Annotated in this window: 94 protein-coding genes, 1 tRNA gene and 1 pseudogene (2 of these 96 only partly in view); 53 read left to right on the top strand and 43 right to left on the bottom strand. The window is 63.3% G+C overall.

Annotation, left to right across the window (positions count from 1 at the left end; translation table 11 throughout):
• Both AB7M33_RS27860 and AB7M33_RS27855 read right to left on the bottom strand, forming a co-directional pair.
• Positions 1-1,337, bottom strand: partial view of an ABC transporter permease gene (locus AB7M33_RS27860; RefSeq protein WP_099429930.1) — the 5' portion only. 1,171 nt of this gene lie to the left of the window's left edge; 1,337 of the gene's 2,508 nt are visible here — the first part of the coding sequence; the start codon lies at positions 1,335-1,337; the stop codon falls past the left edge of the window.
• A 4-nt stretch (positions 1,338-1,341) separates the two neighbouring features.
• Positions 1,342-2,025 (bottom strand): ABC transporter ATP-binding protein, encoded by a 684-nt coding sequence (locus AB7M33_RS27855; protein WP_027593935.1) that lies wholly within the window; start codon positions 2,023-2,025, stop codon positions 1,342-1,344.
• A 10-nt stretch (positions 2,026-2,035) separates the two neighbouring features.
• On the opposite strand from AB7M33_RS27855, the gene AB7M33_RS27850 reads away from it, so the two are divergent.
• From AB7M33_RS27850 to AB7M33_RS27840, 3 genes are all read left to right on the top strand, one after another.
• Positions 2,036-2,641 carry an arylesterase gene (locus tag AB7M33_RS27850; RefSeq protein WP_454244162.1) on the top strand — a complete coding sequence of 202 codons (606 nt, stop codon included), beginning with the start codon at positions 2,036-2,038 and terminating at the stop codon, positions 2,639-2,641.
• A 58-nt stretch (positions 2,642-2,699) separates the two neighbouring features.
• A complete protein-coding gene (locus AB7M33_RS27845) occupies positions 2,700-2,981 on the top strand; it encodes a hypothetical protein (protein WP_099453482.1) in 282 nt (93 codons plus the stop codon).
• Between the two features lie 119 nt (positions 2,982-3,100).
• On the top strand, positions 3,101-4,078 hold the full coding sequence (locus AB7M33_RS27840) for a L,D-transpeptidase family protein (protein WP_085273233.1): 978 nt from the start codon (positions 3,101-3,103) through the stop codon (positions 4,076-4,078).
• Between the two features lie 123 nt (positions 4,079-4,201).
• On the opposite strand, the gene oprI is transcribed toward AB7M33_RS27840, so the two are convergent.
• On the bottom strand, positions 4,202-4,453 hold the full coding sequence (gene oprI, locus AB7M33_RS27835; protein WP_003259780.1) for an outer membrane lipoprotei OprI: 252 nt from the start codon (positions 4,451-4,453) through the stop codon (positions 4,202-4,204).
• A 506-nt stretch (positions 4,454-4,959) separates the two neighbouring features.
• On the opposite strand from oprI, the gene AB7M33_RS27830 reads away from it, so the two are divergent.
• Entirely contained in the window at positions 4,960-5,241 is a 282-nt protein-coding gene (locus AB7M33_RS27830; RefSeq protein WP_025338432.1) for a GNAT family N-acetyltransferase, read from the top strand.
• Positions 5,242-5,281: 40 nt separating this feature from the next.
• On the opposite strand, the gene AB7M33_RS27825 is transcribed toward AB7M33_RS27830, so the two are convergent.
• Positions 5,282-6,358 carry a 3-deoxy-7-phosphoheptulonate synthase gene (locus tag AB7M33_RS27825; protein ID WP_099429929.1) on the bottom strand — a complete coding sequence of 359 codons (1,077 nt, stop codon included), beginning with the start codon at positions 6,356-6,358 and terminating at the stop codon, positions 5,282-5,284.
• Between the two features lie 233 nt (positions 6,359-6,591).
• On the opposite strand from AB7M33_RS27825, the gene AB7M33_RS27820 reads away from it, so the two are divergent.
• The 3 genes from AB7M33_RS27820 to cysB all read left to right on the top strand — a co-directional run bounded on the left by AB7M33_RS27820 (position 6,592) and on the right by cysB (position 9,246).
• Positions 6,592-7,539 (top strand): putative 2-dehydropantoate 2-reductase, encoded by a 948-nt coding sequence (locus tag AB7M33_RS27820; protein ID WP_454244161.1) that lies wholly within the window; start codon positions 6,592-6,594, stop codon positions 7,537-7,539.
• Between the two features lie 105 nt (positions 7,540-7,644).
• Positions 7,645-8,142 carry a universal stress protein gene (locus AB7M33_RS27815; RefSeq protein ID WP_265968915.1) on the top strand — a complete coding sequence of 166 codons (498 nt, stop codon included), beginning with the start codon at positions 7,645-7,647 and terminating at the stop codon, positions 8,140-8,142.
• A 129-nt stretch (positions 8,143-8,271) separates the two neighbouring features.
• Entirely contained in the window at positions 8,272-9,246 is a 975-nt protein-coding gene (gene cysB, locus AB7M33_RS27810) for an HTH-type transcriptional regulator CysB (RefSeq protein WP_027593928.1), read from the top strand.
• Between the two features lie 209 nt (positions 9,247-9,455).
• Here the strand turns inward: cysB and AB7M33_RS27805 are convergent, their stop codons facing one another.
• The 5 genes from AB7M33_RS27805 to rloA all read right to left on the bottom strand — a co-directional run bounded on the left by AB7M33_RS27805 (position 9,456) and on the right by rloA (position 14,889).
• Positions 9,456-10,190 (bottom strand): phosphoadenylyl-sulfate reductase, encoded by a 735-nt coding sequence (locus AB7M33_RS27805; RefSeq protein ID WP_238210614.1) that lies wholly within the window; start codon positions 10,188-10,190, stop codon positions 9,456-9,458.
• 104 nt (positions 10,191-10,294) lie between these two features.
• On the bottom strand, positions 10,295-11,638 hold the full coding sequence (pabB, locus tag AB7M33_RS27800) for an aminodeoxychorismate synthase component I (RefSeq protein ID WP_454244160.1): 1,344 nt from the start codon (positions 11,636-11,638) through the stop codon (positions 10,295-10,297).
• Between the two features lie 193 nt (positions 11,639-11,831).
• A complete protein-coding gene (locus tag AB7M33_RS27795; protein ID WP_027593925.1) occupies positions 11,832-12,812 on the bottom strand; it encodes an alpha-L-glutamate ligase-like protein in 981 nt (326 codons plus the stop codon).
• Entirely contained in the window at positions 12,812-14,347 is a 1,536-nt protein-coding gene (gene rloB, locus AB7M33_RS27790) for an osmotic stress tolerance membrane protein RloB (protein WP_027593924.1), read from the bottom strand. Before rloB ends, AB7M33_RS27795 begins: the two co-directional genes overlap by 1 nt.
• Positions 14,348-14,352: 5 nt before the next feature.
• Positions 14,353-14,889: a retropepsin-like aspartic peptidase RloA gene (gene rloA / locus AB7M33_RS27785; protein ID WP_027593923.1), complete on the bottom strand. Its 537-nt coding sequence runs from the start codon at positions 14,887-14,889 to the stop codon at positions 14,353-14,355.
• Positions 14,890-15,182: 293 nt separating this feature from the next.
• Between rloA and AB7M33_RS27780 the strand changes: the two genes are divergently transcribed.
• The 6 genes from AB7M33_RS27780 (at position 15,183) to prpD (ending at position 23,817) form a co-directional block, all read left to right on the top strand.
• Positions 15,183-15,899 carry a GntR family transcriptional regulator gene (locus AB7M33_RS27780; RefSeq protein ID WP_027593922.1) on the top strand — a complete coding sequence of 239 codons (717 nt, stop codon included), beginning with the start codon at positions 15,183-15,185 and terminating at the stop codon, positions 15,897-15,899.
• On the top strand, positions 15,896-16,786 hold the full coding sequence (gene prpB, locus AB7M33_RS27775; RefSeq protein WP_027593921.1) for a methylisocitrate lyase: 891 nt from the start codon (positions 15,896-15,898) through the stop codon (positions 16,784-16,786). Before AB7M33_RS27780 ends, prpB begins: the two co-directional genes overlap by 4 nt.
• Before the next feature lie 174 nt (positions 16,787-16,960).
• Complete coding sequence (gene prpC, locus AB7M33_RS27770; RefSeq protein WP_265968913.1) at positions 16,961-18,088, top strand: bifunctional 2-methylcitrate synthase/citrate synthase; 1,128 nt, start codon at positions 16,961-16,963, stop codon at positions 18,086-18,088.
• A 161-nt stretch (positions 18,089-18,249) separates the two neighbouring features.
• Positions 18,250-20,838 carry a Fe/S-dependent 2-methylisocitrate dehydratase AcnD gene (acnD, locus tag AB7M33_RS27765; RefSeq protein WP_454244264.1) on the top strand — a complete coding sequence of 863 codons (2,589 nt, stop codon included), beginning with the start codon at positions 18,250-18,252 and terminating at the stop codon, positions 20,836-20,838.
• A gap of 163 nt (positions 20,839-21,001) precedes the next feature.
• Positions 21,002-22,192 (top strand): 2-methylaconitate cis-trans isomerase PrpF, encoded by a 1,191-nt coding sequence (gene prpF, locus AB7M33_RS27760; protein ID WP_252827308.1) that lies wholly within the window; start codon positions 21,002-21,004, stop codon positions 22,190-22,192.
• A gap of 140 nt (positions 22,193-22,332) precedes the next feature.
• Positions 22,333-23,817, top strand: coding sequence for a 2-methylcitrate dehydratase (gene prpD / locus AB7M33_RS27755; RefSeq protein WP_454244159.1), 1,485 nt, complete (start codon positions 22,333-22,335; stop codon positions 23,815-23,817).
• 207 nt (positions 23,818-24,024) lie between these two features.
• On the opposite strand, the gene acnB is transcribed toward prpD, so the two are convergent.
• A complete protein-coding gene (gene acnB, locus AB7M33_RS27750; RefSeq protein WP_099429920.1) occupies positions 24,025-26,634 on the bottom strand; it encodes a bifunctional aconitate hydratase 2/2-methylisocitrate dehydratase in 2,610 nt (869 codons plus the stop codon).
• Between the two features lie 404 nt (positions 26,635-27,038).
• On the opposite strand from acnB, the gene AB7M33_RS27745 reads away from it, so the two are divergent.
• Complete coding sequence (locus AB7M33_RS27745) at positions 27,039-27,518, top strand: DUF1289 domain-containing protein (RefSeq protein WP_177323889.1); 480 nt, start codon at positions 27,039-27,041, stop codon at positions 27,516-27,518.
• A 120-nt stretch (positions 27,519-27,638) separates the two neighbouring features.
• On the opposite strand, the gene queD is transcribed toward AB7M33_RS27745, so the two are convergent.
• Entirely contained in the window at positions 27,639-27,995 is a 357-nt protein-coding gene (queD, locus tag AB7M33_RS27740) for a 6-carboxytetrahydropterin synthase QueD (protein ID WP_454244158.1), read from the bottom strand.
• A 134-nt stretch (positions 27,996-28,129) separates the two neighbouring features.
• Here queD and AB7M33_RS27735 point away from each other — a divergent pair, with 134 nt between their 5' ends.
• The 5 genes from AB7M33_RS27735 (at position 28,130) to AB7M33_RS27715 (ending at position 32,135) form a co-directional block, all read left to right on the top strand.
• Positions 28,130-28,438: a PepSY domain-containing protein gene (locus AB7M33_RS27735; protein ID WP_454244157.1), complete on the top strand. Its 309-nt coding sequence runs from the start codon at positions 28,130-28,132 to the stop codon at positions 28,436-28,438.
• Positions 28,438-28,752, top strand: coding sequence for a PepSY domain-containing protein (locus AB7M33_RS27730; RefSeq protein ID WP_027593912.1), 315 nt, complete (start codon positions 28,438-28,440; stop codon positions 28,750-28,752). The genes AB7M33_RS27735 and AB7M33_RS27730 overlap by 1 nt, the downstream gene beginning before the upstream one ends.
• Complete coding sequence (locus AB7M33_RS27725) at positions 28,753-29,421, top strand: response regulator transcription factor (protein WP_027593911.1); 669 nt, start codon at positions 28,753-28,755, stop codon at positions 29,419-29,421. It abuts the gene before it with no gap.
• Entirely contained in the window at positions 29,418-30,737 is a 1,320-nt protein-coding gene (locus tag AB7M33_RS27720) for an ATP-binding protein (protein ID WP_454244156.1), read from the top strand. The genes AB7M33_RS27725 and AB7M33_RS27720 overlap by 4 nt, the downstream gene beginning before the upstream one ends.
• A 240-nt stretch (positions 30,738-30,977) precedes the next feature.
• A complete protein-coding gene (locus AB7M33_RS27715; RefSeq protein ID WP_454244155.1) occupies positions 30,978-32,135 on the top strand; it encodes an HPP family protein in 1,158 nt (385 codons plus the stop codon).
• On the opposite strand, the gene AB7M33_RS27710 is transcribed toward AB7M33_RS27715, so the two are convergent.
• Positions 32,109-32,975, bottom strand: coding sequence for a LysR family transcriptional regulator (locus AB7M33_RS27710; RefSeq protein WP_085273236.1), 867 nt, complete (start codon positions 32,973-32,975; stop codon positions 32,109-32,111). The genes AB7M33_RS27715 and AB7M33_RS27710 overlap by 27 nt on opposite strands.
• 181 nt (positions 32,976-33,156) lie before the next feature.
• Here AB7M33_RS27710 and AB7M33_RS27705 point away from each other — a divergent pair, with 181 nt between their 5' ends.
• On the top strand, positions 33,157-35,046 hold the full coding sequence (locus AB7M33_RS27705; protein WP_454244154.1) for a propionyl-CoA synthetase: 1,890 nt from the start codon (positions 33,157-33,159) through the stop codon (positions 35,044-35,046).
• A 114-nt stretch (positions 35,047-35,160) separates the two neighbouring features.
• Here the strand turns inward: AB7M33_RS27705 and zapE are convergent, their stop codons facing one another.
• A complete protein-coding gene (gene zapE, locus AB7M33_RS27700) occupies positions 35,161-36,246 on the bottom strand; it encodes a cell division protein ZapE (RefSeq protein ID WP_454244153.1) in 1,086 nt (361 codons plus the stop codon).
• 117 nt (positions 36,247-36,363) lie between these two features.
• Complete coding sequence (locus tag AB7M33_RS27695; RefSeq protein WP_027593905.1) at positions 36,364-36,606, bottom strand: hypothetical protein; 243 nt, start codon at positions 36,604-36,606, stop codon at positions 36,364-36,366.
• A gap of 269 nt (positions 36,607-36,875) precedes the next feature.
• On the opposite strand from AB7M33_RS27695, the gene AB7M33_RS27690 reads away from it, so the two are divergent.
• Positions 36,876-36,950: transfer RNA gene (locus AB7M33_RS27690), tRNA-Gln, on the top strand.
• A 244-nt stretch (positions 36,951-37,194) separates the two neighbouring features.
• Here the strand turns inward: AB7M33_RS27690 and AB7M33_RS27685 are convergent.
• The 3 genes from AB7M33_RS27685 to AB7M33_RS27675 are packed head-to-tail and all read right to left on the bottom strand — an operon-like array spanning position 37,195 to position 42,322.
• Positions 37,195-39,582 carry a response regulator gene (locus AB7M33_RS27685; RefSeq protein ID WP_454244152.1) on the bottom strand — a complete coding sequence of 796 codons (2,388 nt, stop codon included), beginning with the start codon at positions 39,580-39,582 and terminating at the stop codon, positions 37,195-37,197.
• A gap of 13 nt (positions 39,583-39,595) precedes the next feature.
• Positions 39,596-40,057 (bottom strand): response regulator, encoded by a 462-nt coding sequence (locus AB7M33_RS27680; protein WP_027593903.1) that lies wholly within the window; start codon positions 40,055-40,057, stop codon positions 39,596-39,598.
• Positions 40,058-40,072: 15 nt separating this feature from the next.
• Positions 40,073-42,322, bottom strand: coding sequence for an ATP-binding protein (locus AB7M33_RS27675; RefSeq protein WP_454244263.1), 2,250 nt, complete (start codon positions 42,320-42,322; stop codon positions 40,073-40,075).
• 307 nt (positions 42,323-42,629) lie between these two features.
• On the opposite strand from AB7M33_RS27675, the gene AB7M33_RS27670 reads away from it, so the two are divergent.
• From AB7M33_RS27670 to AB7M33_RS27640, 7 genes are all read left to right on the top strand, one after another.
• Complete coding sequence (locus tag AB7M33_RS27670; protein WP_027593901.1) at positions 42,630-43,157, top strand: Csu type fimbrial protein; 528 nt, start codon at positions 42,630-42,632, stop codon at positions 43,155-43,157.
• Between the two features lie 30 nt (positions 43,158-43,187).
• Positions 43,188-43,724, top strand: a complete 537-nt coding sequence (locus tag AB7M33_RS27665) for a Csu type fimbrial protein (protein ID WP_099429911.1) — start codon at positions 43,188-43,190, stop codon at positions 43,722-43,724.
• 18 nt (positions 43,725-43,742) lie between these two features.
• Positions 43,743-44,276: a Csu type fimbrial protein gene (locus tag AB7M33_RS27660; protein ID WP_027593899.1), complete on the top strand. Its 534-nt coding sequence runs from the start codon at positions 43,743-43,745 to the stop codon at positions 44,274-44,276.
• 3 nt (positions 44,277-44,279) lie between these two features.
• Positions 44,280-44,783 carry a Csu type fimbrial protein gene (locus AB7M33_RS27655; protein WP_454244151.1) on the top strand — a complete coding sequence of 168 codons (504 nt, stop codon included), beginning with the start codon at positions 44,280-44,282 and terminating at the stop codon, positions 44,781-44,783.
• 39 nt (positions 44,784-44,822) lie between these two features.
• Positions 44,823-45,599: a fimbrial biogenesis chaperone gene (locus AB7M33_RS27650; protein WP_454244150.1), complete on the top strand. Its 777-nt coding sequence runs from the start codon at positions 44,823-44,825 to the stop codon at positions 45,597-45,599.
• A gap of 162 nt (positions 45,600-45,761) precedes the next feature.
• Positions 45,762-48,005 carry a fimbria/pilus outer membrane usher protein gene (locus tag AB7M33_RS27645; protein ID WP_454244262.1) on the top strand — a complete coding sequence of 748 codons (2,244 nt, stop codon included), beginning with the start codon at positions 45,762-45,764 and terminating at the stop codon, positions 48,003-48,005.
• A complete protein-coding gene (locus AB7M33_RS27640) occupies positions 48,002-48,970 on the top strand; it encodes a Csu type fimbrial protein (protein ID WP_454244149.1) in 969 nt (322 codons plus the stop codon). Before AB7M33_RS27645 ends, AB7M33_RS27640 begins: the two co-directional genes overlap by 4 nt.
• A gap of 53 nt (positions 48,971-49,023) precedes the next feature.
• On the opposite strand, the gene AB7M33_RS27635 is transcribed toward AB7M33_RS27640, so the two are convergent.
• Positions 49,024-50,172, bottom strand: coding sequence for a M14 family metallopeptidase (locus tag AB7M33_RS27635; RefSeq protein ID WP_265969567.1), 1,149 nt, complete (start codon positions 50,170-50,172; stop codon positions 49,024-49,026).
• Between the two features lie 209 nt (positions 50,173-50,381).
• Here AB7M33_RS27635 and AB7M33_RS27630 point away from each other — a divergent pair, with 209 nt between their 5' ends.
• Entirely contained in the window at positions 50,382-51,347 is a 966-nt protein-coding gene (locus AB7M33_RS27630) for an ABC transporter substrate-binding protein (RefSeq protein WP_454244148.1), read from the top strand.
• A gap of 133 nt (positions 51,348-51,480) precedes the next feature.
• Here the strand turns inward: AB7M33_RS27630 and AB7M33_RS27625 are convergent, their stop codons facing one another.
• Positions 51,481-51,723 (bottom strand): hypothetical protein, encoded by a 243-nt coding sequence (locus AB7M33_RS27625; protein ID WP_454244147.1) that lies wholly within the window; start codon positions 51,721-51,723, stop codon positions 51,481-51,483.
• Positions 51,716-52,498 carry an MlaA family lipoprotein gene (locus tag AB7M33_RS27620; protein WP_186678877.1) on the bottom strand — a complete coding sequence of 261 codons (783 nt, stop codon included), beginning with the start codon at positions 52,496-52,498 and terminating at the stop codon, positions 51,716-51,718. The genes AB7M33_RS27625 and AB7M33_RS27620 overlap by 8 nt, the downstream gene beginning before the upstream one ends.
• A 168-nt stretch (positions 52,499-52,666) precedes the next feature.
• On the opposite strand from AB7M33_RS27620, the gene AB7M33_RS27615 reads away from it, so the two are divergent.
• Positions 52,667-53,380, top strand: a complete 714-nt coding sequence (locus tag AB7M33_RS27615) for a response regulator (RefSeq protein ID WP_454244146.1) — start codon at positions 52,667-52,669, stop codon at positions 53,378-53,380.
• Entirely contained in the window at positions 53,377-54,732 is a 1,356-nt protein-coding gene (locus tag AB7M33_RS27610; protein WP_454244145.1) for an ATP-binding protein, read from the top strand. Before AB7M33_RS27615 ends, AB7M33_RS27610 begins: the two co-directional genes overlap by 4 nt.
• 14 nt (positions 54,733-54,746) lie before the next feature.
• On the opposite strand, the gene AB7M33_RS27605 is transcribed toward AB7M33_RS27610, so the two are convergent.
• The 5 genes from AB7M33_RS27605 to dkgB all read right to left on the bottom strand — a co-directional run bounded on the left by AB7M33_RS27605 (position 54,747) and on the right by dkgB (position 58,666).
• A complete protein-coding gene (locus tag AB7M33_RS27605; protein ID WP_454244144.1) occupies positions 54,747-55,211 on the bottom strand; it encodes a nuclear transport factor 2 family protein in 465 nt (154 codons plus the stop codon).
• 164 nt (positions 55,212-55,375) lie between these two features.
• Entirely contained in the window at positions 55,376-56,107 is a 732-nt protein-coding gene (locus AB7M33_RS27600) for a zeta toxin family protein (RefSeq protein ID WP_454244143.1), read from the bottom strand.
• On the bottom strand, positions 56,094-56,372 hold the full coding sequence (locus AB7M33_RS27595; protein ID WP_454244142.1) for a hypothetical protein: 279 nt from the start codon (positions 56,370-56,372) through the stop codon (positions 56,094-56,096). Before AB7M33_RS27595 ends, AB7M33_RS27600 begins: the two co-directional genes overlap by 14 nt.
• Before the next feature lie 150 nt (positions 56,373-56,522).
• Complete coding sequence (locus AB7M33_RS27590; RefSeq protein ID WP_454244141.1) at positions 56,523-57,713, bottom strand: MFS transporter; 1,191 nt, start codon at positions 57,711-57,713, stop codon at positions 56,523-56,525.
• Between the two features lie 149 nt (positions 57,714-57,862).
• Entirely contained in the window at positions 57,863-58,666 is an 804-nt protein-coding gene (dkgB, locus tag AB7M33_RS27585; RefSeq protein WP_454244140.1) for a 2,5-didehydrogluconate reductase DkgB, read from the bottom strand.
• A gap of 288 nt (positions 58,667-58,954) precedes the next feature.
• Between dkgB and AB7M33_RS27580 the strand changes: the two genes are divergently transcribed.
• The 3 genes from AB7M33_RS27580 to AB7M33_RS27570 all read left to right on the top strand — a co-directional run bounded on the left by AB7M33_RS27580 (position 58,955) and on the right by AB7M33_RS27570 (position 73,785).
• Positions 58,955-64,387, top strand: coding sequence for a dermonecrotic toxin domain-containing protein (locus AB7M33_RS27580; RefSeq protein WP_454244139.1), 5,433 nt, complete (start codon positions 58,955-58,957; stop codon positions 64,385-64,387).
• 63 nt (positions 64,388-64,450) lie between these two features.
• The gene (locus tag AB7M33_RS27575; RefSeq protein ID WP_454244138.1) at positions 64,451-68,479 is read left to right on the top strand and encodes a dermonecrotic toxin domain-containing protein; all 4,029 of its coding nucleotides are present in this window, start codon (positions 64,451-64,453) and stop codon (positions 68,477-68,479) included.
• Between the two features lie 89 nt (positions 68,480-68,568).
• Positions 68,569-73,785 (top strand): NEL-type E3 ubiquitin ligase domain-containing protein, encoded by a 5,217-nt coding sequence (locus AB7M33_RS27570; protein WP_454244137.1) that lies wholly within the window; start codon positions 68,569-68,571, stop codon positions 73,783-73,785.
• 72 nt (positions 73,786-73,857) lie between these two features.
• On the opposite strand, the gene AB7M33_RS27565 is transcribed toward AB7M33_RS27570, so the two are convergent.
• The gene (locus AB7M33_RS27565) at positions 73,858-74,352 is read right to left on the bottom strand and encodes a DUF934 domain-containing protein (protein WP_099453512.1); all 495 of its coding nucleotides are present in this window, start codon (positions 74,350-74,352) and stop codon (positions 73,858-73,860) included.
• Complete coding sequence (locus AB7M33_RS27560; protein WP_099429897.1) at positions 74,336-75,988, bottom strand: nitrite/sulfite reductase; 1,653 nt, start codon at positions 75,986-75,988, stop codon at positions 74,336-74,338. Before AB7M33_RS27560 ends, AB7M33_RS27565 begins: the two co-directional genes overlap by 17 nt.
• A gap of 215 nt (positions 75,989-76,203) precedes the next feature.
• On the opposite strand from AB7M33_RS27560, the gene AB7M33_RS27555 reads away from it, so the two are divergent.
• Positions 76,204-77,280: an ABC transporter substrate-binding protein gene (locus tag AB7M33_RS27555; RefSeq protein ID WP_186678854.1), complete on the top strand. Its 1,077-nt coding sequence runs from the start codon at positions 76,204-76,206 to the stop codon at positions 77,278-77,280.
• Positions 77,281-77,621: 341 nt separating this feature from the next.
• On the opposite strand, the gene AB7M33_RS27550 is transcribed toward AB7M33_RS27555, so the two are convergent.
• Together AB7M33_RS27550 and metH are read right to left on the bottom strand one after the other, a co-directional pair.
• Positions 77,622-77,840, bottom strand: coding sequence for a DUF2970 domain-containing protein (locus AB7M33_RS27550; RefSeq protein ID WP_099429894.1), 219 nt, complete (start codon positions 77,838-77,840; stop codon positions 77,622-77,624).
• A 164-nt stretch (positions 77,841-78,004) separates the two neighbouring features.
• On the bottom strand, positions 78,005-81,712 hold the full coding sequence (metH, locus tag AB7M33_RS27545; RefSeq protein WP_454244136.1) for a methionine synthase: 3,708 nt from the start codon (positions 81,710-81,712) through the stop codon (positions 78,005-78,007).
• A 136-nt stretch (positions 81,713-81,848) separates the two neighbouring features.
• Here metH and AB7M33_RS27540 point away from each other — a divergent pair, with 136 nt between their 5' ends.
• From AB7M33_RS27540 to AB7M33_RS27520, 5 genes are all read left to right on the top strand, one after another.
• Positions 81,849-84,188, top strand: coding sequence for a fatty acid cis/trans isomerase (locus AB7M33_RS27540; RefSeq protein ID WP_371097526.1), 2,340 nt, complete (start codon positions 81,849-81,851; stop codon positions 84,186-84,188).
• Positions 84,189-84,641: 453 nt separating this feature from the next.
• A complete protein-coding gene (locus AB7M33_RS27535; RefSeq protein WP_454244135.1) occupies positions 84,642-85,676 on the top strand; it encodes an acyltransferase family protein in 1,035 nt (344 codons plus the stop codon).
• 58 nt (positions 85,677-85,734) lie between these two features.
• Positions 85,735-86,319 carry a Fe-S biogenesis protein NfuA gene (gene nfuA, locus AB7M33_RS27530; protein ID WP_012271640.1) on the top strand — a complete coding sequence of 195 codons (585 nt, stop codon included), beginning with the start codon at positions 85,735-85,737 and terminating at the stop codon, positions 86,317-86,319.
• Positions 86,320-86,533: 214 nt separating this feature from the next.
• Positions 86,534-87,142, top strand: a complete 609-nt coding sequence (locus tag AB7M33_RS27525; RefSeq protein WP_027593876.1) for an SCO family protein — start codon at positions 86,534-86,536, stop codon at positions 87,140-87,142.
• Positions 87,142-87,630: a copper chaperone PCu(A)C gene (locus tag AB7M33_RS27520; RefSeq protein WP_099429891.1), complete on the top strand. Its 489-nt coding sequence runs from the start codon at positions 87,142-87,144 to the stop codon at positions 87,628-87,630. The genes AB7M33_RS27525 and AB7M33_RS27520 overlap by 1 nt, the downstream gene beginning before the upstream one ends.
• A 35-nt stretch (positions 87,631-87,665) precedes the next feature.
• On the opposite strand, the gene AB7M33_RS27515 is transcribed toward AB7M33_RS27520, so the two are convergent.
• The 8 genes from AB7M33_RS27515 to AB7M33_RS27480 form a co-directional block, all read right to left on the bottom strand.
• Positions 87,666-87,893, bottom strand: coding sequence for a hypothetical protein (locus AB7M33_RS27515; protein ID WP_027593874.1), 228 nt, complete (start codon positions 87,891-87,893; stop codon positions 87,666-87,668).
• Positions 87,894-87,969: 76 nt separating this feature from the next.
• Complete coding sequence (locus AB7M33_RS27510; protein WP_085273250.1) at positions 87,970-88,803, bottom strand: AraC family transcriptional regulator; 834 nt, start codon at positions 88,801-88,803, stop codon at positions 87,970-87,972.
• Positions 88,800-89,114, bottom strand: a complete 315-nt coding sequence (locus AB7M33_RS27505; RefSeq protein ID WP_099429890.1) for an AzlD domain-containing protein — start codon at positions 89,112-89,114, stop codon at positions 88,800-88,802. The genes AB7M33_RS27510 and AB7M33_RS27505 overlap by 4 nt, the downstream gene beginning before the upstream one ends.
• Positions 89,111-89,812, bottom strand: coding sequence for an AzlC family ABC transporter permease (locus AB7M33_RS27500; RefSeq protein ID WP_027593871.1), 702 nt, complete (start codon positions 89,810-89,812; stop codon positions 89,111-89,113). The genes AB7M33_RS27505 and AB7M33_RS27500 overlap by 4 nt, the downstream gene beginning before the upstream one ends.
• Before the next feature lie 90 nt (positions 89,813-89,902).
• Positions 89,903-90,598, bottom strand: coding sequence for an SEL1-like repeat protein (locus AB7M33_RS27495; protein ID WP_027593870.1), 696 nt, complete (start codon positions 90,596-90,598; stop codon positions 89,903-89,905).
• 156 nt (positions 90,599-90,754) lie between these two features.
• On the bottom strand, positions 90,755-91,849 hold the full coding sequence (locus tag AB7M33_RS27490) for a hypothetical protein (RefSeq protein WP_454244134.1): 1,095 nt from the start codon (positions 91,847-91,849) through the stop codon (positions 90,755-90,757).
• A 25-nt stretch (positions 91,850-91,874) separates the two neighbouring features.
• Positions 91,875-92,501 carry a LysE family translocator gene (locus tag AB7M33_RS27485; protein WP_099429887.1) on the bottom strand — a complete coding sequence of 209 codons (627 nt, stop codon included), beginning with the start codon at positions 92,499-92,501 and terminating at the stop codon, positions 91,875-91,877.
• A 2-nt stretch (positions 92,502-92,503) separates the two neighbouring features.
• Positions 92,504-93,280 carry a YqcI/YcgG family protein gene (locus tag AB7M33_RS27480; RefSeq protein ID WP_027593867.1) on the bottom strand — a complete coding sequence of 259 codons (777 nt, stop codon included), beginning with the start codon at positions 93,278-93,280 and terminating at the stop codon, positions 92,504-92,506.
• A gap of 160 nt (positions 93,281-93,440) precedes the next feature.
• Between AB7M33_RS27480 and AB7M33_RS27475 the strand changes: the two genes are divergently transcribed.
• Positions 93,441-94,361, top strand: a complete 921-nt coding sequence (locus AB7M33_RS27475; protein WP_252827342.1) for a LysR substrate-binding domain-containing protein — start codon at positions 93,441-93,443, stop codon at positions 94,359-94,361.
• On the opposite strand, the gene AB7M33_RS27470 is transcribed toward AB7M33_RS27475, so the two are convergent.
• Positions 94,346-95,251, bottom strand: coding sequence for a LysR family transcriptional regulator (locus tag AB7M33_RS27470; RefSeq protein ID WP_454244133.1), 906 nt, complete (start codon positions 95,249-95,251; stop codon positions 94,346-94,348). The two genes, AB7M33_RS27475 and AB7M33_RS27470, sit on opposite strands and share 16 nt — an antisense overlap.
• Before the next feature lie 118 nt (positions 95,252-95,369).
• Here AB7M33_RS27470 and AB7M33_RS27465 point away from each other — a divergent pair, with 118 nt between their 5' ends.
• From AB7M33_RS27465 to AB7M33_RS27435, 7 genes and pseudogenes are all read left to right on the top strand, one after another.
• Positions 95,370-96,560 (top strand): MFS transporter, encoded by a 1,191-nt coding sequence (locus AB7M33_RS27465; protein WP_274887116.1) that lies wholly within the window; start codon positions 95,370-95,372, stop codon positions 96,558-96,560.
• A 224-nt stretch (positions 96,561-96,784) separates the two neighbouring features.
• Entirely contained in the window at positions 96,785-99,145 is a 2,361-nt protein-coding gene (locus AB7M33_RS27460) for a DNA polymerase II (protein WP_454244132.1), read from the top strand.
• A 79-nt stretch (positions 99,146-99,224) separates the two neighbouring features.
• Positions 99,225-103,763, top strand: a complete 4,539-nt coding sequence (locus tag AB7M33_RS27455) for an NEL-type E3 ubiquitin ligase domain-containing protein (RefSeq protein WP_454244131.1) — start codon at positions 99,225-99,227, stop codon at positions 103,761-103,763.
• A 228-nt stretch (positions 103,764-103,991) separates the two neighbouring features.
• Positions 103,992-104,552 (top strand): DUF4174 domain-containing protein, encoded by a 561-nt coding sequence (locus AB7M33_RS27450; protein WP_265969470.1) that lies wholly within the window; start codon positions 103,992-103,994, stop codon positions 104,550-104,552.
• A gap of 164 nt (positions 104,553-104,716) precedes the next feature.
• Positions 104,717-105,007 (top strand): annotated as a pseudogene (locus tag AB7M33_RS27445) (HvfA family oxazolone/thioamide-modified RiPP metallophore); the annotation flags it as partial.
• A 93-nt stretch (positions 105,008-105,100) separates the two neighbouring features.
• A complete protein-coding gene (locus AB7M33_RS27440; RefSeq protein ID WP_454244130.1) occupies positions 105,101-105,937 on the top strand; it encodes an HvfB family MNIO-type RiPP peptide maturase in 837 nt (278 codons plus the stop codon).
• Complete coding sequence (locus tag AB7M33_RS27435) at positions 105,918-106,613, top strand: HvfC family RiPP maturation protein (protein ID WP_265969468.1); 696 nt, start codon at positions 105,918-105,920, stop codon at positions 106,611-106,613. The genes AB7M33_RS27440 and AB7M33_RS27435 overlap by 20 nt, the downstream gene beginning before the upstream one ends.
• 53 nt (positions 106,614-106,666) lie before the next feature.
• On the opposite strand, the gene AB7M33_RS27430 is transcribed toward AB7M33_RS27435, so the two are convergent.
• The 3 genes from AB7M33_RS27430 to AB7M33_RS27420 all read right to left on the bottom strand — a co-directional run bounded on the left by AB7M33_RS27430 (position 106,667) and on the right by AB7M33_RS27420 (position 109,332).
• Positions 106,667-107,176: an HvfX family Cu-binding RiPP maturation protein gene (locus AB7M33_RS27430; RefSeq protein ID WP_265969467.1), complete on the bottom strand. Its 510-nt coding sequence runs from the start codon at positions 107,174-107,176 to the stop codon at positions 106,667-106,669.
• 132 nt (positions 107,177-107,308) lie between these two features.
• Positions 107,309-108,595 (bottom strand): sensor histidine kinase, encoded by a 1,287-nt coding sequence (locus AB7M33_RS27425; RefSeq protein ID WP_454244129.1) that lies wholly within the window; start codon positions 108,593-108,595, stop codon positions 107,309-107,311.
• Positions 108,592-109,332 carry a response regulator gene (locus AB7M33_RS27420; protein ID WP_027593856.1) on the bottom strand — a complete coding sequence of 247 codons (741 nt, stop codon included), beginning with the start codon at positions 109,330-109,332 and terminating at the stop codon, positions 108,592-108,594. The genes AB7M33_RS27425 and AB7M33_RS27420 overlap by 4 nt, the downstream gene beginning before the upstream one ends.
• A 219-nt stretch (positions 109,333-109,551) precedes the next feature.
• On the opposite strand from AB7M33_RS27420, the gene AB7M33_RS27415 reads away from it, so the two are divergent.
• Positions 109,552-109,827 (top strand): DUF2790 domain-containing protein, encoded by a 276-nt coding sequence (locus AB7M33_RS27415; RefSeq protein ID WP_454244128.1) that lies wholly within the window; start codon positions 109,552-109,554, stop codon positions 109,825-109,827.
• Between the two features lie 10 nt (positions 109,828-109,837).
• Positions 109,838-110,353, top strand: coding sequence for a thioredoxin family protein (locus tag AB7M33_RS27410; protein ID WP_238210804.1), 516 nt, complete (start codon positions 109,838-109,840; stop codon positions 110,351-110,353).
• A 53-nt stretch (positions 110,354-110,406) separates the two neighbouring features.
• Here the strand turns inward: AB7M33_RS27410 and AB7M33_RS27405 are convergent, their stop codons facing one another.
• Both AB7M33_RS27405 and aroQ read right to left on the bottom strand, forming a co-directional pair.
• The gene (locus AB7M33_RS27405; protein WP_252827351.1) at positions 110,407-111,255 is read right to left on the bottom strand and encodes a shikimate dehydrogenase; all 849 of its coding nucleotides are present in this window, start codon (positions 111,253-111,255) and stop codon (positions 110,407-110,409) included.
• Positions 111,252-111,701 (bottom strand): type II 3-dehydroquinate dehydratase, encoded by a 450-nt coding sequence (gene aroQ, locus AB7M33_RS27400; RefSeq protein WP_027593852.1) that lies wholly within the window; start codon positions 111,699-111,701, stop codon positions 111,252-111,254. Before aroQ ends, AB7M33_RS27405 begins: the two co-directional genes overlap by 4 nt.
• A 223-nt stretch (positions 111,702-111,924) precedes the next feature.
• Between aroQ and AB7M33_RS27395 the strand changes: the two genes are divergently transcribed.
• From AB7M33_RS27395 to AB7M33_RS27385, 3 genes are all read left to right on the top strand, one after another.
• Positions 111,925-113,160 (top strand): TolC family protein, encoded by a 1,236-nt coding sequence (locus AB7M33_RS27395; RefSeq protein WP_454244127.1) that lies wholly within the window; start codon positions 111,925-111,927, stop codon positions 113,158-113,160.
• A gap of 158 nt (positions 113,161-113,318) precedes the next feature.
• Positions 113,319-114,518 carry an efflux RND transporter periplasmic adaptor subunit gene (locus AB7M33_RS27390; protein ID WP_265969464.1) on the top strand — a complete coding sequence of 400 codons (1,200 nt, stop codon included), beginning with the start codon at positions 113,319-113,321 and terminating at the stop codon, positions 114,516-114,518.
• Between the two features lie 16 nt (positions 114,519-114,534).
• Positions 114,535-115,343, top strand: the 5' portion of a protein-coding gene (locus AB7M33_RS27385) for a CusA/CzcA family heavy metal efflux RND transporter (RefSeq protein ID WP_454244126.1). The gene runs 2,338 nt beyond the window's last position; 809 of the gene's 3,147 nt are visible here — the first part of the coding sequence; its start codon is at positions 114,535-114,537; its stop codon lies off the right edge, out of view.

Genomic DNA, 115,343 nt, shown 5'->3' with positions numbered 1-115,343 from the left:
CTGCGCAGGCCCAGTAGCAGCAGGCCGCCGAGCACCACCGCCGCGACCAGGCCACCGCCCAGCAGTGCGAAGGTCAGCAGCAGGTCGAGGCTCAGGCGCCACATGATCAGGCCCAGGGCCAACAAGGCGGCGCCATACACCAGCCAACTGCTGGGTGGCACCGGCAGCAGGTCACGGCGCAGCACGCGCAGAGGGGGTACCTGGCCGAGGGCGGCAATGGGCGGCAGGGCGAAGCCGGCCAGGGCGACCAGCCCGGTGCCGATGCCGGCCAGCGCGGGTACGACACCGCCAGGCGGAACCACGCTCGGCAGCAGGCCGTGCAGCAGCCGGAACAGGCCCAGTTGCGCCAACCAGCCGAGCAGGGCGCCTGCCACGGCAGCCACCAGGCCAAGCATGGCCAGCTGCACACAGTACAGGCCCAGGGCCTGCCGACGGGAAAGGCCCAGGCAGCGAAGCAGCGCACTGGCATCCAGGCGCCGGGCGGCGTAGCGGCTGGCCGACATGGCCACGGCGACGCCGGCCAGCAATACCGCCACCAGGCTTGCCATGTTCAGGTAGCGCTCGGCTTTGCTCAGGGCGCCCCCAATCTGGCGGTTGCCATCGCGGGTGTCGAGCAGGCGCTGGTTGGCCGCGAGGTTTTTTTCCACGGCCTGGCGATACTGGGCCAGCGCTTCGACGTCGCCGCGCCACAGGTCGCGGTAGGACACCCGGCTGCCCGGCTGGATCACCCCGGTCGCGGCCAGGTCCGCCAGGTTCATCATTACCCGCGGGGTCAGGCTATAGAAGTTGTTGGCGCGGTCCGGCTCGTAGGTCAGTACGCGGCTCATGCGCAGGGTTTTCATGCCCACGTCGATGCTGTCACCGATCGCTAGCCCCAGCGCGGCCAGCAGCCTTGGTTCGACCCAGGCCTCCCCGGGCGCCGGGCCACCCCCGGGGGTTTCCTGGGCATAGGGGGCGGCGGCACTGCGGACTTGCCCGCGCAAGGGGTAGGCGCCGTCGGCGGCCTTGACGCTGGACAGCTGGATGCCGCTGTCACCGCCCACCACGCTGGTGAATTCGACCACTTGGGCGTGGCGCAAGCCGAGGGCCTTGCCTGCGCTGATCTGTTCGTCCCGGGCAGGTGCGCTGCCTTGCAGCACCAGGTCGGCACCGAGGAATTCGCTGGCACGTAATTGCATGGCGCCGTTGAGGCGGGCACCGAAGTAACCAATCGCCGTACTGGCCGCAACGGCCACCAGCAGGGCAAAGAACAGCACGCGCACTTCGCTGGCGCGGATGTCACGTAGCAACTGGCGCAACGCCAGGCCGCACAGTCGGGAGAAGGGCATGCTGGTCATGGGCTCAGACCTCCACCGGGGCCACCAGGCGGCCGGCGTCCAGGCGGATAAGGCGCCGGCAGCGTCTGGCCAGGCGTTCGTCATGGGTGACCAGTACCAAAGTGGTGCCGCGCTCCTTGTTCAATTCGAACAGCAGGTCGCTGATGCGCTCGCCGGTGTGGCTGTCGAGGTTGCCGGTGGGCTCGTCGGCGAACAGCACGGCAGGTTGTGCCGCGAAGGCGCGGGCAATCGCCACCCGTTGTTGCTCGCCACCGGACAGCTGGCGCGGGGTGTGGCTCAGGCGCTTGCCCAGGCCAACCCGTTCGAGCAGGGTGCGCGCGTGTTCGCGGGCATCACGGCGGCCGTCCAGCTCCAGAGGCAGCATGACGTTCTCCAAGGCGTTGAGGCTGTCTAGCAACTGGAATGACTGGAATACGAAGCCGACATGCTCGGCGCGCACGCGGGCGCGCTGGTCTTCGTCCAGTGGGCCCAGGTCATGCCCGGCGAGGATGACCTTGCCGGCGCTGGGCTGGTCGAGGCCGGCGAGCAAGCCGAGCAACGTCGACTTGCCTGAGCCCGAAGCACCGACGATGGCCAGGCTGTCGCCTTGGGCGAGATCGAGGGAGAGGGCGTGAAGGATGGTCAGATCGCCTTCCGCGCTGGGGACCACTTTGCTAAGGTTCTGCGCAACGAGAATGCTGGGGCCCATGGAGAATCCAATGCGAATGTGGTGGTTGAGTGCCGGTCTGGCCTTGTGTTGCCTGGCCCAGAGCGCCACGGCGGGAACGGTGCTGGTGGTTGGCGATAGTATCAGCGCCGGTTTTGGCCTGGATAGCCGCCAGGGGTGGGTCTCTTTGTTGCAGACCCGGCTCAAGGACGAAGGTTTCGATGATCAGGTGGTCAATGCTTCGATCAGCGGCGATACCAGTGCAGGAGGCCAGGCGCGGCTGCCGGCGCTGCTTGCAGCGCACAAGCCGGCGGTGGTGGTGCTGGAGCTGGGCGGCAATGACGGGCTGCGCGGGCAGCCGCCGCAGCAATTGCAACAAAATCTTGCTTCGATGATCGAGAGCGCTCGGCAAGCGGGTGCCAAGGTGCTGTTGCTGGGGATGCGCCTGCCGCCCAACTATGGTGCGCGTTACACCACGGCGTTTGCCCAGGTGTATGAACAGTTGGCTGCGGAAAAACAGGTGCCGTTGGTGCCGTTTTTCCTGGAGGGTGTGGGCGGTGTGCCGGCGCTGATGCAAGCTGATGGCATCCATCCTGCGCAAGGTGCCCAGCAGCGCCTGCTGGAAAATGCCTGGCCGGCGATAAAACCCTTGCTGTGACGCTTTAAACGGGGCCGGCTTTCGGCTAAGGTTGCGCCCCCCGTTTCGAGAGCCCCCGATGCCGCGCCCTGCCTGGTCCCTTTATGCCTACCAACTGATCGAGCCTGACGAACAGCTCGACCTGTTTGCCTGCCAGGAAATTCGCGTCCACCTGGCGGCCCGCCAGCTTGAGCTGGGCGTGCCGGTTGACCGTACCTTGTGCGGCGGTTTGCTGCCCGCGCAGCCGCGCTGGTCCGGGGTGCAGCGGTCGATCTACCGCGACGACCGCCTGTGCGCGCTCTGCCGCGCCATTCTCGACGCCCAGCGGCGCGGCATGCGCCCGGTGTGGCCGCAGCTTTGATGCCAAACCTGACACACCTTTCATCATCTGAAACGCTTGCGTGACGCCAATGCCTCCCGCTTGCATCGGTGCGGGTGTACAATCGATCCTCTTGACCCACCTTTCGAAGGATTTACCGGATGTTGCCGCGCTTTCCTGCCGTCACCCGTAGCCTGTCCCTGGCCGCCCTGCTGGTAGCGGGCCCCGCTGCTGCGCTGGAGCTGCCATTGCCACCCCCCGGTGAAGACATTGTCGGCCAGGTGCAGGTGATCAAGGCAAAGTACGAAGACACCTTCGCCGATATCGGCACTGCCAACGACCTTGGCTACCTGGAAATGATCGCCGCCAACCCGGGCGTCGACCCTTGGTTGCCGGGTGCCGGTACCGAAATCATCCTGCCGACCCGCTATGTGCTGCCGCCGGGGCCGCGCGAAGGCGTGGTCATCAACCTGGCCGAGTACCGGCTGTACTACTACCCGAAAGGGCAGAGCGTGGTGTACACCTTCCCGCTGGGCATTGGTCGTGAAGGTTGGGGTTCGCCAATCGCCAATACCAAGATCACCGCCAAAACCCCGAACCCGACCTGGACCCCGCCCGCTTCGATTCGCGCCGAGCACGCCGCCGACGGCGACATCCTGCCGACCGTGGTGCCTGCCGGGCCGGACAATCCGCTGGGCCCGTTCAAGTTCACCCTGGGTGTACCGGGTTACCTGATTCATGGTTCGAACAAGAAGTTTGGTATCGGCATGCGCACCAGTCACGGTTGCTTCCGCATGCTCAACAACAATGTGGTCGAGCTGTCGAAGATGGTGCCGGTAGGTACCCCGGTGCGCATCATCAACGAGCCTTACAAGTTCGGTATCAGTGCTGGCAAGGTCTACCTCGAAGCGCACACTCCGTTGGACGATCAAGGAAATCCGTCGGTGGTGGATAAGCACACTGCGGTTATCAATGCATTGCTCAAGCGTGAAGACCTGGCGAACAACCTGCGCATGAACTGGGACATGGTGCGTGACGTGGTCGCCGCTGAAGATGGCATGCCCGTCGAAATTGCCGTGCCGGTCGATAATCAGGGTACGGCGCCGATGGTTTCGAGCATCCCGCCTGAACTGCAGTAAGCGTTCGCGAGCTGCCCAGGGCCTGCCTTAGTGCAGGCCTTTTCGTTTGTGCACTGCGTGTTGCGGGGCAATAAAAAAGCCGACCCACAAGTGGGTCGGCTTCATAACAATCCGTGAGGACTATTACTTGCGGCTGGCTTTGTCCAGCATACGCAGAGCGCGCTCATTGGCTTCGTCAGCGGTTTGCTGAGCCTTCTGAGCGGCTGCCAGTGCGTCGTCAGCCTTACGGTAGGCTTCGTCTGCACGAGCTTGAGCGCGAGCTGCTGCGTCTTCAGTCGCAGTCAGACGAGCTTCGGTTTCTTTGGATACGCTGCTGCAACCGGTAGCCAGAACTGCGGCCAGAGCCAGAGCAGAGAATTTCAGAACGTTGTTCATCGTGTTCCCCTTCAAGGACTTTCTATTAAAGAGCCATCTCTCGGAAAAGAGAAACTGGCCGGCGTACATAGTACCCATTACTTGTAGTAAGTAAACTGACAGAGCGCAAGAACTGCAAAAAAAATGTTGCTCCAGGTCACGCTGACAAGATTTGCGACGCGTTTGTGAAAAAAACGTACAGGGGCCGCAACCGTCTGTACTACGGGAACTTTTTTGTTGAACTAACGGTGACTTTGTCTGTCGTTCAACGTCTTAAGCCCTACAACATCCGGCGGCTGTTGGCGTAACGGGAAGAGTCCATTAGCGACGTTTTTTGCCGTTTTTTAACCGTTGCCACCTTGAGCAATCCTGCTTGCCGCGCCTACTATCTTGTGAATGCCCGAGGGTAGAACGATTGCAATCGTCCTGTGGTCCAAGGGGCAACAGGTGGCGTAGAGGATTCTGTGCCGGATAAACCACCATCGGTTAAGGTATGGGTCTGCCGAGAAGACCTGCGAGGAGTAGTGATGAGCGAAGCGCTGACCATCCACCATGACCAAGCCGGTCATCAGTTCGAGACCAACGTGGACGGTCATCGTGCCTATCTGACGTACATGGATCTGGGCAAGCAGACGCTGGACATCTATCGCACCTTCGTGCCTAACGCCCTGCGCGGGCGTGGCATTGCCGCAGCGCTGACCGAGCGGGCCCTGGAGTATGCCGAGCAGATGGGGTACACGGTGATTCCGTCGTGCTCTTATGTAGAACGCTACATGGAACGCCAGCAGCGTCATTCGAGCAAAGTCTGAACCTGTAAAAAAAAGGGCCGCTTAGCGGCCCTTTTTTTTGTCAGCCGCGCTGGCGCTGCGGCAGTACATCCTTGAGCTTGGCGTGCATGCTGCGCAAGGTCTTCTCAGTCGCAGACCAGTCAATACAGGCGTCGGTCACCGAAACACCATATTGCAGTTCGTTCAGGTCTTTCGGAATCGACTGGCAGCCCCAGTTCAGGTGGCTCTCGACCATCAGGCCGATGATCGACTGGTTACCTTCGAGGATTTGGTTGGCGACGTTCTCCATCACCAGTGGCTGCAGGGCCGGGTCCTTGTTGGAGTTGGCGTGGCTGCAGTCGACCATGATGTTGGCCTTGATCTTGGCCTTGGCCAGGTCCTGTTCGCACAAGGCGACGCTGACCGAATCATAATTCGGCTTGCCATTGCCGCCGCGCAGCACCACGTGACCGTAAGGGTTGCCCTTGGTGGTGACGATGGAGACGCCGCCTTCCTGGTTGATGCCAAGGAAGCGGTGCGGTTTGGACACCGACTGCAGGGCGTTGATCGCAACGGTCAGGCCGCCATCGGTGCCGTTCTTGAAGCCGACCGCTGAAGACAGGCCCGAGGCCATTTCGCGGTGGGTCTGGGATTCGGTGGTGCGGGCGCCGATGGCCGACCAGCTGATCAGGTCCTGCAGGTACTGCGGGGAGATCGGGTCGAGCGCTTCGGTAGCGGTCGGCAGGCCCATTTCAGCCAGGTCCAGCAGCAGTTGGCGGCCGATGTGCAGGCCGTCCTGGATCTTGAACGAGTCATCCAGGTACGGATCGTTGATCAGGCCTTTCCAGCCTACGGTGGTGCGCGGCTTCTCGAAGTACACGCGCATGACCAGATAGAGGGTGTCGGACACTTCCGCAGCCAATACCTTCAGGCGTTCGGCGTACTCGTGGGCAGCCTTGATGTCGTGGATGGAGCAGGGGCCGACCACGACGAACAGGCGATGGTCCTTGCCGTCGAGAATATCGCGCACCACTTGGCGGCCGGCAGTCACGGTCTGCAGGGCCGTGGCGCTGAGGGGGATTTCCTTCTTGAGCTGATCGGGCGTGATCAGGGTCTCGTTGGAGGCAACGTTTAAGTCGTCGATCGGTAAATCAGCCATCGTGTTACTCGTCAGGTCACGGGTGCCGGCCGCCAGCAATCCCCGTGCGGCCCAGCAGCAAGAATGTTCGCAGCGGGGAGCCGAACCTTAGCGCGTTACAGGTGGCGCGACAATGGGCTTTGGCCCGTCAGGGCAGGGATTTTCCCGTGCTGGCGGCGCCGTTGCGCGATTGGGGTGCCCAGCGGGCCGCAACCGGTGTAAAAAAGCGCTCTGACATTTACCTGGAGATCGGCATGCATCCGCGCAAACCACGTATCGGGATCATCGGCAGTGGTGCCATCGGCGGCTTTTATGGGTTGATGCTGGCGCGGGCCGGTTTCGACGTGCACTTCCTGCTGCGCAGCGAATACGAGGTGGTGCGCGACCAGGGGCTGATGCTTGAAAGTGCCGTGCATGGCGCGTTGCAGATGCAGGTTCAGGCGTATGCCAATGTTGCCGACATGCCGCAATGCGACTGGCTGCTGGTGGGCGCCAAGGCCACCAGCAACGACCAGCTGGCGCCGCTGATCGTGCAGGCCGCTGCACCTGACGCACGCGTGGTGCTACTGCAGAATGGCCTGGGTGTGGAGGAGCAACTGCGCCCGGCATTGCGCGACGACATGCACCTGCTCGGCGGCCTGTGCTTCATTTGCGTCAATCGCCAGGCCCCGGGTGTGATCCGCCATCAGGCACTGGGTGCGGTCAACCTGGGCTATCACAGTGGGCCGGCAAGCGAGGGTGGTGCTGCGCTGGTCAAGGAGGGGGCAGGGCTGTTCCAGGCGGCGGGTATCGATTCGCAGGCCATGGACAACCTGAGCCAGGCCCGTTGGCAGAAGCTGGTGTGGAACGTGCCGTATAACGGGCTTTCGGTGTTGCTCGGCGCCAGCACCACGCCGCTGATGGCCGCCCCGCATAGCCGGGCGTTGATCCAGGCGTTGATGGACGAGGTGGTGCAAGGCGCTGCAGCGTGTGGCCATGTGCTGCCCGAGGGGTATGCCGAGCATCTGTTCCAGGTCACCGAACGGATGCCCGACTACTGGCCAAGCATGTACCACGACCATGCCCAGCAGCGCCCGCTGGAGCTTCAGGCCATTTATGGCGAGCCGCTGGCGCGCGCACGGGCGGCGGGCTGCAGCTTGCCGCGCATGGAGATGCTGTACCAGGCGCTGTCGTTCATCAGCCGCGATACACGCCCCATCTGACGCCTCCTGCGGCCCGCGCCAGCAGCACGCCGGACGGCAAAGCGTGCGTGCGGCGCGCTGCTAAGCTGAAGCTTGCTCTGCCGCAGCGGCAGTCGAGGAGGTCGAATGATCCGCTCCATGCTGTACGCCACCGACCTCGGTGTCTACGCCCCTTTTGTCATGCAGCACGCCCTGGCATTGGCGCGCACGTTCAATGCCGAGTTGTATGTGATTCACGCCGTGGAGCCCATGGGCCAGTTCGCCGAGTCGCTGCTGCAAAGCTATCTCGATGAGCAGACGCTTGACCAGTTGCACAGCCAGGGCGTCAACACGGTCATGGCCAATATCGAACAGCGCGTGCTGGAAAATTTTCGCGATGAACTGGGCGAGGAGGCGGACCTTGCGGTCATCAAGGCGGTGCGTGTGCGCCAGGGTGACCCTGCCCAGGTCATACTCGACCAGGCGCAGCGCTTGAGCGTCGATTTGCTGATTTTCGGAAGCCACAGTGCCGGCGCGGGCGCTGATGTGCCGCTGGGGCGAACGGCGGTGCGGTTGCTGCAGTTGTCGCCTGTGCCGGTGTATATGGTGCCGCTTGCACAGCACCTGGGACGTAGGAAAACGTGAAGCTGGCCGTGGGCTATTACTGGGGCGCGTGTAACAAAATAGTTCTAGATTTATTTCCAGAACCACTAATATAGTTATATATCGTCGCTGCCTGCTGCCGCTGACTCACCGCTGAACCGAGGGAAACCTATGAAGCTTCAACAACTGCGCTACATCTGGGAAGTGGCGCACCACGACCTCAACGTCTCCGCGACGGCGCAGAGCCTGTATACCTCCCAGCCAGGTATCAGCAAGCAGATCCGTTTGCTCGAAGATGAGCTGGGCGTTGAAGTCTTTGCCCGCAGCGGCAAGCACCTGACCCGCGTCACGCCGGCAGGTGAGCGCATCATCAATACCGCTGGCGAAATCCTGCGCAAGGTCGAGAGCATCAAGCAGATCGCCCAGGAATTCTCCAACGAGAAGAAGGGCACCCTGTCCATCGCCACCACGCACACCCAGGCCCGCTACGCGCTGCCGCCGGTGATCAGCAGCTTCATCAAGCAGTACCCGGAAGTGGCCCTGCACATGCACCAGGGCTCGCCGATGCAAATTGCCGAGATGGCCGCTGATGGCACTGTCGACTTCGCCATCGCCACCGAGGCGCTGGAGTTGTTCGGCGACCTGATCATGATGCCGTGCTACAAGTGGAACCGCTGCGTGGTGGTTCCGCAGGGGCACCCGCTGACCAAGCTGCCGAAGCTGACCCTGGAAGCCGTTGCCGAATACCCGATCGTCACTTACGTGTTCGGTTTTACCGGCCGTTCCAAGCTGGACGAAGCCTTCAACCATCGCGGCTTGACGCCGAAAGTGGTGTTCACCGCCGCCGACGCCGACGTGATCAAGACTTACGTGCGCCTGGGTCTGGGTGTGGGCATCGTGGCCAAGATGGCCGTTGACACCAAGCTCGACAGCGACCTGGTGGCCCTGGATGCCAGCGAACTGTTCGAGGCCAGCATCACCAAGATCGGCTTCCGCCGTGGCACCTTCCTGCGCGGCTTCATGTGCGACTTCATCGAGAAGTTCGCCCCGCACCTGACCCGCGAAGTGATGGCCAAAGCCATTCAGTGCCATAACAAGCAAGAGCTTGAAGAGCTGTTCGAAGGCGTCGAGCTGCCGGTTCACTAAGCCGTTCGAGCATGAAAAAACCGGCCCTTGGGCTAATGGTCAGTTAAGCTTCATCCGCCTTAATTGGGGCTGCTGCGCAGCCCATCGCAGGCAAGCCAGCTCCTACAGGTGAGCGAGATTCTCAATAAATACGCTACACCTGTAGGAGCTGGCTTGCCTGCGATGGGCCGCGCAGCGGCCCCATTGGCCGGTTTTTCTTTACCTGTCGATCAGCCCTTGCTGATCAGGTTGCCGGCGTGCAGGCCGCATTCCTTCTGGGTCGACTCTTCCCACCACCAGCGGCCTTCGCGCTCGTGCTGGTTCGGCAGCACCGGGCGTGTGCACGGTTCGCAGCCAATGCTGATGAAGCCGCGCTCGTGCAGGCTGTTGTAGGGCAGCTCGAGCATGCGGATGTAGCCCCACACTTCTTCGCTGCTCATCTGTGCCAGCGGGTTGAACTTGTACAGGGTGCGCTCGGGCGTAGAGAAGGCGCTGTCGATTTCCAGTGCCGCCACCTGGCTACGCGTGCCTGGGCTCTGGTCGCGACGCTGGCCGGTGGCCCAGGCGCTTACCGTGGCCAGTTTGCGGCGCAGGGGTTCGATCTTGCGGATGCCGCAGCACTCGCCGTGGCCGTCCTTGTAGAAGCTGAACAGGCCCTTTTCCTTGACGAACGGGTCGAGCTTGCTGCGATCCGGGCTGAGGATCTCGATCGGCAGGTTGTACTGCTCGCGGACCTGGTCGATGAAGCGGTAGGTCTCCGGGTGCAGGCGGCCGGTGTCGAGGCTGAAGACCTTGACCTGTTTGTTCAGCTTCCAGGCCATGTCGACCAGCACCACATCCTCGGCGCCGCTGAAGGAGATCCACAAGTCGTCGCCGAAATGCTCGAAGGCGAGTTTCAGGATGTCTTGCGGGGACTTGTTGGCATAGGTCGCGGCGAGAGCGGCGACGTCGAAGGGTTGGCTCATCAGGCGGTTTCCATCTTGGCTGTGGCGCTGTGCGCTCGTAATGAGGTGATGGTAACAAAAAATGCTGGGTTAGACGCCTGGCATAAAGGCCTTGTGGCGCCGAATCAGAGCTGTTGCAAGGTCTCCATCAGCACCCGAACCTTGGCAATCGATTCTTCATATTCCGACGCCCAGTCGGAGTCCGCCACCACTGCGCCGCCGCCCCAGCAGCTGACCTGGCCATCCTTCACCAGCAAGCTGCGAATGGCGATGGAGCTGTCCATCTCGCCGCGCACATCCACGTACAGCAACGAGCCGCAATACAGTGCACGGCGGCTGGGCTCCAGTTCGTCGATGATCTGCATGGCGCGGATCTTCGGCGCCCCGGTGATTGAGCCGCCGGGGAAGCTGTCGCCGATCAGGTCGAGTGGGTCCTTGTCGGTGGCCAATTGCCCGGTGATGCTGCTGACCAAGTGGTGAACGTTGGGGTAGCTTTCCAGGCTGAACAACTCGGGCACCTTGACCGAGCCGATCTGGCAGGTACGGCCCAGGTCGTTGCGCAGCAGGTCGACGATCATCAAGTTTTCCGAGCGGTCCTTGGGGCTGTGCAGCAGCTCTTCGGCGTTGCGGGCATCCTGGTCGGGGTTGCTTGAGCGTGGCCGGGTACCCTTGATCGGGCGAGTCTCGACCAGCCCTTGGCTGACGCGAATGAACCGCTCCGGCGAGAAGCTCAGCAGTGCGCTGCCATCGGCCAGTTGCTGGTAGCCGGAGAATGGCGTCGGGCACGCTTTGCGCAGCGCCTGATAGGCGCGCCACGGGTCGCCCTGGCACGGTGCGCGGAAGCGTTGTGTCAGGTTGATCTGGTAGCAATCGCCGGCCTGAATGTAGCGTTGCACCTGGTCGAACGCTGCTTGGTAGTGCTCGGGCTTCAAGTCGCCGGTCATGTTGGCCAGCAGGTGGAAATCGCCAGTTGCAGCACAATCGGGGGCTTCGAACAGGGCAATCAGGCGCTCGCGCTCAGCGCTTGCCAGGCTTGGGTGGAACACCAGCTGGCTGGTTGCCAGCGTATGGTCGGTCACCAATGCCCAGCGGTAAAGGCCAAGTTGTGCATCGGGCAGGCCGAGGTCATCGAGGGCCAGGCTGGGCAGGTTTTCCAGGCGCCGGCCGAAGTCGTAGCTGAGGTAGCCGATCAGGCCGCCGGCAAACGGCAGTTCCACCCCAACCGGCAAGTCGGCGTGGCCCAGTTGCGCCAGCCCTGCGCGCAGCCGTTGGAGGAAGGCGCGGCCGTCCTCGTCTGCGTGGGCTTGCAGGTGTTGCACGGGCCAGGCGCTGAGCAGGTCGAAGCGGCCGCGTTCGGCACCGGGGCGGGCACTGTCGAGCAGAATCGCGCCGGGCGCCTGGCGCAGGCGGGCGAAATAGGCGGCAGGGTCAGGCTGGTAGGGCAGGGGGTGGAGCGTACAGGTCGGCATCAGTGTGGACGGCGATGTAAAAGCGAGGAGGGCGATTGTAGACCTGTGTAGGAAATGCGCCTAGCGTTAGCGCGACATTCAACATTGTGTTTTGCCCATTCGCAGCACAAGGCTGCTCCTACAGGGTAGGGCTGCGCGGTACCTGTAGGAGCAGCCTTGCGCTGCGAATGGCTGCAAAGCAGCCCCGGCAATTTCAGCGCGGATGCACGTGCCCGAACAGCCCTTGCGAGACACGAACGCGCTGTTCGGCATCCTCGGTCACACCGTCCTTGGCCAGCGCCTCGATGTGCGCCTCGATGGCGTGGGTACGCTGGGTCAGCCCGCAGTCGTTGGCAATCTGGATGTTCAGGCCTGGGCGGGCGTTGAGTTCCAGAATCAGCGGGCCCTTTTCCTGGTCCAGCACCATGTCCACACCGATGTAGCCCAGGCCGCACAGCTCGTAGCAGCCGGCCGCAAGCTTCATGAAGCCGTCCCAGTTCGGCAGTTGCACGCCGTCCACGGCGTTGGTGGTGTCCGGGTGCTTGCTGATGATGTTGTTCAGCCAGGTGCCACGCAGGGTCACCCCCGTGGCCAGGTCGACACCCACGCCGATGGCGCCCTGGTGCAGGTTGGCCTTGCCGCCGGACTGCCGGGTCGGCAGGCGCAGCATGGCCATGACCGGGTAGCCCATCAGCACGATGATGCGGATGTCCGGCACGCCTTCGTAGCTGATGCTCTTGAAGATCTGGTCCGGCGTGACCCGGTACTCGATCAGCGCCCGGTCGCGGTGACCACCCAGCGAGTACAGGCCGGTAAGGATGCTCGAGATCTGGTGCTCGATTTCCTCGTGGCTGATGATCTTGCCCGACACCGTGCGGTAGCGGTCCTCGAAGCGGTCGGCGATCACCAGGATGCCGTCACCGCCGGCGCCCTGCGCCGGTTTGATGACGAAGTCACTGCGCCCGCCGATGATTTCATCGAGCTTCTCGATCTCTTTCTCGGTCTCGATGACGCCGTACATTTCCGGCACATGAATGCCGGCCGCGAGCGCGCGCTCTTTGGTGATGATCTTGTCGTCGACGATCGGGTACAGGTGGCGCTTGTTGTACTTCAGGACATAGTCCGCGTTGCGCCGGTTGATACCCATGATGCCCCGGGCCTCCAGGGCTTTCCAGGTCTTGATCAGTCCGAACATCAGGCATCAGCCTTCTTCAGGAACGCCTTGAAGCGAACGAGCTCGGTCAGGCGGTAGCCGCGGTAGCGACCCATCGCCAGCATGAAGCCCACCAGAATCAGCAGCACCGCCGGGAAGGTGAAGACGAAGTACACCAGCTCCGGCACCATCATCAGCAGGTGCGCGACGGACGCTGCGAACAGGGTGCCGATGGCCACTTTCATGGCATGGCCACCGCCGCGCTCTTCCCAGGTGATCGACAGGCGTTCGATGGTCATGGTCAGGATCACCATCGGGAACAGCGCCACCGACAACCCGCGCTCCAGGCCCAGCTTGTGGCTGAACAGGCTGATGGCGGCGATCAGCACCACCACGAAGGTCAGCACCACCGACAGGCGTGGCAGCATCTGCAGCTTGAGGTGTTCAAGGTACGAGCGCAGTGACAGGCCCAGCGCCGTGATTACCGTGAACAACACGATACCGAAGCCCAGTTGAGTCTCGCGGAAGGCCAGGGCGATCAGTACCGGGGTGAAGGTACCCAGGGTCTGCAGGCCGATCAGGTTGCGCAGCACCAGGATCACCAACACGCCGATCGGGATCATCACCATGATCATGAAGGTCTGCTGGGTCTGCAGCGGCAGGCCGTACAGCGAGTACTCGAGGAAGTCGGCGTCGGTGTTCTCGTCGGTCAGCTTGGCCAGGCGGATGGCGTTCATCTCGCTGTTGTTCATGCTGAAGGTGACGTTGGCTTTCTTGCCGCCATCGACGGTGATCAGGTTGTCATCACCGGTCCACCACAGCAGGCGGTCGTTGGGCAGGCCCTGCTCGCCGGTGTCCGGGTTGAAGTACAGCCAGTCGTTGCCGTTGAAGCTGCGCAGCCACAGTTCTGGGGTCTGCGGGGTGTCGGCGACCAGGCGGATGGTGTGGACCTTTTCCATCGGCACGTGGGCGATGGACAACAGCAGGTCGATGACCTGGGCCTTCTTCATGGCCGAGGTGTCGCCGGCCAGCAGCAGCTTGACGTTGTCGTCGTTGAGGTTGTTGACCCGCTTGATGGTTTCGCTGACGAAGGTCTCAACGTCGGCCGAATGCTGGCGGATAGGCGCCATCAGGGCTTCGGCGGCGATCTTCTCGGGGCCGTCGACTGCCAGGCTGTCACGGAAGGTCGGGCCCTTGATGGTGGTCTTTTCGTTGCTGTAGCGCTTGGTCAGCACCAGGCGGTAGTAAAGCGTCTGGTTGCCGCTGGCGCGGCGTGCCGACCAGGTCACCTTGCGGTTGCCGTCGGCACGGTTGACGCTCACCCCATAGTTGTTGGAGATGAAGCTCTCGTTGAGGCTGACGTAGTCGCGGTTCAGTGGCGGCACGAACATCTGCACCTTGACCGGGTCCTTGGTGCTGGCCACGAACTCGACCTTGGCGTCGATATTCCACAGGTCGTCGGTTTCGTCTTCGGTCACCGGGATGCCGAGGAAGAAGATCTGATAAGCGGTGACCGCCACGCCCAGCAGCACCAGGACGGTGATCAGGACTTTCAGATGGAGGGTAAGAGAGCGCATCGGGATTACTCTGCTTTAGGAGCGTCGGTGGCACAGGCAGGTTTGCCGGCCGCGTATTTAAGGCTTGGGTCGACCAGCGCGTCGAAGTGCTTGAGCGCCTCGGAGCCGATCAGCAGCGGGAACTGGAACGCGCTGCGGTCGGTGAGGTTGACTTCGATGGTGCGCAGGGCCTGGCCCATGCAGATTTCGAGTTCGATGACCGGGCGCGCGGTGTAGGCCTTGCCCGATTCGGCATCGTAGTCGCCTGCCCGTCGCTTGATCTTGCTGACGCGCGCGAGGGGGCGTTCGATCGGGTGCGAATGGGCGGCATCGATGGCCAGGTAGAAACGCACCCAGCTCTCGCCGTTACGCTTGAAGCGCTTGATGTCGCGGGCGCTGAGCGAGGCCGTCTTGGCACCGGTGTCGAGCTTGGCGGCCACTTCCAGGTCCAGGTCGCCCAGCTTTGCGTATTCGTTGAGACCGTACACGGTCTTGCCCGCCGCTTGGCCGATGGCCGGCAGCAGGGTGAGGCATAGCAGCAATAAAACGGGTGTAAGTCTCATAATCCTGGCGCGGTACTGTGCAGGGTTCGGGGCAAGGCGACTGGCAACGACTGCGCAAGCTTCCTCGTTCATCTGTCAACAACATGAATAGATGACAGACACGCTATCCATACTCCGTCGGAGGCGCGGCATTCTATCACGCCGACGTCTTGACGCCAGCGCGTCGCGATCTGACAGCGGCGGGGCAGGGTTAGTTCGTTATTAGACGATTGTCGACAATGTTCATTTTGTCTTTGACTGATCGCGCTTAATTAGCTAATTTCTGGCCATGTGATTATCAGGGTGTCGACAATATGCTGGACCTATCCACTCCCAGCCCAGCGTTGGCGGACGAAACGGAAACCTTGTCCGAAAACGTCTTTCGGCGCATCCAAGCGGCCATCGTCAAGGGCGACATCGCCCCGGGCAGCAAGATCTCCGAGCCGGAGCTGGCGCGCACCTACGGCATCAGCCGCGGGCCGTTGCGCGAGGCCATCCACCGCCTCGAAGGCCAGCGCCTGCTGGTGCGCGTGCCGCATGTCGGGGCGCGGGTGGTGTCGCTCAACCATGCCGAGCTGATCGAGCTGTACGAAATCCGCGAATCGCTCGAAGGCATGGCCTGCCGCCTGGCCGCCGAGCGCATGAGTCAGGCCGATATCGACGAACTGCGCCGGGTGCTCGATACCCATGAGCGCGATGCGGCGTTCCAGGCGGGTGTCGGCTACTACCAGCAGGAAGGTGACTACGACTTCCACTACCGGATCATCCAGGGCAGCGGCAACCAGACCCTGGTCAAGATGCTGTGTGGCGAGCTGTACCAGCTGGTGCGCATGTACCGCATCCAGTTCTCCGCCACGCCCAATCGGCCACGCCAGGCGTTTGCCGAACACCACCGGATTCTCGATGCCATCGCCGACCGTGACGGTGAGCTGGCCGAGCTCCTGATGCGCCGCCACATCGGCGCGTCCAAACGCAACATCGAGCGTCACTACCTGGACGCCAACGACAATAGCCCACGAGGTGATTCATGACTGTGAAGAGCACGCCCGGCCAACGTTTCCGCGACGCGGTTGCCGCCGAACATCCCTTGCAGGTAGTCGGCGCCATCAACGCCAACCATGCCCTGCTGGCCAAGCGCGCCGGCTTCAAGGCCATCTACCTGTCCGGTGGCGGCGTGGCCGCAGGCTCCCTGGGCCTGCCGGACCTGGGCATCAGCGGCCTGGACGATGTGCTCACCGATGTGCGCCGCATCACCGACGTCTGCGACGTGCCGCTGCTGGTGGATGTCGACACCGGTTTCGGTGCCTCGGCGTTCAACGTGGCGCGTACCGTGCGCTCGATGAGCAAGTTCGGCGCAGCTGCGATCCACATCGAAGACCAGGTTGGCGCCAAGCGTTGTGGCCACCGCCCGAACAAGGAAATCGTCACCCAGCAGGAAATGGTCGACCGTATCAAGGCCGCCGTCGATGCCCGTACCGATGACAGCTTCGTGATCATGGCGCGCACCGATGCCCTGGCCGTCGAAGGCCTGAATGCTGCGCTGGACCGTGCCGCAGCGTGCGTCGAGGCCGGCGCCGACATGATCTTCCCGGAGGCCATTACCGAGCTTTCGATGTACAAGACCTTCGCTGACCGCGTGCAAGCGCCGATTCTGGCCAACATCACGGAATTCGGCGCCACCCCGCTGTACACCACCGAAGAGTTGGCGTCGGTCGACGTGTCGCTGGTGCTGTACCCGCTGTCGGCGTTCCGCGCCATGAACAAGGCGGCCGAGAATGTCTACACGGCGCTGCGTCGTGACGGCACCCAGAAGAACGTGGTCGACACCATGCAGACCCGCATGGAGCTCTACGATGCCATTGGTTACCACGCCTTCGAGCAGAGCCTCGATGCGTTGTTTGCCCAGAAGAAAGGATAAGTGACTGCCTGTGCTGGCCTTTTCGCGGGACAAGCCCGCTCCCACAGGTACAGCGCAAGTTTCAAAAGCTGTGTTGGACCTGTGGGAGCGGGCTTGTCCCGCGAAGAGGCCGGTACAGGCAAACCGAATTAGCCAGCAAGAAATCCATAACAAATTCAAGAAAGGAGAAACACCATGGCCGAAGCAAAAGTACTCAGTGGCGCAGGCCTGCGTGGCCAGGTGGCCGGCCAGACCGCACTGTCGACCGTTGGCCAGGCCGGTGCTGGCCTGACCTACCGTGGCTACGACGTCCGTGACCTGGCGGCGGGTGCTGAATTCGAAGAAGTGGCCTACCTGCTGTTGTACGGCGAGTTGCCAAGCAAAGCACAGCTGGCCGAATACAAGCACAAGCTCAAAGGCCTGCGTGACCTGCCGCAAGCCCTCAAGGAAGTGCTCGAGCGCATTCCACGTGACGCCCACCCGATGGACGTGATGCGCACCGGCTGCTCGGTGCTGGGCACCCTAGAGCCCGAACTCACCTTCGAAGCCCAGCATGACAAGACCGATCGCCTGCTGGCGCTGTTCCCGGCCGTGATGTGCTACTGGTACCGCTTCACCCACCATGGCGTGCGCATCGACTGCACCAGCGATGAAGACACCCTCGGCGGGCATTTCCTGCACCTGCTGCACGGCAAGAAGCCGAGCGAGTTGCATGTCAAGGTGATGAACGTGTCGCTGATCCTCTACGCGGAGCACGAATTCAACGCCTCGACCTTCACCGCACGCGTCTGCGCTTCGACCCTGTCCGACCTATACTCCTGCGTCACCGCCGCCATCGGCTCGCTGCGTGGCCCGCTGCACGGCGGTGCCAACGAAGCGGCGATGGAACTGATCGAACGCTTCCAGAGCCCGCAGGACGCCACGGCCGAGCTGCTCAAGATGCTGGAGCGCAAGGACAAGATCATGGGCTTTGGCCATGCCATCTACAAAGAGTCCGACCCGCGCAACGAGGTGATCAAGGGCTGGTCGAAGCAACTGGCTGACGAGGTCGGTGACAAGGTCCTGTACCCAGTGTCCGAAGCCATCGACAAGACCATGTGGGAGCAGAAACGCCTGTTCCCTAACGCCGACTTCTACCATGCGTCGGCGTACCACTTCATGGGCATTCCGACCAAGCTGTTCACCCCGATCTTCGTCTGCTCGCGCCTGACCGGCTGGGCGGCGCACGTGTTCGAACAGCGTGCCAACAACCGCATCATCCGCCCGAGCGCCGAGTATGTCGGCGTCGAACAGCGCCAGTTCGTGCCGATCGAGCAGCGCTGAATAGATCTAGAGAGGCAACCCGTTCCCTTGTGGGAGCGGGCTTGCCCGCGAAGGCGTCCGACCGGGCAACCGATGTGCACCTGCTGACGCCTTCGCGGGCAAGCCCGCTCCCACAGGGACGGAGCAACCTTCCGAATCCTGTGACCGAGCCTGATTCCATGATGAACACCGCATTCCGCAAGCACCTGCCAGGCACCGACTTGGACTACTTCGATGCCCGCGCGGCAGTCGAGGCTATCAAGCCCGGCGCCTACGACGGGTTGCCCTACACCTCGCGCGTGCTCGCCGAAAACCTGGTGCGCCGCTGCGACCCTGCCACCCTCGACGCCTCGCTCAGCCAGCTGATCGAGCGCAAGCGCGACCTCGACTTCCCGTGGTTCCCGGCGCGCGTGGTGTGCCACGATATCCTCGGCCAAACCGCTCTGGTCGACCTGGCCGGCCTGCGTGACGCCATTGCCGACAAGGGCGGCGACCCGGCCCAGGTCAACCCGGTGGTGCCGGTGCAGTTGATCGTCGACCACTCCCTGGCGGTCGAGTGCGGTGGTTTCGACCCGCAGGCGTTCGAGAAAAACCGTGCCATCGAAGACCGCCGTAACGAAGACCGTTTCCACTTCATCAACTGGACCAAGAAGGCGTTCAAGAACGTCGACGTGATCCAGCCGGGCAACGGCATCATGCACCAGATCAACCTGGAGAAGATGTCACCGGTGATCCACAGCGACCGCGGCGTGGCCTACCCGGACACCTGCGTTGGCACCGACAGCCACACCCCGCATGTCGACGCCCTGGGCGTGATCGCCATTGGTGTCGGCGGGCTGGAAGCCGAGAACGTGATGCTCGGCCGCGCCTCGTGGATGCGCCTGCCGGAAATCGTCGGCGTCGAGCTGACCGGCAAGCTGGCACCGAACATCACCGCCACCGACCTGGTGCTGGCCCTGACCGAGTTCCTGCGTAAACAGAAAGTCGTCGGCGCCTACCTCGAGTTCCACGGCGAGGGTGCCCGTGCCCTGACCCTGGGCGACCGCGCGACCATCTCCAACATGGCCCCTGAATACGGCGCCACTGCAGCGATGTTCGCCATCGACCAGCAGACCATCGACTACCTCAAGCTGACCGGTCGCGAAGAGCAGCAGGTCAAGCTGGTGGAAACCTTCGCCAAGGCCACCGGCCTGTGGGCCGACAGCCTGGCCGGCGCCGTCTACGAGCGTACCCTGAGCTTCGACCTGTCGAGTGTGGTGCGCAACATGGCCGGCCCGTCGAACCCGCATGCCCGCGTTGCCACCAGCGACCTGGCGGCCAAGGGCATCGCCGGGGCCTGGGAAGATGTCCCGGGGCAAATGCCGGACGGCGCGGTCATCATCGCCGCCATCACCAGCTGCACCAACACCAGCAACCCGCGCAACGTGATCGCAGCGGGCCTTTTGGCACGCAATGCCAACAAGCTGGGCCTGGCGCGCAAACCCTGGGTCAAATCCTCGCTGGCGCCAGGCTCCAAGGCTGTGCAGCTGTACCTGGAAGAAGCAGGGCTTGAGAAAGAGCTGGAGAACCTGGGCTTTGGCATCGTCGCTTTCGCCTGCACCACCTGCAACGGCATGTCCGGTGCGCTGGACCCGGTGATCCAGCAAGAGATCGTCGAGCGTGACCTGTATGCCACTGCGGTGTTGTCGGGTAACCGCAACTTCGACGGGCGCATCCACCCTTACGCCAAGCAGGCGTTCCTGGCCTCGCCGCCGCTGGTGGTGGCCTACGCCATCGCCGGAACCATCCGGTTCGACATCGAGAAAGACGTGCTGGGCGTGGTCGACGGCAAGGAAATCCGCCTCAAGGATATCTGGCCGAGCGATGAAGAAATCGACGCCGTGGTGCGTGCCTCGGTCAAGCCGGAGCAGTTCCGCAAGGTCTACATTCCGATGTTCGCCATCGAGGAAGACCGTGGGCCGAAGGTGGCGCCGCTGTACGCCTGGCGCCCGATGAGCACCTATATCCGCCGTCCACCGTACTGGGAAGGTGCCCTGGCCGGTGAGCGCACCCTGCGTGGCATGCGCCCGCTGGCGGTGCTGCCGGACAACATCACCACCGATCACCTGTCACCGTCCAACGCCATCATGATGGACAGCGCGGCGGGTGAGTACTTGGCGAAAATGGGCCTGCCGGAGGAGGACTTCAACTCCTACGCCACCCACCGTGGCGACCACCTGACCGCCCAGCGCGCCACCTTCGCCAACCCCAAGCTGTTCAACGAAATGGTGCGCAAGGATGACGGCAGCGTGAAGCAGGGCTCGTTGGCGCGCATCGAGCCGGAAGGCAAGGTTACCCGCATGTGGGAGGCAATCGAGACCTACATGGAGCGCAAGCAGCCGCTGATCATCGTCGCCGGTGCCGACTATGGCCAGGGCTCGTCCCGTGACTGGGCGGCCAAGGGCGTGCGCCTGGCGGGTGTCGAGGCGATCGTCGCCGAAGGCTTCGAACGCATTCACCGCACCAACCTGGTCGGCATGGGCGTGCTGCCGCTGGAGTTCAAGCCGGGTACGGACCGCAACACCCTGGGTCTGGATGGCAGTGAGACCTATGATGTGCTCGGTGAGCGCAAGCCGCGTGCAACGCTGACGCTGGTGGTTACCCGTCGCAATGGCGAGCGGGTCGAGGTGCCGGTAACGTGCCGCCTGGATACCGCCGAGGAAGTGTCGATCTACGAGGCGGGCGGGGTGCTGCAGCGCTTTGCCCAAGACTTCCTCGAAGCTTCTGCTTGAGTTTTTGGGGCTGCTTTGCAGCCCATTCGCGGGGCAAGCCCGCTCCCACAGGGTAGGTGTGGCGCTGCCGGTTTGCACTGTACCTGTGGGAGCGGGCTAGCCCCGCGAATGGGTCGCGTAGCGGCCCTAGGGTTATTGCATATTCAAACAGGACACTTAAGCAATGGCACACGCACCACAAATCAAGATCCCCGCCACCTACATCCGTGGCGGTACCAGCAAAGGCGTATTCTTCCGCCTGGACGACCTCCCCGAGCCGGCGCAGATCCCAGGCCCAGCCCGCGATGCGCTGCTGTTGCGGGTGATCGGCAGCCCCGACCCCTACGGCAAGCAGATCGATGGCATGGGCGGCGCCACCTCGAGCACCAGTAAAACGGTGATCCTCTCGCGCAGCATCAAGCCCGAACACGACGTCGACTATCTGTTTGGCCAGGTCAGTATCGACAAGGCCTTCGTCGACTGGAGCGGTAACTGCGGCAACCTGTCTGCCGCGGTCGGTTCCTTCGCCATCAGCAGCGGCCTGGTCGACCCGGCGCGGGTGCCGCGCAACGGCATCGCCACCGTGCGCATCTGGCAGGCCAACATCGGCAAGACCATCATCGCCCACGTACCGATCACCGAAGGTGAAGTGCAGGAAACCGGTGATTTCGAACTCGACGGCGTGACCTTTCCGGCGGCCGAGGTTCAGCTGGAATTCCTGGACCCAGCTGCCGACGAAGAGGGCGCAGGTGGGTCGATGTTCCCAACCGGCAACCTGGTAGATGACCTGGAAGTGCCAGGGGTTGGCACGTTCAAGGCAACCCTGATCAATGCGGGTATCCCGACCATCTTCGTCAATGCCAGCGATATCGGCTACACCGGCGCCGAGCTGCAGGACGCGATCAACGGTGACCCGCAAGCGCTGCTGCGTTTCGAGACAATTCGTGCCTATGGCGCCGTGCGCATGGGCCTGATCGAGCATGTCGACCAGGCGGCCGGGCGTCAGCACACGCCGAAAGTGGCCTTCGTCGCGCCACCGAGCACCTACACTGCGTCCAGTGGCAAGGTGGTAGCGGCGGCTGACATCGACCTGCTGGTGCGTGCGTTGTCCATGGGCAAGCTGCACCACGCGATGATGGGCACTGCCGCGGTCGCCATCGGTACCGCTGCCGCCATCCCAGGCACGCTGGTCAACCTCGCCGCCGGCGGGCGCGAGCGCAGTGCCGTACGGTTCGGTCACCCTTCAGGCACCCTGCGGGTTGGCGCCGAAGCGCGTCAGGTGAAGGGCGAATGGACGGTGACCAAGGCAATCATGAGCCGCAGTGCTCGCGTGCTGATGGAAGGCTGGGTGAGGGTGCCTGGCGATAGCTTCTGACGCACCACTGGCGCTCGGCGTTCGATGACTGGGGCCGCTTCGCGGCCCATCGCCGGCAAGCCGGCTCCCACACCGAACCTGTGGGAGCTGGCTTGCCGGTGATGGGCTGCCAGGCAGCCCCACAATCACAGGAGCTGCAAATGAGCGCCAACGTGGACCTTAACCAGCGCCCGGACTACGACCGGGTGCTGCAAACCCTCGCCGACTACGTCCTCACCTACCGGGTCGAATCCCCGGAGGCACTGGACACCGCGCGCAACTGCCTGATGGACACCCTGGGCTGCGGCCTGCTGGCCCTGCGCTTCCCCGAATGCACCAAACACCTCGGCCCGTTGGTGGAAGGCACGGTGGTGCCGAATGGCGCCCGCGTGCCCGGCACCGCCTACCGCCTCGATCCGGTCAAAGCCGCCTGGGACATCGGCTGCATCGTGCGCTGGCTGGACTACAACGACACCTGGCTGGCCGCCGAGTGGGCGCACCCTTCAGACAACCTCGGTGGCATTCTGGCCGTGGCCGATCACCTGTCGCAAAAACACGTAGCAAAGGGTGAAAGCCCACTGCTGATGCGCGAAGTGCTCGAAGCCATGGTCATGGCGCACGAGATCCAGGGCGTGTTGGCGCTGGAGAATTCGTTCAATCGCGTGGGCCTGGACCACGTGATCCTGGTCAAGGTGGCTTCCACGGCCGTGTGCGCCAAGCTGATGGGGGCCAGCCGCGAGCAACTGCTGTCGGCGTTGTCGCATGCCTTTGTCGATGGCCAGGCGCTGCGCACCTACCGCCATGCACCTAACGCAGGCTCGCGCAAGTCCTGGGCTGCCGGCGATGCGTCCAGCAGGGGTGTGCGCCTTGCCGATATCGCGCTGCGTGGCGAGATGGGTGTGCCTGGCGTGCTCACGGCGCCGCAATGGGGCTTCTATGATGTGTCATTCAGTCATACCAACAAGGACCTGGCGCTCAAACCCTCTGCCCAGCAGGAGTTGCGCCTGCCGCAGCCCTTGGCCAGCTATGTGATGGAGAACGTGCTGTTCAAAGTCAGTTTCCCGGCCGAGTTCCACGCCCAGACGGCCTGTGAAGCCGCCGTGCTGCTGCACCCGCAGGTGCGCAATCGCCTGCATGAGGTGGACCGTATTGTCATTACCACGCAGGAGTCGGCAATTCGCATCATCTCCAAGGTCGGCCCACTGGCCAATGCCGCTGACCGTGATCACTGCCTGCAGTACATGGTGGCGGTGCCGCTGATTTTTGGCCATCTGGTGGCCGAGCATTACGAGGATGTCTTTCACGCTGCCCACCCGAGTATCGACCGCTTGCGCGACAAGATGGAGGTGGTCGAGGACCCGCGCTTCACCCGTGAATACCTGGAGGCTGACAAGCGCTCGATCGCCAACGGCTTGCAGGTGTTTTTCAAGGATGGCAGCAGCACCGAGCAGGTGGTGGTGGAGTACCCGGTCGGTCACAGGCGTCGGCGCGGGGAGGGCATACCCTTGCTGGAGGCGAAGTTCAGGGAGAACCTGGCGACGCGGTTTGCGCGGCAACGGTGTGAGGCGATTTTCGAGCTGTGCGAGGATCAGCAAAAGCTGGAGGCGACGGCGGTGCACAGGTTTGTGGATCTGTTCGTGATGTGAGGTTGCCAGCGCTCCTCTTCGCGGGGCAAGCCCGCTCCCACAGGGGCCGAGCAAACCTTGACTGCCCCCAGAAAATTGGATGGGTGTCCAACTTCTTGGGGACAGTCCAAACCCGTGGGCGCGGGCTTGCCCCGCGAAGAGGCCCGAGAGGGCAATAAAAAAACCCCAGCACTTCTGCTGGGGTTTTTTCTTACAGCGTACTGCTACTTACGCTTGAACAACCGGGATCTTGGCGTTGGCCGCAGCCTCGCGGAACTCGGCGATCTGGTCGAAGCTCAGGTAGCGGTAGACGTCGGCAGCCATGCTGTCGATGTCCTGCGCGTACTGCATGTACTCTTCGACAGTCGGCAGTTTGCCGATGATCGAAGCGACAGCAGCCAGCTCGGCCGATGCCAGGTACACGTTGGTGGCGTCGCCCAGACGGTTCGGGAAGTTACGGGTCGAGGTGGAAACCACGGTCGAACCGGTCTGCACACGTGCCTGGTTACCCATGCACAGCGAGCAGCCTGGCATTTCCATGCGCGCACCGGCCTTGCCGTAGATGCCGTAGTAGCCTTCTTCGGTCAGCTGGTGAGCGTCCATCTTGGTTGGCGGAGCCAGCCACAGACGGGTCGGAATGCCGCCCTTGACCTTCTCCAGCAGCTTGCCGGCTGCGCGGAAGTGGCCGATGTTGGTCATGCACGAACCGATGAACACTTCGTCGATCTTCTCGCCCTGTACCGAAGACAGCAGGCGGGCATCGTCCGGGTCGTTCGGCGCGCAGAGCACAGGCTCTTTGACGTCGGCCAGGTCGATTTCGATGATTTCGGCGTATTCGGCATCGGCGTCGGCCGACAGCAGCTCAGGCTTGGCCAGCCAGGCTTCCATGGCCTGGGCGCGACGCTCCAGGGTGCGGGCATCGCCGTAGCCTTCGCCGATCATCCAGCGCAGCAGGGTGATATTGGAAGTCAGGTACTCGGCGATGGCCTTTTCTGGCAGCTTGATGGTGCAACCGGCAGCCGAACGTTCAGCCGAGGCGTCGGACAGTTCGAACGCTTGCTCGACGGTCAGTTCGTCCAGGCCTTCGATTTCCAGGATGCGGCCGGAGAAGGCGTTTTTCTTGCCCTTCTTCTCGACGGTCAGCAGGCCCTTCTGGATGGCGTAGTAAGGGATGGCATGAACCAGGTCACGCAGGGTGATGCCAGGTTGCAGCTTGCCCTTGAAACGCACCAGGATCGACTCTGGCATGTCCAGCGGCATGACGCCGGTGGCGGCAGCGAAGGCCACCAGGCCGGAACCGGCCGGGAACGAGATGCCGATCGGGAAGCGGGTGTGCGAGTCGCCACCGGTGCCGACGGTGTCAGGCATCAGCATGCGGTTCAGCCAGCTGTGGATGATGCCGTCGCCTGGGCGCAGCGACACGCCGCCACGGGTGCGGATGAAGTCTGGCAGGGTGTGGTGGGTGGTGACGTCGATCGGCTTCGGATAGGCCGCAGTGTGGCAGAACGACTGCATGACCAGGTCAGCGGAGAAGCCCAGGCACGCCAGGTCTTTCAGCTCGTCGCGGGTCATCGGGCCAGTGGTGTCCTGGGAACCGACGGTGGTCATCTTCGGCTCGCAGTAGGCACCTGGGCGCACGCCCTGGCCTTCTGGCAGGCCGCACGCACGGCCGACCATCTTCTGCGCCAGGGTGAAGCCCTTGGTCGAAGCGGCAGGCTGCTCCGGTTTCTTGAACAGGTCGACAGGGCCCAGGCCCAGCTCGGCGCGGGCTTTATCGGTCAGGCCACGGCCAACGATCAGCGGGATACGACCACCTGCGCGGACTTCGTCCAGCAGCACTTCGGTTTTCAGCTCGAAGTTGGTGACCAGTTCGTCGCTGCCGTGACGGCGCACTTCACCTTTGAACGGGTAGACGTCGATGACGTCGCCCATGGCCAGGTTGGTGCAGTCGAACTCGATTGGCAGGGCGCCGGCGTCTTCCATGGTGTTGTAGAAGATCGGGGCGATCTTGGTGCCGAAGCAGAAGCCACCGGCGCGCTTGTTCGGCACGTACGGAATGTCGTCACCGAAGAACCACAGCACCGAGTTGGTGGCGGATTTACGCGACGAACCGGTACCGACCACGTCACCCACGTAGGCAACTGGGAAGCCTTTGGCCTTGACCGCTTCGATCTGGGCCAGAGGGCCGACCGAACCTGGCTGCTGTGGCTCGATGCCGTCACGGGCCATTTTCAGCATGGCCAGGGCGTGCAGCGGGATGTCAGGGCGCGACCAGGCGTCCGGGGCAGGGGACAGGTCGTCGGTGTTGGTTTCGCCAGGCACCTTGAACACGGTCAGGGTGTACTTGTCGGCGATGGCCGGACGCGAGGTGAACCACTCGCCGGCAGCCCAGGACTCGAGCACGGCCTTGGCGTGGACGTTGCCCGCCTTGGCTTTTTCGGCCACGTCGTGGAAGGCATCGAACATCAGCAGGGTGTGCTTGAGCTTTTCGGCCGCGACGGCGCCCAGTTCGGCGTCATCCAGCAGCGCGACCAGCGTTTCGATGTTGTAGCCGCCCTGCATGGTGCCCAGCAGCTCGGTGGCGAGCTTGCGGTCGATCAGCGGGGATTTGGTTTCGCCCTTGGCCACGGCGGACAGGAAGGCAGCCTTGACATAGGCAGCTTCGTCGACCCCTGGCGGTACGCGGTTGGTGATCAGGTCTACGAGGAAGGCTTCTTCGCCGGCCGGCGGGTTTTTCAGCAGCTCGACCAGGCCTGCAGTTTGTTCGGCGTTCAGCGGCTGGGGCACGATACCCAGGGCGGCACGCTCTTCGATGTGTTTGCGGTAGGCTTCAAGCACAGTTATTACCCTCATCAGTGGTCCCTAAAGGGAGTCCGGGACGCTCATCCAGCATTCCCTGCACCCATGCGCAATGACGGCTTCTTGGGCCGCCCAGCCAGGGTCGCAGAGAATCCTTACAGAAGCTGCTTTCAAAGTTTTACGCCTGCAGAACGGGGAGCTGATGAGGGCTGGCACGGGCATGCGAGGGTGCATGGCCCGGGCCAACGCCGTTCTACCGGATTAACTGTGCTCGTGACGCTTTGAAAACAGCTTCCAACGGACATTGTTGCCTTGAAAAGGCCGGATGATTCTACGGCAAAAAAAGCCTGAAGGTAAGGCGGCGAAGATGACTTTAACGAGTGACCCTGGTTAGACAAAGGGCTAACATGGGCCCGTGTTCCACCGCCAAGCCGTTGTTTTTCATGTCCAACAAGTCCATCAAGACCCCTTGCGTCGGCCTGTGCTCCACGGTGTACGGAGACACGGTATGCCGTGGCTGCAAGCGTTTTCACCACGAAGTGATCAACTGGAACGGCTACGACGACGCGCAAAAGCGCGCCGTGTGGCTGCGTCTGGAGCAGTTGCTGGTGCAGGTGATGATGGCCAAGCTGGAAGTCTTCGACAAAAGCCTGCTGCGCCTGCAGCTGGAGCAGCGCTCCATCCGCTTTGTGGACCAACAGTCGGAATATTGCTGGGCCTACCAGTTGATCGCCCGTGGGGCCCGGATGATCCGTGATCTGGAGGCTTACGGCATGGTATTGCTGCCGGAGTTTCGAGGCTGGGAACTGCCGCAGTTGCGCGACGCCATCGACCGCGAGTTCTTTCTGCTGTCCGAGGCGCATTACCAGCGCTATATCGCCCCGAGCTTCTTGCGCGATGCCCTGGAGAATGGGCAGGGCTGAAATTTCACTGGCCTCTTCGCGGGGCAAGCCCGCTCCCACAAGTGCCCCACACTATTCAGAATTTGCGGGGCACGTGTGGGAGCGGGCTTGCCCCGCGAAGAGGCCGGAAAACTTCTCGGCTCAGTCGCCGGTATATTCGCACCCGCTGGTGCAGGTCTCGTGAATGCGCACCTTCGACAGCTCTGGCAGCAACGGCTTGACCTGCTCCCAGATCCACTTGGCGATCACTTCGCTGGTGGGGTTTTCAAGGCCTGGAATGTCATTCAGGTAGTTGTGGTCCAGCTGTTCGTAGATCGGCTTGAAGATCGCCTTGATCTCGGAAAAATCACGAATCCATCCGGTGTGCGGGTCAAGCGAGCCGGTCAGGTGCAGGCCGACCTTGAACGAGTGACCGTGCAGGCGACCACACTTGTGCCCGGCAGGAACGTGCGGCAGGCGGTGGGCCGATTCGAATGTGAACTCTTTGAAAATTTCCACGCTGTCAGAACTCTGTATGAATCAAGAATGCGCGCAGTTTATCATGGCGCCAGCTGTTTTCAGGTTGAATTAAGGACCGCTGGGTAATCTTAACCCCGTAGACAACTTGAACATCTCTCAGGAGAGAAGACACGATGAAAACCTTGACTGCCCTGTTCACCGCCGCCGCCCTTGCCCTGGGCGCCAATGCCGTTTTCGCCAAGGACGTTCAGCCTGACGAAGTGGTCAAACTGGTCAGCGCCAAGACCATCAAGTCGCTGGATGAGCTGAAAGCTACCGCCATGGCCAAGCACCCAGGCGCCACGGTCGAAGACTCGGAACTTGAAGACGAATACGGCCGCTACATCTACAAGGTCGAGCTGCGCGACGCACAGAACGTCGAGTGGGACGTAGACCTGGATGCCAAGACCGGTGAAGTACTCAAGGACGCACGAGACAACTGATGATCCACTTACCGCGGCCAGCGCGATACCTCGCGCTCTCGCTGCTGGCTGTCTGCTCCCTGGCGGCTGCCCGTGACCTGGATCAGGACGAGGCCCTGGCGTTGCGCCAGAAGGGCGTCATCCTGCCGCTCGAGCAGCTGCTGGAAACCGCCCTGGGGCGTCACCCCGGGGCGCGTTTGTTGGAGGCCGAGCTGGAAGAAGACGACGATCGCTACGAATACGAAGTCGAGTTGCTGACTGCCGAAGGTGTGGTCCGCGAAATCAAGCTAGACGCCAGTACCGGTGCCCTGCTCAAAGACGAGGAAGACGACTGAATGCGCCTGTTGCTTGTCGAGGATAATGTCCCGCTGGCCGATGAACTGATCGCCGGCCTGCAGCGCCAGGGCTACGCCGTGGACTGGCTGGCCGATGGCCGCGATGCGGTGTACCAGGGCCAGAGCGAACCCTACGACCTGATTATCCTGGACCTCGGCTTGCCAGGCTTGCCGGGGCTCGACGTGCTCGCCCAGTGGCGTGCCGCTGGCCTGGCCACGCCAGTGCTGGTGCTGACCGCGCGCGGCTCCTGGGCCGAGCGCATCGAAGGCCTCAAGGCCGGTGCCGACGACTACCTGAGCAAACCCTTCCACCCCGAAGAGTTGCAGTTGCGCATCCAGGCGTTACTGCGCCGTGCCCGTGGCCTGGCCAACCAGCCCACCTTGGAAGCCGCCGGCCTGCACCTGGATGAAAGCCGGCAGTGCGTGAGCCGTGACGGTGTCGATATCCAGCTGACCGCTGCCGAGTTTCGGCTGCTGCGTTATTTCATGCTGCACCCGCAGCAGATCCTGTCCAAGAGCCATCTGGCCGAGCACCTTTACGATGGCGAGACGGAGCGCGATTCCAATGTCCTTGAAGTGCACGTCAACCACCTGCGCCGCAAGTTGGGCCGCAGTGTGATCGAGACGCGCCGCGGGCAAGGCTATATCTACGCCGGGAGCGTTGCGTGAAGTCGATTCAGGCGCGGTTGAGCCTGGGTTTGGTGGCCGTGCTGGTGGTGGTGGGTGTGGTGCTGGCGCAACTCACCCTGTGGCTGTTCGAGGCGGGCCTGCAGCGCTACCTGGAAAACGGCTTGCGCAAGGAAAGCGAGAACCTGCTGGTGGCCCTGGTGCGGGGGCCTTCAGGTTTACAGTTGGATGAGCGGCGCATTTCTGCGGCCTATCAGCGGCCGTTTTCCGGGTATTACTTTCGCATTGATTTTGACCAAGGCACCTGGCGCTCGCGTTCGCTGTGGGACCTGGACATGCCCAAGCCCGCCGCTCCTGGGCTTTCCGATAGCCACGAGCTGGGCCCAGAGGGGCAGCAATTGCTTGCGCTGCGTGCTGACTATCGCCGCCTAGGCCAGGACATCTCGATCAGCGTGGCGCAGGATTACTCACCGGTGCGTGAAGGCTTCCGGCGCATGCAGCAAATCGGCCTGGGCATGGGGCTGGTGGCGTTGATACTGGTGCTGGTGCTCCAGCGCGTCACGGTTAAGCGCTCATTGCGCCCGCTGGAGCGTGCCCGCCAGCAGATCGCCCAGCTGCAACAAGGGCAGCGCTCGCAACTGGATGCCGAAGTGCCTGTCGAGCTGGCGCCGCTGGTGGGGCAGATCAACCACTTGCTGAGCCACACCGAAGACAGCTTGCGGCGCTCGCGCAATGCACTGGGCAACCTTGGCCATGCGCTGAAGACGCCGTTGGCGGTCTTGCTGAGCCTGGCGTCCAGCGCGCGTTTGGAGGGTCTGCCCGACGTGCGCGAGCAAATGCGCGCGCAGCTTGAGCACATTCAGCAGCGCCTGGCACGCGAACTCAACCGCGCTCGCCTGGCGGGTGACGCCTTGCCCGGTGCCCAGTTCGACTGCGATGCCGAATTGCCGGGGCTGTTGGGCACCTTGGGCATGATCCACGGCGAAGGCCTGTTGCTTGAGCGGGACGTACCGCCGGGTCTGCTGTTGCCGTGGGACCGCGAGGACGTTCTGGAGTTGTTGGGCAACCTGCTGGACAACGCTTGCAAATGGGCAGACTGCGAAGTGCGCCTGGGGATTGCGCCGAGCGATGCGGGTTATCAGCTTTGGGTCGATGATGATGGCCCCGGCATTCCTGAAAGCCAGCGCCTGCAGGTGCTGGAGCGGGGCTCGCGCCTGGATGAGCAGGTCGATGGGCATGGCCTGGGGCTGGGTATCGTGCGCGATATCGTCGAGGCCTGGGGCGGGCAGTTGGCGTTGCAGGATAGCCCTCTCGGCGGATTGCGGGTGAGCATCGACTTGCCGCGTAGGGCTAGATAATGCCGGGGCCGCTTCGCGGGCCTGTGAGCAGATCACCACTGCAAAAAAATTGCAGTACAGGCGCATTTTTTTGAATTGGCCCTTGCCAATCCCACCCGGCACAATCCCCGCACGAAACTTCCCAGTTTCCATCTCTCCACGGACGGAGCCCCTTGCGCTATTGCTCTGGCAATACAGGGCCCAGGCCAGCTTGGCTGGGCTTTCTTTTTAACCAGAAAAACTACGATTTCGATTATTCACATGCCTGCTTCGCGTTCCGAAAGTCGTCTGCAGCGGCTGTTGCCCGCACCCCTGAATATCCCCCCCAAAGAATGGCTGCGCGCTGGTATCGGCGCCTTGCTTGGCCTGTTCCTGGCCGGCTGGCTGACAAGCATGGCCTATGGCCCTGGCATCGCTTTGCACCTTCTGGGCCCTTTGGCCGCCTCGGCAGTGTTGGTATTTGCCGTGCATTCCGGGCCTTTGGCCCAGCCCTGGCCCGTGCTGGGCAGTTACGCCCTGGCGGGCGCCGTCGGCCTGGCCATGCGCCAGGGTTTCGGGCCTGAGCTTTGGGTGGCTGCTGCTGCCCTGGCGCTCTCGGTACTGGTGATGTGCCTGTTGCGCTGCCTGCACCCGCCGGGCGGCGGTGTGGCGGTCAGTGCGGTGCTGGCCGACCCCGGCCTGGCCGGCTTGGGGGATCACCTGCTGGAGCCGGTGCTGCTCAATGCGCTGATTTTGGTGGCAGTGGCGGTGGTCTACAACCGCCTGACTGGCGTGCGTTACCCCAAAGGCACGGCCCCACGCAAAGAGCTGCATCACACCCACGACCCACTGCCCAGCGAGCGTGTTGGGGTCAGCGGCGCCGACCTGGACCAGGCCCTTGAAGAGCTGGGCGAGTTCGTCGATGTCACCCGGGACGAACTGGAGCGCATCATCCTCGCCACCGAACAGCATGCCTTGCAGCGCAGCCTGGGCGGTATCACAGCAGCCTCCGTGATGTCGCGCGATGTGCAGTTCGCGTCACCGGACACCACCCTGGAGCAGGCGTGGAAGCTGCTGGCCAGCCACCACCTGAAAACCCTGCCGGTGCTGCAGCACGGCAAGCTGGTCGGCATCGTCAGCTTAAGTGACCTGGTAGGGCCGGCCATGCAGCGCGGGCGGTTCCGCTGGCGTGGCCTGTTCGGGCGCAAGGCAGTGCGCATGGAGCAGGTGATGAGCCGGCGGGTGCTCAGCGTCAGCAGCCAGCACCCGCTGGAACGCCTGCTGCCTTTGCTGTGCGAGCAAGGGCTGCACTGCCTGCCGGTGCTCGACAATGGCCAGCTGGTCGGGGTAGTCACCCAGACCGACCTGATCGCCGGCCTCAAGCGGCAATTGCTGAGCGCCGCCGGCAGTGCCTCAGATAACCGGGTCCCAGCGCTGTGACCAATCGCTGGCGCCGGCAGCCACCAGCTGGCGGAGTATCGCGAAGGCCTGTTGCAGCGCTTCGCTGTCGCGCTTGCGCGGGTACACCAGAAACGTCGGGTAGGTGAACTCTGGCGCCTGTGGCACGCGCTCGAACACGCCGCTGTCCAGGTAAGCCTGCACCACGCGGGTACGGAAGTAGCCACTACCGCCCTGGTCGAGGATGAACTGCAGGGCCAGCGGCCCGAGGTTGAAACTCAGTGCCGGGCGCGCGCAGTCGGGCAGGGCGGCGTCGTGCTGGCGGCGGAACGCCTCGCCCCAGTCGATATAGATGTACGGGTCAGGCTGATCGACCCGGCGCACGCGGATCAGCTTCTCTTCCATCAATTGCTCGACTTGCAGACCTGGCCCGTAAGTCGGCTGATAGACCAGCGCGGCGTCCAGTAGGCCCATTTCGACCTTGCGCAGCAGCGATTCGCCGTCGCTCACTTCGCTGCGGATGGCATGGCTGGGCAGTTCGCGGTGCAGCGCACTGACCCAATCGAGCATCATCGGGTTGCCCAGGCTCACTTCGCCGCCCACATGCAGCACTTGCTGGCAACCTTCGGGCAGCGGCAGGTCGCGGCGCGCCGCTTCCCAGGTCTGCACCAGCTGGTTGGCATAGCTGACGAAGGCCTCACCATCGCTGGTCAGGCTGGCGCCGTTGCGGCTGCGCACGAACAACTGGCATCCCAGTTGCTGCTCAAGGCGCTGGACCCGCGCCGTGATCGCCGTTTGTGACACGAACAGGCGTTCGGCGGCGGCGACCAGGCTGCCGCAGCGCACGATTTCCAGAAAGGTACGGGCCTGATCGATGTCCATGGGCTGCTCGGTGGCTAAAAGGGGCGGCCTATTCTAGAGGCTTTGCACCGTTATGGGGCGTATTCGTGTTGTCTGCAAATTTGCAGGTCGGTTGTGACTTTAGTCCCATGGCGCGCCCGGCGTGGCGGTCCATACTCAAGTTTCGCCCTTCAATAACAACAAGTACCGGGTTCCCTTCGACATGAGCTATCAGCACAGCTACGCCCACTCCATCGCCGACCCTGCCGCTTTCTGGGCCGAGCAAGCCGCGCACCTGGCCTGGCACCGCACGCCTTCCCTGACCCTGCAGGAAAACCCAGACGGCACCCACCGCTGGTTTGCTGACGGCCGCCTGAACAGCTGCCACCTGGCACTCGACCATCAGATCGAACAAGGCCGTGGCGAGCAGTTGGCGCTGATCTACGACTCGCCGGTGACCGGTACTCAGCAGACGTACACCTACCACCAGCTACGCGACGAGGTGGCACGCCTGGCCGGTTTGCTGCGCCAGTTGGGGGTCGGCAAGGGCGATGGGGTGATCATCTACATGCCCATGGTGCCGCAGGCGGCTATGGCCATGCTGGCGTGCGCGCGGATAGGCGCGGTGCATTCGGTGGTGTTCGGCGGTTTTGCCGCCAACGAGCTGGCCTTGCGCATCGATGATGCCCGCCCCACGTTGCTGCTGACGGCGTCCTGTGGCCTGGAGTTCGACCGGGTAATCGAATACAAGCCGCTGGTCGATCGTGCCCTGCAGTTGGCCCGTCACCAGCCGCGCAACGTGCTGGTCCTGCAACGCCCCCAGGCCACCGCCCAATTGCAGCCGGGCCGCGACCTGGACTGGCAGCAGGCGTTGGCAACGGCCGAGCCGGTGGCCCCTGTCGAGCTGGACGCCGGTGACCCGCTGTACATCATGTACACCTCCGGCACCACCGGAAAGCCCAAGGGCATCGTGCGTGAAAACGGCGGCAACGCGGTTGCGCTGTGCTATGCCATGCGCCACATCTACGGCATGCAGGCGGGCGATGTGTGGTGGGGTATTTCTGACGTGGGTTGGGTGGTGGGCCATTCGCTGATCGTCTACGGGCCGTTGATGAGCGGCTGCACCACGGTGTTCTACGAAGGCAAGCCGATTCGCACCCCGGACGCCTCCGCCTACTGGCGCGTGGTCGAGCAATACAAGGTCAACGCGTTGTTCTGTGCGCCGACCGCCATGCGCGCCATCCGCAAGGAAGACCCGGACGGTGAGCGGATCAAAGGGCACGACCTGAGCTCGCTGCGCCAGTTGTTCCTGGCCGGGGAAAAACTCGATTCAAGCACCCACGAATGGCTGGAGCGGGTCACTGGCAAACCTGTGCACGACCATTGGTGGCAAACCGAGACCGGCTGGCCGGTCACCGCGCCCTGCGTTGGGCTGGAGGGCAGCGCGGCGCGCGCAGGGTCGAGCAACCGCGCAGTGCCGGGTTACCACGTGCGTGTCCTGGACGATGACGGCCATGTGTTGGGACCGAACCACCAGGGGTCGATCGTGATCGCGCTGCCGTTGCCGCCCGGCTGCAGCCAGACCCTGTGGGGCGATCACGAGCGCTACCTGCAAGCGTACCTGCGCACTTACCCGGGCTACTACCACACGGGCGATGGCGGCTACCTGGACGATGATGGCTTCGTCTACATCATGGGGCGCACGGACGACGTGATCAACGTCTCTGGGCATCGCCTGTCCACCGGTGAAATGGAGGACCTGGTGGCGCGTCACCCGGCCGTGGCCGAGTGCGCGGTGATCGGCGTGCATGACGATATCAAGGGTCAGGTGCCGCTGGCGCTGGTGGTGCTGAAAGATGGCGAGGGCATTGCCGAGTCGCAGTTGCTGGTGGACCTGGTCGGCAGTGTGCGCGAAGAAATCGGTGCGCTGGCGTGTTTCAACCGGGTGCGATTGGTCAAGCGGCTGCCCAAGACCCGGTCGGGGAAAATTTTGCGGGCGGTGCTGCGCAAGATTGCCGATGGGCAGGACTATGTGCCGCCGTCGACCTTGGATGATCCGGCGGTGCTAGGGGAGATCGAGGCGGTGTTGGCGGACCTGCCACGGGCGGGTTGATTCGGTGGTATTGATGGCCCATTCGCGGGGCAAGCCCGCTCCCACAGGAAGCCCCCGGCTTTCAGGTTCGGTGACATGCCGGCGGGAGCGGGCTTGCCCCGCGAATGCGCCAGTTCAGCCAACAAAGTACTCAGGCCCCACCTGATGCAACTGCCCCAAGCGGCTGCGGGTGCGCATCAGGTCGGCAATCGCTCCGCCCAGGCTTTCGTCCAGCGGCCGCCGCCCGATCACTGTCACCTGCTTGTCCTGGTCATACAGCACATCCACCAGGTTGACGAACCGCTGCTGTGCTGCCAGCGAACATTCCGAGAGGTCGTCCAGCCCATCGATGACCCACGCATCGTACTGCGCCGCCAGTGCCAGGTAATCGATCACCGCGGTAGGCTGTTCGCACAGGTCGTCGAAGGCGAACATCACCTGCCCGTCATTACTGGCCAGCACGCGCAGGCTGCGTTTATTGATGTCCAATGTGGCCGGCTGCGCGTCCGGTACTTGCACCGCCTGGCGTTGCTCGGCAGTGCCCGGCCACACATAGTGCCCCTGGGTAAAACGCTGATGCTCGCGGTTGGCCGGCAGGCTGCGAAAGTCGGTGTCGCCACCGACTTCCAGCACCCGCATGCGCCCGTTGATCAGGCGGATCACCGGCAGGAAGCGTTCGTGGTACAGCGGATTGGGCAGCAGGCCTTCAGGTGCGTAGTTCGACGTTACCAACAGGAAAACCCCACGCTCGAACAGCGCGGTGAACAGCCGAGTGAGCAGCATGGCATCGCCGATGTCATGCACATGGAACTCGTCGAAGCACAACACCCGGCACTGGCCAATCAGCTCGTCCAAGGTAGCGCCCAGTGCATCGTCCAGCGCGCGGTGGCGGTGCATGCCCTGGTGCAGGCGGGCAAAAAAATCATGGAAGTGCAGGCGTCGTTTGGCCTCTACCGGCACAGCCTGGAAAAAACCGTCGAGCAGCCAGCTTTTGCCGCGGCCGACCGAGCCGTGCAGGTACAGGCTGCACGGTTGCCCGTGTTCCAGCTGCGCCAGTTGTTCGGCCATGCTGTGGATGACCCGGCGTTGGCCGTCACTGAGCTGGTAGCCACGGCTGCACGCCTTGTCTTCGAACCAGGCCAGCAGTTCGCTTTCAGGGGCAGTGTTGGCGCGCAGGCGCTGGCCGAGCTGACGCAACGGGGTAGGGATCCAGGCAGGCAAATCGATAGCTCCTTGGTCGATGGCGGTGCAGGGCGCAGCTTGCGCGACGGTCGCCATTTTGACCAATAGAGAAAGCAGTGGGCAATGATCGCCTGACGAGATAGGTCGAGCGCCCGCTTAGGCTTTGCGCTCCAGCTGGCGCTCGATCATGTACTTCACCGTCAACCGGCGCTCCTTGAGGTGGCGCAGGTCTTCGTCGACGAAGTTGCCGGCCGAGATCGATTCGGCGGCCAGCACCTGGTTGTCGATGTCCATGTACTCGTCCAGCAGGCGGTCGAGGGCTTTGTCTTGCTGGCGACGTTGCTGGACGATTTCCCGCGGGTAGTGCAGGTCTTGGTAAAGGTCGTGTGAGACAGGCATGGATACCTCCTTGGTCAATGAATGCGCCTATCTGATTGGAAAGGCGAAATGCGATTGTGTTGAAGCCATGCAGGCGGAAAGCGACGGATGGTTGCCAGGATGGGGTATTGGCAGAGGGAAGGGACTAACTTGCTGTTTTAAAGCATTTTTTTTACATCAGGGGGTTCACAGGCCGAAAGAATGTTGTTAAAGTGCCGCGCATTCCAAGACAACAACCCAGTTGTCACTCAGTTGGAATTGTCAGAGCAGCGTTTGCTGCATCTCGATACAGGGGCGTCGCCAAGCGGTAAGGCAGCAGGTTTTGATCCTGCCATGCGTTGGTTCGAATCCAGCCGCCCCTGCCATTTTCTGATTCAACTCAATATTTCTTCCCGGTGCTTAGCCAGATAAGCGCTGGGTTTTGTCGTTTCTGTTCTTAAGTACTGCCATGCCCGCCAACTGTAGGAGCAGCCTTGTGCTGCGAAGAGGCCAGTGACCGTCAGGGAATGTCCGCTGCGGCTGCCGGCCTCTTCGCAGCACAAGGCTGCTCCTACAGGTAGCGTAGATACGGCAGGTACAGTTGGCGTGCATACAACAGGTGCTGTAAAGCTACGCCGAGGCCCGCAGCAATTCACTCAGCACCCGCGCCAGTTCATCGGCCTGCACCGGTTTTTGAATCACCAGGCTACCGGGCAGTTCCAACCCTTCCAGTTCCGCATACCCCGTCAGAAACACCACCGGTAAACGTGGGTGTCGCTCGCGCGCTGCCAGGGCCAACTGCGCGCCATTGAATTCGGGCATGGCGAAATCGGTCAGCAGCAGGTCGATGCCGTCGTCGAGCAATGCCAGTGCCTGTTCGCCGCTGTGTGCCTGGCGCACCTGATAGCCGTACTGGCGCAGCACATCGCCGAGCATGTCGCGTACCAGGTGGTCGTCATCCACCAGCAAGACGGTGTGGTTTTGGCCACTGTCACCGATCGGCTGGGAAACCTCTGGCACCACGGGCTCGCTCTGCGCTTCACCCTTGACCGCCGGCAGGTACACCGCCACCTGGGTGCCGCGCCCGGGCACGGTGTCGATGCGCACGCCGCCGCCCGACTGCTTGGCGAAGCCAAACACCTGGGCCAGGCCAAGCCCCGAACCCTTGCCGATGTCCTTGGTGGTGAAAAACGGCTCGAACACTTTGGCCAGCACGTCTTCGCTCATGCCGCAGCCGGTATCGCGGATGCTTAGCATCACGTACTCGCCAGGGTCCGGGTCTTCCGGGCGCTGGGGGCGGGCCTCGATGTGGGTGTTGCGGGTGTAGAGGGTCAGTTGGCCGCCGTCGGGCATGGCGTCGCGGGCATTGATCGCCAGGTTGAGGATGATCATCTCGGTCTGGGTCGGGTCGGTCAGTGCCTGCCACAGGTGCGGGTCCAGGTCCAGGCGCACCGACACGTTACCGCCCAGGGTGCGGCGCAGCAGTTCTTCAAGGCCGGCCAGTGTCCGGTTCAGGTTCAGCGGCACGGGCTCCAGGCGCTGGCGCCGGGAGAAGGCCAGCAACTGCGAGGTCAGCTTGGCACCGCGTTCGCCTGCTTCACGGATGTGTGTGAGGCGGGTGCGCGCTTTGTCCAGGTCGGCCTTGTTGAGGTCCCGTTCAAGGAAGCTGGCACCGGTGAGGATCACCGTCAGCAGGTTGTTGAAGTCGTGTGCCACACCCGCGGTCAACTGGCCGACCGCTTCCAGGCGCTGCATCTGTTGCAGCGCAGCCTCGATACGCTCGCGTTCAGTGATTTGTTCACGCAGGCGGGTGTTGGCCTCGGCCAGCCCCAGGGCGGACTCGCGCTCGCTGGTGATGTCGCGGGCCACCACGTACAGCAGGGTGTCTTCGGGTACCACCACCCAAGATAGCCAGCGCTGCTGGCCGCCGGCATGCAGGATGCGGCCGACAAAGCGCGCGCTGGTGCGGCCGTGGGCGAGGGCGGCCAGCTCCGTGAGGAAAAGCTCCTGATCGGGCTCGGGCAGCAGGTGCAACAGTGACGTCTGGCTCAGGCGCTCGCGCGAAAGGCCCAGGCTGGCTTCCCAGGCCGGGTTGAGGGCGACCGGTGTGAGGTCTTTGTTCAGCACCGCCAACAAGTCTTGCGACAGCTCCCAGGCGCGGTCGCGTTCACGGGTACGGCGCTCGACCCGTTCGCCAAGCATCTCGTTCAGTTGCTTGAGGGCGAGGGTAGCCTGGCGTTGGGTGTGAATGTCCTGCAGCACGCCAGAAAAGCGCACGCACTGGTCATCGACGAACTGGCTCTGGCCGCTGCTGAGCAGCCAGCGGGGTTCCAGGCCGTGGGGTTGCGCGATGCGGAACTCGACCCGGTAGTGGCCGCCGCTCTCGGGGCGCATGGCATGCTGCACGGCGTCGCGGACCATGGCCAGGTCTTCGGGGTAGATGCCGGCGAAGAACACGTCCAGGGTCATTTCGGTGCTGGTTGGCAGCCCGAACAAGGTCTTGCAGCGGTCGTCCCACAGCAACAGGCCTTCCTGTGGGCGCAGGTCCCAGGTGCCCATGCCGGCGGCGTCGATGGCGATGCGGGCGCGCGCCTCGACATCCGCCAGCGCTTCTTCGGCGCGGCGCCGACGCTGGCGTTCCTGCACTTCGGTCAACGCCCGGCGCACGGCCTTTGGCAGCAGCGGCAGGTTTTTTTTCAGTACATAGTCGGTGGCACCCAGGCGGATCATCTCCACCGCGTGCTCTTCACCGTAGATGCCGGAGAGGAAGATGAACGGGGTGTCTGGCGCCAGGCGCTGGGCGATGGCCAGCACGTCGGTACCGGACGAGCCGGGCAGCACACAGTCGCAAAGGATCAGGTCGTAGTGGCTCTCACGCAGGGCGTGTTCGACGCCGACATGATCGAACACCAACTGCGACTGAACGTGCAGCCCGCTGCGCTCCAGGCGCAGCAGGGTCAGCTCGGCGTCCATCGAGCTGTCTTCGACCATCAAGAGTTTCAGCGGCGTTGGCAGCATCTTCGCGGTGGCCTCAGTTGCTGCCGCGGCGGTTTAGGCGCAGCGAGCCGGGTGGCGGTTCGTTGAGCACGGCCCAGAACACCCCGAGGTCGGAGATGGCGGCGACGAATTCCTTGAATTCCACGGGCTTGACCACATAGGCATTGACCCCCAGTTCGTAGGCGCGCAACAGGTCGGGCTCCTCCCGCGACGAGGTCAGCATCACGGTCGGGATGCTGCGCAGGTCAGGGGTGGTGCGAACTTCCTTGAGCACTTCCAGGCCATCGACTTTGGGCAGTTTCAGGTCCAGCAGCAGCACGGCGGGGTTGCCACCGTCGCGTTCGGCATAGGCATTGCGGCGCAACAGGTAGTCGAGCGCATCGGCGCCGTCACGCAGCACGATGACTTCGTTGGCCAACTGGCTGCGCTCCAGCGCCAGCAGCGTCAGCTCCAGGTCCCGGGGGTTGTCTTCTACCAGCAGGATAGGTTTGAGCATGATGGTACAGGGGCCTCATGTAGTCGCGGCGGGGCGCGGGAGGGTGAAATGGAAACTGGCGCCCTGGTCGATCTGGCCTTCGGCCCAGACACGGCCGTCATGGCGCTCAATGATGCGGCGTACGCTTGCCAGGCCTATCCCGGTGCCTTCGAAGTCTTCCATGCGGTGCAGGCGCTGGAACACGCCGAACAGCTTGTTGGCGTAGGCCATGTCGAAGCCTACGCCGTTATCGCGGATGCACACCTCGACCTCGTCTGGGTGCTCCTGGGCGCGGATCTCGATGCGCGCAGGGTCGCGACCGCGGGTGTATTTGATGGCGTTGCCAATCAGGTTTTGCAGCGCCAGGTTGATGAACGCTGGGTCAGCGATCACCTTGGGCAGGGGGGCGATGTCCCAGACAATTTCGCGGCCCTGGTAGTCCGGTGCCAGCTCGGCGCGTATGGCGTCGACCAGGGCATTGAGGTCGACATCCGACAGGCGCAGGGCCGAGCGGCCCATTTGCGAGAAATTCAGCAGGTTGTCTACCAGGCTGCCAGCGAACTGCGCGGCTTCGCCTATGTGCTGCAAGAAACGCCGGCCGCGCTCGCTCAGGCCTTGGCCTTCGATTTCGCCGAGCAACTCGGTGTACCCAGCAATGTGCCGCAAGGGCGCACGCAGGTCGTGGGACACGCTATAGGAAAAGGCTTCGAGTTCTTTGTTCGAGCGGCGCAGTTCGCCGGCCAGTTGTGCCAGCTCTTCGGCCTTGCGCAGGACGATGCCCAGCACGGCAGTGCGCAGCTCCACCACGCCTTCGACGATCAACGGGTCCCAGGCTTGGCAAAAGCCGCGTACCTCTTCCTGCCAGCGTTCAAAGCTGTGCCGCGGGTCGAGCTGGCCTTGCGGCCCGACCTGTTTGCTTGGCTGCCCGGCCCAGTTGACCGTGCGCACCTGCTCGGGGCGGAACCACAGCAGGTAGTGCGAGTGGATTTGAGAGATGGCAACTGCCAGCACACCGCCGACATGGTCTGCCAGTTCAGGCAGCTCGTCGATGTCGCGGCGTACGTTGTCGCTGTGAAAGACCGTGCCCTCACCGCGCTGGGCCAACCAGTGCACCAGCGCCGTGACTTGCGCCTGCGGTGGCGTCTTGCCGATCAGGTCACAACGGTCGGCGGAGATCACTGCGGCGCCGCTGGCTCCGGCGAACTCCAGCAGCACATCGGGCAGGTTGCGCAGGCCCTCACTGACGCTGTCGTGATCGGCCATTGACGAGATCATCCGCACGATGTGCTGGCGCAGGTCGAGCAGGGTACGCGTGCTGGCGTGGGATTCACGCGACTCGATCTGCAGCGACAACACGCTGGCCAGCAGCTCACAGGCGGTACGGGTACGCAGGTCCACCGGGCGTGGCTGGTCATGGTGGCAGGACACCAGCCCCCACAGTTGCCCGTCGACCACGATCGACAGCGACATCGAGGCCAGCGTGCCCATGTTGCGCATGTACTGCAGGTGCACCGGCGACACGCTGCGCAGCGCGGCGAAACTCATGTCCAGCGCCTTGCCGGTGCGGGGGTTGGCGGCGGGTACCAGCTTGGAGGGCTGGTAGTTGGCGTCTTCGATCACGCGGATGCGGTTGACCCGATACAGTTCGCGTGCCTGGCGCGGGATGTCCGAGGCGGGGAAGCACAGGCCCAGATAGCTGGGGTAGCCGGGGTCGGCCACCTCGGCCAGCACCTGGCCATTGCCTTCGCTGTCGAACCGGTACGCCTTGACCCGGCCGAACCCGGTGATGCGCTTGAGCTGTTCCACCGACTGCTGCAGCAGGTCTTCAAGGCTGGCGGCCAGGTGCAGGTTGCCGACGAAGCTGCGCACCAGTGGGTAGTAATCACCTTGCTCAGCCAGGTCGGCCGGCAAGCGCACAGGCTCGAACTCGACGATCAGCACCTGGTCGTGACGGTGGGCCAGCACGCGCAGCTTGTCGCGCCAGGGCGCACCTGGGCGCAGGCACACGTCGCCGATATGGAACGGAAAGGCCTCGTCGTCGGGCAGGCGTGCAAGGTGCGCGCGCATATCGAAGCCGTCACCGACCAGCTCGGCCAAAGGGCAGCCCAACAGCTCCCTGGCGGGCAAGCCTAGCCAGTGCTCGGCGTTTTCGCTGGCCTGGAGGATGTGCAGGTCGGTCTCGTCCAGCACCAGCAGAAACCCGTGGGGCTGGATGCTGCCCGGCACCTGGATCGGCTCCTGGGCACAGCGCTCTACGGCCTCGGCGAGGGGGTTGTCTGCAGTTATCAATGAAAACGCTCCTGTCATGCCCGCCCATGCAGCGGTCACGTGTCTGGTGCAGGACGATGGTTGACATGCACCGTACCAGAATGTCGGCTGATTTGCCGGCTCATGGCCATTGGAGGCACTGTGCGACGAGGGGTTCGGTGGCATCGAAGATTTTTTCGCGGTGGCCGCGAACGCCCGCTATCGCTTTATCGCTAATACAAAAAAATGGCTTGAAGCCATCACTGCTATTCCACCCCGCTGCTACGCTCCAATGGGTACACAGCTTCAATGCAAAGCGTCAGCACACAGCGATAAGGATTATAAAGTGACGGAACGCTTTTTGGCCGCGTTGTTTGGCCTGTTGTTGAGCGGCAGTGCCGTAGCGACGGACTTTCTCGTTGAAGTGCGGGTCCTGGTGCAGCGGGGTTGCATGCTGGTCAACCAGACGCGAGATGCCGGGGCACAAGCGCTGGGCCTGATTGACCTGGGCAGTGCCGCGCGGCTAGATGGCCCAGGCGCGCCCTTGAGCGGTGTACTGCACAGCCAGCGGCCGCCACGCCTGGAATGCAACCCCGACACGCCCTATCAGGTGCGGGTCGATGGCGGCCAGCACGGTGGCGCAGGTGAACTGCGCTTTCTGGCCAACGACGACGGCAAGGCCCGGCCTATTCCTTATCGCTTGTACCGCGACCCCGCCTGGCGCGAGCCGCTGGCGGTCGATGTCGCGCACTCGGCGCGGGTGCCGAGCAGCGGTTCGATCGAACTGCCACTCTATGCCCGCATCGACAAACTGGCCTGGGTACCACAGGCAGGCCTGTATGGCGACCTGCTCAAGATCACGGTCACCTGGTAAGGACGCCACCATGCACAAGGACGCGACGCCATGAACCGCACCTCGATCCTGCTGCTTACCCTCGGCCCGCTGCTGTTGCCCGGTGGTGCGGCCCATGGCACCACCACCGGGTTCATCCAGGCGCGGCTGGTGATCAGTGCGGCCTGCCAGATCAGCAGCGGCACCGACCAGCCTGCAACCCTGGGCAACCCTGGCCTGATGGACTTCGGTGAACGTGGCCCGAATTGGGACCAGCCACTGCGCAGCCGGGTCGACGAAGTGGCCGGCGAGGGCAGCTTGCAGATCAGTTGCACGCCCGAGGTCAGGGCCTTCAACGTGCGGATCAACGGCGGCCTGAATGGCAATGACGGCGTACGGCGCCTGAGCAACGGCCGTGAACTGATCCCATATCAACTGGCGGTGGACCCGGGTGGCAACAGCCGCTACGGCATCGGCCAGGCCCGCGCCTTCACCATCAGCAGCACCCAGCAGATACCGATTCCGATCTACGGCGTGGTAGTGGCGCAACCGCGCGCGCTGCCTGCCGGGCTGTACCGCGACACCCTGAGAGTGACCCTGGACTGGTAACCACGCAAGGAGACTTCGATGCGCACGAACCTCACCCACTGCATCCTCGCCGGCCTCGGTTTGGCCTTGGCTTCCCAGGCCCAGGCCGCCACGGTGACCGGTAACATCACCTCGACGCTGACACTGATCGCGGCCTGCCAGGTCAATGGCAGTTCCGCGAGCTCAGGGTTGAACTTCGGTACCCTCAACTTCGGCACCCAGGATGCCCTGTTCGGTACTGCCAATGCCCAGGTGCTTGGCGGCACGGGTAGCGCCCTGAGCATCCTGTGTTCGGCGGGCAGCATCCCGGCGATCCGCGTGCGGGCCGGTAGCCACGATGGCCAGTCCAGCGGCGGCACGCGTGCACTCGCCGATGGCGCCGGCAACTTCGTGCCCTACGACTTCTACACCGATACAGGGCGCACCCAGGTTCTGGTCATTGACGCCACCATCACCTTACCGACCAGTACCGGCGTGGCCCAGACCGTCAACCTGTATGGCCAGGCGCGCGGCAAGGCGGGCCTGCCAGCGGGGGTGTACACCGACACGGTGGCCGTCGAGCTGACCTTCTGAGCCATGCGCGGTTGGCTGGCAAGTGGCATCACGGGTATCGGTGTGCTGCTGGCCACGCCCCTGGGGGCGGTGCCCACCAGCACGTTCCAGGTGAATGCGCAGATTGTCGCCGGTTGCCTGGTCGTCGGTGGCGTGAGCAACTACGGCACGCTCGACTTCGGCACCCAGTCGGCGCTGGCCAGCGGCACCCTGAGCACCTTACTGGGGGGCGCCAGTGTGACGTTTCAGTGCACACCCGGGGTAACCCTGAACATGAGCCTGGATGGCGGCCAGAACAACGCCAGTGGCACACGCAACCTCAAGCGTACGGGCGGCACGCAGGTGTTGGCCTACCAGTTGTACCGCGACGCGGCGTACAGCCAAGCCTTCGGCATTGGCCAGAGCGTGGCGGTCAGTTACACCGACCCCACGTCAATCAAATTGCCGGTGTACGGCAGAACCCAGTTGACCGGCACGCTGCCGGCAGGGACCTACACCGATGTAGTGCAAGTGACGGTGACCTGGTGAAACGGCCAGCACCCATGACAGCAGTCTAAGGAGAGTGGCATGTGGGCAGGCGCGAAGTGGGCGCGTGGTTTGATCGGGTTATCGCTGCTGGCAAGCCTGCCGGCGGGGGCAGCCACCTCGGTGCTGATCTGGCCGATTGACCCGGTGCTGGAGGCTGACCAGAAGGCCGGCGCACTGTGGCTGGAAAACCGCGGCTCTGCGCCGGCGAACCTGCAGGTGCGGGTGTTCGCTTGGCGCCAGGGTGATTACCAAGAGCAGTTTCAGGCACAGCGCGACATCATTGGCAGCCCGCCCGTGGCCAATATCGCCCCGGGGCAAAAGCAGTTGATCCGCCTGACCCGCACCGGCAGTTCGCCCGCCGGCCAAGAGCAGGCCTATCGCATCATCATCGACGAAATCCCCCCAGCAGTCCCGGCAGACAACGCCAGCCAGGGCGCTACGGCCGCGATCCGCCTGCAGATGCGCTATTCGGTGCCGCTGTTCGTCTACGGCGAAGGGTTGTGGGGCAAGGCCGACCCTGAAGGCAAACGTAATGCCGAAGGAGTGGGCAAGCCGCAACTGAGCTGGCACGCAGTGACCGTGCAGGGCAAACCCTACGTCGAGCTGCGCAACACCGGCCCGGTGCATGCGCGCCTGACCGATGTGGTGGTGCAGCAAGGCAGCCAGAGCAAACCGCTGGCCGAAGGCCTGCTGGGCTATGTATTGCCCGGTGCCAGCATGCGTTGGCCGGCGCCGCTGGCGCCGAGCGCTGGCAGTGTGCTGAAAGGGCGGGTCAATGGCCAGAACGTGGCGGATGCCATCCGCCAAGGTCAATGAGCCTGCGGCTGAATGAAGGGCAGGGGCCAGGGAGGACCCGGCAATGGTCGGAAACCGTGTGTGAAATGGCTGTCGGCGACGCCGCGCCGCTGGTGCCTGGGGCTGGCCCTGTTCGGCCCCTGCCTGGCGCTGGCCGACGACCTGCCGCCACCGCCCACGGAGATGTCCGCCATCGCCGACGCCACGCTGTACCTCGACCTGCTGGTGAACCAGATGCCCAGGGCTGAACTGGTGCCCGTGCAGCAACGGGCCGGGCAACTGTTTCTGGGCAGTGATGTGCTGCGCGCGGCCGGCATCAGCCTGCCGAACGATCCCCAGGGCGAGGTGGCACTGGATGCCGTGCCAGGCCTGCACGCCGACTACGACAGCCAGAACCAGCGCCTGCTACTGCAGGTGCCGCCGGCCTGGCTGCCGGACCAACAGGTGGGCGATCGCAACCTGTACCCGGCCAGCGATGCGCGCAGCAGTTTCGGCGCCTTGTTCAACTACGACCTGTACCTGAATGACACCGATGAGGGTGGCACCTACCTGGCAGCCTGGAACGAACTGCGCCTGTTCGACAGCTGGGGGACGTTCTCCAGTACCGGCCAGTGGCGCCAGTCGTTCAATGGCGCCCAGGCCGACCAGTCGCGCCAGGGCTTCCTGCGTTACGACAGCACCTGGCGCTTCACTGATGAACAACGGCTGCTCAGCTACGAAGCCGGTGATTTCGTCACCGGTGCCTTGCCCTGGACCAGCGCGGTGCGGGTCGGCGGCCTGCAACTGTCGCGCGATTTCGCGGCCCGTCCGGACCTGGTGACCTACCCGCTGCCCGCATTCGCCGGAGAGGCGGCGGTACCGACTTCGCTGGACCTGTTCATCAACGGCTACAAGTCCAGCACCACCGAGCTGCAGCCCGGCCCGTACACCCTGACCAACGTGCCGTTCATCAACGGTGCAGGTGAAGCGGTGGTGGTAACCACCGACGCCCTCGGCCGGCAGGTGTCGACCACGCTGCCGTTCTATGTCACCAGCAGCCTGCTGCAAAAGGGCCTGTCGGACTTCTCGGTAGCTGCCGGTAGCCTGCGTCGCGATTATGCAGTGCGCGATTTCAGTTACGGCCCAGGGGTCGCCTCGGGGAGCTTGCGCTATGGCCTCAGCGACAGCTTTACCCTGGAGAGCCACCTCGAAACCGCCGAGTCATTGGTGCTGGGCGGCTTGGGTGGCAACATGCGCCTGGGCAACTTCGGGGTGCTGAATGCGGCCTTGGCACAGAGCCAGTTCGACGGCGAAAAGGGCCATCAGGTCGCCCTTGGCTACCAGTACAACAGCCAGCGTATCGGCTTCAGCTACCAGCGCCTGCAGCGCCATGGCGACTACGCCGACCTGTCGCGGGTCGACAGCCCGGACATGCAGTTGAGCCAACGTAGCGAGCAGGTCACCGTCAGCCTCAACCTCAATGAATACGGCAGCCTCGGCGCTGGCTATTTCGACGTACGCGCCGCAGACGCTTCGCGCACGCGCCTGATCAACCTGAGCTGGAGCAAGCCGCTGTGGGGCAACAGCAGCATCTACCTGTCGGCCAACCGCGAAATCGGTGACAGCCAGTGGGCTGTGCAGGCGCAATTGGTCATGCCGTTCGACCTTAACGGTACCCTGGCGTTAAGCGCAGAACGCAGCAAGGAAGGCGAGGACCTGCAGCGGGTCAACTACAGCCGGGCGGTGCCGGTGGGCGGCGGCGTCGGGTACAACCTGGGGTATGCCACCGGTGGCAACCGCGATGCCTATCGCCAGGCAGATGTCACCTGGCGCCTGCAGTCGGTGCAGTTGCAGGCCGGTGTATACGGCAGCAGTGGCGAGATGACCCGTTGGGCAGACGCCAGCGGCTCGTTGGTTTGGATGGACGCCGGGGTGTTCGCCGCCAACCGCATCGACGACGCCTTCGTGGTGGTCAGCACCAACGGCTACGCCGATGTGCCGGTGCGCTACGAGAACCAGCAGATCGGCCGCACCGACAGCAGCGGCCATTTGCTGGTGCCGTACAGCAGCGGTTACTACCGGGGCAAGTATGAGATCGACCCGATGGACCTGCCGCCCGACATCCTGGCACCCGAAGTGGAGCAGCGTGTGGCGGTGCGTCGTGGCAGCGGCTACTTGCTGGAGTTCCCGCTCAGGCGCGTGTTGGCGGCGAGTATCGAGTTGGTGGACGCTAGCCAGCAGGTGATCAAGCTCGGCAGCCGAGTGACCCACGAGGAAAGCGGCAGCCAGGCGGTGGTTGGCTGGGATGGGTTGGTCTACCTGGAGAACCTCTCGCCGCATAACCGGCTGCAGGTGGCGCTGGAGGGCGGAGGGCAGTGCCAAGTCGAATTCGACCTGCCTGAAGGCGCAGGCTCGGTCCCCTTGATCGGCCCATTGGTGTGCCGATGAAGGCCTGGCAGCGAGGGTTGTGGGCGTGCGCGCTGCTGCTGCCGGCAGGTGCGGCGTGGGCCAAGTGCTTGTCGGTGCCAACCTCGCCCGCAGCGTTTGGCACCATCAGTTCGACCCTGGTACGTAGCACGGTACAGACCGCCTTCAGCAACAATTCGGGGTTGCAGTGCAACGGCTCGGTGCTCAGCGTGCTCGGCAGTGGCGATACCTTCAAAGCGACGATTATGCCGGCTACCGGTGGTTTGGTCGGCCCCACCGGTGACATCATCCCCTACACGCTGTATGCCGACAGCAGCACCAACTACCCGATCACCCGAGGCGTGGCCTTCGATTTTGCCCGCAACGGCATTCTTGACCTGCTCGGGTTGCTCAACGGTACACCCAAGGCGGTGCCGATCTACATGCGCACGCAGATCAATAGCAACGTAGCGGCAGGGCTTTACCAGGAGACCCTGACCGTCAACTGGGCCTGGAATTACTGCGAAGGGATTGGCATCGGCGGGTTGTGCATTGGCAAAGACAACAGTTCCGGCTCTCAGCAGCTCACAGTCACCCTGACGGTGAGCAACGACTGCCAGATCACCACACCCACCATCAGTTTCGGCAGTGCGCCGGTGGTGTCGGGGTTCGCCACAGTGAACCAAGGCGTGAGCCTGTCATGTACCAAGGGCACCAGCTACACGGTAGGGCTGGATGACGGGCTGAACGCATCGGGTGGGCGGCGCAGGATGAAGTCGGCGGCCAACAACTACCTGGCCTACGATATTTTCAAGAGCGCCAGTGCGGTGCGCTGGGGCTCGCTCACCGGTGCCCGGCGTTCGAGCAGTGATGCCGATATCAACCCGGGGGCGGGTACGGGGGCGGGCAGCCAAGTGTTCAACTACAACGCCAAGGTGTACCCCGACCAGGCCACACCGCCGGCGGCGAGCTATACCGACAGTGTGACGCTGGACGTGCAGTTTTAGCGTGCTACTGAACCTGCCTCTTCGCGGGCAAGCCCGCGAAGGGGCCTTGAAGGTCAGCGCAGATCGTCAGCCATCTTCAGCAATGTCTCCAACACTGCCCCTGCCAGTGCCTTCGACCGGGCCCCTGACCACCCGGTAACGGCATTGGGTGCATCGTCATGGTCCTTGAAGGGCATTTCCAGCGTCAGTGACAGGCAGTCATGAGCCATGCCCACCGCATTGCACGCCAGCGTGGTATTGGCTTGCCCAGGCTCATCACGTGTATAGCCATGCACGGTCTGGAAGTCCGGGGTTACGCTGCACAGCGTGCTCCGGAACTGCTCCTCCAGCTTAGCCAGGCGTGGTGTGTAACCGGGGTTGCCCTCGCACGCCGCAGTGAACACATGGGGGATTTCTTCATCCCCGTGCACATCGATGAACGCATCCACCCCGTACTGCTTCATCTGCGCCTGGGCAAAGAACACCTCAGGGCTGAACTCGACGCTGGCGTCCTGCCAGGCACGGTTGAGGTCCTTGCCCTTGAAGTTGGTGCGCAGATGCCCGAGGAAGGCGCCGTCCGGGTTCATGTTGGGGATCAGGTACAGGTCAGCCTTTGCCAGCAGTTGCTGCACCTGGCCATCGTTGGCTTGCAGGCGGTCGATCACGCCCTCCATGAACCACTCGGCCATGTGCTCGCCCGGGTGTTGCTGGGCAATCAGCCACAGCTTGCGCTTGCCGGTTGCGCCGTCGCCTGCACGCAGCAAGGGGATATCGCGCCCTTGCACGCTGCGGCCGCTGGCCAGCAGTTCGACACCGGGGATCTGCTTGGCGCGCTCGATCAGTTGATTGTGGCGCGCGCGCGGGTAGGGCTCGAAATAGGCGAACCAGATTTGTTCCTGCTCGGCAGTCACTTCGAATGACAATGCCTTGCCATCGAACTGGCTGGGTACGCGGAACCAGGTCTGCTGGTCGTAGGAGGCCACGGCGTTGTACCCGGCCCAGGCATTCTTGTAGGAGGATGCGGAGGCGTTATCCAGGCTGAAGCGATGGACCTGGCCCGGCGTCAACCCGCTGACCTTGAAGTGGAACCACTGGAAGTGGCCGCTGTGGGTGTCCGGCCGGATGTTCAGGTGGACCTTGGCAGGGTTGCTGGCATCCAGTACCTGGATGTTGCCGGAATCGAAATCGCAGTCGATCTGCAGGGGGGACAGCGTCACGGTCATCGCCGGGCTCCTTGACGGGCTTTGTTGTGGGGTTACTGTACACCGGTTGCGCGCTTGAGTGATGCAGGTGGCCTGTTGCTTCAGGTGTCGAGGGTTCGATAGTCACTGGTTTGTGCTTTGTTTTGCATATTAGGTTATCGCTAAAATCAATTTCATTTATTAATTGGCTGCCGTTAGAGTCCAGGTTCCCTACCTGCAAGGAGCCGCGGATGTCCATCCGATCCCACCTTCTGATGATTGCCGCCAGCGCATTGCTGGCGACCCAAGCCTTCGCAACCGAACGCCTGACCCTGCGCATTGGTGACCAGAAAGGCAACATGCGTGCGCAGCTGGAGGCCGCCGGTGCCTTGCGCGACTTGCCCTACGACATTCAATGGGCCGAGTTCCCCGCCGCTGCGCCCTTGGCCGAGGCGCTGAATGCTGGGGCGATCGATGCCGGCATCATCGGCGATGCACCGTTGCTGTTCGTGCTCGCCTCAGGGGCGCCGGTCAAGGCGATCGCCGTCGACAAGTCCGACCCTTACGGCACGGCATTGTTGGTGAACCCCGACGCGCCCTTCAACAGCGCCGCCGACCTCAAGGGCAAGCGCATCGCCACGGGCCGCGGGTCGATTGGCCATCACCTGGCGCTCAAGGCGCTGGACCAGGCTGGCCTGTCGGAAAAGGACGTGGAGTTTCGCTTTCTCGGCCCGGTCGATGCCAAGATTGCCTTGGCCAATGGCGCGGTGGACGCCTGGTCGACCTGGGAGCCCTACACCGCGCTGTCCGAGTTGAGCGGGCAGGGCAGGGTGCTGGTCAGCGGCCGTGGCCTGTCCAGCGGCAACAGCTTCCTCGCGGCCACCGACAACGCGCTGGAGGATGCGCCACGCCGGGCCGCACTGCAGGACTACCTGGCACGCCTGGCCGGCGCCCAGGTCTGGGCCTATCAGCACCTGGGCAGTTATTCGAAAACCCTCGCGGCGATCATCGGCTTCCCTCAAGAGGCCGCGCGCCTGCAGTTCGAACGCCGCCAATTGCGCTGGCAGGCCATCGACGCCACCACCATTGCCGAACAACAGGAAACCGCCGACTTCTACAAGGCCCACGGCCTGATGAGCCAACGGCTGGATGTGGCACCGACCTTCGCCAGCGGCTTCAGCGTGCCCGCAGCCGATGCACTGGCCGCTCAACGCTGACCCTGTTGCGGGCTTGCCTGCGAGAGGCCACGGCAGTTACAGGGTTTCTCCGTAGTCGAAGGCGATGACCGACGAACAGATGGCGCCCTTGCTGCTTGCCGCAGTCAGCAAGATGACGCTTTGAATCTCCTCATCAGGATGGCTCGCGCTCCAGGCTTTGCCGGGCCATCCACTTCAGCAGCGTTGCGATGGGCACGCGGCGGTGCACTTCGTGACGCTGCTGTGCAGCAGCGCCGTCGCCCGTGCGCTCGCGATAGCGGCTCAGAATCAGATGCTGGCCATCCTCGGAGACCCGCGCCTCGAGCTCGTGCAGCACCTGCTGGCGAGTGTCGCGCTGCAGGCGCCTGAACAGCACCACCGGTTGGGGATCACTCATCGGTGGGTACCCCCGTACAGCTCGCCGGCCGTTTGCCAGGCGCGCCTGCCTTGCCTTCGGCCACCCGCTCGGCACGCTGTTGGGCGGTGTAGTCACGCACGGCCAGGTAGTAATCAGGCAGGATGCGCAACGTGTCGGTAACCGGCAGCGCTTCGGCGCGGCCATCCACCACACTGCCTGCCATGGCCACATTGCCCAGGGTGTCGACCGTGTCGCTGTTGTCGCCGAACGGGTCGACCGCCAAGCTCAGCACGCTGCCGGTCGCATCGCGCAGGTTGTGGGTGCCCAGCAGCGGTAGCTCGACGATCGGGCCATCGGCGATGTTCCACACGCCGAAGGTTTGGCCAAAGTCCGACGTGTGTCGGGGTAGCCCCATCTTCCCGGACACATCGATCAAGCCGGCGACGCCCAGTGTCGTGTTGAACATGAAGCGTGTGAGGCTGGTCATCGCCCGTTCGCCGTTGCCTTGCAACAGGTCGTTGACCAAGACCTTGGGTTCGCCGAAGTTGGCGGCGAAGTTGTGCACGCCCTGCCGGGTGAAATCGGGCAATGCGCTATAGCCACGGGCGACCGGTGCCAGCAGGTAATCGTCGACACTGCGGTTGAAGGCGAACACGGCGCGGTTGGCGGGCTCGGCGGGGTCGCTGAGCTGATAGGCCACAGGGCCACAGGCACTGGCAGGTGGCCGCTGGCTGCAGCCGCCGGCAGCGAGCAATGACAAGGCCAGTAGCGCATGGCGGGCTGAAAACCAGGCAGTGGGGGTAGCGGTGGGCATGGGCACATTCCAGACAAGAACTGGCGCCGATGGTGTGGCCGGTTGATTGCCTGGGAATGTCTGGATTATTGCCCGGCTGACACTTTGTTTCCGGGTTGAAATATATGACGGCAGCCCTGGGATGGCCGTAAAGTAAGCCTTTACTCCCTCTGTTCGCGGTGCCCCGGTGTGAGCCATTTGCTGATTGTCGACGATGATGTCGAAGTACTCGACCTGCTGCAGAAGTTTCTCCGCCAGCACGGCTACGAGGTCGATGTGGCCAGTGATGGCCAAGGCCTTTGGCAGGCGCTCGAACGGCGCGTGCCGGACTTGGTCATTTTGGATGTCATGCTGCCGGGCGACAGTGGCCTGGTGCTGTGCCAGCGCTTGCAGGCCGAGTACAAGGTAGCGGTGATCATGCTCACCGCCATGGGCGAACTGAGCGACCGTGTGGTGGGCTTGGAGCTGGGCGCGGACGACTACCTGACCAAGCCGTTCGCCGCTCGCGAGTTGCTGGCCCGGGTGCGGGCGGTGCTGCGCCGGGCAGGCGAGAGTCCGGGCAGCCCATTGCCTGCCTCGTCGCGTGCCGTACTCGAATTCTCTGGCTGGCAGCTGGACGTGCTGCGACGTGAGTTGCGCTCGCCGGAGGGGGTCATGATCCCCTTGTCCAACGGCGAATTCGAGCTGCTGCTGGTGTTCGCCGAGCACCCCAGGCGCGTGCTCAGCCGCCAGCAACTGCTGGACCTGGCGCGTGGCGAAGCGCACGAGGCCTATGACCGCAGCATCGACGTGCAGGTGAGCCGGCTGCGGCGCAAGCTTGAAAGCGACGGCGACAGCGAACCGTTGATCCGCACCTTGCGCAACGTCGGCTACCTGTTCACCGCCTGCGTGACCAAACGATGAGGCTGTTGGCCTGGGCGCGCAGGGCCCTGCCACGGCCACGCGTCACCATTGCCCGCTGGATCGCGCTCACTACCCTGGCGGCCATGCTCAGCCTGCTGCTGCTCAAGTGGCTGTTCGGTGTGCTGCTCAGCGTGTGGGCGCAGCCGCCGTTGCTGGAAAGCGGCTTGATCGAGAAGGTTGCTACCGTCGCCCGCATGGTCGACGCCGCGCCTGTGGCGCAGCGGCCGACCTTGGCCAGCGCCGCAGGTGATGTGTCGTATAGCGTGCAATGGCTACTGCAGCGTGACGAGGCCGGTTTGCCAGCCCTGGTAGATAACGAATTTCACCAAGGGGCGCCGACATTGCGCGCACTCCTGGCGCGCCCGGACGCGCAGATCGAAGTCTACGGGCCGTCCGACTTGCCCGCGCAGGCGCAACCGCGTGGCTATGCGCTTCTGATCGAACTGTCAGACAAGTCATGGCTGCTCTATCGCGCCACCGACCGCAGCTGGGGGCTGGATGAACTGCCGCGCAACCTGATCATTGTGGCGCTGATGATCGTCTCCAGCCTGGCGCTCGCGCTATTTGCCACACGCTACCTGGCCCGTCCTCTGGAGCGCTTCGCCGAAGGTGCGCGGCGCTTTGGCAAAGACTTCAACGCGCCACCGATCCCAGTGGTCGGCCCTTACGACCTGCGCCAGGCCATTTTGGCTTTCAACGCTACCCAGGCCCAGCTCAAGCATTTTCTCGACGACCGCACGCAGATGCTCGCGGCGATTTCCCATGACCTGCGTGCCCCGTTGACACGCATGCGCCTGCGCGCCGAGTTCATCGAAGAGGGCGAACTGCAGGCCAAGTTGTTCAAGGACGTGGACGAGATGCAGGCGATGGTCGACGCCGCGCTGCAGTTTTTCCGCGATGATGCACGGCTGGAGCCGGCCACGGCGTTCGACCTGGGCGAGCTGTTGTCGACCGTGGTCGACGACTTCAAGGATGCGGGGGTGGACATCGACCTCAGCGGGCCGCGCCGGTGGGTCTATGTGGGCCGCCCCATTGGTATCAAGCGGGTGATGGTCAACCTGATCGAAAATGCGGTGAAGTACGGCACCGAGCCGACGGTGCAGTTGGCGATCACTGACGAGCAGATCGTCATCCGCGTTCTTGACCGAGGCCCGGGCATCCCAGAGCACTTGCAGGCATGCGTTTTCGAGCCCTTCTACCGCATCGAAGGCTCACGCAACAAGGACACCGGCGGGGTCGGCCTGGGCTTGCCGGCGGCGCGCGCCATCGTCCTCGAACAGGGCGGTAGCGTGACCCTGAGCAACCGCCAGGGCGGTGGGCTCGAAGTCAGGGTCACGCTGCCTGTCGGCTGACCCACCGGTGGCGATCAGAGCCCCAGGTCACTGAGCCCGGGGTGATCGTCCGGGCGCCGCCCCAGGGGCCAATGGAACTTGCGATCCGCCTCGGCGATAGGTTGCTCGTTGATACTCGAATGGCGGTTCTGCATCAGGCCATCCTCGGCAAATTCCCAATTCTCATTGCCATAAGCACGGAACCACTGGCCGCTGTCATCGTGGTACTCGTAGGCGTAGCGCACGGCAATGCGGTTGCCGGTGAAGGCCCACAGCTCCTTGATCAGGCGATACTCCAGTTCATGGTTCCACTTGCGTGTCAGAAAGGCCTCCACCTCGGCCCGACCACGGGGGAACTCGACACGGTTACGCCACACGGTATCGGGCGTGTAGGCCAACGCCACTTTGGCGGCGTCGCGGCTGTTCCAGCCGTCTTCGGCAAGACGGACCTTTTCGACGGCGGTTTCGCGGGTGAAAGGGGGCAGCGGTGGGCGGGGCATCGTAGGCACTCCTCAGGTGGTTTATAGCTAGGAGCGTAGTCATCGAGGGCGGTACAGGGAATCGGCGTGCCCGGCACTTCATAATTGCGGGGGGCGGAATAATGTTGCTGATGTGCGGAGGCAGGGATTTACGGGTTAGTGGAGCTAAACGGCAATGGCCGTAATCATAGCTCCAACTGGTCTACATACGATTCGAAGAACCAGTCAGGAATATCTTCTGTGCGATATTCAAGACGAATCCCTTCGGTAATTTCGGCCAACCAGAGCGCAGCACGGTCTGAGTTGTCGAAAATGTATGCGCGGTTGCTGAAAGCAATTGCATTCGGCAACAGGTCCAATGCTTTGGCATAGCGCTTCCGCACCAGGTCGGATCTGACAGGGTGGCCTCCCTCTTGGACGCGAATTGCTACGCGATCGATGTTGATTTCAGGGTTTTCTGTCGAAACGAAGTAGAGGTAGGTGCGGTATCCACGGGCCTGGGCATGCTGCATGAATTCGACTTTGCTCGGGTGCGACATCACCGTCTCGAAACTGAAGCTCATACCTCTGTTCAGCAACTGCTGGCGAATGAAATCCGAGATGACAGAGGCGAAGTAAGAGTCGACCTCAACGTTTCTGTAGTCGATTCTAGTGCCCAGCAGCCCGATGTGCTTGGCTTGCCCTGCTAGGTGCTTCTGGTGGACTAGGTAATGCTCGAGGTGAAAAGTGATCAGTTCTGGCAGGGTGATATCGATAGCAAAGGGTGAAAGGTCGATGAAACCTGTTGTTTTCGCTTCTTTCTCCAATTCATCGGCATTCACGAAAATGCGCGTAAGGGCGGGGGGCAGCTCAGCTTTGATCGTACTTTTGCCGGAACCATTCGGGCCTGCGAATACGCGAAGCCTAGGCGCCGTCATCCGCAGACTTCTCGTTTATCTTGCGTACGATAACGACCTCGCCAACGTTGACCCGGCGCCGAGGCTTTGCTTTGCAGATGACGGTCTTCATACCGTCGGGGGCCTCGCGAACAAGATCACCATTGTCAATGCGCAGCACCCCCTGCGGGCTTAGCGTCAGTGCCCGCTGATAGGCGGAGTGTGTCGCTTCGCTGGCCAGGCGAGGGACCTGTTGCTCCAGCGCATCAAGGTCGCTTTCAGCGCTGTTTTTGACCTTTTCAAGCATGGACGAATACCTCCAGGCAACCTGTAACAGATTGCATACACTGGAGGCATGATAGCGCCGACTCGGTGGAAAGACATCAATAGGGTGCATTGGACAATCCTGCAAAACGTTCGCCACAGAGTCTCGCACAAAGCCGTTTGCATATTTTCGCTACGAGATGTAGTCCGTTTCCGGTTCGCATTTCTGTGGCGCCTTCGCGCGCCCGCCGAGCCATACCAAAAGCAGCCCCGCAGCCGCCAGCAGCCCACCTGCCATCGGTACCGCCGCGTAGCCCAGGTTCAGGCTGATCACCCCACCCCCGAGCGCAGCGCCCACGGCATTGCCAAGGTTGAACGCGCCGACGTTGATCGAAGAGGCCAGCCCTGGGGCCTCGGCGGCGGCGGTCATGACGCGCATCTGCAGTGGCGGCACCACGGCGAAAGTGAAGACACCCCACACCAGCAGCGCGAGTGCGGCGCCCAGGTGACTGCCCAGCACCAGTGGCATCAGCAGCATGAGCACCGCCAAGGCACCCAGGAAGATCCGTGCCGCGCCGTCCAGTGACCAATCGGCCAGGCGGCCGCCGAGGCTGTTGCCCAAGGTGAAGCCCACGCCGATCAGGACCAGCCCGAGGGTGACGAAGCTGTCCGAGGCACCGGTCAGCTCGGCCAGCACCGGCGCCACGTAGGTGTACAGGGTGAACATGGCGCCGGCACCCAGCACGGTGGTGGCCATGGCCAGCAGCACGCTGGGGCGGGCAATCACGGCCAGTTCCTTGCGTACATGGGGCACGCTGCCGCGTTCGCCCTTGGGCAGGGCGTACCACAGCGCGGCCATGGCCAGCAGGCCGAGTACCGCCGTGCCGGCAAACGCCATGCGCCAGCCGACCTGCTGGCCGACCCAGGTGGCGGCAGGCACGCCGCCGATGTTGGCGATGGTCAGGCCCATGAACATGGTCGCCACGGCGCTGGCCTGTTTGTCCTTGGCCACCACGCTGGCAGCAACCACGGCGCCCAGGCCGAAGAAGGCACCGTGGTTGAGGCTGGTGACCAGTCGGGAGGCCAGCAGCGTGTAGTAGTCCGGCGAAAGTGCCGACAACAGGTTGCCCAGGGTGAAGATGGCCATCAGCGACATCAGCGCGGCGCGCTTGCCGAAGCGGCTGAACAGTAAGGTCATGATCGGTGCGCCGACCATCACGCCGATGGCGTAGGCGGTGATCAGCATGCCCGCGCTGGGGATGCTTGCATCGACGCCTTGGGCGATCACGGGCAACAGGCCCATGGGGGTGAATTCGGTAGTGCCGATGCCGAAGGCGCCGATGGCCAGGGCGAACAGGACTCGTTTGGGAGAAAGCGTGCTCATCGAGCGCTCCGGATGGGATGAAGGGGGGGGGTAGGAGCAGCCTTGTGCTGCGAAGAGGCCCGTAAACACAGCGAAGATTCATGCTGTGTTCACCGGCCTCTTCGCAGCACAAGGCTGCTCCTACAGTGCAAGCTGCAGCGGCGGGGTGATCAGTCCCAGGCAGGCGCCAGGCCATCCGGGCTGACTTCACGCCCGTTGCGTTCGAGCGTGGCGATACGCACCATGTCGTCGGCGTCCAGGCGCAGGTCGCGGGCGAGCAGGTTGCTGGCCAGGTTCTCGCGTTTGGTCGACGACGGAATCACCGCATAGCCCAATTGCAGGGCCCATGCCAGGGCCACTTGCGCGACGGTGGCTTTGTGCTTGGCGGCGATCTCGGCCAGCACCGGGTCTTTCAGGACCTTGCCATAGGCCAGGGTCATGTAGGAGGTGACGGTGATGCCCTGATCCTGGAGGAACGCGGCCAGCTTGGCATTTTGCAGGTAAGGACTGAGCTCGATCTGGTTGGTGGCGATTTCGCCCTCGCCAACCACCGCGATGGCCTGCTTGGTCAGGTCGATGTTGAAGTTGGACACACCGACCTGGCGGGTCAGGCCCTGCGCCTTGGCCTCAGCCAGGGCTGCCATGTACTCGGCCAGCTCGACGCCATTGCCCGGTGCCGGCCAGTGGATCAGCAACAGGTCGACATGGTCGGTACGCAGTTTGGCCAGGCTCTCGCGCAGGCTGGGGACCAGCTTGTCGGCGGCGTAGTTGTCGACCCAGATCTTGGTGGTGATGAACAGCTCGCTGCGCGGCACGCCGCTTTCGGCGATGGCTTGGCCCACCTCGGCTTCGTTCTTGTAGATCTGTGCGGTGTCGATGACGCGGTAGCCCAGCGCCAGGGCCGACTTGACCGAATCGATGACCGCTTGGCCGGTGAGGCGGAAGGTGCCCAGGCCGAAAGAGGGAATGCTCATGATCTTGCTCCTGATGAGGCTACGTGAACCGAACGGTGCTGGCTTTGGTTGTTCAGGTGAGGGAGCAGTGTGCGGCTTCTCCAGAAGGTGATAAAGCCGTCGTCACTCCAAAGTACTTTGCGTCTGGAGCAAGAATTGGCGCTTGTGGATAAACGGACCGAGAGGTAATGACGTCGCGATGCGCGCTCTGCGCAATCGCTTTTCAATGGCAAGCAGGTATTCATCTACCACCGCCGCCTGCAGCGCAGCTGATGTGATCAAGCCCCAATTCAAGTGGAGCGCTCGATCATGCCGATGGCAACCCATAGCGACAACCTGCTGGACGAGTTGATCGCCAGCCGCCTTCCCAACTGGCTGGCCAGTGCCACACCGGAGCGTCTGAGGGCACTGAACCTGTGCCTGAGCCAGCAAATGGACGTTCAGCAGCAGCTACAGGGTCTTTACCAAGGGACTACTGGGCTCGATGACTTTGCCGCCCCCCTGTTACAACAGGCCCTGCACGATCAGCAGTTGCAGCTGGACGTGAGCAAGGCGCAGATTCAGTTGAAAGTCGTGCTCCCTGCACCCTTGGCAAAACTGCTGGGCAAGCCGCAAGTGCGGTTTTTCAAGCATTCGTTGCTTGAGGCCGCACTGCACAACTTCAGTGCGGGTGAGGCGGCCTCTCAGGACGGCGCGACATTGCTCGATGAAAACGCCAGCCCCCTTGCATTTGCGCCCGTGGCATTCGCTGAGCTTTGTCGCACGCTCGATGTGGGCAAGCAGTATCAGGACTACCTCAAGGCCCGCTATCAAGCCCCGTTAGAGGAGGGGCACCGTGTCAACCGGATAATCGAAGAGGGCCACCGGGCAGCATTGGAGGCGGCAGTGCGGCTGTCGACCTTGAAGGGTGAGATCAATGAGCGAAGCTATCAGCTGTTTCTACCGCTCATGTCATCTGTGCCCACCGAGGGCAGTGATTCAGCGGTGTTGATCCCCAAAGCCCTGCGGCTGCTCGGCAAGCAAATTCGTGGGGCTATGGCCTTTGAAGTGCGGCAAGGCGGGCAGGCAACTGCACCTCTGGAAGGCGTACTTTGCTGGATCCCAGGTGACGAGCAGGGGGCACTTACCTGGTATGGCAACTGGGACACGTTGTTCAGTAGCCTGGGTGAGCTGTTCCGGCTGCCCGGCTATGAGGCGTTTTTCCAGCGCTTCATCGGCCAGCGCGACCGAATGGCCTTCACCCAGGCGTTGAGCAAAGCAAAAGCAGCGCGTGCTGCCCACCTGCCTGCCGAACTCGACGGCCGTTATGAAGCTATCGAGCTGCCGCTGTTCGAGCATATGCGTAAGGTGCAGCTCGACACGTTGCTTGATGATGCCAGGGTCTTGGCGGTACCCACGGCAGATCAGGACAGTAATGAGCGCAACGCGCGCCTGCACTTCTACCTGGATGTAGGCTTGTCCGTGCTTGGGGTAGCGAGCCTGTTCGTGCCTTGGTTGGGCTTGCCCCTACTGGCCATTGCGGCGGTCGAGGTGGTCTCGGGGGTGTACGAGGGCTATGCCGATTGGCAACTGGGCGACCGGCAGGGAGCGCTCGAGCACCTGTTGGGCGTTGCCGAGAACATCGCTCTGGTTGGGGTAGGTGTCGGCGTCGGCGTAATTGCTGGGCGTGTGCTCAAAAGCGCCGGCCTGGTGCGCCGGTTGGTGCCCGTGCGGTTGACTGAGGGGCAGGTAAGCCTGGTACACCCCGAACTGCCGGGTTACGAAGTGCTGGACGACACGTTGGCGGTGGGTGAGCGAGGCGGCGAGGCAGGGCAGGAGCGACTTCGCACCCACACTGGCACCTACAGGGTCGCTGAGGATCCGTTGACACGACAGCTGTGCATTTTGCACCCAACGCGCCTGCAAGCCTACGCGCCGTTGCTGGAGCACAATGGTGCGGGCGGCTGGCGCCATGCGCTTGAAGTTCCGCAGCAGTGGCAGGATGGAGCGCAGATGTTCAGGCGTTTGGGTAGCACGCTGAGTGAGGTATCCGATGCCACGGCAAACGATGTGCTGCACATCACCGGCTTTGATCAAGCACGCGTACGCCGCCTGCATGCGCAGAATGCGCCAGCCCCCGCACAACTGCTCGATGCCCTGCAACGCTATCAGCTGCATCAACGTGAGCCCGGGCTGCAGGGCGCAGCATTCGAGCAACGGTTACAGGCGGAGCAGCCTTTGGCCTCCCCTGAAGCAAGTATTCTTCGGGGTGCTTTCCCCGGGCTGAGTGTGCGTGGTGCGCAGGAGATCGTCGCCAATACCGAGCCAAGCCTGGTGCAGCGCATGATCACTCAGCGGAAAGTGCCCATGGCGCTGGCTGGCACTGCCCGCTGGTACCTGCGCGATGCGCGCGTGGACCGCGCCTGCGCGGGCTTGTGGCAAGCACCGGCAATCAATGCCGATACCGAGCGGCTGGCCCTTGGGCTGATCGAAGGCTGGGCGCCTTGGCCTGAGGGCGAAAGGGTGGAGATACGCCATGCGACTCGAGAGGGTGAGTTGATCGCCTGGGCAGGGGCAAACAACGCCGATCAGGTGCGTATTATTGTCCGAGGTAACGACCAATACCTGGCTTACAGCGGCACTGGCACACAGCTGACTAACGTTATACAGGGTGAGAGCCTCTTCGAAGCGTTGCTGAAGCAGCTGGATGCAGCGCAGCGCAGTGTGCTGGGGGAGGCAGGGCAGTCCGCCACGCAGTTGAGTGATGGCTTGAGACAGCGCGTAAACGCGCGCCACGAGCAGGTGGGACAATTGATTGGGCTGACCCCCGCGTCATTGGGCTTGAGGCCACTCGCACGCGTGAGCGGCGGGCGTTTGGGCTATCCGTTAAGTGGCAGGCCGGGTATGCGGCTGCCAGAAGAACAACCTTCGTTGGGGATCGACGAGGCGCAGGTTCGGCCCCTTCTCGAAGGCCTGCGGCGCCTGTTCCCGGACCGCGAAGAGCAAACTCTGCGCCAGTACGCGCAAGCTATTGCCAGTACGCCAAGGCGGGATGTCTGGAATCATTATGCTGACTTGGCGCGGCAGGTCAGTACATTGCGCACCAGCCTGGATGCTTGGAGCCACGCGGGGGATGCGGCGCAACGCGCTGCAGGTGCGGACCGTGGTGTGCGAGTGCATTGGAGTGCGTCGCGAGCGATCATGGCGCAAGAGATTCTGCAGGCTTGGCATCCACAGTTGCCAGGTGAAACGCCAACCTTCCAACTTGATCTTGACGGCGCGCTGACCGGCGGGGTGCCACCGTTCCCGCACACCGTTGGCTGGGGCCGACTGAGCGGCTTGACGTTGCGCAACACCAGCGCAACAGAGCTGCCGCCCTTCACTGCGCAACACTTTGCCGGCCTGCGTAGTTTGAGATTGATTAATACCGCCTTGGAGGCATTGCCTCAGTGGCTGTTAAACCTTGAACACCTCACCCACGTGAGCGTGCGAGGCAACCGCTTGGCGGCACTGCCGGCTCAACTTTCGCGCATGGCGCGTTTGTCGAGCCTGGACCTGGGGCACAATCGCTTGACGGTGATCCCGCAAGTGCTTGGCCAACTGGGCGAACTGCGGACCTTGAATCTGGAAAGCAACGGTATCGTCATCGATGCACAAAACGCCGCTCGGCTCGAAAGCATGCAACAGCTGGAGGTGCTGATACTCGACGGTAACCCGCTGGCGAGCATGCCTTCTTTGGTCAGAAGCATCGAGTTGAGACGGGTTACGCTGCGCAACACTCAACTGCAGGCGTTTCCAACCGAGCTGCTTGGCCAGCATCCGGGTATGAGCCTAGCGCTCGAGGGCAACAGGATCGTTGAGCTGGATGAGGAGTCTTTGCGATTGATCGCTCGCGACAGGGCGCGTATTTGCCTCGATTACAACCCCTTGTCCCAGGCGTCTGTTCAGCGACTGGACGCCAATGATCGCTTGGAACCGATGGATCCGTTTGCACCTCAAGAGGGGGATCAGATGCTTGCAGATGACCCTCAGCGCGTGCAGGCACTTCGCGCCATCTTGATAAGGATTGGCAACCAGGTGACCAATGCCAGTGCGCGTCTGCCACAGCAGGAGGTGCTGGCTGCACATCTCAATGTGCTTGAGCAGGCCAGTACGTTGCGAGAAAGCCTGGAGCAATGGTGCGGCGACGACCCTAACCGGCTGGCCTTTGCTCGGCGTCTGCTTGCCAGCTGGCTGCCGGAGGTGCCGGGAAGCGTATCGCCCCCCCACGAGCGACATTTTGCCCTGCGCATTGACGGTGCGCAGATTGGTGCATTGCCGCAGTTCCCTGACACGATCAGCTGGGGGCGGCTGCGATGGCTGCGGCTGGTAAACATCGATTTTTCCAGCGTTGCGCCTGACTACTTCAGCCGCTTCACTAATCTGATTCAGTTGCGGATCAACAACTGCCACCTCAGCGAAATACCGGCATGGGTCTGTGACCTGCGCAGGCTGGATGATCTGTCATTGTCCAATAACCAGTTGGTGTCGCTGCCTGAAGGCTTGGAGCGATTGACTGAATTGACGACCCTGTTTCTGAATGACAACCGCCTCACCCAGGTGCCCGACGCTTTGCGCGGACTTGGCCGGCTTCAACAGTTGGGCCTGGCGAACAACCAGATTGTCGTGGATGTCGGTGGCGCCGCTCGACTGAACGCATTGTCAGCACTGAGGATGCTGGACCTGAACAATAACCCGCTCGGTAGCCTGCCGACGCTACCACAAAGCACTTCACTGGAGAGAGTGGCCGTCGCCAATTGCCAACTGAGCGAGTTCCCATTGGCGTTTATGCGTGAACACCCCAACGTGACGCTCAGGCTCGATGGTAATCGTATCAGTGAGTTGAGTGAGGAAGCAGTCCGCTTGATCCGAGCGAACCCTCAGGGCGTCAACCTCCAGCTTAATCCACTGTCTGAAGACAGCGCGCGTCGGTTGGCGGCTGTCCAGCCAGCGTTGGAACCCGCGCAACCGCCTCAGCCGGAACCACAGTTGCAAGCTCAGGCTGCCCGTGCGCCGGAACGTGTAGTGGTAAGGATGGCGAACCCGCAGGCTCAGCATCATGGCGTCGACGCCTCGCGTGATCGGTGGCTGCAAGGCCTGCCCTCGCCACTTCAGCAGCAACGGCAAGCGCAATGGGCGCGTCTCACGGCAGAGCCAGGTGTCGAAGATTGGTTGACGTTCCTGGAAGGTTTGAGTCGAACTGCAGATTTTCAACAGGATGTTGAAGCCATACAGGCGCGAGTGTGGAGCCTGATCGACGCCTGTGAATTGAACGCACGCGTTCGAGGGGCCATTTTCGATGAAGCGCAACGAGACGGCATGGCCGAGAGCTATCTCGCCCAGCTCGATCGGCTTGAGTTCGCCCGGGTTCGTGCGCTGCGCACTGAAGGCCTGCTGGGTGATGATCTTGAGCGTGCCTATGTGCAGTTGGCTCGCGAACAGTTGTCCCTTTTGCAGGAAGGCAGGCCTGAAGCACTTATCGAAGCGCTTGCAGGCAGCAGGTACTGGCAGGATTATCTCCATCAGCGCTTTACCGAACGGTTTGATGCTCGGCTACTGGATTTCACTGCGCGCGTGGATGCGTTGGATGCCCTGGCGATCAATCCAAATGAATACATGCAACGTATCGCAGTGCTGGCGGCTGAGCGAAACGCTGTTTTCCATACGTTGATTCGTGAACTCACCGTTGAAGCGTGCATGCGTCATCCTGCGCAGGAGCATTAAGTACCGCAGTGGTGAGGGAGAAGGCTGTTTATCTCTGGCTTTGACCAACCAGAGAAGCCGCCAATGCCCTCACCACAGCCTCAACCCAACGCAGTGGATACCCTGATCGCCAGCCGCTTGCCGGCCTGGCTTGCCAGCGCATCCGAGGATCACCTGGGCAAACTGCGGGTTAGTCTGCAGCGCCAGCAACGTAGCCAGCACCGCCTGGCTGAGCTGTTTTCCCGTGTCACGCCACTGGACGCTTTTGCCAAGACGCTGATTGACCAGGCACTGAGTGATCGCCAGTCGCCGGCGCTGGATGTGCGTCAGGTGAAGTTTCGCACCACCACCACCCTACCGGTTGCATCGGTGGGCCCTGGCGGGCTGGGTAAGTCGGTGAGCGAGATCGCTGAAGTGAGTTTGCTGACGGCCGCGCTGCACAATTTCAGCGAGCATGAGACACCACCCTCTGGTGCTTTTCAAACCCGCGTCATCGTCGATGCGCAAGGTGAACCGCAGTCACTGAGCCCGCAGGCCTATGTAGCGCTTTGCCGAAGTGTGGACGTGGGAGGGCGCTATCAGCGCCATCTTGAGTCAATTCTGTTAGTGCCGGGTGTAAAGGGCAAGCAGGTGGAGACCCTGCTTGAAGACAGCGCGCGTGCCAACCTGGAGGCTGACGTACGTCTGGCTGTGCTCAAGGGCGAAATTGATGAGCGCCTGTACCTGCAGTTCCTCCCTGTTCTTTCAACGGTGGCCGTGGTGGACTCCGACACTACGCGCCTGTTGCCATTCGATCTGCGTGTGCTGGGCAAGCAACTGCGCGGCGTGTTGGCTTTCGAGGCGCGGCGAGGGGGGCTGACGAGTGCGCCTCTGGAGGGTGTGGTGCTATGGGTTCCCGATGACCCCCACGGTCCGCTGCAGCGTTTTGCGACGTGGGATGAGTTGTGGCACGGCCTGGGCCGACGATGCCAGGCGAAGGGCTACCCAGCCTTCATCCAGCGGTTCATCGGCGAGCGTGACCGCTGTGCCTTCAGCCGCACACTGCGTCGTTTGCTACAGGCCAGAGCGGGCGCGCTGCCGATTCAGCTAGATGGTCGCAGCCAAGCGATTGACCGGCCGTTGTTCCCGCATCTGCGAAAAGTCCGCCTCGATACGCTGCTGGACGATGCGCGTGTACTGGCCACGCCAACTGCCGAGGCGGACCAGGCTGAGCGCGAACGACGCATGGGCGACTATGCCAGCGCAGGGTTCGATCTCTTGGGATTGGCCAGCCTGTTTGTCCCTGTTCTTGGCCTGCCGCTGCTGGGCATTGCCGCCCTGCAGATCGCGGACGAAGTCTATGAAGGGTATGCCGATTGGCAGCTAGGTGACCGTGAGGGGGCGATGAACCACTTGTGGGGCGTTGCCGAAAACCTGATTGCCGGCGTTGCCGTGGCATCGATTGGGCTCGTGGCGGGACGACTGATCGAGCGTTCGGCGTACGTTGATGCGCTGGTGCCGGTGTTGAAGGCACACGACGAGGTTCGCCTGATCGATGCCGAACTACCCGGCTACGCGGTGCCGCAGTTGGGGTTGGCCGTTGGCGAGCGTACCCGCGTGGCCGGGCAGACACGGCTGCGCACCCACCTGGCAACCTACCAGATAGCCGAGGATGCGCAAGGCGCGGGCTTGCGTATTCAGCACCCCAGCAGACCGAGCGCCTACTCGCCCTGGCTCGACAGCAACGGCGAGGGCGGTTGGAGCCATCAGTTGGAAACCCCCCAGCACTGGCAAGGGGCGACGCAGTTGATGCAGCGCTTGAACAGCGCATGGGCGGCGCTTGACCCCCTGACGGCCGAGCGTGTCATGCACACGACCGGCTTTGATGAGGCGCGCCTGCGGCGCCTGCACCTTGAGCATGCGCCAGCACCGGCGCGGCTGCATGATGCCTTGCAGCGCTATCAGTTGCATGCGCAGTACCCTGAATTGCACGGCGATGCGTTTGAGCTGCACCTGAATGGGCTGCAACGCCCGCTGGAGGCGGCAGAGCAGCTGTTGAAGCGTGACTTCCCCGGACTTACCCCGCGCGCTGCGCGGGAGATCGCCCAGCGTGCCGGCCCTGAAGAGGTCGAGCGCATGATCGGCACCCAGCGCGTGCCGCTTGCCTTGGCCAGCGAAGCGCGCTGGCTGTTGCGTGACAGCCGCCTGGACCGTGCCTGCGCAGGCTTCTATCAAGCGGCGGCGGTGAACGCCGACACCGAGCGGTTAGCATTGGGCGTGCTCGCCGAGGCGGCGCCATGGGCACAAACCGTCCGGGTCGAGCTGCGCAACGACAGCCTGAGCGGGGACCTGCTCGCCCACGTCGGGGCAGAAGGGGCCGCTGACGTGCGTTACGTCATCAGGCGTGGCCAGGGTTACCAGGCGTTGCCTGCAACCAGCGAAAATGACAGCCTGTTCCAGGCACTGTGGTGGCACCTCGATGAGGCGCAAAAGCAGGCGTTGGGTGAGGGTGGCCAGACCGGCGAGAGGCTTGGGCATGCCTTGGCGGTGTGGGCCGGTGAGCAACGCGAGCGCGCAGCAACATTGCTTGGCATGGCGCCAAAAGAGGGGGTCGCTCGTCCGCCTGTGCGCTTCGGCGATGGTCGCCTGGGCTACCCACTGAGTGGTGGCGATGCTCTGCGCCCACCGCGCGGTCAGGTGCTCACCACGGCAGACATGCGCGCTCGCCAGTCCATTCGGGCCGGGCTGCACCAGTTGTTCCCGCACCGCCCAGCACAGGATGTGATGTGGCTGGCGCTGCAACTGGCGCAAAGGCCAGGGCGCACGGTTTGGGCCGCTTTCAGTGAATTGGCCAGGCAGGTTGAACGGCTCGACGTGAGCTTGCGCGCTTGGCGGGGGCAGGCCACGGCCGTAAATTACCATCGACGTCAGCGCGTTGGGCAAATGATTCGCGAGGCCTGGGAGCCCGATTTCTATGGCCCTGGCGGGGTCGATGAGTTGATTGTACGCAACGAGCCTGTGGGCAACCTGCCTGTACTCCCGGCAGATCTTCACTTTGGGCATTTGCATCGCCTGAGCTTGAGCAATGTCGGGATGAGCGCGCTGGAGGGAGATTTCCTCGGCCGCTTCCCTCAATTGCGAAGCTTGCAGTTGAGTGGCAACAGGCTGATGGCGCTGCCCGGGCTAGGCAACCTGCGTCGCTTGGTCAGCCTGGATGTGCAGCACAACCGGTTGACTGCCATCGAGGGGGTGCAGCACCTGTCGTCATTGACCCAACTGATCGCGAATGATAACGCGCTCACGGAGGTGCCCGGGTTGGCCACCCTGACCCGGCTCACGCGCATTGACCTACGGGGCAACCAGCTGGCCGCGCTTGACGGTGTACAGGGCCTGACACTGCTGACCCAACTGGACCTCAGTGACAACCTGCTGTCAGCGCTTCCGGAGCAGATTCACCGGTTGATCCGGCTGCAGTACCTGAACCTGAGCAACAACCAGTTCACGTCGCTGCCAGGGGGTATTGAGCGCATGGTCGGCCTGACCCAGTTGAATCTTTCAGGTAATCGCCTTGGCGAGCTACCGGGCACACTGAGCGGGCTGACCAGGCTGTTGCAACTGCACCTGGCCGAGAACAGGTTGCGCAGCGTACCTGCGGTGATTGGCAATATGCCCAGCTTGAGAATCCTCAATTTACGCGGCAACCAGCTTGAGGCGATACCCGAGGGTTTGGAGCGGCTGCGGCAGTTGACCGAGCTGTACCTGGCGGACAACCAGATCGTCATCGACGTGGCAGGCGGCCGACGGCTGGAAGCGTTCAGCGAGCTGCGAACGTTCAGTTTGAAGGGCAACCCCATAGGCATGATCCCGCCACTGCGCAACCTCGACCACTTGCGCCATCTGTCGCTTCGCGCGACCGGCCTGAGTGAGATCCCACTGGTGTTTCTGGAACGTCATACACAGGTGTACGTGGACCTTGCCGACAACCTGATCGTCGAGCTGAGCGAGCGAGTATTGGCGTGGATTCGGCAACACCCTAACCGGCTCAACTTGAACAACAATCCCCTCGATGAGCAGGGCCTGGCGCGTTGGCGGGCTGTGTGGGCGCAGTTTGATACGCTCAGCCAACGCGGCTGACGCCGCTGCGGGCGGGGTGCTTTGCATAGTTACCGCAAACGCCTCGCCCTGCACTGGTGCAATCGCAGCTCCGGCCCAAGGAGCCTGCGATGCCAGATCTACCCTTTGCCAGCGATTCCACCAACGCCCTGATCGCCAGCCGCTTGCCTGCTTGGCTCACAGCGGCCTCACTGGAGACCCTCTACGCCCTGCACGAAAGCCAGCGCTGGCAGCAGCAGGTGCAGCATGAGCTGCACGGTTTGCTGGCGCGGATCACGCCATTGGATGCGTTTGCCGCGCCGTTGCTGCAACACGCATTGCAGGAACAACACTCACTGACACTCGATGTACGCCAGGCCACGCTGCGGCGCAGAACCTTGCAGCGCTTTCCATCGTTCGTTGCCCAGATCCCAGATGGGGTCAAAACGCAGGTCTACCAGCACAGCCTGCTGCAGTCGGCGCTGCACAACTTCACCGAGGGTGAAACCCTCGCCACTGGGCTCATGCAGGGGAGTGCGGTATTGGACAGCGAGGGGCAAGCCCTCGGTCTGTCGCCCAGGGCGTTCACCTTGCTGTGCCGCTCGCTCGACCTGGGTGGGCAATATCAGGCTTACCTGCGGGGGCAGTTGACCCCAGGCGGGGAGGCTGGCCGGCAAATTGAAGCGTTGATGGAGGAGGGCTTTCGCGCAAGCCTGGAGGCCGCTCTGCGACAGTCGCTGGTCAATGGAGAGATCGTGGCGCTTGCCTGTGAGCAATGTGCGCCGCTGGTGGCCATGGTCGCGACCAAGTCAGCGATCGCCGGGTTCGAACCGCGGCAGATCAGGGTGTTTGGCCAGCGGGTGCGAGGGGCCGTGGCCTTCCAGGTCCGTCATGCTGGCCAAGAAGGCGTGCTCTGCTGGATCCCCGATGACCCTCACGGCCCTTTGACCTGGTTCGCCTCCTGGGACTCGCTGTTCCTAACGTTGGGCAAACAGTTCCGCTTGCCGAAGTACATCGAGTTCTTCCAGCGGTTCATCGGTGAGCGAGACCGAGAAGCCTACACGCGAGCCCTGGACAACGCGTTGAAACGTGCGGGCCAAAATGCCCCTGTTCAGCTCGATGGCCGCCACGAGGCGATCGAGCTGCCGTTGTTCGAGCACTTGCGCAAGCAGCAGATCGATACCCTGCTGGACAACGCCAAAGTGCATGCCGTGCCCACCGCCGCTGTGGATGCTCAAGAGCGGGACCGGCGTTTGCACTTCTACCTGAGCTTTGCCCTCGACGCACTGGGCTTGGCGAGTTTCGCCTTACCGGTGCTGGCGTTGCCGTTGTTGGGCATCACAGCGCTGCAGGTGGCGGACGAGGTGTACGAGGGGTATGCCGATTGGCAGTTGGGTGACCGGCAGGGCGCACTGGAGCATGCCTATGCCGTGGCCGAGACGGTGATCATGACAGCAGCCAATGTCGGCGCGGGTGCTGCCTCGCATCGCTTGGCCCGTGCAGCCGTGGTCGATGAATTAGTCCCCGTGCAGGCCAGTCAGCACGGGTTGAAACTGTGCGACCCTGAGCTCCCCGGCTATGCCGTCGAGGGGCCAGGCGCTGTGGGGCAACTTACCGTGGTAGAGGGGCGAGAGTACCTGCGTACACCGGTAGCAAGGCACTTGACCGAGCTGGATGCTGAATCGCAGCAACGGCGCGTCCGCCACCCTGTCCGCGTCGATGCCTATGCGCCCTTGCTTGAGGGCAATGATGCCGGCGGCTGGCAGCATGAACTCGAACGCCCCCACGAGTGGCAGGGGAGTGCTCAGTTGTTGCGTGACCTGGGCCATGACCTGGCGCAACTCGATGACCAGGTGGCCCATGAAGTGTTGCGTGCAACCGGGCTCGACGAGGACCGACTGCGCCGGCTGCATGTAGAACACGCACCGCCCCCTGCGCGGCTGCTGGATGCCGTGCAGCGTCATCAACTGCATGCTCAACTGCCCTGGTTGCAGGACGAAGGCTTCGAGCTTCATCTGCAGCCACAGCAAACGAGCCCCTCGGCAGTCGAAACCTTGCTACGTCGCGACTTTCCCGGGCTCACGGTGAACGGGGCCAGGGAGATCATCGAGCACGCTAGCGACGCGCAGGTCGAGCAATTGCGCGCACGCCAGCGCGTACCACTGGCCTTGGCCGAGCAGGCGCGCTGGTACCTGCGGGATGCGCGCCTGGACCGCGCCTGTGCAGGCCTGCTGCAAGCGGCAGCGCTCAATCGCGACAGCGAGCAACTGGCCTTGGCCTTGATTGCCGACCGGGCGCCCTGGCGAGCTGTACGCATAGAGCTGCGCAGCGGCACGCTGACCGGCGAGCGCACCGCCTGGGCGGGTGCCCAGGCCGCCACTGAAGTGCGCAGCGTGCTCAGAACTGCCAAGGGCTATCAGGCCTTGGATGCCTACGGGCGCCCCTTGCCTGCGGCCCAGGCCGAAGACAGCCTGTTCCAGGCGCTGTTGCTGCAGCTCGACCCGTGGCAGCGTCGGGCGCTGGGTGAAGCCAGCGAGTCCCCGCAGGCACTGGCCGATGCCTTGTCACAGTGGGCCAGCGAGCAGCGCGACAAGGCCGCCACCCTGCTGGGCATGGCGCCGGTCGGGCTGGGTTTTCGGCCACCGGTGCGGCTGGGCGATGGTCGCCTGGGCTACCCCCTGAGTGGGCGTGGCGAAAGCAGCAATCGCGCACTGCGCCGGGGTATTCAGCGGCTGTTCCCTGATTACGATGACAGCGCCCTCGAAGCCTTCACGAATACCGCCCGCGAGCAGGGGCTGACGCCCTGGAACTACTACCTGCAACTGTGCGAAGCGCTGCGTGCACTGGATCAGGCGTTAGGGCGCTGGCGCAGGCAATCGTCCGGGCCGATCCAGTTGATCAGGCGCACGCGCATGGCACGGCGCATTCGGCATGCCTGGCAGCGACGCGTTCGTGATGCCAGTGGCAACCCCATACTGGTCCTCGAAGGCACACGGTTGGGCAGCCTGCCCGACCTTCCGCCGGCGGTGAATTTTGATCATGTGACCGCGTTGACACTGCGCAACCTTGAGCTGACGGCGGTCAACGCCGATTTTCTCGCCCGTTTCCCGCGGCTGAACCAACTGGACCTGTCGCGAAACCGGCTGACAGCCATACCCGATACCTCGCACATGGCGAACCTTGAATGGGTCGATCTCAGTCACAATCGCATCGTTGACGTCAGTGAGGCGCAGGCCTCCTTGCTGCGGGCCAACCCCGACAGCGTGCGTTTACACGGCAACCCGCTGTCACCGGTTGCGCTTGAGCGTGTGAATGCTGCCCCGCCCGCGCCAGTCGTGGAAAGGGTAAATGAGCATGAACAGTGGTTCGAGGGGCTGAGCGAGGCGGAAGCCGCCCGTCGTCGCGGGCAATGGGAAGCGCTAAGCGCCGAAGCCGACAGCGCTGCGTTCTTTGAATACCTCGCAGAACTGCTGCACGCCGAAGACTTTACCCGGCAACCGCAGGGTATGCGGCGTCGGGTCGGTGAATTGCTCAATGCCATGTTTCACCATACCCATGTGCGGCGTGCAGTGTTCGAGCAGGCCGCCATGCCGCGCGGGCGGGCCGACCTGGATGTGCTGATCGTGAGGCTGCAGGTCGCGCTGCGCACCGATGGCCTGCGAGGCCGGCGGGTCGAGCGTGAGTTACGCAACCTCGGCCGTGAGCTGTTTCGGCTCGATCAGGTCGACCGCTTTGCCGCGCGGCACATCGAACGCTTGCAAGGGCGGCCAGGCCAACTTGATCAGGACGAAATCTGCTTGGCATTCCGGGTGGGGCTTGCAGAGCCGTTGAGCCTCTATGGCCAACCGACCTACCTGGACCTTCAGCACGTCGATACCGTAACGCTGGGCGACCTGGCCGAGGCCGAGGCTGCCGTGCACCGGGCCGAGACGCCAGAGGCGCTCAGCCAGTTCCTGGTGCAGCAGACGTTCTGGCAGGACCATGTGCGGGTCGAATACAGCGCGCAGTTTGCAGCCATACGCCGCAGGTATGGTGCGCGTTTGGCCGCGTTGGTGCCAGCGCCTGGCCAGGACCATGCGCCAAGTGGGCCGGTCAATGCGATCGTTGCCCAGCGCAGGGAAGAGGAGCAGGTACTCACGTTGACCCTTGCGCGTGGCAACCCGTGGACCTGGTATCGGCTTGAACCCCCGCATGGGCCCGGTACCCTTGCCTATGCGCATTTGTCGCGGCAGCTTGAACACAGCTTCGAGGCTTGGCGAGGGCAGCCGAGTGAGCCGGAATATGCTGCGCGGTCTTACCTCGCCGGTGTGTTGCGCGAAGCCTGGCAGTCAAATTACCGAGATGAACTGCCGTCCCTGGGCTCATCCGTCGATGGGCTGGCGGTCAGTTCGCTTCCCGATCTACCGGCCGGCATCCTGTTTGAACGCCTGCGCGCGTTGTCGCTGCGTAACCAGCAGATTGCCACACTGAGCGGCGACTTCCTGCGGCGCTTCCCCAACCTGGAGGACGTCGACCTTTCAGGCAATCAGCTCTCGGCCTTCGAGGGGCTTGAGCATCTGCCGCGCCTGCGCAGGTTGAATCTGGGCGGTAATCTGCTCGAGACCTTGGACGGCTTGGGCAATGCCAGGCAACTGACGGACCTGGACCTCAGTGGCAATCAGTTTGGCACGCTACCGGCCGGTATCGAGCAATTGGAGCACCTGGCCAGCCTCGACCTTTCCTTCAATCAAATCGCTGAGCTGGATGACCGCGCAGGGCAGCTGCCGAACCTTGAAAACCTGCAGCTGGGTGGCAACCTGCTGAACGATGTGCCACGCAGCCTTGGCAACCTTGCCCGGCTAAGCATCCTCAACCTCAGTGCGAATCGGCTGACCCGCGTACCGGAACAACTGAATGGCCTCGGCCGGTTGACCCGGCTGTACCTGAACAACAACGCCATTGTGTTGGACGCCCAAAGCGAGTTACGACTGGAATGGTTCTCCCGGTTGCAAGTCCTGAGCCTGGAGGGTAACCCGTTGGGCATGGCGCCGAGGCTGCACTACAACGTGCAACTGCGCTATCTGTCATTACGCGCAACCGGCTTGCGCAGTGTGCCCCTGGCGTTGCTGCGGCGTCATCCCGACATGGTCGTGGACTTGCGTGGCAACCGTATCGCGGCATTGAGCGAGGAGGCACTCGGCTGGATAGAGGCGCATCCGGAGACCGTAAACCTTGAGCACAATCACTTGAGCGAGGCGGTCATGGCGCGGGTGCGCAATGCGCTGGCGCGTCTGCAAGCAGAATGGGCGCGGGCGGCAGAAGCGGGGGAGGTGAGCGTGACCAGGAAGCCACCGGGGCGCAGGGGCTGACGGGCGGCGGTTGAAGAGGGGTGTGTAACAACGCCCCTGACCCGCCAGAGCGCGGGCCGGGGGCGATGAAGATCAGCGGCGGCGGAACAGCGGCAGCGGCTGGTCGGCGGCGGCCTGGTAGGTCACCGAGAAGTCCTTCAGGCTTTGCAGTGCGTCTTCCGGGTCCTTGTCGGCACGGATGGCAAACGCATCGAAGCCACAACGGGCCATGAAGAACAGCTGGTCGCGCAGCACGTCGCCAATGGCGCGCAGCTCACCGGTGAACTTGTAGCGGTCACGCAGCAGGCGCGCGTTGGAGTAACTGCGCCCGTCGGTGAAAGCCGGGAAGTTCAAGGCGATGACCTGGAAGTGCTGCACGTCTTCGCCGATCTCTTCCGCTTCTTCGTCGCTGTCCAGCCAGATACCCAGGCCGCCGTCGCGGGCCTTGAGCACGTGGGCATGGTCGCGCCACAGTTGCAGCGGGACGATGTAGTCGTCGCAGTTGGTCAACTCGTCGAACGACGTCTCCTTGGGCAGCAGGTGCCAGGTTTCGTCGACGATCTGGTTGTTTTTAATGATTCGCTGCATAGACGCGTTCCTTGAAGGGGTCGATGCCGATACGCTGGTAGGTGTCGATGAAACGCTCTTCCTCGGTACGCTGCTCTACGTACACGGCGATCAGCTTTTCAATCACATCGGCCATGGCGTCCTGGGCGAAGGATGGGCCGAGGATCTTGCCCAGGCTCGCGTCACGCGCAGCGTTGCCGCCGAGGGACACCTGGTAGAACTCCTCGCCTTTCTTGTCCACGCCAAGGATGCCGATGTGGCCCACATGGTGGTGGCCGCAGGCGTTCATGCAACCGGAGATGTTCAGGTCGATCTCGCCGATGTCGAACAGGTAGTCCAGGTCGTCGAAACGGCGCTGGATGGATTCGGCGATCGGGATCGACTTGGCGTTGGCCAGCGAGCAGTAGTCACCGCCCGGGCAGCAGATGATGTCGGTCAGCAGGCCGATGTTCGGCGTGGCAAAGCCACCTTCGCGCAGCTCCAGCCACAGGGCGTGCAGCTGGCGCTGCTCAACGTCGGCGAGGATGATGTTCTGCTCGTGCGAGGTGCGCAGGAAGCCGAAGCTGTAGCGCTCGGCGAGGTCCGCCACGGCGTCCAGCTGCTTGTCGGTCAGGTCGCCAGGGGCAACGCCGGTGGGCTTGAGCGACAAGGTCACGGCCACATAGCCAGGGCGCTTGTGGGCGCGGGTGTTGCGCGAGCGCCAGCGGGCGAAACCGGGGGCTTCGGCGTCTTGGGCGCTGTAGTCGACGTTGTCCAGGGCCAGGTAGTCCGGGTCGACGAAGTGGCGCGAAACACGCTGTACTTCGTCTTCGGTCAGGGTGCTGTTGCCGCCGCGCAGGTGGACCATTTCGGCCTCGACCTTTTCGGCGAACACTTCAGGCGTCAGTGCCTTGACCAGGATCTTGATCCGCGCCTTGTACTTGTTGTCACGGCGACCGTAACGGTTGTACACGCGCAGGATGGCGTCGAGGTAGCTGATCAGGTCCTGCCAAGGCAGGAACTCGTTGATGAACGCGCCGACCACCGGGGTACGCCCCAGGCCGCCGCCAACCAGCACACGGAAGCCCAGCTCGCCCGCTGCGTTGCGCACTGGCTCCAGGCCGATATCGTGCACTTCGATGGCCGCGCGGTCTTCTTTCGAGCCGTTGATGGCGATCTTGAACTTGCGCGGCAGGTAGGCGAATTCCGGGTGGAAGGTGGTCCACTGGCGGACGATCTCGCACCAAGGGCGCGGGTCGATGATTTCATCCGCGGCAACACCGGCGAACTGGTCGGTGGTGGTGTTGCGCAGGCAGTTGCCGCTGGTCTGGATCGCGTGCATCTGCACGGTGGCCAGCTCGGCGAGGATGTCTGGGATGTCTTCCAGCGCCGGCCAGTTGTACTGCACGTTCTGGCGGGTGGAAATGTGGGCATAGCCCTTGTCGTAGTCGCGAGCGATCTTGGCCAGTGTGCGGACCTGGCGCGCGTTCAGCTGGCCATAAGGCACGGCGACACGCAGCATCGGGGCGAAACGTTGGATATAAAGGCCGTTCTGCAGGCGCAGAGGGCGGAATTCTTCTTCGCTCAGCTCCCCGGCCAGGTAGCGGCGGGTCTGATCACGGAACTGCTTGACGCGGTCCTCGATGATCCGCTGATCGTACTCGTCGTATACGTACATAAAAGTCCTGTCTCAGGCTGCATGCAGCTATTCGCGCGCACGGCCGCGCACTCCGGTTCGGAGCTGGGGAACGATATCAGAGTGTGTTTATGCGCTAAAGTGATGTTTTTGCATATGAAAAGAACCAAACGAACTAAGTGAGACTGACTGGCATTTGTTCGTCCGCCTGTGCCGTGGGTTTATACTCGCGGGTTTGTTGCAAGGGGTGTAACCGCATGCTCAAGGCGCTTTGCCAAAGCTTGTGCCTGAGCCTGCCGTTGGCAGCCAATGCGCAGGCTGCTTCCGTCGTGTTCCTTAACCCAGGCTTGTCCACCGAGACATTTTGGGTCAGCTATGCGCGCTTCATGCAGGCAGCGGCTGACGACCTGGGCATGACGCTGCGGGTCGAATACAGCGAGCGCAATGCCGAGCGAACCCTGAGCCAAGCACGGGCGCTGCTCAAGGGCCCGCAGCGGCCGGACTACCTGGTGCTGGTCAACGAACAGTATGTGGCGCCGGAAATCATCCGCCTGTCGAAGGGGACCGGGGTCAAGCTGTTTCTGGTCAACAACGGGCTGACGGCCAGCCAGGCACAAAGCATCGAGGCGCAGCCCGAGAAGTACCCTCAGGTGCTGGGCACGCTGACCACCAACGACGAGCAGGCCGGTTACCAGATGCTGCACCAGATGGTTGCCTTGCTCCCGCGCACTGACGGGCCGGTGGACCTGGTGGCTTTCGCCGGGGTCAAAACCACGCCGGCCTCGCAACAGCGTGAAGCGGGCATGCGCCGTGCCTTGGCCGACTTCCCGCAGGTGCGCCTGCGCCAGGTGGTGTATGGCGGCTGGAGCCGTGAGCGCGCCTTCGAGCAGGCGCGTGTGCTGCTGCAGCGTTACCCGAACACCACGCTTGTGTGGTCGGCCAACGATGAGATGGCCTTCGGCGCCATGCAGGCATTCGAGGCGGCTGGGCGCATGCCAGGGCGCGATGCCGTGTTCAGCGCCGTCAACAGTTCGCCCGAGGCGTTGCGGGCGCGGGTCGACGGGCGCCTTGGGGTGTTGATGGGTGGGCACTTCACCTTGGGTGGCTGGGCCATGGTCATGCTGCACGACGATGCGCGCGGGCTGGTGGTCAATCGCGATGGCCTGCGTGAGCACAGCGTGCCCGCGCTGCAGTCGATTGACCAGGCAAAGGCGCGGCGTTGGCTCAAGTTGCTCGAGCAGGCTGATCATGGTGTCGATTTTCAGCCCTACAGCGCCGAGGGGCGCCCGGCTGACTACACGTACCCGTTTCTGACCGCACCGATGGATTACTGAACGCATTGCCACTTGGCGGCGTTGGCGAGGGATGCGGGCTTGCCAACGCCTGAGCGTCGCCCGTCGCCAGACAAAAGACCTTGCTTGAGGAAAGGGCATTGCTCGTCTTAACTGCTGTGGGTGAAGTGCATTCCCATAACCACAACAAGAGGCAATGCAATGGGAAACTCAACCAAGGTCCGCAAAGCTGACAGCAGTGTCGATGCCTGGGCGATTCTTTGCTTGATCGTCCTGGTGGTGGTCACCGCCGTGTATTGGGTCAGCCACCAGTAGACTTCCATTCAGACCGTGATGCAGCCAAGACGCCTGCGGGAGGGACTCCCGCAGGCGTTTTCATGGGCTCAACGAGTGGTCAGGTGCATGGCCAATTGCACCAGGCCGATCAGTATCAGAATGAACAGCAGGGTGAACACGGTACCCATCGCAATGAAATGGCTGGCTTTGCCGTGGGTGAAATCGCGTGCGCGGTTCTTGCCGCTCTGCACACCGAAGGCGGCGGCGAGGATGCTGTGCAGCATTTGCCAGAAGGTGGGGGGCTTGCCTTGGCTTGAGTCGTCCATGGGGGCTCCTGGGTATTCGGAGGCAATCAGGGACAGTGTAGGCAATGGAAGGGATGTTGGCTTTGCTGGCCTCTTCGCGGGCAAGCCCGCTCCCACAGGAAGGGCGCGCAAATCCCTGTAGGAGCGGGCTTGCCCGCGAAGAGGCCAGTCAGGCTAGAACGGTCTTAGCTGTCGTACCCAAGGTTCGGCGCCAACCAACGCTCACTCACGCTAACCTCCTGGCCTTTACGCGCGCTGTAGCTGTCGATCTGATCCTTGTCGACCTTGCCCACGGCAAAGTACTGCGCCTGCGGGTGGGCAAAGTACCAGCCGCTGACCGCCGCCGCCGGGAACATCGCAAAGTGTTCGGTCAGGAACACGCCGCTTGGGCCTGTCTCGCCAATGGCCGTACCGTCGAGCAGGCGGAACAGGGTTTCTTTCTCGGTGTGGTCCGGGCAGGCCGGGTAGCCGGGGGCAGGGCGGATGCCGCTGTACTGCTCCTTGATCAACGCTTCGTTGTCCAGGTGCTCGTCGCGGGCGTAACCCCAGTGCTCTTTACGCACCTGCTCGTGCAGCCATTCGGCGCAGGCTTCGGCCAGGCGGTCGGCCAAGGCCTTGACCATGATCGAGCTGTAGTCATCGCCCTTGTCCTGGTAGGCCTTGGCCACTTCCTCGGCGCCGATGCCTGCGGTGGTGATGAAGCCGCCGACGTAGTCGGTGACGCCGCTGTCTTTGGGTGCGACGAAGTCGGCCAGCGACCAGTTTGGCTTGTTGTCAGGCTTGATGGTCTGCTGGCGCAGGTGGTGCAAGGTGGCCAGGGGCTGGCCGTCATCGCCATAGACCTCGATGTCGTCATCGGCGACCTGGTTGGCCGGCCAGAAGCCGAACACGGCGCGGGCACTGATCAGCTTCTCGTCGATCAGTTTGTCGAGCATCTCGCGGGCGTCCTTGTACAGCGACGTCGCGGCCTCGCCGACCACTTCGTCGGTGAGGATGCGCGGGAATTTGCCGGCCAGGTCCCAAGAGATGAAGAACGGCGTCCAGTCGATGTACTCGGCCAGGGTGCGCAGGTCGATGTCTTCCAGCACCTTGACGCCGGTGAAGGTAGGCACGGCTGGCTGGTAGCTTGCCCAGTCATACTGCGGTTTGGCCGCGATGGCCTTGGCGTAGCTCAGGCGCTCGGTGCGGGCACTGCGGTTGGCGGTGCGCTCGCGCACTTCGACGTAATCCTGGCGGGTCTTCTCGACGAAGCCGGGCTTGAGCTCCTTGGACAACAATTGGGTTGCCACACCGACGGCGCGCGAAGCGTCGGTGACGTAGATCACCGCGTCGTTGTTGTACTTGGGTTCGATCTTCACCGCCGTGTGCGCCTTGGAGGTGGTCGCGCCCCCGATCATCAGCGGCAGGTTGAAGCCCTGGCGCTGCATTTCGCGGGCAACGTGGACCATCTCGTCCAGCGACGGGGTGATCAGGCCGGACAGGCCGATGATGTCGCATTTCTCGTCGCGTGCGGTCTGCAGGATTTTCTCGGCCGGCACCATCACGCCCAGGTCGACGATGTCGTAGCCGTTACAGCCCAGCACCACGCCGACGATGTTCTTGCCGATGTCGTGCACGTCGCCCTTGACCGTGGCCATCAGGATCTTGCCCTTGGCTTCGGGCTTGTCGCCTTTTTCGGCTTCGATGAACGGGATCAGGTGTGCCACGGCCTGCTTCATCACGCGCGCCGACTTGACCACCTGCGGCAAGAACATCTTGCCGGCACCGAACAGGTCGCCGACCACGTTCATGCCGCTCATCAGCGGGCCTTCGATGACTTCGATCGGGCGCGCGCACTGCTGGCGGCACTCCTCGGTGTCTTCGACGATGTGTGCGGTGATGCCTTTGACCAGGGCATGTTCCAGGCGTTTGCCGACTGGCAGCGAGCGCCAGGCTTCGTTTTCGACTTCCTTGGTGGCGCCGCCGCCTTTGTAGTCGTCGGCGATGGCCAGCAGGGCATCGGTGCCTTCCGGGGTGCGGTTGAGCACCACGTCCTCGACCTTGTTGCGCAGGTCGGCCGGGATCTCGTCGTAGATTTCCAGCTGGCCGGCGTTGACGATACCCATGGTCAGGCCATTGCGGATGGCGTGGAACAGGAACACCGAGTGGATCGCTTCACGCACCGGGTTGTTGCCGCGGAACGAGAACGACACGTTGGACACACCACCCGAACTCAAGGCGTGGGGCAGGTGGTCGCGGATGTAGGCGCAGGCTTCGATGAAGTCGACAGCGTAGTTGTTGTGCTCTTCGATGCCGGTGGCGACGGCGAAGATGTTCGGGTCGAAGATGATGTCTTCCGGCGGGAAGCCGACTTCGTTGACCAGGATGTCGTAGCTGCGCTTGCAGATTTCCTTCTTGCGCGCGGCGGTGTCGGCCTGGCCGACCTCGTCGAAGGCCATCACCACCACGGCGGCGCCGTAGCGCTTGCACAGGCGGGCGTGGTGCTTGAACTGCTCGACGCCTTCCTTCATGGAAATCGAGTTGACGATGCCCTTGCCCTGGATGCACTTGAGGCCCGCCTCGATCACTTCCCACTTGGAGGAGTCGATCATGATCGGCACGCGGGAGATGTCCGGCTCGCCAGCGATCATGTTGAGGAAGCGGACCATGGCGGCCTGGGAGTCGAGCATCCCTTCGTCCATGTTGATGTCGATTACCTGGGCACCGGCTTCGACCTGTTGCAGGGCCACTTCCAGGGCTTCGGTGTAGTTCTCTTCGCGGATCAGCCGGGCGAACTTGGCGGAACCGGTGATGTTGGTGCGCTCGCCCACGTTGACGAACAGCGACTGGCGGTCGATGGTGAACGGCTCCAGGCCCGACAGGCGGCAGGCCTTGGCGATCTCCGGGATCTCACGTGGCTTGTACTTGGCAACCGCCTCGGCGATGGCCTGGATGTGGCCCGGGGTAGTGCCGCAGCAGCCGCCGATGATGTTAAGGAAGCCGCTGGCAGCGAACTCCTCGACCACCGCGGCCATTTCGGCCGGGGTTTCGTCGTACTCACCGAAGGCGTTGGGCAGGCCGGCGTTGGGGTGCGCAGAGACGTGGGTGTCGGCCTTGGTCGACAGCTCTTCCAGGTACGGGCGCAGGTCCTTGGCGCCGAGGGCGCAGTTGAGGCCGACGGAAATCGGCTTGGCGTGGCGCACCGAGTTCCAGAAGGCTTCGGTGGTCTGGCCCGACAGGGTGCGGCCCGAGGCGTCGGTGATGGTGCCGGAAATCATGATCGGCAGTTCGACGTTGTCATCCTCGAACACCTGTTGCACGGCGAAGATCGCCGCCTTGGCATTGAGGGTGTCGAAGATGGTTTCGATCAGGATCAGGTCGGCGCCGCCCTCGATCAGGCCGCGGGTGGCCTCGATGTAGTTTTCCACCAGCTCGTCGAAGGTGACGTTGCGGTAGCCGGGGTCGTTGACGTCCGGGGAAATCGAGCAGGTGCGGCTGGTCGGGCCCAGTACGCCGGCGACGAAGCGCGGTTTGTCCGGCGTCTCCAGTGTCTTGGCGTCGGCCACCTGGCGGGCGATGCGCGCGCCTTCGACGTTCAGCTCGTAGACCAGCGATTCCATGCCGTAGTCGGCCTGGGAAATCTGCGTGGCGTTGAAGGTGTTGGTTTCGAGGATATCGGCGCCAGCGTCCAGGTAGGCTTTCTCGATCGCGGCGATGACATCGGGGCGGCTAAGCAGCAACAAGTCGTTGTTACCTTTCACATCGCTTGGCCAATCGGCAAAGCGCGTGCCACGATAGTCGTGTTCCTCGAGGCGATAACTTTGGATCATAGTACCCATGCCGCCGTCGAGGATCAGGATGCGCTCTTTGAGTGCGTGCTGGAGTGCTTGGAGACGAGCGCTGCGGTCGGACATAGGAACTACCTGGTCGGGCGAATATCAGAAGGTGCCGAATCATAACAAAGCTGCGCGGTTTTTAGGCGCACTGCCCATTTGCATGAATTTAGCTCATGTTGGCACACAAGCACCCAAGGACGACCAGGCAATCGTGATGGCTTTCAAGAACCAGGACTTTCCGCACATGGTGCATCGTTGTATTCGTGCTTGGGCGGGCGTTTTCGCCTTGCTCATCAGTGGCGCGACCTTCGGGCAGGCTGCCCAATCGAGCCCGGCTATTTCCTACACCCGGGATATCCAGCCGATTTTCACCGAGAAGTGCGTGGCCTGCCATGCCTGCAACGATGCGGCCTGCCAGCTCAAGCTGGAAAGCCCAGAGGGCGCGGTGCGGGGAGCGACCAAGGTGCCGGTGTACCAAGGTGACCGCAGCGCGGCGGTGCCGACTACGCGGCTGTTCTACGACGCCCACAGCGAGGGCGAGTGGCGCAAGAAGGGCTTCTACTCGGTGCTCGACGGCCAGGGCAGCCAGGCCGCGCTGATGGCGCGCATGCTCGAGCTGGGGCACAAGACGCCGCTTACGCCCAATGCCAAGCTGCCCGAGGACATCGTCTTGGGCATCAACCGCAACAACATGTGCCCTTTGCCCCATGAGTTCGACGCCTACGCTGGCGCGCACCCTAAAGAAGGCATGCCGCTGGCGGTCACCGGCCTGACCGACCAGGAGTACACCACCCTGCAACGCTGGCTGGCAGCTGGCGCGCCGGTGGAGTATCAGCCGATTCAGCCGAGCGCGGTCGAGGCCAAGCAGATCGCCGACTGGGAAGAGCTGCTCAACCGCCCGGGTTCGACCGAGGCGCTGGTTGGCCGTTGGCTTTATGAGCACCTGTTCCTTGCGCACATCTACTTCGTCGGCGGGGAGCAGGGCCACTTCTTCCAGTGGGTGCGTTCCCGCACGCCCAGTGGCCAGCCGGTCGATGTGATCGCGACCCGACGCCCCAACGACCCGCCAGGCACCGACTTTTATTACCGGCTGATGCCGGTGCAGGGTGTGATCGTGCACAAGACGCACATCACTTACCCAATGGGGCCGCAGAAGCTCAAACGGGTCAAGCAACTGTTCTACGCGGGTGACTGGCATGCCTCGGCGCTGCCAGGCTATGGCCCGCGCCACCGGGCCAACCCGTTCGAGACCTTCGAGGCGATCCCGGCGGTGGCGCGTTACCAGTTCATGCTGGATAACGCCGAGTACTTCGTGCGCACCTTCATCCGTGGCCCGGTGTGCCGTGGGCAGATTGCAACCGACGTGATCCGCGACAACTTCTGGGCGCTGTTCCAGGAGCCGGCCCATGACCGCTACATCACCGATGCCCAGTACCGTGGCGAGGCCACGCCGCTGCTGGCCATGCCGGGGCAGATCGACGACGTGGGCAGTGTGCTGGGCCTCTGGCATGCCTACCGCGACAAGCGCAACGAATACGAAAAACTGCGCCGCGAAGCCTATGCCGAAATGCCGGCGCCGGGTTGGTCGACGCTGTGGGCCGGTAACGACAATGCACTGCTGAGCATCTTCCGTCACTTCGACAGCGCCTCGGTGACCAAGGGCCTGATCGGAGATGTGCCGCTCACCGTGTGGCTGTTCGACTACCCCTTGTTCGAGCGCACCTACTACCAATTGGCCGTCAACTTCGATGTGTTCGGCAACGTTTCGCACCAGTTGCAGACCCGCCTGTACTTCGACCTGATCCGCAATGGCGCGGAGGTCAACTTCCTGCGCCTGATGCCGGCCGACCAGCGTGGCGCGATCCTCAGCGACTGGTACCAGAACAGCGGCAAGGTGAAGATGTGGCTCGATTACGAGGACATCGACACTGACACCCCAAGCGGTATCAAGCTGGACCCGGCGAACCCAAAACGCGACTTTGGGCTCAAGCTGGTGCAGCGTACCGGCAGCCTGAATGCAGCACCTGACCCGATCAACCGCTGCCAGGGGGCTTACTGCTCGCGGCCGCAGATGAACGAAGCGTTCCGCAATGTCGAGCAGTCGCTCAGCCGCCTGGTGTCGCGCCCGGCTGCCGGGCTCAAGGTCATCAACCAACTGCCTGAGGCGACGATGCTGCGTATCGAAGGGCAGGGCGGCCAGCGCCAGGTGTACAGCCTGCTGCGCAACCGTGCGCACAGCAACGTTGCCTTCCTGCTGGGTGAGGCCTACCGCTATCAGCCTGGGCTGGACACCCTGACCTTGTACCCAGGCGTGCTCAGCAGTTACCCGAACTTCATCTTCAACATTCCGGCCGAGGATGTGCCCGAGTTTGTCGAGGACATGGAGTATGCGCGTGATGATGCCGACAAATTCGAGCGCATCGTCATGCGCTGGGGCGTGCGCCGCAGTCATCCGCAGTTCTGGCAGTACTTCCATGACCTCAATAGCTACATCAAGGAGACCCAGCCGGTGGAAGCGGGTGTGCTGGACATGAACCGCTACGAGAACCTCTGATCGGTCAACCTGACCTTTCCGGAACAACTGCGGTCGGAAAGGTTGGGTGGTCTTGATCGATTGCAGGGGGGCTGCTTTGCAGCCCTTCGCGGGTGAACCCGCTCCCACAGGGATAGCGCTGGCCTCTTGACCGGTGCAGTACCTGTGGGAGCTACATCAACGAGACCCAGCCGGTGGAAGCGGGTGTGCTGGACATGAACCGCTACGAGAACCTCTGATCGGTCAACCTGACCTTTCCGAAACAACTGCGGTCGGAAAGGTTGGGTGGTCTTGATCGATTGCAGGGGGGCTGCTTTGCAGCCCTTCGCGGGTGAACCCGCTCCCACAGGGAAAGCGCTGGCCTCTTGACCGGTGCAGTACCTGTGGGAGCGGGTTTACCCGCGAACGAGCGCGCAGCGCTCGCCTCTGCATTCGGCCAGCGGCCTCAATGCACCGGCAATCGCAGGGTATTTCATGCTGTATTCGCTTCAGGCACTGCGGGCGTTCGCCGCCTGGGTGGTGGTCTGCCACCATTTCATGCAGATTTTCTTCGACTTCAAGGCCAGCGGGCCCATCGGCCAACTGCTCACCGACCGGGGCGCTGTCGGCGTCGACATCTTCTTCGTCATCAGCGGCCTGGTTATCTACCTCTCCACCCGCGACAAAACCATCAAACCCCGCCAGTTCCTGCTCAACCGGGTGCTGCGCATCGTCCCGGCGTACTGGTTCTACACCTTGGTCATGGCGGGCCTGCTGCTGGCGGCCAGCCGCTGGATGCCGCACCAGGAATTCGACTGGCACCACCTGCTGTTGTCGCTGCTGTTCGTGCCTGCGGAAAACCCCGGCGGGTATGGCCTTTATCCGACCTTGAACGTGGGCTGGACGCTGAACTTCGAGATGTTCTTCTACCTGCTGTTCGGTCTGGCATTCCTGGTCCGCCAACGCCATCAGCTGCTGCTGGTCACCGTCGCGCTGCTGCTGGTGAGTGAAGTGCTGGGGCGGCTGGGTGTGCTCAGCCGCTTCTACAACAACGACATCATCTATGAGTTCCTGCTCGGCATCGGCCTGGGTGTGCTGTATCGGCGCGGTGTGATCCGCCAGGGCATCTGGACGCCCCTGGCGTTGCTCGCGGTGGCGGGGTATGCCATCTACCACCTCGACGCCTCCCAGCGCCTGCTGCATTGGGGCCTGCCGAGCGCGCTGGTGGTGCTGGCCTTTGTTTCCCTGGAGCCGTTGTTCGCGGGTAACCGGCTGCTCAAGGCGCTGGGCGACTGTTCGTATTCGGTCTACCTGATCCACGTGCTGGTGCTGTATGCCGGCTGGTTCGCCAGCCAGCGGCTGCACCTTAACCCGTACCTGGTGTTTGCCCTGTGCGTGCCGTCCATTGGACTAATGTCGTGGTTCAGCTACCAGTGGCTGGAGCGCGGCCTGTATCGGCGGATGCAGGCCTGCCTGGCGGCGCCACGGGGGCAGGCGCCGGCGTATGCGCTTTCCCGAGTCAAATACTAGGACTTTGTACAAGGGCCAGGTTGGCGTACACTTGGCCGCAAGTCTGTGAGGAACTTCCATGAGCGCTATAACCATTACCGACGCCGCCCATGATTACCTGGCCGATCTGCTCTCCAAGCAGAATACGCCCGGCATCGGCATCCGCATTTTCATCACCCAGCCAGGCACCCAGTACGCAGAGACGTGCATTGCCTACTGCAAGCCGGGCGAAGAGAAGCCTGACGACACCGCCGTGGGTCTGAAGAGCTTCACCGCTTACCTCGATGCAGTCAGCGTACCTTTCCTGGAAGACGCGCTGGTCGATTACGCCACCGACCGCATGGGCGGCCAGCTGACCATCAAGGCGCCGAATGCCAAGGTGCCGATGGTCAACGAAGACAGCCCGATCAACGAGCGTATCAACTACTACCTGCAGACTGAGATCAACCCGGGCCTGGCCAGCCATGGCGGCCAGGTAAGCTTGGTGGACGTGGTCGACGACGGCATCGCTGTGCTGCAGTTCGGCGGCGGTTGCCAGGGCTGCGGCCAGGCCGACGTGACCCTGAAGGAAGGCATCGAGCGCACCCTGCTCGAGCGGATTCCGGAGCTCAAAGGTGTGCGCGACGTGACCGACCACACCCAGAAGGAAAACGCGTACTACTGATAGCAGAGTTCGCCGCTTCCTTAGCAACAAACTGTTACGAGTTCAACCCCTGCGACAACAGGCCGCAGCCCGTATTCAAAGGGCTGCAGGCCATCTGCGCCTTCGTCGGGTAGAAGCACTTGGGGTGTCATGCAAGAATGCCCCGGTTTTTCGGCTGGCCCGTCCCAAGGGCCGGTACCTTTCCTGTAAAGGATGGCCTGTAAAGGATGGTTCCATGAATGATCTGTATACCCGGCGCGCGGTTGTCGCCGGGATGGGCGTTCTCGGGCTTGGCCTGCTGGCTGGCTGCAGCCCGGCCCGGGGTCTTGAGTTCAAGTACGGCAAGAACATGAGCAACGAAATCCTTGGGCGCAAGTTCAACCTCAAGGACCCCCAAGGCAACCCGCGTACCCTGTCGAGCTTTTACGGCAGCATGCCGATGATTTTCTTCGGCTTCACCCAGTGCCCGGCGGTCTGCCCGACCACGCTGGCGCGGGCGGCGCAAATCAGGCAGTTGCTCAGGGGCCGCGACCGTGACTTGTTCCAGGTGGTGTTCATCACCCTGGACCCGGAGCGCGACACCCCCGAAGTGCTCGACGCCTATGTCAAAGCGTTCGACCCCTCGTTCACCGCGCTGACGGGCACCCCCGAAGAAATCGCCGAGGTGGCCAAAGAGTTCAAGGTGTTCTACGAGAAGGTCCCGGCCGGTGATACCTACACCATCTCTCATTCGTCCACCAGCTACGTCTACGATACGCGTGGCACCCTGCGCCTGAGCCTGGGCCATTCCCTGAATGCCAAGGAATGCGCTGAAGACCTGGTCACCCTGATGGAGATTTGCTAATGGCTGTTTCACTGCAACCGATCAAGCGCGGCCTGGCCGCCATCGCCCTGCTGGGCCTTGCCCTGCCAGCCCTGGCCCAGACCACCGTGAGTGATGCCTGGGTCCGCGCCAGCGTGCCGCACCAGCAGTCCACCGGTGCCTTCATGACCCTCACGGCCAGCAGCGACAGCAAGCTGGTTGGCGTTGAATCGCCTGTGGCCAAGACCGTGCAAGTGCATGAAATGACCATGAACGGCGACGTGATGGGCATGCGCGAGGTCAAGGCCGTCGAGTTGCCGGCTGGCAAAGCAGTCACCCTGGACCCGAACGGCCTGCACGTGATGCTGATGGGGTTGAACCAGCAGGTGAAAGAAGGCGAGCAGGTGCCACTGACCCTGGTCATCGAAGATGCCAAGGGCGGCAAGGAAACGCTGCAGGTGCAAGCGCCAGTGCGTCCGCTCAACGCCGAGGCTGGCGGTGGGCATGACCACATGCACATGAAACACTGATTCATCTGGGGCCGCGCATAGCGGCCCCAATTCATTCAGCTACGAAAACGCGGCAATGGCCTGTCGAGGGTCAGCGAGGTCAAGGTCTTGCGTACCTGGGCTTCGTCGGCCTCCAGGGCCTTTAGACTCGCGCGGATCTTGCCGGCGGCGGGCACATCGCCCTGCCGGTCGATCCAGTCGGCAATCTCCTTGCAGGCACTGCTCAGGCAGGCCTGACGCTGGTTCATCAGCGATATGAGGGTGGTGAGCTCTCTTTCGGACATGGCAGGATCCTCCAATTCAGCCCTGTCAGTGTAGCAGTGGCCAGCAAGCTTGCCTGGGGCCGGGTGTCGCAGGGTGTCAGCTTGGCAGGCAGGCGCTGCGGTATGCGCCTGGGGTTACCCCATAGGCCTGCTTGAACTGCCGGCTCAAGTGGCTCTGGTCGGCAAACCCAAGCGCAAACGCCACCTCCGAAGCCGCCTGGCCGCGTTTCAAGAACTCACGGGCACGGGCCAGGCGCCGTTGCTTGAGCCAGGCATGGGGCGGCAGGCCGGTGGCCTGGCGAAACACCCGGGCGAAGTGGAAGGGTGACAGGTTGACCGCTGCCGCCAGGGCTTCAAGCGATGGCGGGTCGGCCAGCTGGCTCTCCAGCAGTTCACGGGCGCGGGCCACCGCCTGTGGCTCATGGCCGGGTGCAGCGGGTTCGGCGCATTGCCCATGGCGTTGCACCAGGGCCAGCACGGCATGGCGCCAGGCGGTCTGCTGTTCCAGGGCACTGGCTGCGCCTTCGGACAACTGGTGCAGCTGGCTGAAGGCGAGCGCCAGGGCCGGGTCCTGGATCACACTGTCCTTGAAGGTGGGCATGCCGTGGCGGCCCAGTTCCAGCTCCTCCAGCACGCCCGTTACCCGCTCATGTTCTGGGTAGAAACCGCGGTAGCGCCAGCCGGCTTCGTGGGCCGTGGCGCCGGTGTGCAGTTCGTCGGGGTTGATCAACACCATGCTGCCCACCGGGGCCAGGTGTTCGCTGCCGCGATGCCAGAAGCGCTGGGCGCCCGACTCGATCACGGTGAACACGTAGCCTTCATGCACGTGCGGGGCGAAGCGCTGTTGGAAATATCGCGCGTGCAGCATTTCGACGTCGCCCAACGCCGGCGCCTGCCACAGGTGCGTCTGCTCGCGCAGGGGCGTGGTCATGCCAGCCAGCTGCGCAGGAGGAAGAAGATCAACATGCTCACCAGCATGCTCAGCAACACGCTGCGGGTCAACAGCACCAAGATGACGGCCACCACCGAGCCCAGCAGATAAGGGTTGAGCAGGCTCAGGTTCAGCTGGTGGTCAGGCATGAAAATGATCGGCCCGCAGATGGCGGTGAGCATGCCCGGCACCGCGAAGCCCAGAAACTGCCGGGCATTGGAACTCAGGCGCAAGGGCAGGCGTGGTTCAAGAAACGCATAGCGATTGAGAAACACGATGGCGCCCATGGCGAAAATCAGTAACCAGGTCATGCGCGGCCTCCAAAGCACTTTTGGCAAATGAAGCCGGCGCCCATGCCGAGCAGGCCCGCGGCCACCAGGGCAGTTTCCCAGTGCCAGGCACTGAACAGGACCGAGCAGAACAGCGACACGGCCACGCACACCACCGTGGCCAGGTTGCGCACCAGTGGCGCGATCAGGGCGACGAAGGTGGCGACAATCGAGAAGTCCAGGCCCAATTGGTCGAGGTGCGGGATGTTCTGGCCAAGGACGATGCCTGCCAAGGTGAACAGGTTCCAGGCGATGTAGAAGGTCAGGCCCACGCCTAGCGCATACCAGCGATTGAACTGCTGCTGGTCATAATGGCTGGTCAGGGCAAAGAACTCGTCGGTTAGCAAAAAGCCCAGGCCCAATCGCCAGCGCAGCGGCTGGTTCGACAGCACCGGGCGCATGGACAAGCCGTACAGCAGGTGCTGCGATGTCAGCAGCAAGGTGGTGAGCAGGATCGACGCCAGGTTGGCGCCGCCCTTGAGCATGCCGATCGCCACCAGTTGTGCGGCACCGGCGAAGACGATGGCCGACAGCCCCTGGCCTTGCCAGGCGCTGAGGTTGGCCTCGATGGCCATGGAACCGGCCAGCAGGCCCCAGGGGGCGACGGCCAGGGAAAGCGGGAGGATGGCGATGGCGCCATGAACAAAGGCTTGGCGAGCGATGTGTGGGCTGTGGGGCATGGTGGCTGCAACGCGTGTACTCGGTTGGGCAGCATGCCAGAGTGAAGCGGGCCATGGCTTGAACGATCTTGCTGGTTTGTCGACTGGCCGCTATCGATGGCTGGTCAACCAGCGCTGCGCAGTCGAGCATCCGTTGATGTCCACGGCCTTCTGCAGCAAGGCCTGGCGATGCCCTGGGTCAAGGTCGGCCAGCACCCGGTACACCTCGGCCTGGTAGTCCCGCTGGCGCCCCCACTGCATGTTCAGGCCTTGCGGCTGGCTGCGGTTGCAGGCCAGTCGTGTGGTGGGCTGTGGGTAGTAGGGGGCGTATTGGGGGGCCATGCTTGGGATCGCCTCCAGCGCAGCGCGATAGTCTGCGCTGGCGTTGTAGGGCGGGCACCAAGTGGCAATGGCCGGTGCCGGGGGCGCGAAGCCTTGCTTGAGGCTCGCCTCCAGCAAAGGGCAGGCAGCGTCCGGGATCTGGGCCACTGGCAGGTAGGTCATGTAGTACAGCGCCAGCCGGTACTGGGCCACGGGGTGGCCAAGCTCCACCGACTTTTTCAGCAGTGCCACGGCGGTGGGCAAGGTGTGCGCGAGGGCTTGGCCCTGGCGGGTGAGCTCCGGGTCGCTACCCACTGCAGTGCGCAGTGAGCTGGCGCCGTCGTCCTGGCTGTCGGCCTGCTCGAGCAAGGGCAGGGCCTGGCGGTAGAGCAAGTCGGCATGCGGGTCGATGCGCACGTCGAGCGCTTGCGCGGCCAGTGGCATCAAGGCGATCACCAGCGGCGACAGGGTTGCCACACGACTCACAGGCAGGCCTCGTGGGACGGGCAGTCACGACAGGCGGCCAGTGGTTGATGCACGGCTTGGATGTTCATCACAGGTACAGGTACGCCTCGGGCGAATCGGAACGACGACGTATTCTAGCCACCCAAGGGGCCTCGCCGGAAGACCGGCGGGCAACTGTCAGACGAGCTTGATAGGCGTGACCTTGCGCTGAGCGTGTTTTTCCTGGGCCAGGCCAAGCTTGGCGGTAATGACTTTGGCCAGTGCGTTGTTGCCCAGGTCGTTGAGGTGCAGGCGGTCAACGAACAGGTCGGCGCCAAACACGGGCGAGCTGCTGAGCATGCTGTTCATGTCATAGCAGGCTACCGGGTCGGCCTGGTCTTTGATGCGGCGAAAGAAGGCCGAGTGCAAGTGGCTGTCGAAGACCCCGTCCAGCAGCCGTTCGAAGTTCGCGGGCTGGCGCGCCAACGCCGCCAGCATGGCTTGCTCGCCCGCTGGCAGGGTTTCTCGGCACCAGGGCAGCAGCGGCTGAAGAATGAAAGTGAGGGTGGCGTGGCTGTCTGCCAGCAGCCGCTCCCACTGGCGCAGGGTGCGGCCGATGCTGTCGGCCGCGCGGGCCAGGCGCTTCTCTGGGGGCGAAAGCGGCTGGGCGGCTGGAGGCGCGGGAGGGGGCGCGGCCAAGGCTTGGCCGATGCGCCGCCAAAGCGATTGCTGGCGGGGGGCTGCGGCAGGCGGCATGCCATCGCTGAAACTGTTCAAGGCTTCCTGAAAACCTGTGACGTGATGCGCCTCGCGGGGGCTGGCGAGGATTTCGTAGAGGGCCTCATGGGCCAAGGTATTGAGGCCGCTGAGCACCACCACGTGGCCGAGCTGGCCGAGGCGGTGCTGGTGAGTGAGGAACATCAGCAGCTCTTGGCCAGCATTGAGCCCACAGCCTGCCAGGCTCAGCCAGACCTCGCCGGTCAGCATCGACAGGTGCGAAGCCACCGTGTGCTCATCGCTGCTGGCACCGACGCCCAAGGCGGTGGAGCCCCCGACCAACAGGTTGATGCGCGGCGCCGTGCCGCGCTCGGCCGCCGAGAAGCGCTTGCCGGCACAGTGGCTGTAGCGCAGGCCGAGCGCATCGGTGTTGATGGTGCCCGAGCGGTAGCCGCTCTCGTGGATGTGCAGCGCGTGTGGCGCACGGCGGCTGCCCAGTTGCAGAAAGCGCTGGTAGTCCTGTTGCAGCGGCGAAGGAAGGCCCAAAACATCTGTGCACGTGTCGGTCGATCTCATGGGCACTCCTTGCGAGGCATCCGGCTCAGGCCGCCAGTTCCTTGAGGTTGTACAGCAGGCCGCCGGCCGCGATCAGCAGCAGGGCAACGCCCGAGGCCAGGCTGATGACGCGATTGCTGCGCTGCGAAGCGATCTTGCCGATGGCGAAGATGTACAGGCTGAGCACGGCAAAATCGATGGCCACCCACAACAGCGACAGCACCACCATGCTCTTGCCGAACGACTCGGTGATCTGGATGAACTGAGGGAAGAAGGCGATGAAGAAGATGATGTCCTTGGGGTTGGAGATACCCACCATGAACCCTTGCAGCAGGCCGCCACGCCCAGGCCCAGGCGCTTCGTTCGCCGACTCTGGGGTGGGCGCCTGCAGGGCTTCCTTGAGGGTGCCCACGGCGATGTAGCCGATGAACAGGCAGCCCAGCAGGCTCATGCCGCTGAGCCAGGCCTTGTCGATGGCCGCGCTGGTCAGGATGATCCAGGCCGCCGCGCCAATCAGTACCAGGGACGCCCAGTTGGTCCCCACGGCAGTGAACATGGCTTTGCGCGACCCGGAGGCGGCAGCGGTGTTGACGATCAGTGCCACCACTGGGCCAGGGGTGGCGATCAGTAGCAGGACAGTCAGGGCATAGGTGGCGGTGAGTGCGGTATTCACGGTCAATTCTCGATCAGTGTGTCGGCTGTTACATGGGCGTGGAACGGGCAGCGCGACGGGTTGAGCGAACCCGCCTCCTGTAGCTGGTACTGCTTCCACTCGTAGTTGTCGGCATCGCCGAACGCGCCAAGGGTGTCGGGCATGATGCCGTTGTTGTAATGCTGTACCCGCTCGCGGATGCGGGCACGGATACGCTTGCCACTTTCGGTGCTGGCGTTGGCCACTTCGTCGAAGTTTTCCCGCGGGTTGATGACGAAAGTGATGTGTGGCCCCAGGTTGCGGCTTTTCATCTGTTGGTGGCCGGGGAAGTTCATGTTGATGAACAGCGGCATACCGGCGTAGCAGAACGACCAGCCCGTGTCGTGAGGGTCAGTCGGCATCGCCTGTGGCCAAGGGTGCGGGTCGCGCGCGTGCACGCCCTGCAAGACTTTCCAGGCCAGCGCCTGTTGCTCGGCAAGGGTGTATTCGCTGGCGGTTTCGAGAAACACCACCAATGGGCTGCCGATGCGCTGCTTGAGCGGGATCGGTGTGATGGTGCGCACGTAGTCAGCCAGGCCCTGGGCGATGTCGTCGGCCAGTTGTTCGGCGCGGGCGAAGAGGATGTGGCAGGTCTCGCTGGCGACTGCCTTGCGGCCAAACAGGCAGGGGAATTCGGGGTTGGCGAGAATGCTGCGAAAATGTTGTATGGTTTTGTACGTCCAATGTTGCGTGTTCCGCACATGTTCAGCGGCCAGCTCTAGCGCATCCAGGCGATAGCAGTTTCCATAACCCGTAAACATGATTTCCCCAGGCATCTAATTAAGTAACGTTCCAGTCATATGCAGGCAGAATCGTTGGTAATCTTTATTATTTACCCGCATTTTCTGAGACAGACTTAACGTTGTAAAACGCGTGGAACTATGACCTACTATTAGTCTCACTCATGCTTCGGACGTCGCCATGTCGGAACGGATTCAGGCCTTGCACGCCCTGCGTGCTTTCGAGGTGGCCTCTCGTTATGGCTCCTTTACCCGTGCGGCGGAGGAGCTGGCGCTGACCCAAGGGGCGGTCAGCCACCACATCAAGACCCTCGAGGCCATGTTCGGCTGCGACCTGTTCGAGCGTCGTGGGCCAAAGCTGAGCCTGACCGAGCACGGGCGTTTGCTGTCACAAGAGCTCAAGGTCGGCTTCAAGATCATCGAAAACGCCTGCGCGCTGCTGCGTCAGGACCGCTACGGTGTGCGTCTGAAGGCGCCATCCACGCTCACCATGCGCTGGTTGCTCAGGGCCCTGGACGGCTTCAAGAAGCTCGATGACAGCAGCAGCGTGCAACTGTCGAGCGTGTGGATGGACATCGACAGCGTGGACTTCTATTCGGAGCCCTACGACTGCGCCATCCTGCTGGCCAACGGCCGTTTCCCCGCCGATGTCGAGAGCTTCAAGCTGTTCGATGAGTGGCTGATCCCGGTGTGCCACCCCGATTACATGGTGCAAGCCCAGCCCGACCTTGCCGACCTGCGCCAATGCGAGTTCCTGCACCCGTCGCCGGACCGGCGCGACTGGCGACGTTGGCTGGCGCGGATGGACGCACTGGATATCAGCATCGACCAGGGGCAGGTGTTCGATACCCTCGACCAGGGGATTTCGGCGGCCCAGCAAGGCCTGGGCATCTCGGTGGTGGACCTGGTGCTGGCCAGCTCCGACCTGTCGGCAGGGCGGCTGGTGACGCCGTTCAAGCACGCGGTGGCCACCGGTGACGGGTATTACATGACTTGGCTGAAATCCAGCCCCAAGGCCCGGCAGATGCACAAACTGCGTGATTTTCTGATCAGCCAGGTGCCGCCGTTGGCCTACAAGGACATCAACTATTTGTACGGTTGAGGGCTGCCGGGGAACACCCGCTCAAGCATGAAATCGATGAACACCCGCAGCTTGGGCGGCACCTGGCGCCCCGACGGCCACAACAGGTAGAAACTTCCACGCCGCTCCATGAAACTGTCGAGTAACGTCACCAGCGTGCCGGCGGCCAGTTCGCGGCGCACGCTGAAGTCTGGCAGGCAGGTGATGCCGCGGTGGTTGAGGGCGAAGCAGATGCGTGTCTCGACGTGGTTGCACACCATCGAAATGGGGATGTCATAGCCCTGGTCGGGGTGCTCCTGACGCAGCGGCCAGGTCTCCAGCTTGCCGTTGCTGGGGAAGCGGTAATGCAGGCAGGTGTGTGCATTCAGGTCGCGGGGGTGGGTGGGCGTGTCGCGTTCGCGCAGGTACTCGGGCGATGCCACCAGGCGATGCTGGAAGTGGCCGAGGAACTTGGCATTGAGGCGCGAATCCACGGGTTGACCGCCGCGCATCACCACATCGAACCCTTCACCGACGATATCCACCATGCGGTCGGTAAACTCCAGGTCCAGTTCAACCTCAGGGTACAACGCCATGAAGTCGGCCAGCGCCGGCATGACCAGCCCGGTGACCTGGGGCAGGCTCACACGCAGGCGACCGCGCGGGGTTTCACTGGCCTGTGACAGGGCCTGCTCGGTGGCCTCGATCTCAGCCAGGATACGGCGGCTGCGTTCAAGAAACAGCGTGCCTTCGGCGGTCAACGTGATGCTGCGTGTGCTGCGGTGGAACAGGCGCACACCCAGGCGGCTTTCCAGCCGTGCCACGCGCTTGCCCACAGCCGAAGCGCTGATGCCCAACGACTGGCCTGCAGCCACGAAACTGCGGGTTTCGGCCACCCGGTTGAAGACTACGAAGCCGCTGAGGCTGTCCATTGCGCTCTCCTGATTGCGGACATTAATGTCCGGGGTGAACGGCATTGTACCCATCTTTTTCCGCAATACCCCGGCATGCACACTGCCGGCCTCGATCACCACTTCAAGGCACCCCGCAATGTCCCAGACTTCTTCCGCACCGCTACTGGGTGAAAGCGCCGAGCGCTTACCCTTGAGCGGCCTGCTGGCCCTGGCGATGACCGGCTTCATTGCCATCCTCAGCGAAACCCTGCCTGCCGGCCTGCTGGACCAGATCGCCGGCGGCATGGCGATCAGCCAGGCCATGGCCGGGCAGTGGGTCACGGCGTACGCATTGGGCTCGCTGCTGACAGCCATCCCGCTGGTGACCCTGACCCAAGGCTGGTATCGCCGCCGTGCACTGCTGCTGGCGATTGGTGGCTTCGTGCTGTTCAACGGGTTGACGGCCTTGTCGTCGTCCAATGCCCTTACCCTGGTGCTGCGCTTTTTCACCGGTGCCGCAGCCGGCCTGGCTTGGGGATTGATTGCCGGCCATGCCCGGCGCATGGTGCCGGTGGCCTTGCAGGGGCGGGCGATGGCGGTGGCCATGCTCGGCCAGCCGATAGCCTTGTCCCTCGGCTTGCCCATCGGTACCTGGTTAGGGGCACTGTTGGGGTGGCGGGCCACCTTTGTCGTGGTCACTGTGGTGGCGCTGCTGCTGGTCGTCTGGGTGTTGCGCGCCGTGCCGGACTACCCGGGGCAGGCCGCCGGCAAGCGACCGGCGGCGCTGCAGGTGTTGCGCACACCTGGCGTGGCGTTGGTGCTGTTGGTGATCATGACCTGGATCCTCGGCCACAACATTCTGTATACCTACATCGTGCCGTTGCTGGCGGCGGCGGGGATGGCCGCCGAAATCGGCCAGGTGTTGATGGTGTTCGGCTTGTCGGCGCTGGCGGGCATCGGCCTGGTCGGGCTGTTGGTCGATCGCCACCTGCGCACGCTGGTGCTGCTCAGCCTGGCCGGTTTTGCCGTGGCCACGCTGGTGCTGGGGCAGGCGTCCTCGTGGGCCCTGTACCTGAGCATCGCGCTGTGGGGTGTGACCTACGGCGGCGCGCCAACACTGTTGCAGACGGCCTGCGCAGATGCGGCGGGCGAGGGCGGTGACGTGGCGCAGTCGATGCTGGTGACGGTATGGAACAGCGCCATCGCCTTGGGCGGGATTATCGGTGGGTTGCTGCTGACCGGGGCAGGTGTCGCCTGGTTTGGCCCCGTGGCGCTGGTGTTGATTGGCCTGGCGTGGCTGCTGGCCTGGGCAGGGCGCCGTGGTGGGTTCAAGGCCGGCTCCCGATAGTTTCCCAGGCCTACGCGGTCGTTGTAGGAGCAGCCTTGTGCTGCGAAGAGGCCAGTACTGACCATGCAACTCTGCCAGGTTTACCGGCCTCTTCGCAGCACAAGGCTGCTCCTACAGAGGCCGGGTCGGATCTGAGGACAACGCAAGACATGGCAACCCCTGGATTGCCCTGCACAGGGTAGAATCGTCACTTACAGCACAACAGACGATCAGAGGTCCACGCGGTGGAATTGCAGCAGGGCTTTGTCCTGACCCGGCATTGGCATGACACACCCGAAGGCACGTGCGTGGAGTTCTGGCTGGCGACGGACCAAGGCCCGCGCCAGCTGCGGCTGGCGCCGCAAGTCTCGGTGGCGTTCATCGCGCAGGCGCAGGCCGAACATGCGCGCGTGCTGCTGGCCAACGAGCCGGGAGTCGAGCTTAAGCCCTTGCAACTGCGCGACTTCGATCAGCGCCCGGTGCTGGGCTTGTACTGCCGCCAGCATCGCCAGTTGATGCAACTGGAGCAACGCCTGCGCAACGCCGGCGTCGAGGTGTACGAAGCCGATATCCGCCCCCCCGAGCGCTACCTGATGGAGCGCTTCATCACGGCCCCGGTGCAGTTCACCGGCCAGCCAGACGCCCACGGCGTGCTCTGCGACGCCCAGCTCAAACCACTGCCAGACTACCGACCGCCGCTGCGCCTGGTGTCGCTGGATATCGAAACCAGCGAGCGCGGCGCGCTGTACAGCATCGCCCTCGAAGGCTGCGGCCAGCGCCAGGTGTACATGCTCGGCCCGGCCAACGGCGACAGCAGCGCGGTGGACTTCCACCTGCAGTACTGCGACGACCCTGCCGCGCTGCTCGATTGCCTCAACCAATGGATGGCCCGGCACGACCCGGATGCGATCATCGGCTGGAACCTGGTGCAGTTCGACCTGCGCCTGTTGCACGAACATGCCAAGCACCTGCAGGTGCCTTTGGCCCTGGGCCGCAACGGCGCGCCCATGGCCTTGCGCGCTCACGCCAGCGGCGGCCACGTGTTCGCCGATGCTCCTGGGCGCTTGCTGATCGACGGCATCGAAGCCTTGCGTTCGGCAACCTGGAGCTTCCCGTCGTTCAGCCTGGAGAGCGTTGCCCAGACGCTGCTGGGGGAGGGCAAGGCGATCAGCACGCCATATCAGCGCATGGATGAAATCAACCGCATGTTCGCCGAGGACAAACCGTCGCTGGCGCGCTACAACCTCAAGGACTGCGAACTGGTCACGCGCATCTTCGCCCACACCCGGCTGCTCGAGTTCCTGCTCGAACGCGCCTCGGTCACCGGCTTGGCCGTGGACCGAAGCGGCGGTTCGGTGGCCGCGTTCTGCCATTTGTACATGCCGCAGATGCACCGTTTGGGCTTTGTCGCGCCCAACCTCGGCAGCCGCCCGGACGAAGCCAGCCCCGGCGGTTTTGTCATGGATTCGCGCCCTGGCCTCTACGATTCGGTGTTGGTGCTGGACTACAAGAGCCTGTACCCCTCGATCATCCGTACCTTCCTGATCGACCCGGTGGGCCTCGTCGAAGGCTTGCGTCAGCCCGACCCGCAGCACGCGGTCGAAGGTTTTCGCGGGGGGCGCTTTTCGCGCAGCCAGCACTGCCTGCCGGCCATTGTCGAGCGGGTATGGCAGGGCAGGGAGGCGGCCAAGCGCGCGGGCAACGCGCCGCTGTCGCAGGCCCTCAAAATCATCATGAATGCCTTCTACGGTGTGCTGGGTTCCAGTGGCTGCCGCTTCTTCGACCCGCGCCTGGCATCGTCGATCACCATGCGCGGGCACCAGATCATGCGCCAGACCCGCGAACTGATCGAAGCCCGCGGTTTCGATGTGATCTATGGCGATACCGACTCCACCTTCGTCTGGCTCAAGGGTGCCCATGACGAGGACGCTGCCGCGCGCATCGGCCGCGAGCTGGTGGCCGAGGTCAACCATTGGTGGCGCCGGCACTTGAGTGATTCGATGGGCCTGGAAAGTGCTCTGGAGTTGCAGTTCGAAACCCATTACCGACGCTTTCTGATGCCGACCATCCGCGGTACCGAAGAAGGCAGCAAGAAGCGCTACGCAGGGCTGGTGCAGCGCGCCGACGGCAGCGAGGAGATGGTCTACAAAGGCTTGGAGTCGGTACGCACCGACTGGTCGCCGCTGGCCCGGGAATTTCAGCAGGCGCTTTACGGGCGGATCTTCCGTGGCCAACCGTACCGCGACTATGTGCGCCAGTACGTGCAGCAGACCTTGGCCGGGGAATTCGATGAGCTGATGGTGTACCGCAAGCGCTTGCGTCGTCCGCTGGCCGATTACCAGCGTAACGTGCCGCCGCATGTGCGCGCAGCGCGCCTGGCCGATGAGTACAACAGCCGCCTCGGCCGCCCCCGGCAGTACCAGAACGGCGGCTGGATCAGCTACCTGATGACCACCGCCGGCCCTGAACCCTTGGAGAGCCTGCAGGCACCCATTGATTACGAGCATTACCTGAGCCGCCAACTGCAACCGGTGGCCGACGCCATCCTGCCCTTTGTCGGGGATGATTTCGCGGCGTTGACCGGCCGCCAGCTACAGCTGTTCTGAGCACAGGCATTACCTATCTAGCGCCTCGACAAACCGCGGCTGCCTAGGCTGGCCTCTTTACCCACAAGAGGCTTTACGCATGGGCACTACACACTCGCCAGAGGATCAGGCTGGGGGCAATGCCGCCGTCCGCCCCGACATGCTGCAGCAGGACAGCGACGCGTTTCAGGATGGTTTCATCAGCAAGCGCCTGCCCCGTTGGTTGCGACAGGCGCCCATTGACCAACTGCCTGCGATCAGCCACGCCTTGGCCAAGAGCCTTGAAAGCCGTCAGCAACTGGGCGCGTTGCTGACGCGCATCGAAGGCATCGATGGCTTCGTCGCCTCCCGGCTGGAGAAGGCGCTCAGCGAGCGTTACGGGGTTACCTACAACCTGCACCGGTTGAAGTTTCTCGAAGGGCACCGTGAACCGGTGATCAACGCCCAGCCGGTGGGGGCTCACCTCACAGAAGTGGTGTACGACGAAAAACCACTGCTTGAGGTGGCACTGCGCAACTTTACCGCCGAACAGGCCAGCGCGGGCGGCCAGCCGGCGGGCAACCGGTTGCTGGTACCGCGCTCGGGCGCGCGCAAACCGCCCACCGCCATCGCCTTTGCTGCGCTGTGCCGCGAGCTCGACCTGGGGCAGGGCTACCAGCAGCATCTGGACAGCATTCTGAAACCGGCCAATGACGAAAAACGCATCGAGACGTTGCTGGTCGATGCCGTGCGCTACGCCATGCTGGTGGACGGCTACAAGGCCCGGCAAGACAATCTGCTGGATGCCAGCGAGCTGAAATTGCTGGTGGGCATGTGCCTCGAGGGCAAGCTGCTGCGCCTGGCAGGTGACCTGGTGGTGGCCAAGCAACTGAAGCTGCTCGGGTATGCGCTTGAGCAGGTGGTGGTGCTGGAGGTGATCGATCAAGGCCCTTTGTTCAACACCACGCGGCGTTTGCTGATGTATGTGCCGGGTGATCCGGTGGCACCCTGGAGTGCATTTGGCAGCCTCAGTGACCTCAACCGTGAACTGGGCCACCGCTTGCGCGTCAAGACGTATCAGCGATTCTTCAGCCGCTTCGTGCTCAGGCGCGACAGCCAGGCGTTCTTCGCCACGGTAACGCCCGTTTTTGATGACCTGCCGGCCTGGGCAAGTTATGACCTCGCCCCCCGTTTGCAGGCCTACCCGCCACCGCTGTTCAACAGCCTCGCACAGTCGCGTATCCGCCAGATCAAAGAGGATGCGGCAATGATCGCGGTGCCGGTGGCGCGGCTCGACCGCAGCGTCCAGCGTGCCCATGACGAGCGCCTGGCTGCTGAAGGCTGGCTGCTGCTGAACCTGGCGTCGTTTTTTGTCCCGGGCCTGGGCCTGGTCATGCTCGCGGTGACTGTCTGGGAGTTGCTGGGCGAGGTTTACCATGGCATCGAAGCCTTGCAGGCGGGTGATGCCCAGGAGGCACTCGACCATTTGACCCACGTCGCCACTGACCTTGCGGTGATTGCGGCGACGGTGGCGGGCGTTACGGTGGCGCGGCGGTTGTGGGCGCGTTCTGCTGTGGTCGATGCGATGGTGCCTGCACAGCTGGAGGACGGTAGCAGCAAGCTTTGGCAGCAGGACCTGACACCATACCGCAGCGTCGCGCCGGGGCCTGCGGCTACCCAGGATGCCTTGGGGATTCGACGCCACGCCGGGCAGGCCTGGATCGAAATGGACGGCCACCACTACCCTGTGGTCGACCCCGGCAGCGAGGGCCAATGGCAGCTTCGCCCGCGCAGCGGCAATGGGCCTGCGCTGCGTCACAACGGTGCTGGCGCGTGGCGGGTCTGGAGCGAGCAACCTGCGCAATGGGATGACACCCACCGCATGTTCCGCCGCCTTGGCACGCCGTTGGACAGCATGACGGACGAGCAGATCGACCAGGTGCTGGGCTTTCATGACCTGGGTGCGGATGAGCTGCGGGCCCTGCATGTGTATGGGCGTGCGCCCGAGGCCGGCATGCTCGACAGCGCCGAGCGTTGCAGGATCGATCAGCGGATCCGCCAGGTGATCAGCTGCTTGCGGGCGGGCGAGCCGGTCGAGGATGCCACCGTGTTGCAGCATGCCCAGCGCTTGCCGGGTGCAGCCGGTGCGTCGGACCCGCAGTTGGCCGAGCTCGCCTGGGCCCAGCGGCGCCTTTTATTGGGGCATGTGTATGACGCCGTGCAGGTCAGCGACAGCCCGGGCAGTGCCTTGCTGCGCAACGTGTTTTCGGGCTTGCATCCGCGGGCCGCGCAGGCGCTGCTGACGGCGGCCAATGGGGATGACCGACGGCGGTTGCTGCAGACTGGCCGCGTGCCATTGAACCTGGCCGAGGCGGCCAGGCGCGCTGTGGCGACCATTCGCAAGGTCAGGGTACTTGAAGCGTTGAGCCTGGATACCCCACAGAATGCCGACTTGGCGCGTGTCGCACTGGGGCTGCTCAAGCACTTGCCTGGCACTGGCCAAGGCGTGCGTTGGCGCTTGTTCGAAGGCCATCGCGGTGGGCCGCTGCTGGCATCGACCGAGGACGGCGCGCAGGCATTCGATTTGCTGCACCACGCGGGCACGTTCCAATTGCTGGATGCCCAAGCGGTGCCGCAAGGCGAGGCGGGCGAGCTGTTCGAGGTGTTGGCAGCAGCCTATTCACCGTCCCAGCGGGAGGCGATGCAGGTAGCGGAGCCCTTCGCCCATAACCTCAGGGTCGTGCTGGCGCGTGAGGCCCTACGACGTCGTGCCGAACTTGAAGGGCTGCTGGGTGTGCAGCCCCCGGGAATGTTCCGCCCACCCCTGCGTTTGGCCGATGGCCGCCTGGGTTACCGCTTGGGTGGCCGTAACTCGGGTGGCCCAGGCAGGCCAGAGCGGGCGCTGGCGCTGGCAGCGTCGGTGCGTGACCTGTTTCCCTCGTTCAGTGACGAACAGGTGGCGACATGGACCGACAATGTGCGGCGTTCGGGGCGCCAAGTGGAAGCGGTATTGGCCCAATTGCGTGCAGAGTACAGGGTGCTGCGCAACAGCTTGGAAGGGTGGGTCGGGGAGGCCCAAGGTGCTGAGAGGGAAGACCGTACCTGCATGCGCAACACGCTGCTCGATTGCTGGCGGCGCACCACCGACGCAGGGCAAACGCACCTCGACACCGACCACAACTACCGCATGGTCTTGTACAACATGCGGCCTGGGGAGCTGCCGGAAATGCCAGCACAGGTCAGCTTTGCTCATGTTTCCGATGTATCACTGCTGCGCATGGAGCTGCAGGAAATTCCAGCGAGCTTCCTGCTCGCTTTCCCGCGTGCACGGTTACTGGACCTGGGGGGGAATTTGCTGACCCGCTTGCCGCAGCCGTTGCTGCAAATGCAGCACTTGCGTCAGTTGACCCTGACCAATAACCAGATCGTGTTGAACACCAGCCAGGCCGCTACGTTGGCAAGTGCCACAAGCCTCGAGTACCTCGACCTGTCCCATAACCCACTGGGTCGCGCCTTCACCTTGAATGGGCTCACCGTTCTTCGCTGGCTGAACTTGCGCAATACGGGGCTGACGCAGTTTCCGCACGGCGTGGAGAGCCGCTCAAGCCTGGTGTACATGGACATGCGCGAGAACCGCCTGACGCGGATTCCAGAGTGGTTCTATCAACTGGCACCTGGCTTTCGGCGGCGCATCAGGTTGGCCGGAAACCCGTTTGAGAACGCCGAGCTGATTCGCCTGCAGGCGGCGCTGATGGGGCCGGCCATGCCGACGGACGAGGTGCTGCTTTACGAACAACTCGAGCGTGCCCGTGCCGTTTGGGGGGATGCTGTCGGGCCGCGTTATCGGGGCCTGCTGATGGCGGCTTGGGAGTCGGTAGACATAGGGGAGCCTGCCGATCGCTTCTTTCGCGTCCTGCAGCAGTTGCTGCAGTCCGCGGATTTCCACATCAATGCTGAAGCCCTCGCCCAGCGGGTACTGGCCGTGCTGCAGGCGATGGCCCGGGAGCCGGCCCTGCGCGAAGCCTTGATGGACATCGCCAACGACGAGTGGGGTTGCCAGGACGGCGCGACCTGGTGCCTCAGTAACCTTGAACTGAACGTGCTAGTGTGGCGTGCCCGGACCGATGAGCCAGGCAATACCGAGCAGGCCTTGATTGCGTTGGGGCGGCGTTTGTGGCGCCTGGATGAGGTCGATCGGCTGGCTGTGCTGGACATCCTGAATCGCGGCGGCAACCCAGATGAAAGCGAAGTGGGGCTTGCCTATCGCCTCGGGTTGCGCGATCGCCTGAACTTGCCCATTGCAGTAGCCGACATGAGTTTTCGCCCCCTGGCAGGGGTCACTGAGGCGCACCTTGCACGGGCGCAAGCGCAAGTGCTCGAGGCAGAGACGCAGGAGGAAATCGCGCGTTCACTGGTGGACCGAACGTTCTGGCAGGGGCACCTGGAACGTGCTCACCCTGAACGCTTCGCGCAAGTGGACAGGCCGTTCCGGCGCCGCCTCGATCGCGTGCTCGACGATGAGGCGTTGACCGACGAGGCCAGGCAGGCTGAGTCGGATGCGATTCTTGCCGCGCAGCGCGCTGCCCGGCGCGGGTTGATGCTCGACATGACGCTGGCGGCATTGGAGGCCGGGCCTCCGGGCGCTGGCATCGACGTGTAACAACACCGCGTGTGTGGCGTAGCGCAGCCTTGCCAGCAGTGGCTTTGGGCTATGCTCAGTCAGGAGGCGGCCTTTTCGGCAAAGTCCGTCATCCTGATCTGACGCATGCCTGGAAATTGTCAGTTACTTTTCCTTCGCCACGCAGCTTTTGAAGTGGTTTAGGCTCCAGGTCGGATTTTTCTCCGTGATCTGTAGTCATTGGTTTATCGAGACATTAAGGAGATGTGTATGCTCGTCCGGTCACTGACCCTCGCTACCTTGCTCGCCGTCACCGGCCCACTGTTCGCCGCCGACAGCGACGCTCCACTGGCCAAGGAGCTGGGCAAGGCACGGCCTCTGGTGATCATTGCTCCCAGTTCTGCCGACCCGACATTACGTGGGTTGAACAAAGCCTTGGAAGACCCGGAAATTCAAAAAGCCTTCAAGGAGCGCAGCCTGGTGCTGTACAGCGTTGCCAAGATGGTCGGCAAGCGCGAGGACAAGAACCTCGAGCAGCAGACCACCATGGCCCTGATCCGTGAACTCAAGCTTGGCGCGAGCGTGGGTACCAAGGTGATCCTGGTGGGCAAGGACGGTGAACGGCACATGCTCAAGGATGACGCCACGGGCGAGCCAATCGACCCGCAGGCCATCCTCAAGGCGGTCGATGAGCTGCCGGCGAGCGAGAAGGCCGTGACTGCGCCAGAGCCTGTCGCGGCGGCACCTGAAACCAAGGGCAAGGACAGCAAACCGGCCAAACCCGTCAAACCTGCCAAGCCCGCAGCGCCGCCCAAGCCGCTGGAAGACTGACAGCCTTCACCCGCCACTGGCCGCAGGGGCGGGTGCTCTGTATCACACTGTATCCTGCAGGCCTACAGACCGATTCATGTACAAAATGCCGATTTCGGCGATACAACCCCGACACACCCACCCGGCCTAATGGCTCCACTTTCCAACCACAGTGGAGCTACACCATGACTCATGCACGCAACACCCTCGGCCTGCTCGGCGCCGCCCTGATCGGCAGCATGGCCTTTGGCAGCAGCGCGTTCGCTGTCGAGCCGCTGTCCCAGGGGTATCAGTTGGCTTCGGCCAAGGTGCCTGGCGAAGGCAAATGCGGTGAAGGCAAGTGCGGTGGCAGCGGCAAGGCCACCCAGGGTGAGGGCAAGTGCGGTGGCGACAAGAAGGCCAGCCATGGCGAAGGCAAGTGCGGTGAAGGTAAATGTGGCGGCGCTGGCAAGGCAGCAGAAGCCTCGTCCAGCGAAGTGACCGGTAAGTCCTGAGTTAAACCCTTGGAATGACACAACGCCCCTCCTGCTGGTCAGGCGGGGCGTTTTGCATGTTGTGGAGACTTATCGATGACGACCACACCCTTGCTTGTCGGCCTTGGCCTGCGCCGTGGCCTGATGGCTGAATTGCTTACGCTGGAAGACGGTGCCGTGGATTTTCTGGAGTGTGCGCCAGAAAACTGGATTGGGGTCGGAGGCGCCTATGGCAAAGGCCTGGCGCAATTGACCGAACGGTTTGCGCTGGCCTGCCATGGGCTGTCCTTGTCCTTGGGCGGCAGCCTGCCGCTGGACCGGGGCTTGCTGGACCAGACCCGGCGCTTTCTCGATCGCCATCAGGTACGCCTGTACAGCGAACACCTGAGCTATTGCAGCGATGACGGTCACCTCTACGACCTGATGCCGATCCCCTTCACGCAAGAAGCTGTGCATCACGTCGCCGCCAGGATTCGTCAGGGCCAGGACCACTTGCAGCGGCGTATCGCCGTGGAAAACATCAGCTATTACGCCGCACCGTACCAGGCGATGAGCGAGCTGGACTTCATTCGCGCCGTGCTCGACGAGGCCGACTGCGACCTGCTTCTGGACGTCAACAATGTGTTCGTCAACGCCTGCAACCATGGCTACGATGCGCAGGCCTTCCTTCAGGGGCTGCCGCCGGCACGCGTCGTCGCCATGCATGTGGCGGGTCATTACGACGAGGCCCCGGACCTCAAGGTGGATACCCATGGCGCACCCGTAAAGGAGGATGTCTGGTCGTTGTTCGCGATGGCCTGCAAGCATTTTGGCGCACAGCCGACAACGCTCGAGCGAGACTTCAACTACCCGCCCTTGGCCGAGCTGCTCGAAGAGACTGACCGCATTCGCACGGTGCAGCGGGAGGTGTCGCATGAGCGAATTGTTGCGTGAACAGCAGTTCTCGCTGGCGCGGCATCTGCGAGATCCGCTGCGGCATGCCCCACCGCCTGGCATCGAGGCACGCCGGCTGAAGGTTTACCGTGAACTGTTCTATGGCGCCATCGAAGGCCTGCTGGCCGGCAGCTTTCCGGTGCTGCGGCAAACCTTGGGCGAGCCGCGCTGGCATGCCCGCGTGCGGGATTTTTATGCCAACTACCGCAGCCAGACACCCTTGTTCACCGAGATCGCCGAAGCGTTCATCGACTATCTCCAGGGCATCGAACTGGATGCTCCGTGGCAACTGGAGCTTGCCCACTACGAGTGGATCGAGGCCCAGCTGTACCTCAGCGATGCCGAAGACCCGGCTCATGACCCACAGGGTGACCTGCTGCAGGGGGAGCCGCTGCTGTCGTGCACGGCCAGGGTATTGGCCTACCGTTGGCCAGTTGACCGTATCGGCCCGGATTATCAACCGCAGGAGGCACCTGAACCCACCTTGCTGCTGGTCTACCGCGACGCCGGGCTGCAGGTACGCTTCGCTCGCCTGGCACCCATGGCTTACCGCTTGCTCACAGAGGTGAGGGGTACTGGGCTGGCGCGTCTGCACGCATTGGGTGGGGATCAGGAGCAAGGCTTGGCACTGCTGGAGAGCCTGCGCGCGCAAGGCATTGTCATCGGTACAGCCTGAGATAAAAAGCGGGCTCGGCGCCTACTGGCCCCGAGCCCGTTGCTATTTACGCGTCATGCCCTGGCTGCGAGCCGCGCGTTGAGCCAGTGGTCAAGGCTCAGGCGGCCGGCCCCCTTGAGCAGCAGTGGCAGCAGTGCCACCAGGTAGATCAGCGGCAACTTGAAGTTGCCGAAACCCTGGTCGGTGATGGCATAACCCTGCGCCAGCTCCGCCAGGCTCGACCACTGCGCCGGCCAGTGCACCGCAGCAATGGCCACCACAGTGATGACCATGAGCCCGGCCGAGGCCAGCCGTGTGCCCAGGCCAAGCAACAGCAGTAAAGGCAGCACCAGCTCGGCCCACATCGACAGTTGCCAGTTCAGCGCTGCTGGCAGTGCGCTGAACGGGAAGGGGAAGCTGGACTGCAGGTCGCCGAACCAGTTGGTGCCGTTGTATTTTTCCAGACCAGACTCGAAAAACTCCCAGGCCAGAAACAGCCGCAGCGGCACGTCGGCGCTCCAGTTTCCGATCCGGTCAATGTGGCTGAAGGGGTGGGTAAATGCCGTCATGTTTGGACGTGTCATCGGTTTAACTCCTGGCGTGCCAATGTGTGGCCGGGAGTGTGTAGCGGTGGCGTATCGACAGTGTGTCGGCGGAGGCGACAGTGTGTATCGGACTGTAGCGATCGGTTGCGTAAGGCGACATGCCGGTGGCACTCACTTCAACTCGATCTGTGCACACAACCCGCCGCCTTGGCGATTGCTCAGGGTCAAGCGCCCACCCATGGCCTGGGTCAGTTGCTGCGCGATCGCCAGCCCCAAGCCGGTGCCTCCGGTACTGCGGTTACGCGAGCTTTCTACCCGGTAAAAAGGCTTGAGCACTTCATTGAGCTCATCTTCCGGAATCCCCGGGCCGTCGTCGAGTATCCGAATCCGGGTGCATCCTGGTTCACGGCTGACCTCCAGCTGTGCTTTACCCGCGAACTTCAAGGCGTTGTCCACCAGGTTGACCAACACCCTGCGCAGCGCATGCGGGCGGGTTTCCAGCAGGCCGTCGGCGTTGCCGTGGCGTTCGACCTGGGCGCCGCTGTCCTGGTAGTCGAACACCAGGCTGTCGAGGAAGGCATCCAGGTTGATTCGGCATGGGGCTTCGGTGTTGATGTCCATGCTGCGGGCATAGGCCACTCCTTCGCGTACCAGGTGCTCCATGGCATCCAGGTCGTGCCACAGCTTGTCTTTCTCGACCCCCTCGTCCATCACTTCGACCCGCAATTTCATGCGGGTGATGGGGGTTTGCAGGTCGTGGGAAATCGCCGCCAGCAACTGCATGCGCTCCTTGAGGTAGGCCGCGATGCGCGCCTGCAAGGCATTGAAGGCAACGGCGGCGTACTTCACCTCGCGCGGGCCGCTCTCGTCCAGTTGCACACCGGGTTTGTCCGGGTCGAGGTTGTCCACGGCCTGTGACAGGCGGGTAAGCGGGCCGATGGCTAGGCGCACTGCCAGCCAGGTGCACAGCAACAGCACGGCCAGCTGAATCAGCAAAACCACCGGCAGCCAGCGGGCGATCGGTACGGGGGTCGGGGTAACGTCGATGGTCAGGGGCGCGCCATCTGCCAGGTTCAAGTGCACCTGAAAATGCGCATTGGGGCCGGGGATCTCCTGGAAGGTCAGGCGAAAGTCGTCGCCAATGGCTTTGACGATCGACTCGGCGGCCATGGGCGGGTCGCTGGTCGGCATCGCCTGGCCATCCTGGCCCTGGTCAAGGTGGTAGCGGTAGGTACGCCGCTCCAGGCGCGGCAGCCAGGCGGTACGTTCGGCGGCGGGCAGGCGGTCGAGGATGGCGACGGAAGTGGCAACGTCCTGTTCCAGGTTGCTGAGCATCATCGAGCGGCTGCTGATGTAACGCTCGTAGGCTTGCAGGCCGAACGACAACCCATAGGCCAGTACCAGCCCGGTGAAGAAGATCAATGCCAGGCGCGAGGCCAGGGTACGGGGCCATTTCATGAGGGCGACTCGAGCAATTGCACCGGCAGCGAGAACACGTAGCCTTCGCTGCGCACGGTCTTGATGCAGCTGGGTTCGCGGGCGTCATCACCCAGGCGCTGGCGCAGGCGGCTGACCAGCAGGTCGATGGAGCGGTCGAAGATGTCCGCCTCACGGCCCTGGGTGAGGTTGAGCAGTTGTTCGCGGCTGAGCACCCGCTGCGGGTGGTCGAGGAATACCCGCAGTAGCCGGTACTCGGCGCCGCTCAGGGCTACCAGGGTGTCTTCACTGTCGAGCAGGTGGCGTGCGGTGGTGTCCAGGCGCCATTGGCCGAAGGCCAGCAGGCGGCTGCTTTCGCTGATGGTCAGGTTGGGCGGCAGCATGCGCGTGCGGCGTAGCACGGCGTTGATGCGGGCCAGCAGTTCGCGGGCGGAGAACGGCTTGGTCAGGTAGTCGTCGGCGCCCATCTCCAGGCCGATGATGCGGTCGGTTTCGTCGTTGCGTGCGGTCAGCATCAGCACGGGCGTGTTGCGGTGTTTGCCGGCACGCAGTTCACGGCACAGCAACAGGCCATCGTCGCCGGGCATCATGATGTCGAGGACGATGAGGTCGACGCTGTTGGCTTCGAGAAAGGCGCGCATCTGCCGGCCATCGGCAACGATGCTGGTCCGCAGGCCGTTCTTCTTCAGGTAGTTGCCGACCAGTTCGCGGATCTCGCGGTCGTCGTCGACGATCAGGATGTGATCGACGTGTTCCATGCGCAGCGTTCCTGTATGGGGTGGGGTTGGCGCAGTGTACCGAGCCTAATCGCGCTTGCCTGCGGGGTTTTGTATTGCAGTGTATCTGGCGTTTGCAGAGATACAGGAGGAAGCAGATCACAGGCTCGGGTGACACATACGGGATACCTGGCGGCCGTGTAATGGCTCTCGACCGGGGAGTAACCCTCCCCACCTAAAGCGTTACACAGGAGAGTTGCCATGAACCTCAAAGCCTTCGCCAGCGTCAGCCTGTTTGCCGTGTTCAGTTTCGGCGCCATTGCCGCTCAGGCCGCCACCACCGCGATGAACGATGCCAGTGTGATGCAGTACCGCTACGGTGATCATCTGGATGTGAAGAAAGTCCTGTCGGTGCAGGATGATCAGGGCAACACCTGCGGCTTGGTCAACACGCGCATGGACTACCTCGATTCCAAAGATCAGCATCGGAGTGTTGAATACCGCTCGTACGCCACCGGCGGTTGCCATGAGAATTGATCGCCGCCTGATGTTAAAGGTGGGCGGCATTGCGCTGGCCCTGACAGGCCTGGGCCTGGCGGGCTATCTGCAGGCCCGCGACAGTTACGGCGCCATGCCGTCGCTGGCGGGTGCCAGCCAGTGGTTGAATTCGCCGCCACTGGATGCGCCGGCGCTCAAAGGCAAGGTGGTGCTGGTGGACTTCTGGACCTGGGACTGCATCAACTGCCAGCGCAGCCTGCCGCATGTGAATGACTGGGCACGGCGTTACGCCGACCAGGGGCTGGTGGTGGTGGGCGTACACACGCCTGAGTATGACTACGAGCATGACGTCGCGACCTTGCGCGACAAGGTAGCTGCGCTGGGGATCGGGTACCCGGTGGCGGTGGACAACGATCACCGGGTGTGGAATGCCTGGGGCAACCAGTTCTGGCCGGCGCATTATTTTGTCGACCGCACAGGGCAGGTGCGCCACGTGCATTTCGGCGAGGGGGACTATGCCGGGCAGGAGCAGGTGTTGAAGGCCTTGCTGGATGAAAAGGGTTGATGCGCCTGTGCCGTCCCTTTCGCGGGTTTGCCCGCGAAAGGGACGGTGCCGACTCAGCTAAAACTGGCAAAATGCGCCTGCATCCGCGCCGCATCGGCCTCGCGGCCACTGAACAGCTCGAACGCCTTGACCGCCTGGAACACCGCCATGTTGCTGCCATCCAGCGTGCGGCAACCCAATGCCCGCGCGGCGCGCAACAGTTCGGTTTCCAGCGGGAAGTAGATGATCTCCGCCACCCACAACCGTTCATGCAGCAACTCCACCGGCAGCGGCGTCCCCGGCAGCTTGGCCATGCCCACGGGCGTGGTGTTGACCAGCCCGTCTGCCTCGGCCAATGCTGCGCGCAGGTCAGTGCCGAGCACTGCACGGCCGGCACCGAAATGCCCGTTGAGGTTGTCGACCAGCGCTTGTGCCCGCGCCGTGTCGACTTCGAACAGCACCAGCCGTTCGACCCCTTCGCCCAGCAGCGCATGGGCCACGGCCGAGCCTGCGCCACCGGCGCCCATCTGCACCACCTGCCGGCGTGCCACATCTGGCAGGCCGCGGCGCAGGCCTTCGGCGAAGCCCAGGCAGTCGGTATTGTGGCCGACCCGCTTGCCGTCCTTGAGCACCACGGTGTTCACCGCGCCGATCCCACGGGCTTCATCCGACAGCTCGTCGAGCAGCGGCAGAATCGCCTGTTTGAACGGGTAGGTGATGTTGAGCCCGGTGAACCCGGTGTGCTGTGCGGCATCGAGCAGGCCGGGCAGGGCGCTGTCGTCTAGCTGCAATTGATCGGCATCGATCAGGCGATACAGGTAACGCAGGGATTGCGCGTCACCTTCATGCTCATGCAGCGCAGGGGTGCGCGACAGCTGGATGCCGCGGCCGATGAGGCCGGCGAGGATGGCCTGTTGGCTCATGCGGTCTGCTCCTGGAACATTTCCGCGAAGTGGCTCAGGGCCAGGCGGTAGCCGTGGCTGCCCAGGCCGCAGATCACGCCGACGGCGATCGACGAGACGAACGACAGGTGGCGGAAGGGCTCGCGTTTGTGCACGTTGGACAGGTGCACCTCGATGACGGGCAGTTCACTGGCCACCAGGGCGTCGCGGATGGCCACGGAGGTGTGGGTCCAGGCACCCGGGTTGATCAGGATGCCAGCACAGCGGCCACGGGCGGCATGGATCCAGTCGATCAGTTCGCCTTCGTGGTTGGTCTGGCGGAATTCGATTTCCAGGCCTTTGGCAAGGGCGCTGTCGGCGCAGCCTTGGGCCAGGTCAGCAAGGGTTTCATGGCCGTACTGAGTGGGCTCGCGGGTGCCCAGCATGTTCAGGTTAGGGCCGTTCAGCACAAGAATAAGGGGCTTCATGAAAGGCATCACTTTGTTGTTTTTGGATGCGCTTATCTTTGTACCACCTGGTTAGTTTCGTCAATTGCGTGAACGGGCTTAGACGGGAAAGTGGGCGATAACCGGACGTTTTGCGCCAATACCGATCCCTGCTGATTACAGCATTGTAATGTTCACGCCACCGCCCCGATAAGCACGCCGCCCTACAGTCCCTCGCCAACGCTCGCCGACGAGGACCTGTTTCGTGCCCTGCACCCCTGCCATCCCCCGCAAGATCGCCTTGCTTTGCCTGTTACTGGCGGCCACTGGCAGTGCCCAGGCCAGTGGCAGCCTGAGCCTGCCCGAAGCGCTTAGCGCTGCCTTTGCGCAAAACCCGGAACTCACTGCCGCGGGCCGTGAAATCGGCATTGCCGAAGGCGAGCGGCGCCAAGCGGGGTTGATACCTAACCCGGAGTTGTCCTGGGAAGTCGAGGACACCCGCAGCGAGACGCGCACCACCACGGTCACCCTGAGCCAGCCACTGGAACTGGGCGGCAAGCGGGGAGCGCGCATCGCCGTGGCCGGTGCCGGCCAGACCATCGCCCAGCTTGACCTGGAACGCCAGCGCAATGGCTTGCGCGCCGATGTGGTGCAGGCCTTCCACGCGGCCCTGCGTGCGCAAACGGCGCTGGAGCTGGCGCAACAGTCCCAGGCACTGACGGAGCGCGGGCTGCGGGTGGTACAGGGGCGCGTCACGGCCGGCCAGTCTTCGCCGGTAGAGGTCACGCGGGCCCAGGTGCAACTGGCCCAGGCGCAGGCGCAAGTACGCCGCGCCGCCTCACAGCGCAGTGTGGCTTATCAGGCTTTGGCGCGGTTGACGGGCAGCCCGGTGGCACGCTTCGACCGCCTGCTGGCCACTGATCTGTCGCCGGGTGCCGCGCCTGCGGTCGAGGCCTTGCTGGCCAGGGTCGAACAGACCGCCGAGTGGCGCTTGGCGGCGGCGCAGGTCGAGCGCAGCGAAGCGTCGTTGGGGTCTGAAAAGGCTCAGCGCCTACCCGACCTCACCGTCAGCCTCGGCAGCCAATACAGCCGCGAGGACCGCGAGCGAGTCAACGTGGTCGGGCTGTCGATGCCGCTGCCGTTGTTCGACCGTAACCAAGGCAACGTGCTGGTGGCTGCGCGACGTGCCGACCAGGCCCGTGACTTGCGCAATGCCGTTGAGTTGCGCTTGCGCAGCGAGACCCGCAGCGCCCTCAGCCAATGGGCCACGGCCATGCAGGAAGTGCAGGCCTACGACCGCACCATCCTGCCCTCGGCGCAGCAAGCGGTAGACACCGCCACCCGCGGCTTCGAGATGGGCAAGTTCGCCTTCCTTGATGTGCTCGATGCCCAGCGCACGCTGATCGAGGCGCGGGGCTTGTATCTGCAAGCCCTGGCCTCAGCGACTGATGCGCGGGCCCAGGTCGAGCGCCTGTATGGCGACCTTGAGGGCGGCTTGTGATTCAGGGGCCGCTGCGCGGCCATCGCCGGCAAGCCAGCTCCCACAAATGAAGCGCCACATTGATGCACGGTGCCGTCCCTGTGGGAGCAGGCTTGCCGGCGATGGGTCGCGCAGCGGGCCCATTGGCTTGAGCAAAAACACGAACAGCAGGAGCAACAATGGATAACCCACGCAAGATCGCCCTCCTGGCGGTCGCTCTGGCCGTGCTTGGCCTCGGTGGCCTGGCCTGGACCGGCAACCTCGGCCAGGCCTCGAGCGGCGAAGCCCAGCACGACGCGCATGGCGAAGACGGCCACGGCCACGATGATGAGCAGGCCGAAGAAGGCCACGCCGACGAGGAAGGCAAATTGCACCTTTCCAGCGCCCAGATCGAGGCGGCTGGCGTGCAGTTGGTAGCTGCCGGCCCCCGTGAGCTGGGCACTGCCATCAGCTACCCGGGTGAGATCCGTTTCGATGAAGACCGCACCGCGCATGTCGTGCCGCGTGTACCGGGCGTGGTCGAGTCGGTGCAGGCCGACCTCGGGCAGGCGGTAAAGCGCGGCCAGGTGCTGGCAGTGATTGCCAGCCAGCAGATTTCTGACCTGCGCAGCGAACAACAGGCAGCCCAGCGCCGCCTGGAACTGGCGCGTCTGACCTTTCAGCGCGAACAGCAGCTGTGGCAGGAACGCATCAGTGCCGAACAGGACTACCAGCAGGCTCGCCAAGTGTTGCAGGAGGCCGAGATCGCGCTGGCCAATGCTCGGCAAAAGGTTGCGGCAGTCGGCCCCGCCGGCGCCGGCAATCGCTATGAGTTACGCGCACCCTTCGATGCGGTGGTGGTGGAAAAACACATGAGCGTGGGCGAGGTGGTCGACGCCTCCAGCAACGCCTTCACACTGTCCGACCTGAGCCGGGTCTGGGCCACTTTCGCCGTCGCCCCACGCGACTTGAACCGGGTCGTCACCGGGCGCAGCGTCACGGTCAGTGCGCCGGACCTGGGCGCCGAGGTTGAGGGCACGGTCAATTACGTCGGCAGTCTGCTCGGTGAACAAAACCGCGCCGCCACCGTGCGCGCCACCTTGGCCAACCCCAACGGCGCCTGGCGCCCTGGGCTGTTCGTGAACATTGCGGTCAGCGTCGAGCGGTCGACCGCCGCCGTGGTGGTACCGGAAAGCGCGTTGCAGACCTGGGAGGAGCAGACCGTGGTGTTCGTGCGTACCGAGCAAGGCTTCGAGGCACGCCCGGTGACGACAGGGCGCCGCGACGCCGGCCAGGTAGAACTCGTCGCCGGCCTGCCTGCAGGCACTCAGGTCGCTGCCGCCGGCAGCTTCGTCCTCAAGTCGGAGCTTGGCAAAGGCTCCGCCGAGCACAGCCATTGAAACCGGGGACGACGCCATGTTCGAACGCCTGATCCAATTCGCCATCGAGCAGCGCCTGGTGGTGATGCTTGCCGTGCTGCTGATGGCTGCGGTGGGTATCCACAGCTACCAGAAACTGCCCATCGATGCCGTGCCGGACATCACCAACGTCCAGGTGCAAATCAACACCGCCGCACCCGGTTACTCGCCATTGGAGACCGAGCAGCGCATCACCTTCGCCATCGAAACGGCCATGGCCGGCCTGCCAGGCCTCAAGCAGACCCGTTCGCTGTCCCGCTCGGGCTTGTCCCAGGTCACGGTGATCTTCGATGACGGCACCGACCTGTTCTTCGCCCGTCAATTGGTCAACGAGCGCCTGCAGGTGGCCCGTGAACAGTTGCCCGACGGCATCGAGGCGGGCATGGGGCCGATTTCCACAGGGCTGGGCGAGATCTTCTTGTGGACCGTCGAGGCCGAGGAGGGCGCGCTCAAGGACGACGGTACGCCCTACACCCAGACCGACCTGCGGGTGATCCAGGACTGGATCATCAAGCCGCAGTTGCGCAATGTGCCGGGGGTGGCCGAGGTCAACAGCATTGGCGGCCATGCCAAGCAGTACTTGATCGCACCGGAGCCCAAGCGCCTGGCGGCCTACAAGCTCACCCTCAATGACTTGATCGCGGCACTGGAGCGCAACAACGCCAACGTGGGGGCCGGCTACATCGAGCGCAATGGCGAGCAGTTGCTGATCCGCGCACCGGGCCAGTTGGACTCCGCCGAGGACATCGCCAACATCGTCATCGCCAGCGTCGACGGCACTCCGATACGCGTCAGCCATGTCGCCCA

It is taken from the genome of Pseudomonas sp. Y3 TE3536 (assembly GCF_053629175.1).
This window is presented reverse-complemented; position numbering and strand designations above follow the sequence as displayed.

Bases quoted from the DNA above. Each gene is read 5' to 3' on its own strand.
- AB7M33_RS27855 (WP_027593935.1), bottom strand. From the start codon at position 2,025: ATGGGCCCCAGCATTCTCGTTGCGCAGAACCTTAGCAAAGTGGTCCCC.
- AB7M33_RS27850 (WP_454244162.1), top strand. From the start codon at position 2,036: ATGCGAATGTGGTGGTTGAGTGCCGGTCTGGCCTTGTGTTGCCTGGCC.
- AB7M33_RS27845 (WP_099453482.1), top strand. From the start codon at position 2,700: ATGCCGCGCCCTGCCTGGTCCCTTTATGCCTACCAACTGATCGAGCCT.
- AB7M33_RS27840 (WP_085273233.1), top strand. From the start codon at position 3,101: ATGTTGCCGCGCTTTCCTGCCGTCACCCGTAGCCTGTCCCTGGCCGCC.
- oprI (WP_003259780.1), bottom strand. From the start codon at position 4,453: ATGAACAACGTTCTGAAATTCTCTGCTCTGGCTCTGGCCGCAGTTCTG.
- AB7M33_RS27830 (WP_025338432.1), top strand. From the start codon at position 4,960: ATGAGCGAAGCGCTGACCATCCACCATGACCAAGCCGGTCATCAGTTC.
- AB7M33_RS27825 (WP_099429929.1), bottom strand. From the start codon at position 6,358: ATGGCTGATTTACCGATCGACGACTTAAACGTTGCCTCCAACGAGACC.
- AB7M33_RS27820 (WP_454244161.1), top strand. From the start codon at position 6,592: ATGCATCCGCGCAAACCACGTATCGGGATCATCGGCAGTGGTGCCATC.
- AB7M33_RS27815 (WP_265968915.1), top strand. From the start codon at position 7,645: ATGATCCGCTCCATGCTGTACGCCACCGACCTCGGTGTCTACGCCCCT.
- cysB (WP_027593928.1), top strand. From the start codon at position 8,272: ATGAAGCTTCAACAACTGCGCTACATCTGGGAAGTGGCGCACCACGAC.
- AB7M33_RS27805 (WP_238210614.1), bottom strand. From the start codon at position 10,190: ATGAGCCAACCCTTCGACGTCGCCGCTCTCGCCGCGACCTATGCCAAC.
- pabB (WP_454244160.1), bottom strand. From the start codon at position 11,638: ATGCCGACCTGTACGCTCCACCCCCTGCCCTACCAGCCTGACCCTGCC.
- AB7M33_RS27795 (WP_027593925.1), bottom strand. From the start codon at position 12,812: ATGTTCGGACTGATCAAGACCTGGAAAGCCCTGGAGGCCCGGGGCATC.
- rloB (WP_027593924.1), bottom strand. From the start codon at position 14,347: ATGCGCTCTCTTACCCTCCATCTGAAAGTCCTGATCACCGTCCTGGTG.
- rloA (WP_027593923.1), bottom strand. From the start codon at position 14,889: ATGAGACTTACACCCGTTTTATTGCTGCTATGCCTCACCCTGCTGCCG.
- AB7M33_RS27780 (WP_027593922.1), top strand. From the start codon at position 15,183: ATGCTGGACCTATCCACTCCCAGCCCAGCGTTGGCGGACGAAACGGAA.
- prpB (WP_027593921.1), top strand. From the start codon at position 15,896: ATGACTGTGAAGAGCACGCCCGGCCAACGTTTCCGCGACGCGGTTGCC.
- prpC (WP_265968913.1), top strand. From the start codon at position 16,961: ATGGCCGAAGCAAAAGTACTCAGTGGCGCAGGCCTGCGTGGCCAGGTG.
- acnD (WP_454244264.1), top strand. From the start codon at position 18,250: ATGAACACCGCATTCCGCAAGCACCTGCCAGGCACCGACTTGGACTAC.
- prpF (WP_252827308.1), top strand. From the start codon at position 21,002: ATGGCACACGCACCACAAATCAAGATCCCCGCCACCTACATCCGTGGC.
- prpD (WP_454244159.1), top strand. From the start codon at position 22,333: ATGAGCGCCAACGTGGACCTTAACCAGCGCCCGGACTACGACCGGGTG.
- AB7M33_RS27745 (WP_177323889.1), top strand. From the start codon at position 27,039: ATGTCCAACAAGTCCATCAAGACCCCTTGCGTCGGCCTGTGCTCCACG.
- AB7M33_RS27735 (WP_454244157.1), top strand. From the start codon at position 28,130: ATGAAAACCTTGACTGCCCTGTTCACCGCCGCCGCCCTTGCCCTGGGC.
- AB7M33_RS27730 (WP_027593912.1), top strand. From the start codon at position 28,438: ATGATCCACTTACCGCGGCCAGCGCGATACCTCGCGCTCTCGCTGCTG.
- AB7M33_RS27725 (WP_027593911.1), top strand. From the start codon at position 28,753: ATGCGCCTGTTGCTTGTCGAGGATAATGTCCCGCTGGCCGATGAACTG.
- AB7M33_RS27715 (WP_454244155.1), top strand. From the start codon at position 30,978: ATGCCTGCTTCGCGTTCCGAAAGTCGTCTGCAGCGGCTGTTGCCCGCA.
- AB7M33_RS27710 (WP_085273236.1), bottom strand. From the start codon at position 32,975: ATGGACATCGATCAGGCCCGTACCTTTCTGGAAATCGTGCGCTGCGGC.
- AB7M33_RS27705 (WP_454244154.1), top strand. From the start codon at position 33,157: ATGAGCTATCAGCACAGCTACGCCCACTCCATCGCCGACCCTGCCGCT.
- AB7M33_RS27695 (WP_027593905.1), bottom strand. From the start codon at position 36,606: ATGCCTGTCTCACACGACCTTTACCAAGACCTGCACTACCCGCGGGAA.
- AB7M33_RS27685 (WP_454244152.1), bottom strand. From the start codon at position 39,582: ATGCTGCCAACGCCGCTGAAACTCTTGATGGTCGAAGACAGCTCGATG.
- AB7M33_RS27680 (WP_027593903.1), bottom strand. From the start codon at position 40,057: ATGCTCAAACCTATCCTGCTGGTAGAAGACAACCCCCGGGACCTGGAG.
- AB7M33_RS27665 (WP_099429911.1), top strand. From the start codon at position 43,188: ATGAACCGCACCTCGATCCTGCTGCTTACCCTCGGCCCGCTGCTGTTG.
- AB7M33_RS27660 (WP_027593899.1), top strand. From the start codon at position 43,743: ATGCGCACGAACCTCACCCACTGCATCCTCGCCGGCCTCGGTTTGGCC.
- AB7M33_RS27655 (WP_454244151.1), top strand. From the start codon at position 44,280: ATGCGCGGTTGGCTGGCAAGTGGCATCACGGGTATCGGTGTGCTGCTG.
- AB7M33_RS27650 (WP_454244150.1), top strand. From the start codon at position 44,823: ATGTGGGCAGGCGCGAAGTGGGCGCGTGGTTTGATCGGGTTATCGCTG.
- AB7M33_RS27645 (WP_454244262.1), top strand. From the start codon at position 45,762: ATGTCCGCCATCGCCGACGCCACGCTGTACCTCGACCTGCTGGTGAAC.
- AB7M33_RS27640 (WP_454244149.1), top strand. From the start codon at position 48,002: ATGAAGGCCTGGCAGCGAGGGTTGTGGGCGTGCGCGCTGCTGCTGCCG.
- AB7M33_RS27635 (WP_265969567.1), bottom strand. From the start codon at position 50,172: ATGACCGTGACGCTGTCCCCCCTGCAGATCGACTGCGATTTCGATTCC.
- AB7M33_RS27630 (WP_454244148.1), top strand. From the start codon at position 50,382: ATGTCCATCCGATCCCACCTTCTGATGATTGCCGCCAGCGCATTGCTG.
- AB7M33_RS27625 (WP_454244147.1), bottom strand. From the start codon at position 51,723: ATGAGTGATCCCCAACCGGTGGTGCTGTTCAGGCGCCTGCAGCGCGAC.
- AB7M33_RS27620 (WP_186678877.1), bottom strand. From the start codon at position 52,498: ATGCCCACCGCTACCCCCACTGCCTGGTTTTCAGCCCGCCATGCGCTA.
- AB7M33_RS27610 (WP_454244145.1), top strand. From the start codon at position 53,377: ATGAGGCTGTTGGCCTGGGCGCGCAGGGCCCTGCCACGGCCACGCGTC.
- AB7M33_RS27605 (WP_454244144.1), bottom strand. From the start codon at position 55,211: ATGCCCCGCCCACCGCTGCCCCCTTTCACCCGCGAAACCGCCGTCGAA.
- AB7M33_RS27600 (WP_454244143.1), bottom strand. From the start codon at position 56,107: ATGACGGCGCCTAGGCTTCGCGTATTCGCAGGCCCGAATGGTTCCGGC.
- AB7M33_RS27595 (WP_454244142.1), bottom strand. From the start codon at position 56,372: ATGCTTGAAAAGGTCAAAAACAGCGCTGAAAGCGACCTTGATGCGCTG.
- AB7M33_RS27590 (WP_454244141.1), bottom strand. From the start codon at position 57,713: ATGAGCACGCTTTCTCCCAAACGAGTCCTGTTCGCCCTGGCCATCGGC.
- dkgB (WP_454244140.1), bottom strand. From the start codon at position 58,666: ATGAGCATTCCCTCTTTCGGCCTGGGCACCTTCCGCCTCACCGGCCAA.
- AB7M33_RS27580 (WP_454244139.1), top strand. From the start codon at position 58,955: ATGCCGATGGCAACCCATAGCGACAACCTGCTGGACGAGTTGATCGCC.
- AB7M33_RS27575 (WP_454244138.1), top strand. From the start codon at position 64,451: ATGCCCTCACCACAGCCTCAACCCAACGCAGTGGATACCCTGATCGCC.
- AB7M33_RS27570 (WP_454244137.1), top strand. From the start codon at position 68,569: ATGCCAGATCTACCCTTTGCCAGCGATTCCACCAACGCCCTGATCGCC.
- AB7M33_RS27565 (WP_099453512.1), bottom strand. From the start codon at position 74,352: ATGCAGCGAATCATTAAAAACAACCAGATCGTCGACGAAACCTGGCAC.
- AB7M33_RS27560 (WP_099429897.1), bottom strand. From the start codon at position 75,988: ATGTACGTATACGACGAGTACGATCAGCGGATCATCGAGGACCGCGTC.
- AB7M33_RS27555 (WP_186678854.1), top strand. From the start codon at position 76,204: ATGCTCAAGGCGCTTTGCCAAAGCTTGTGCCTGAGCCTGCCGTTGGCA.
- AB7M33_RS27550 (WP_099429894.1), bottom strand. From the start codon at position 77,840: ATGGACGACTCAAGCCAAGGCAAGCCCCCCACCTTCTGGCAAATGCTG.
- metH (WP_454244136.1), bottom strand. From the start codon at position 81,712: ATGTCCGACCGCAGCGCTCGTCTCCAAGCACTCCAGCACGCACTCAAA.
- AB7M33_RS27540 (WP_371097526.1), top strand. From the start codon at position 81,849: ATGGCTTTCAAGAACCAGGACTTTCCGCACATGGTGCATCGTTGTATT.
- AB7M33_RS27535 (WP_454244135.1), top strand. From the start codon at position 84,642: ATGCTGTATTCGCTTCAGGCACTGCGGGCGTTCGCCGCCTGGGTGGTG.
- nfuA (WP_012271640.1), top strand. From the start codon at position 85,735: ATGAGCGCTATAACCATTACCGACGCCGCCCATGATTACCTGGCCGAT.
- AB7M33_RS27525 (WP_027593876.1), top strand. From the start codon at position 86,534: ATGAATGATCTGTATACCCGGCGCGCGGTTGTCGCCGGGATGGGCGTT.
- AB7M33_RS27520 (WP_099429891.1), top strand. From the start codon at position 87,142: ATGGCTGTTTCACTGCAACCGATCAAGCGCGGCCTGGCCGCCATCGCC.
- AB7M33_RS27515 (WP_027593874.1), bottom strand. From the start codon at position 87,893: ATGTCCGAAAGAGAGCTCACCACCCTCATATCGCTGATGAACCAGCGT.
- AB7M33_RS27510 (WP_085273250.1), bottom strand. From the start codon at position 88,803: ATGACCACGCCCCTGCGCGAGCAGACGCACCTGTGGCAGGCGCCGGCG.
- AB7M33_RS27505 (WP_099429890.1), bottom strand. From the start codon at position 89,114: ATGACCTGGTTACTGATTTTCGCCATGGGCGCCATCGTGTTTCTCAAT.
- AB7M33_RS27500 (WP_027593871.1), bottom strand. From the start codon at position 89,812: ATGCCCCACAGCCCACACATCGCTCGCCAAGCCTTTGTTCATGGCGCC.
- AB7M33_RS27490 (WP_454244134.1), bottom strand. From the start codon at position 91,849: ATGAGATCGACCGACACGTGCACAGATGTTTTGGGCCTTCCTTCGCCG.
- AB7M33_RS27480 (WP_027593867.1), bottom strand. From the start codon at position 93,280: ATGTTTACGGGTTATGGAAACTGCTATCGCCTGGATGCGCTAGAGCTG.
- AB7M33_RS27475 (WP_252827342.1), top strand. From the start codon at position 93,441: ATGTCGGAACGGATTCAGGCCTTGCACGCCCTGCGTGCTTTCGAGGTG.
- AB7M33_RS27470 (WP_454244133.1), bottom strand. From the start codon at position 95,251: ATGGACAGCCTCAGCGGCTTCGTAGTCTTCAACCGGGTGGCCGAAACC.
- AB7M33_RS27465 (WP_274887116.1), top strand. From the start codon at position 95,370: ATGTCCCAGACTTCTTCCGCACCGCTACTGGGTGAAAGCGCCGAGCGC.
- AB7M33_RS27455 (WP_454244131.1), top strand. From the start codon at position 99,225: ATGGGCACTACACACTCGCCAGAGGATCAGGCTGGGGGCAATGCCGCC.
- AB7M33_RS27450 (WP_265969470.1), top strand. From the start codon at position 103,992: ATGCTCGTCCGGTCACTGACCCTCGCTACCTTGCTCGCCGTCACCGGC.
- AB7M33_RS27440 (WP_454244130.1), top strand. From the start codon at position 105,101: ATGACGACCACACCCTTGCTTGTCGGCCTTGGCCTGCGCCGTGGCCTG.
- AB7M33_RS27435 (WP_265969468.1), top strand. From the start codon at position 105,918: ATGAGCGAATTGTTGCGTGAACAGCAGTTCTCGCTGGCGCGGCATCTG.
- AB7M33_RS27430 (WP_265969467.1), bottom strand. From the start codon at position 107,176: ATGACACGTCCAAACATGACGGCATTTACCCACCCCTTCAGCCACATT.
- AB7M33_RS27425 (WP_454244129.1), bottom strand. From the start codon at position 108,595: ATGAAATGGCCCCGTACCCTGGCCTCGCGCCTGGCATTGATCTTCTTC.
- AB7M33_RS27420 (WP_027593856.1), bottom strand. From the start codon at position 109,332: ATGGAACACGTCGATCACATCCTGATCGTCGACGACGACCGCGAGATC.
- AB7M33_RS27415 (WP_454244128.1), top strand. From the start codon at position 109,552: ATGAACCTCAAAGCCTTCGCCAGCGTCAGCCTGTTTGCCGTGTTCAGT.
- AB7M33_RS27410 (WP_238210804.1), top strand. From the start codon at position 109,838: ATGTTAAAGGTGGGCGGCATTGCGCTGGCCCTGACAGGCCTGGGCCTG.
- AB7M33_RS27405 (WP_252827351.1), bottom strand. From the start codon at position 111,255: ATGAGCCAACAGGCCATCCTCGCCGGCCTCATCGGCCGCGGCATCCAG.
- aroQ (WP_027593852.1), bottom strand. From the start codon at position 111,701: ATGAAGCCCCTTATTCTTGTGCTGAACGGCCCTAACCTGAACATGCTG.
- AB7M33_RS27390 (WP_265969464.1), top strand. From the start codon at position 113,319: ATGGATAACCCACGCAAGATCGCCCTCCTGGCGGTCGCTCTGGCCGTG.